Origin of the sequence: Micromonospora sp. WMMB235, from assembly GCF_001855515.1 — a bacterium.
Taxonomy (GTDB): Bacteria; Actinomycetota; Actinomycetes; order Mycobacteriales; family Micromonosporaceae; genus Micromonospora; species Micromonospora aurantiaca.
Window position 1 is genome coordinate 1474713 of sequence record NZ_MDRX01000001.1, and the last position, 113515, is coordinate 1588227.

Consider the following 113515-nt stretch of genomic DNA (forward strand, 5'->3'; position numbering starts at 1 on the left):
ACGAGACGCGCGAGTTCGCGACCTGGGCGGACTGGCTCGGCGTGCCCCGGCACACGTTCTCCGCGGTCTTCGGCGCGGTGATCGCCCGCGGGCTGGACTACCAGGAGGTGTTCCGGGCGTTCCGGCCGGACTTCGACCTCACCGCCGAACTCGCGCGCCGGGTCGCGGCCGGCGACCCGGAGTCGTTCGGCGCCGACGACCTCTACCCGGACGCGCGGGCGTGCCTGGCCGCCCTGCGGGAGCAGGGATTGCGCGTCGGCCTGGCCGGCAACCAGCCGGAGCACGCCGAGGCGACGCTGCGGGCGCTGGACCTGGCGGTGGACGTGATCGGCACGTCGGCGGCCTGGGGCGTGGCGAAACCGGCGCCGGAGTTCTTCGACCGGGTCGTCCGCGAGGGCGGCGGCGACGCGTCGGCGATCCTGTACGTCGGCGACCGGCCGGACAACGACGCCGCCCCGGCGATGGCCGCCGGCATGACCGCGTGCCTGATCCGGCGCGGACCGTGGGGCCACATCCTCGACATGCCGGACGTCGCCGAACGGTGCCTGTTCCGCATCGACTCGCTGGACGAGCTGCCGGCTCTGGTCGCGCGGCACAACGCGGCGGGCGGCTAGGCCGGTCGCGGACGTCGTGACCGCACCGGCCGGAGCCGGGCGTTGTGCCGGGCCGCCCGGTCGCCCTAGCCTCGTCGTCGAAGGCATCGACGGCGATCGGGGGACGCCATCAGCGACGACGACACCGGGCGCGGCGGCCTACGACGGTTCGCCGCGAACGTGATGACGAACGTCCTCGCGAACCTCATCGCGGCGGCGATCGTCTACGTGCTCGCCGCGGCCGCCGGGCTGCTCCCCCGCGACCCGGCGCTGATCCTCGCGGCGCTGCTCCTCGTCAGCGTCGCCGCTGCCATGGTTCTGCTCGTCCTCGTCACCACGAACGCCTTCGCCGACAAGGCGGACATCCTCGGCGGGTGGATGGCGATCGCCCTCGGTGCGCCGATCCTGACCTCGGCCGTGACGTACGCGTTCCGTGAGCGCGATCCGGCGGCGGGGATCGCGGGCGGGCTGATCGGCGCGGGGCTCGCCGGCGCAGGCGTGGCGATGCTGGTGGCCGGACGGCGGATTCGGCGGGCGGCCGACCCGTCGCCCGACGGCGGCCGGCGGGCGGCTGAGCCGCGCGCCCGGCCTTAGCGTCGTACCCCTGGCATAGCCTTCCGGCCATGGCGAGCGACGAGCTGGACGAGCTGATCGTGCCCGACGCGGACGCGCTGCGCGCGTGGCTGTCCGCCAACCACGACACGTCGCCCGGTGTCTGGCTCGCGCTGGGCCGTAAGGGCGGCACGATCACCACGCTGACCTGGCAGCAGGCGGTCGACGAGGCGCTGTGCTTCGGCTGGATCGACGGGCAGGGCCGCAAGCGCGACCACGAGAGCTCCTGGATCCGGTACACCCCGCGCCGGGCGCGCAGCTCCTGGTCGCAACGCAACGTCGCGCACGTGGCCCGGCTGGAGTCGGAGGGTCGGATGACGCCGGCGGGCCGGGCCGCGGTGGAGGCCGCGAAGGCGGACGGCCGGTGGGCGGCGGCCTACGCACCGCCGTCGGAGGCCGAGGTGCCCGCCGACCTGCTCGCCGCCGTCGCGGCCGAGCCCGCTGCCCAGGCCATGTTCGACGTTCTCACCAGTGCCAACAGGTTCACGCTCATCCACCGGCTCAACGCGGTCAAGCGCGCGGAGACCCGGGAGCGGAAGATCCGCGAGTTCGTCGCCATGCTGGCCCGCCACGAGACGATCCACCCGCAGAAGGCGAAGCCCTCGACCACGCCGTGACGTCGCGGGCGCCCCGCCACGTCTCACGAGTTGTCGAGGACGAACGCGCGCATGAGCGCGGCGCACTCGGCCGCGTGCGTCTCCAGCAGCAGGTGGCCGCCGTCGTAGATGTGCGCGTCCATCCGGTCGAGCGCGCGGTGGTACGCGAGCACCTCGTCCACGTCGAAGTACGCGTCGTGCCGGCCCCACAGCACGAGCGCCGGTGGCTGGTGGGCGCTGTGGTACCCGGCGATCTCGCCGAACCGGGCGACGTGGGCGGCGTAGTCGGTGAACAGCGCGAACTGCGCCTCGACGTTGCCGGGCCGGGTCATCCGTTGCCAGTCCAGGTGCCACGCCTCGGGCGCCTGCAACGGGCGTACCTGCTCGGGCAGCCCGGCGAGGTACTGGTCCCGGGTGCCGTCGAAGGTCAGCCAGTCCGGCAGCGCGGCGCGCGTGGCCTCGCCCGGGTCGGCCCAGTACGCCCGCGCGGTGTCCCACTGCGCGCCGAGCCCGTCGGCGTGCGCGTTGCCGCTCTGCACGATCAGGCCACGGATCCGTCCCGGTGCTCGGGTGGCCAGGTGGTATCCGACCGGCGCGCCGAAGTCGTGCAGGTAGACGAAGAAGCGGTCCACGCCGAGCCGGCCGAGGAGGCGCTCGACCGTCCACGACAGGTTCTCGAACGTGTAGTCGTACTCGGCGACTGTGGGCGACGACGACATGCCGAAGCCGGGCAGGTCGGGCGCGAGCACGTACGCGACCTCGGCGAGTGTGGGCATGACCTCGCGGAACGTGTGCGACGAGCTGGGAAAACCGTGCAGCAGCAGCACCGCCGGGTCGCCGGGGCGGCCGGCCTCGCGGAAGAACACCTCCAGACCGTCGACGTCGGCGTGCCGGTGGCGGATCTTCTGACTGGCGTGCATCACCTCATCCTGGCCGCCCGGCCGCGCCCGTACTGCCGATTCGCCGCGGCCCGGGACCATGACCGGCGGCTGAACAGGGGGTGAGCCGGGCGTACGCTCGAACGAGCCGACGGTGGGAGGTCGCCCGCGACGCCCGTCCAGTAGGAGGCCGGCTGGCCCGCGAGTTCGGCGTCGGACAGGTGCGGCGTCGTCATGGTGGTCTACCTCCGGCAGTGGTCGGGTGCCCACGACGCCAGGACCTCAACCACACGGCAGATCAAGGCGCGAGGGGCATCGCGTTCCGGCCGGTCCCGGCATGATGAGCCGATGCGGGTAGCGATGGCGACCGACGCGGGGCATCCGGGCCGGGCCAATGAGGACTTCGCCGGCGCCGTACCGTGCGGCATGGTCCTGGTCGACGGCGCGGGCGGCATCGCCGGCGCGGACGAGGTCTGCCACCACGGCATCGCCTGGTACGCGACCCGGCTCGGCGGCGCGCTGCTCGGTGCGCTGTCCCAGGATCGGAGCCTGCGCGACGTGCTGGCCGAGGGCATCGAGCACGTCACCGACGCGCACCGCGACACGTGCGACGTCGCCCATCCGATCAGCCCGTTCGCGGCGGTGGCGATGCTCCGGTTCTCCGGTGGGACCGTCGAGCACCTGGTCCTCGGCGACGCGGTCGCGCTGATCCGCCGGGCCTCTGGTGAGCCCGTCGCCGCCCATGATCCGCGTGAGGTGGTGATCGCGCGGTCCTTCGAGGAGCGGCTGAAGGACGTGCCCGAGGGCGGCGACGAGTACCGGCGGCTGCTGATGGAGCTGCGGGCCCGGCGGAACAGTCCGGGCGGGTTCTGGGTCGCCAAGGACGACCCGCGGGTGGCCGGCGAGGCCGTCACCGGCGAGTGCCCGGCCGACGACGTGCGCGCGACGGCTCTGCTCAGCAACGGCGCGAGCCGCCTCGTGGACACCTTCGGCCTGACCGGCTGGCCGGGGCTGCTGCGCCTGCTGGAGACCGACGGCCCCGCCGAGGTCGTCCGCCGGGTGCGCGAGGCCGAGGCACGCGAGGGCGTCGCCACCGACGACGCCACGATCGTCTGCCGGTACTGACCGGCGCGGCAACCCGCGTGCGCGGGTCCGCAGTCCTCGTGTTGACTGCGGCGATGGACCGTCAACGCCTGAGCAGCATCGCGCACTCGCACCACCCGATCGCGGCCCCGATCTCCGGTCTCAACCTCAACCGGCTGCTGCGCCGGGCGGGCCGGCGGCCGGCGGCCCGGATCCTCGATCTCGGCTGCGGCGAGGGCGCCTGGGCGTTGCAGGCCCTCGCGCACTACCCGGACGGGCACGCCGACGGCGTGGACCTCAGCCCGTACGCGCTCGAACGCGCCGCCGAGGCCGCCGCCGAGCGCGGCCTCGCCGACCGGCTCACGCTGCACGAGCGCGACGCCCGGTCGTACGTGCCGGACGGCGACTACGACCTGGTGCTCTGCGTCGGGTCGACGCACGCGTTCGGCGGCTTCGGTGGAGCGCTGGAGCTGGCCGGCCGGCACGTGAACCCCGACGGCATCCTGATGGTGGGTGAGGGATTCTGGCAGGTGCCGCCGACGCCGGACGCGCTGGCGGCGCTGGGCGCGAAACCGGACGACCACGCCGACCTCGCCGGTCTGGTCGACGCCGCCGGGCAGGCGGGCTGGGCCCCGGTGTACGCGCACGTCAGCGACACCGCCGAGTGGGACGACTACGAGTGGTCGTGGACCGGTTCGCTCACCGAGTGGGCGCTGGACAACCCCGGTCACCCGGACGCCGCCGGGGCGCTGACGGCCGCCCGCGAGCACCGTGACCAGTGGCTGCGCGGGTACCGGAACATGCTGGGCTTCGTGACGTTCGTGCTGCGGCGGATCTGAGAGCCGGAAGCCCCGGTACCGTGGACCCGCACGTCGTCGCGGGGCAGCGCTCCCGCCGTCCAGAACACGAGTCCGGTGGGTGGTCCTCGGTGCCGATGCAGATCCGTTTCGCCGTACCGGCCGATCCCGCCTATCCGGCCCGCGTGGCCGCCGCGCTGGCCGCCGCCCGGCTGCGCCGGTTCGGCTACATCGGCGCGGCCCTGGCCGCGATCGGGGTGATCGGGTGGGTCGCCTCGCAGGCGTCGGAGCGGGGTGGCCGCTTCGCGTCGCTGTGGACCGCGTTGATCGTGGCCGGCGTGCTGTCGATGCTGTACGCGCCGTGGGTGCGGTGGCGGGCCCGGCGCCGCTCCGGCGGCTACGCGGTCGAGGGCGGCTACGACATCGACGACCGCAACATCATGATGCGCAGCGGTTCGGAGTCCGGCGGCATCGCCTGGGACGGCGTCACGCGCGTCACCGAGACCCCTGACTTCTGGATCGTGTACGTCGGGCGGATGCCGGCCACGGTGATCCCCCGCTGGCTGATGTCCGCCGAGGACGCCGGGACGTTGCGCGCCTTCATGGCCGAGCGGCAACTCCTCGGCGACCGTTGACTATGTATTGATCGGCTGTATATGTTGCCTCGGTGAGTGAGATGCGCGAGGCGACCTTCCTGATCCTGACCGCGCTGGCCGACGAGCCGCGCCACGGCTACGGGATCATCCAGGAGGTCGCCGGCCTGTCCGGCGGTCGCGTCAACCTGCTGCCGGGCACGCTCTACGCCGCCCTGGACCGGCTGGTGGCGCAGGGCCTCGTTGAACTCAGCCACGAAGAGGTGGTCGACGGCCGGCTGCGCCGCTACTACCGGCTGCGCGCCGACGGCCGGGCCGAACTGGCACGCCAGACCGAGCGGCTGCGGCAGCTCGCGTCCGCCGCCGAGACCCGGCTGCGCGCTCTGCGCCCTCGCCCCGCCTGACCCCCGCCGTCGCGGCACCGTAGGGAGAAACCCATGCACCGCTGGCTGCTGCTGGCCTACCCCCGTGACTATCGCCGCGCGCGCGGGGCCGAGATCCTGGAGACGGTACGGGACGTCGGTTCGGCCCACCGGCGTGGCCGGGTCGCGGCGAATCTCGTACGTCATGGTCTGCGTGCCCGGCTGGGACGGCCGGCGAGCCGTACCGTGGTGGCCTGGGCTGCGGTCTTCGCGGTGGTCTGCGGTTTGTTCGCCGCGTCGTTCGGCACCTGGCTCGCGTGGCTCGGCTCCCGCCCGCTCGACCACCGGGACCTCGCCGCCGTGGTCGGGCAGCTCTACCCGGACCGGCAGGTCAGCCACCTCGACCAGGACGACCCGCCCGCCGTGTTCCTCATCTACGGCCACCCGCTCGGCGAGGACCTCCTGTCCGAGCTGCTCCTCGGCGACGGCGGCGAGTACGCGCTGGCCGAGCTGACCGCGTCGTTCGACCAGGCACCGGCCGGAGGCCTCACCGACCTGCGGCAGCGCCTGGACGCCGCCGGGTGGGAGCGGAGCGCGCCCGTCCACACCGACGCGTACGGCTGCATTCCCGGCAGTCCGCAGTGCGACCCGGCGTCCATCCCCTCCGACATCACCGTGTACGCCGATCGCGGCGACCACATCCTCGCGGTGCAGATCAACGCCGAGGGCTCGATGAGCCTCGCCCTCAGCCGCGCCACCCCCGCCGCCGCCTACCCCGCCGGTCTGCTCGCCTTCGCGCTGGGCACGCTGGGCGGCTGGGTGCTGTTCGGCTGGGCCAGCCGCCGCACCGAGGGACGGCACCCGCTGGTGCAGGGCCCGGCGAAGGTCCTGTACGGCGCCGCGATGGTGTTCTGGGCCGCACCGATCCTGCTGAGCGCGCCGCTGATGCTCACGCACCACCTGAGCGAGCCGCATCCCCGCTGGCACGTGCCGTGGGAGTGGCTCGGCCAGCCCACCCTGTCGCTGCCGTTCCTGCTCGGTGCGGTCCTGCTGCTCCTCGCGCTGGGCCTGGCGGCGCTGCCGCACCGGCGCCCGGCGGGCCGTACGCTCGCCGGGGCACCGGACCCGGGGCCGGCGGTCTAGCGGCGTGCCGGGTCAGCTCGCCGGGCAGCGCGTGCCCGGGGCGGGCACCGTCAGGTCGACGAGGTACCGGTCCACCACGGCGGTCGTGCAGTCGTTGCGCTGGTAGGTGCCGTGGCCCCAGCCCTCGTAGGTGACCAGGCGTCCGTGCCGGCCGAGTTGCCGAGCGACGTTCACCGCCCAGGCGTAGCCGGTACGGGGATCGTGCCGGGCGTTGAGCAGCAACAGCGGCGTGCGGGTGTGCACGTTCAGCTCGTGCGGCGGATTACGGACCGGGGACGGCCGGCCCAGGCAGGTCTGCACGGCCAGCAGACCGGCGCCGTACCGGACGTCCGGGGCGGCGGCCCTGGCTTCCCGGACCAGGCCGGCGTACTCGGCGTAGTCGCGTACCTCGGCGGGCCAGTCCGCGCAGAACGCCGCGACCGAGATCGAGAGATTCACCTCCGCTGGCGGCGTACCGGCGTCCATGTCCCGCACGATCGCGGCGAGTTGCGGCCAGCGCGGGCCGGCGAGCATGCCGAGCGCCACGGCGGTGACGTCGAAGGCGGTACGGGGGGCATATTCCCCACGGTCCGCGCGGGCCAGCACCCGCGCCCACACCGATCGCACGTCCCGTTCGTGGAGCACACAGTCCGCCGACCTGTCGCACCAGGACACGAACTCGTCGAACGCGTCCTGCAACGCGGCGGCCTGCGTCCGCACGAAGGACCGCACGTCGAGGCTGTGGTCGAACACGCCCTCCAGCACGACGGCCCGCACGTGGCCGGGGTACCGCTCGGCGTACTGCTGGCCCAGCAGGGTGCCGTACGAGCTGCCGTGGAAGGACAGCCGCCGCTCCCCCAGCGCACGCCGTAGCGCGTCGAGGTCACGGACGGTGCTGAGCGTGTCGGCGTGGTCGAACACCGGGCTGGTCGGGCGGCACCGGCTCCACAGCGCCCGGTTGTAGGCCACGGCGGCGTCGAAGTCGGCCTGGCCGGCCAGCGGGACGGGCGGCCTGCGCAACGCCGGATCCGGCGTGCAGACGGGCGCGGCGGTGCGGGCCACGGTACGCGGGTCGAAGCTGACCAGGTCGAACCGGTCCAGCAACTCGCCGCTGAACCGGTCGCCCCTGCGGATGCGTTCCACCCCCGAGTCGCCGGGGCCGCCCGGCCCGAACACCAGCGTGCCCACCCGCTGCTCCGGCAGGCGCGCGGACCGGCGTGCCACGGCGAGGTCGAACGCCGGGCCGTTCGGCCGGGCCCAGTCCACCGGCAGCCGGAGCCGGGCGCACCGCACGCGCGGATCCGGCGGGACGTCCGGCAGGTCGTCGGCGCACTCGGTCCAGACGAGCCGCTGCGACGGAAGACCGGCGCGCGCCGCGCCGGGCAGTCCCGCCAGGACGGTGAGCGCGGCCAGAGCGACGGCCATGGTACGTCGGAACACGGCACCTCCCGGTGTCTGGATGCTCATCGATTCTTCAGCGGCACTCCACCCGAGTCCCATACGGAAACGCCCCGATATACCCGTCGGGCCTTTCCCCGAGGCCGCCCCGAGTGCCGCATCGACGGAGGTGAATCCGCATCTGCCGGCCGGGCGCTCGCCGGGGGGCATCGGGCCGGGTGCAGGCGGTCTAGCATCGGGCGATGACCTCGTCCTTGGACCGCCTGCCGAAGATCGGCGCACCGGCCACGCGGGCGCTGACCGCCGCCGGCTACACCACGTTGCGCCAGCTCGCCGGAGTGCCGCGCGCGGAGCTGGCCCGCTTGCACGGCATGGGACCGAAGGCGCTGGGCGTCATCGAGGCCGCCCTCGACGAGCACGACCTGCGGCTGAGCTGACGCCCGGCAGCACGGCCAGGAACGGGGTGATCCCTGTGCCGCTCGGGCGGCTCCACCATCTGATCGTCGACTGCCCGGATCCGATGGCCGAGGCGCGGTTCTGGAGCGCGGTCCTCGGCGACCCGATCACGTACGCGGACGACGACTTCACCGTGGTGTCGGCGAGTACGGCGGCGTCCGGGCTGGCGTTCCAGCGCGCCCCCGGGCTGACGCCGTCGACGTGGCCGGATCCGGCCGTGCCGCAGCAGATGCACCTCGACGTGATGGTCGACGACCAGGACGCGGCGGGCGAGGCGGTGCTCGCCCTGGGCGCGCGGCGGTTGCCGGGCGACCACGTGTACGCCGACCCGGCGGGCCACCCGTTCTGCCTGATCCGGCGCCCCACCTGGGCGTCGCCGGTGGGCGGGTCCGCGTGACGCACCGAGATCGGGCGTCGAGGCTCCGCGCGCTTCAGGCACCCCGGCGGCCCCTGGCACAGCTGGACCGCGAGCTGGCAGGGCAAGGACCTACGGCTGTTGCGAGGACTCCTGGTAGGAGATGAACTCCAGCAGGCTTCCGTCCGGGTCGCGGAAGTAGACGCTGGTCCCGGCGCCACCGGCGCCGACCCGCCGGACCGGTCCCGTCTCCACCTCGACGTCGTGCCGCCGCAGGTGCGCCACCGCCTCCTCGATCGGCCCCGCCCAGACGAAGCAGATGTCGCTGTTGCCCGGGCGGACCGGGACTCGGGCGACGTTGCCGCCGAGGTCGAGACCCGGCCCGTGCACGCTCAACTGGTGGGGGCCGATCCGGAAGGCGACGCGGTCGCCGCCGACGCCGATCACCTCGGCGCCGACGACGTCGCGATAGAAGTCGGTGGCGGCCCGCCAGTCGGACACGGCGATGACGACGTGGTCCAGTCCGGTCACGGGCGTCATGCGTCCACCCTATGAGCTCGGCGGCGTCCGCAGGTGCCGGCCGAAGAACCGGTTCGCGGACTCCCCCTCGAACCGCGGTACGCCCGTGTGCCCGCCCATGTTGGCGTGCAGCGTCTTCTCCGCCGAGCCGAAGGCGTCGAACAGGTCCAGCGCCATCTGCCGGTCGTTGCCCTCGTCGTCCCACTGCAACAGGACGTGCAGCGGGACGGTGACCCGCCGCGCCTCGGCGAACATCGCTCGCGGCACGAAGCTCCCGGCGAACAGGACCGCGGCCACGATGCGCGGTTCGACCACCGCCAGCCGTACGCCGATCGAGATCACCCCGCCGGAGTAGCCGACCGGACCGCCGATCTCCGGCAGTGCGAGGAGGGCGTCCAGCACGGCCCGCCACTCCGGGACCGCCTTCTCCACCAGCGGCAGGACGAGCCGGTCGACGATGTCGTCGGTGACCGGCTCGCCTGCCGCCAGTGCCCGCCGCAGGTCGGCGCGGGCCTGCTCGGCTGCGGCGGACGCGGGCCGGTCCCCGCCGCCGGGCAGTTCGAGGGTGGCCGCCGCGAAACCCTGCGCCGTGCAGTCGCGGGCCCGGGCCACCAGCCGGGGGTACATCCGGCGCAGTCCGCCCGGGTGGCCGAGCAGGATCAGCGGGGCCGACGTGGGCGCGGATGCGGGCGTCCACAGGATGCCCGGGATCTCGCCGAGGGTGAACTCACGTTCGCGGACGCCGTCGGCGAGGCGCTGGTCGGAGACGAATCGCATGGTCGTGCCTTTCGGGAGTGCGACGGCGCTCCCGGACGACCTGTCGCCCGGCCGTGACCCCCGAGGGGAGCACCCATGTCGATACTGCGGTCACGGGTACCACCTCCCTCGTTCTCCGGCACGGCCATCGGCAAGCTAGCAGCGCTCGCCGGGACCGCCAACCGGTTTTCGCCGCACCCGGCCATCCGACGCGCACCGAGGGGAAGCAACTCGTTCTCGAGTTCACGCAAGCGGGCCGGGCGTCGTTCCCGGTGCGGTTCGACGACTGCCGCGACCTGGCTAACGATCATGGAGGGCCTGGCTGCCGTCCGGTGCCACGCCCACCCCGTCATCGCGTCGACTTCGGACCTGTCACCGGCCCGCCGCGCGGAGCATCGCCTCCGTCTCGGGGTCGGGCATGATCTCCCGGACCTCCTGGGCGCAGCGGCACGAGACGGCGATCTTGGCAGCCCACTTCAGCGCCTCGTCGCGTGAGGCCACGTCGAGGACCACGAAACCGCCGATGACCTCCTTGGTCTCCGGGAACGGCCCGTCGGTGACCGACCCGTCCGTACCGACGATGCTCGCCTGCTGGCGTTCGAGCCCGGTGCCGTACACGAACACGCCCGCGTTCACGGCCTCCTGGATGACCGCGTGCGCGTCCTTGCCCACCTCGGGGATCTCCTCGACGGGGATGTGGTCCATCGCGCCGTCGTTGAACGAGATCAGGTACCGCGGCATGCCATGACTCCCTTGTCCGGGCGGCCCGGTCAGGCCGCCTCTCACCCGTACTACGAACGAGCCGCCCGGTATCCGACGTCATGGACCCAGTGGGTCCAGTCGCTCTGCGACCGGCGCGGGGTGTCGGGTGAGGAGGGCGGTTCGCTGATCACCGAGAGGCGGAAACCCGCGCCGGTGAACGCCTTCGTCATCGCGTGCAACGGCCGGTGCCAGTAGGTGAGCGTGGCCCGCTGCCCGTCGAAGTGACGAAACCGCCGTAGTGGTCCGGCCTCATCGCACGTCCTCCTCAGGGATGGGCACGGCGGTGCCGGTCACCGCGATCCCGGCACCGGGTCCGGCGGGGATGGCGACGGTGAGCAGGCTCGGACGCCCCATGTCCTCGCCCTGCCGCACGGTCACGGTCGCGGGCGGCTGCACCAGGCCAAGCTCGCGCAGGTAGCCGCCGAACGCGGCGGCCGCCGCCCCGGTCGCGGCGTCCTCGACCACACCGCCGGGCGGGAACGGGTTGCGCGCGTGGAACACCAGCGGGGACTCCCGGTGCACCAGGTCGATCGTCGTCCAGTCACGGTCGGCCATCAGCGCGCTCAACGCCGCCATGTCGTAGTCCAGGTCCGCCAGGCGCTGCCGGGTCGCGGCGGCCACGATCGGATGCCAGGCCCCGGCGTACGCGACACGCGGCGGAAGCGTCGCGTCGAGATCGTCCGGCGACCAGCGCAGTGCGGCGAGCAGCACCGCGAGGTCCTCAGCGCTCATGGGCTCGGTGCGCGGCGCGACGCTGGTCAGCGTGGCGGTGGTGGTGCCGTCGGCCTGCACGCTCGTGGCGACCTCGACCAGTCCGGCGCGGGTGTCCAGGTGCAGCACGCCGGGGCCGTGCCGCTCGGCGTACGCGACCGCCGACGCGATCGTCGCGTGGCCGCAGAACGGCACCTCCGCCTTCGGGCTGAAGTAGCGCACAGTGAACCGGCCGTCCCCGCCCGCGGGCACGAGGAACGCCGTCTCGGAATAGCCGACCTGCGCCGCCACATGCTGCATCTCGGCGTCGCCCGCACCGGTGGCGTCCAGGACGACACCGGCCGGGTTGCCACCGGCGGGGTCGACGGTGAACGCCGCGTATCGGAGAACGTCCATGATCATGAGCCTAGCGCCGGCCGTCCGGCTCGTGTGCCCCGTGACCGGCTCACGGCGACACGGGGCCCCGGAGCGATCGATGCGGAACTAGTCTCCGGTCATGAGCGGCTTCGAGATCACTGCGATCGGCACGGTCCGCAACGACCGGACGGACATCCAGCACAGCGACAACTGGGGTGCCGTCCGCAGCACGATCGTCGTCGACGAGCGCTTCGGCGAGGCATGTCTCCAGGGCTTGGAGGAGTTCTCCCACGTGGAGGTCCTGTTCGTCTTCGACCGGTTCCCGGACGACGGCGACCACCGCGAGCCCCGCCCCTACCGGGGCCGGGCCGACCTGCCGCCGATGGGCGTGTTCGCCGGCCGTGGCCCTCGCCGGCCGAACCGGATCGGCGTGACGTGCTGCCGGATCGAGTCCGTCGACGGTCGCGAACTGACGGTGGTGGGCCTCGACGCCGTGTCAGGCACGCCCGTCATCGACCTGAAGCCGGTGCTCGAGGAGTTCGTCCCCCCGAACGTCCGGCAGCCGGAATGGGTCAGCAGCATGATGTCCGAGTACTTCCAGCCGTAGCAGGTCTCTGCCTGCCTCCCGGACCACGCTGCCGGGTCTGGTGAAGCACGCGACCCTCGTCGAGAAGGTCTGGTTCGACGAAGCCCGATCGCCGGCGTCACCCGCCGGCGGCCTCGTAGGGGTCACCGGCGAACGAGTCGGGGGCACGCATCCGCCACGCGTCGGTGACCAGCTCCGTCAGACGCTCGACGCCGACGTGCGCCAGCCGCAGCATGACCAGCGGTGACCCGTCGTACGCGGGCGTGGTGAAGAAGAGGTCGGGCTCGCCGAGGAGCAACGCCTGCTTCTCCGCCTCGTCGCCCACGTACAGCACGGCGATGTCGGTGCGAATACGCCGCGGTCTGCCGGGCGTGCGCTCGGGATAGGACCAGACGAACCCCTTGCCCGCGACCCGGAAGTCGAAGCCGTCGCTGTCGATCTCGACCACGTGGGGCAACGACAGCGCCACCCGGCGGACGTCGTCCGCGTCAACCATGACGGTCACCAGGGGACACCGCCTTCCACACCGGCACAGCCTAGCCGCCGCTCCGCCCCGCGGTGGGAGCAGCGCCTGCTCCCGCCCGGCCGCCGTGCAGGCCACCAGCGCCCGGTCACGACCCCGGCCGTTCCCGAAGGTCAGATGGTGAATCCGCCGTCGACGTTCACAGTCGCCCCCGTGACGTAGCGCCCGTCCGGGCCGGCGAGGAACGCCACCGCGGCGGCCACGTCGGCCGGCTGCGCGTAGTGGCCGAGCGCGGTGAACCCGTTGATCGTGTCGGCGTTCGGACCGTCGGCCGGATTCAGCTCGGTGTCCGTGGCACCGGGGTTCACCAGGTTCACGGTGATCGCCCTGCCGCCGAGTTCGCGCCCGAGCGCCTTGGTCAGGCCGATCAGGGCGGTCTTGCTCATCGCGTACAGCGAGAAGCCCGGGAAGACCGTCCGCTCGGCCGTGTTGCTGCCGATGTTGACGATCCGTCCACCGGCCGACATGTGGCGCACCGCGGCCTGCGTCGCGACGAACGGCGCCCGGACGTTGACCGCGACGGTCTGTTCGAACTCGTCGAGACTCAACTGCTCCAGCGGCCCAAGCAGGAACGCGCCCGCGTTGTTGACCAGGATGTCCAGCCTGCCCAGCTCACCGACCGCCCGGTCCACCGCCGCGATCACCGCCGCCGGGTCGGCGCTGTCGGCCCGCACGGCGATCGCCCGCCGACCCGCGGCCCTGATCCGGTCCACCACGTCGTCGGCGCGTCGCTGATTCTGCTGGAACGTCAGCGCCACGTCGGCGCCGTCCTCGGCCAGGCGCAGGGCCACCGCCGCGCCGATGCCACGGCCACCGCCGGTGACGAGAGCTACCTTGCCGTCGAGTGCGTTGTTCATGCGGGAAAGCCTGGTCGACGACGGGCCGGCTGTCCGGCGGGGATCGGACGCCGCGTTCGCGACGCCGCACGGACGTCACGAGCGGCCTGGCTGAAATCCACCTTCTCTTCCCGGACCTCTGTCTCCCGCTGCTTCCCGGAAGGGCGCGGATGGCAAGCTGCCATGATGCTGGTGGAGCCGAGCGGTGACTACTCCTGGCTTTTCGACCTGGTCGCGAGCGACCCGGGCACGCGGCACCAGGCGCTGGCCCGTCACCAGGCAGCCCTCGCCGCGGCGAGCGACGCGCTGGACGAGTGGAACGGCCTGTGGTCGGCGCACTACCGGTCGAGGTCCAGTCAGGCTCGGCTCCAGGCGGCGATGGACGAGGCGCACGCCCGCCTTCGCCGGCATCAAGGGCAGACGATCGATGCTCCTCTCGGCGCCTTCCGGGACTCCCCTGACGACGACCTCGACAGACGCGCCCGGTGGGCGCCGTACGCCGTCCTGTACCTGCAGTGGGAGACGGACCATCCCGACGAGTGGGGAGCGCGGGAGTCGTCGATGTGGTCCCGCTGGGGGACGAAGGAGGTGCTCCTGCACCGATTCCGTCGCGCCGGCGTCCCGGAGGGCGTCGAGCCACAGCTCGCCGCGTTGACCCTCGCGGCGCTGAGGCGCCCGTACCGGTGCAAGGACTGGATGTACGCGGGCCTGGTCCGTCATTTCTCCGACCCGCTGTTCTTCCACGAGGTGGAGACGCTGACGTACGCCGACGATCCACTGGTTCGGCTGCGGGCGCAGTTCGTCCTCCACGTGGCCGAGCACCCGGAGCGGAATGTCACCCGGGTGAGCTGGCGACGTTGGCTCGACGCGAACCAGCTGACCGCCTGATCCCCCCTCACGCCGGGGCGCGAGGGGGGGTGAGTCACCCGGCCCGGGCTCCTCCGTCCTCAGTTCATGGCGATGTAGAGCCGCTGACCGGCGGGCCGGTAGCCCACGCGCTCGTAGACCCGCCACGACTCCGCACCGCCGGCCTCCAGCCAGGCGACCTCCGTACCGGCGCTGAACAGCCGCCGGGTCACCTCGGCGGTGATCGCAGACGCCAGTCCCCGGCGGCGGTACGGCGCGCGAACGGCGATGCCTGCCACCTCGCTGACCGCGCCGACCGGTGCGGCCGCACCGCCGCCGCCCGCGCAGCCACCGCCCTCGGTGACTGCCGCGACGACCACGCCCCCGGCGTCCTGCTGGCGCCGCAGGCGAGCCACGTCGGCCTCGGAGGCGACCGGATCGCCGCCGAAGGCCTCGTTCTGCACCCTGATCAGCGCGGCGCGCCGGGAGTCGGTACCCGGTTCGCACAGGCTCAACTGGTCCGGCACGGGTGGCGACGCCAGCGTGCCCGGCACGCAGACCAGGTAGGTGTGCCGGGCTTCCACGGTGAAGCCGGCGGCGGTCAGCAGCGCCTCCAGATCGGGGGCACAACTGGTGACGTACTCCAGACGGGGTCTGCAGTCCGCGGCGCGGAACGCCGCGACCAGGGCGGTGACGTCGGCCGCGGTCACGGCGGCGCCGGGACGCGGCGTCGCGTAGTTGACGTACGGGCTGGTCGTCGTCGGGTCCAGCCCGATCACGAAAGGCCCCACCTCGACGGGCGCGGGCCGGCGGGACAGGTTGACGACGACGGACTGCTGGATGCGGGCATCCATGCTCAACGGGAAACCTCGATGCATGAGAGAAGCTGCGACGGGCGGAGGAAACGTCGGGCCGCCCCGCCGTGTCGCAGGCACGCGACGGTCGTCGGTCGCGTGGTCGACACTCAGGCGGCCGCTCGGCCTACCCGGATCACAGGCGTCATTCCCTCATGCAGAGTGCCCACGCGGTGCGCGTGGCCGACTGCAACCTTGCCTTCCCGACCTGGACGTGTCAATCGCGTACGGCCGGGCGTCGAGAATCATCTCGCTTGTGGTCCGAGATCGCGGCGAGGTCTTCCGGACGAGACGCCGGCGTCGCAGACCACCGACCTGCGACGGATCATTCTGCACGTCATCGAGGAGACCGCTCGGCACGCCGGTCACCTGGACGCCGTACGCGAGCTGATCGACGGGCGCACCGGGCTGGGACCACGCTGAACCGAGCCCGACGAGTGCGGTATGCAGCACGGGCGTCCGCGCAGACGGCCCGACGGGCTCGCCGAAACGGCTCTATGCTGCCGCGATGCAACCCCGCTTGATCAACCAGGTGCGGCTGCCCGGCATGCGGCATGTCACGGAGGCAACCGGCCTCAGCTGGGCGGTCACTGAGCGGGACAGCGTCACCGTGAACCTGCTCGACCACGACCTGCGTCGCGTGACGCGACTGGCGGCGCCTCTCGACGACCCGCCGATGACGGTCAGTGCCACCCGTCGACTCGTCGCGGCGGGCGACGCGCATCAGATCGTCGTGCTCGACCACGACGGCACGGTTCGGTGGCGCAGCAGCTGGGATCGGCTCGGCGGCAGCGCCGGCGCCGGCTTCCACCTCGACGGCGACCACGTCCTCTGGATCCGTCTGGGCGACACCGCGGAACTTGTCGCCGTCCACGGTGTGAGCGGCGCGGAGATCCATCGCACGCCGCTGCCCGGTCCCGAGGCCGCCTGGTTCATGCACTCACCCGAGGGCGTCTGGACCGGCTTGACGCTGCTCGATCCCTACCGGTCACGCGCCATGCTCATCCGGCTCGACGCCGAGCGCATCGTGTCCCGGCCGCTGGCTGGTGGCGGTCTCGCCGGTTTCAGCCCGGCAGGCGGCCGCTACGTGACACAGACGCTCGACGGGTTCCTGTCCGTCCGCGACGTCGCCTCCGACGCCGTCATCACAGAACGACACCTGGAAGACCTGCCGGGCACGCCGCCGAGCCTCCTGAGCTGCCGACACGTGGACCGTGCGGTGTTCCTGAGCGAGGAGCTGATCCTCGCCGCTCTGAACACCGCAGACCTGCCGAACGACGCCGAGGGTCATCTACTGCTGTCGGCGCTCAGCCTCCGGTGCCGCTCCCAGGTGCGCTACCCGCACCACCACGGATCCGGCGCCGTCCACCCCTCGTACCGGCCAGGCCGATGGCTCACCCGTCATCACGAGGACGATCAGCTCCGGCTGTGGCAGCTCGGCGCTCGCCTCGACGACGAGCCGATGCCGGGCCAACTCGCACTGCTCTGACGGCACCGCCCTGCCGACGTACCCGTTCGGCGTCGGACACGCGTCCGCTGCCGCCGGCCAGCAGCGCGTGGTGGGTGGACGCCGGTGTCAGCAGCCGCGGATCAGAGCGGTCAACGGCGCACCCGATAGCGCAGGTGAAGCACCCGGTTGCCCTGAATCACCACGTCGGGATCCTCCAGCAGGTGCTGCGCGTCGACCGACCCGAAGTAGCGTTTACCGGACCCGAGCACCACGGGTACGACGTCCATGCGTACCTCGTCGACCAGGCCCGCGGCGAGCACCTGGCCTCCGACGTCGCCGGCGGCGACCTCGACGATGCGGTCACCGGCGAGTTCCTGCGCCTTGGCCACGGCTGCCTCGACGCCGTCGACGAAGTGGAACGGCGCCTCGGCGTCCCAGCCCTCGGGCGCCGGCCGGTGCGTCACGACGACCACGTGGTCGATCCCGCTCGGCGGCTTCCCGTCCCAGCCGTCGGTCAGGTCGAAGACGTGCCGGCCGACGACCGTCACCCCGATCTGGTCCCAGTACGGCCGGATGTAGTCGTGGGAGGTCTGCGACACCCTCAACGCACCACTGGCGTCCAACGGGACGTCACCGCTGGTCAACCAGTCGAACAGCGGTCCGGGCTGGTCGTTCTCGTCCGCGACGAAGCCGTCCACCGACACCGAGCTGTACATGACGACAGTGCCCACGGGGCTCTCCTCTGCCTTGGGTGCCCCCAAGTTAGCGGGCCGGGAGTCTACGAACACGATTCCAGCCGGACGCTCGCGCGTTCTGCTGACCGCGAAGTGGGCTTCATGAGGTCTCGTCCACCGGCCATGCTGGCTGGATGGATCCGCCCGGACGCCTTACTCCCCAGGCCCTGCTCACGAACCTCTACGCGGCCTTCAACAGGCGTGACATCCCCACTCTGCTGGCCGCCATGGCGCCGGACGTCTCGTGGCCCAACGGCTGGGAGGGAGGCGTCGTTCGCGGCCGGGACCAGGTGGGTGCCTACTGGCGCCGGCAGTGGGACCAGATCGAGCCCGTCGTCACGCCGACCGCGTTCCGCACGGAGGCCGACGGCCGCATCGCCGTCACCGTTCATCAGGTGGTCCACGACAGGGCCGGAGCGAAGCTCGCCGACCACACCGTCACGCACGTCTACCGCCTGGGCGACGGCTTGGTGACAGAGATGGAGACCCGCGAGTGACACCACGTCCTCGGAGGGCATGAGGGGTCGCGACAGCGATGAGTTTCGTTGCGGCCCCCGGTCTGCATACCCGTGCACCCGATCTCCCGACTCCCGGGGAGAGCGTCATGACCGCTACGTACAGGAGGCAAGCGTGAAGCTACTTCTCACATCCGCGGGCGTCCAGAACCCGAGCATCCGTGATGCGCTGGTCGACCTGCTGGGCAAGCCGATCGCCGAATCCAGTGCCCTCTGCATCCCCACGGCGGCGTACCCGATGGGCGGACCGGCCTCGGCCTGGCGCTTCATCACCGGTCAGACGCCGCTGCCCATGAGCGGCCTCGGCTGGAAGTCGCTGGGCGTCCTCGAACTGACAGCGCTGCCCAGCATCGGCCAGGAGCACTGGATCCCCTGGGTCCGCGAGGCCGACGTCCTGCTCGCGCACGGCGGCGACGCGACGTACCTGTGCCACTGGATGCGGCAGTCCGGGCTGGCGGACCTCCTGCCGTCACTGCGGGACACCGTCTGGGTCGGGCTGAGCGCCGGCAGCATGGTGCTCACCCCCCGGATCGGTACGGAATTCGTCGAGTGGCAGTCCGCACCCGACGACCGCACACTCGGGCTCGTCGACTTCTCGATCTTCCCGCACCTGGGCCTCGAACCGGACAACACCATGGCCGCCGCCGAGAAGTGGGTGGCCGAGATCGCCGGTCCGGCGTACGCGATCGACGACCAGACGGCCATCAAGGTGACCGACGGCACCGTCGAGGTCGTCTCCGAGGGGCACTGGAGGCGGTTCCCCTCGTAGCGGTGGCTACCCGAGCAGCGTCGCCGCCACGGCCAGTGTGGCCAGCGACAGCGTCGTGGTCACGACCACCGCCCGGTTGGCCACCGCCTCGCCGACGCCGTACTCCTGGGCAAAGATGAACGTGTTCTGCGCCGTCGGCAGGCCCGCGCACACCACCACGGCGAGCGACTGCGGCGCGGACAGGTGCAGGGCCAGTCCGGCCGCGTACGCGATGACCGGCTGCGCGACCAGCTTCAGCGCGCTGACCGCGGCCAGCTCGGCCGCCCCGGCCGGCTCGGCCGGTTCTGCCCGCGACGGCGCCGTGCGGTGCAGCGACGCGCCGAGCGCGACCAGGGCGGCCGGAACCGCGGCACCGGCCAGCAGCGCCAGCGGCGCGGCGGCCGCCGACGGCAGGCGCAGGCCGGCAGCCGAGCACGCGACACCGAGCAGCGACGCCAGGATCACCGGGTTGCGTACGGGCAGGGAGGCGATGCGGCGCACCCTGATCCGCCCGGCCGGGTCGCTGTGCCGGTCCAGGGCGACCAGGATCACGGGCGCCACCACCAGCACCTGCAGCAGCACCACCACCGCCAGGAACGACACGTCGCCGAGAACCTGCGTCGCGATCGGGATGCCGAGGTTCGCCGAGTTCACGTACCCGGCGGCCATGCCCCAGATCGGCCGTTCGCCGGGCCCGCGACCGAACAGCCGGCTCGCGCCGGCCCACCCGAACCCGATCACCGCGACGGTGCTCACCGCGAAGGCGAGCAGCGAGCGGCCGGCGAACCCGGACAGCGGCATCCGGGACAGGGCCAGGAACAGGGCGGCCGGCATCGCAAGATGGAACACGAACCGGCCGAGCACCGACGCCGCCGCCTCGCCCAGCAGGCCCCAACGGCAGGCCGCGTAGCCGACCGCGGTGAGGATCCAGATCGGTACGAACGCCGACACCAGGCTCATACGGGCGTCACCGGCGAGCGTCGCGCCAGGTCAGGGACCGGCGGGCGTCCGGAGCGTACGAGCCGAGAAACGCCGGCCAAGATCAGGTGCGCTGATCTGCCGCGGAGCGCGCGGGCGCCTCGGTCACCTCTGCTCCCCCTGTCGAGCAGGTCGCGAGATATCACTCAACCTGGCCCTCCGCACGCGTGATCAGCTCCCGCACCTGCTCCGATGAGAGCCGGCTGGCAACAGCTACCAGCCTGCCGATCTCCTGGCTCGCCGCGTAGGCCCCTTCCTTTGCGGCGGAAACATCCACGACGGGCAATCCGGCGATCACCAAGAGGTCCGCCACCGGCATCTGCAAGGCAGGAGCGATGTCGTGGAGGACGTCGGCTCCTGGCGGGACGGCACCACTGAGAAGCTGCCGGATCGTCGATTCAGCTCGGCCAGAGGCACGGCTGATCGCTCGTGGGGTGAGACGACGGTTCGCCACGAGGCCACGCAGGATCGACGCGGCGTCATGGTTCACCCGGCCAGACTACCGACATGGACACTGCGGTTCGTCGACGCTGCGCGTCCTGGCTCGCCCCGTGCCGCCGGCGCGCCGCCTGCCCCCTGTCGGCATCCCGGAGCCTTGCGGCGGGGAGCGTCCGGTCGCCCTGCCACCTGATCGCGGCCCGCCCAGCGCCTAGGATGGTCCCGGTGACCATCCCCGAACGGCGATCCGCCGACGTCCCGACCGACGAAGACCGGCTCGACGAAGCCCTGCGGTTGCTCTCCGGTGCACCGGTCGCACTCGATGTCGCCGTCAAGCGGCTGGCCCGCGGCAGCGGCGTCTACGCCTGGTGGGCTGCCCCCTCGGTCCTCCCCGACCTCCCCGGACCGCCGAACGACAGCGACCCGTCGCGACGGATGCTCTATCTCGGACGGGCGACCAGCCTGCGGGGCCGGATCCTGCGCAACCATCTGCGGCGTTCGGGCAGCTCGACCCTGCGCCGCACGCTGGCCGGCCTCCTCGTCTCCGAGGGCTACCGCACCACCTGGACCGACCGCGTCGTCCTGGTGCCCGAGGACGAGACGCGGCTGACCGCGTGGATGCACGAGCACCTGCGCCTGACCTGGGCGGAGGACCCAGAGCCGACGATCATCGAGGCCGAACTCGTCAGGCGTCTGCACCCGCCGCTCAACGTCCACGGCGTCGACCCCGAGCACATCCAGGCCGCAGTGGTCGCCGCCAAGAACTCGTACAACACCAGCAGCAGCCCGGCCCAGCCCTAGCGAACGCCGCAGCCCGGCACGCCGCCGGGATCACCCGATCCGCCGGATGCGTACCTTCGGGCGCTCGTTGCGCAGGTGACCCAGCTTGTGCTGGCGGACCTGCTCCTCCCACACCTCCTGGTCGTACTCCGGATCCGGCGCCGTCCACCGGTGCGACCCGTCGCTGTAGTGGAACTTCTCGTCGCCGGCCCGCAACACGCTCACCGCTGCCACCCCAGGAACCGCCTGTGCAACGTCCCGGCCGGCGCCCAGCTCAGGTCCGCCGTCGCCCGCACCAACTGCGCCCCCAGGTACACCGCCAGCGACACCGGCGCACCCTCGTACTCCGCAAGAAGCTCCCGCCGCCGCGTCGCGCACGGCCACGGCGCACCGCACCCACCGCACGTCCAGACCGGCAGCACCGGCCCGTGGGTGCTCACCCGCGCACCCCCAGGAAGCGGGCAACGCTCGCGCGCGCCTGCCGGCTGGTCGCCCACGCGACCTGCCAGCAGGGGTACGGAGTCAGCCGCGCCCACCACAGCCGGCAACCCACGCACATCCCGTCCAGACCCCGTACGTGCACCGCCAGGATCGCCTGTTCCGCAGTGCTCACTGGTCCTCCTGCGACGGCCAGTGACCGCGATTGATCGGTACGCGGTGACGGTTCCGGCACGGCAGGTCCGCACCACAGCGGCACACCCACCGCCACTTCCGCCACGACCAGGCCGGGCGATGCCGGCGTACGAGCGTCGACGCGACAGCGAGGAGGTAGCCCTCGTAGGGCAGGCGCCTCCTGCGTGACCTGGTGGGTGCGACGACGTCGGCGTCCCGGCGCGAAGCTTGTGCCGCTGCCGACTCGACGGGCGCTGTCTGCGCATGATCGGATTCGGCCAGTGCGAGGATCCGCCGCTTGGCCGCTTCCCATTCGGCCTTCTGCGTGTCCTGGCCCGTGCGGCGCCAACCGTTCCGACCGCCCATCACCACCTCCGTCCGCTCCGGCGCGACGGATCACTGCACAAGGGAGTGCGGTGTCGCGCCCGGCCGGATGAGGCGTTTCCTCACCCGAAAACGGACACTAGGGCCACATGGTGATGGAGAAATTACCGCTGGTTATGCCGCCAGGCTGATGCCAAGGCGCCCGGCCAGCAGACGCAGCTCGTTCGGCACCGCCCGCCGCTTGGCCCGCTGCGCCATCGCGACCACCGCGTCCTGGGCGAGCGGGTTGAGGGAGAACGGCACCGGCGCGGCCTGTTCCGCACGCACGAACGCCGCGATCGCCTCGTTGTCCCGGCGACCGGAATCGGCCAGCGCCCGCCCGAGGTCGAGCCAGTACGACATCTGCCGGATCGACGCCGCCAGCACCTGCGGCCGTACCGTGCGGGACAGCTCGATCACCCGGCCGGGCTCGCCGGACTCGGCCGCGATGGACATCTCCCACAGCGTCACGTTCGTCGGCCCGAATCCGCAGCCGTTGAATCCCATGCCGTCCGCCGGGTCACCGAGGGTCGCCGCTTCCCGGGCGGCCTCGGTCAGATGGTCACGCGCGGCGTCCGGGCGCCCGCTGACTGTCGAGGCCAGAGCCGCCGACAGGTGCAACTGACCGAGCATCTGCCGGACCCGCTCGTCGGACGCGGCGGACTGCAGCTCTGCAAGGGAGCGGTCAGCCGCCCGCGCGGCGAGCGGGGCGGACTCGATCGGCAGACTCTGCGCGTACGCGAAACGGGTCGCGCCCAGCCACGCCGCCTCCTCCACGTCCTCGGCCGCCGTCACCGCCACCCGCGCCGCGTTCAACGCCAGGTGGCGGTACCCGAGGTGCCGCAGGCAGGCCGACGCCTGGTACGCCACCTGCGCGAGCGCAGGTCCGCCCGCTGCGGCGGCCTCCAGCAGCAGGCCGGGCAGCATCTGGGCCATGGCCGGGAAGTTCGAGCGGTGGCGGAGCTGCTCACTGCGGGCGATGCCCGCCGCCAGCGCTTCCCGGGTACGCGTCGACGGCCGCCGCTCGCCGTCCTCGATCTCGATGAGTGCGGACCAGATCGCCGGTACGCACTCGGCCGCGCGCTCACGCGCCGGGTCGCCCGTCTCGGTGCCCTGCCCGAGCAGGTCCGCGACCGTGATCTGCAACGCGGCGGCGACGGCGACCAGGGTGGAGCGCCTGTCGATCGTCTTACGGCCGGACTCGACCTGGGAGATGTAGGACTGGCTGACCCCGGCGAGCCCGGCGAGAACGGCCTGGCTCATCCCGCCACGGCGCATCCGCCAGTAGCGAATCCGGGCACCGATCGTGTCGGCCTTGCTGGCCATGTCTCGCCTGCCTCCCAGGACGAGGGCTGGGACTCCGGCACCGGCCGGTGAAGCCGGCACACCCGTGCGCCAGTGTACGTGGATCGGTGCTCTCGCATTGACGTCGAGGCGATTCCTACCTGCTGCTCCCCCGCGCTCTGTGGTCGACTGGTTGGGCCGACCGGAGGTGCGACCGACATGCCAACGCCGCCTGCCTACCTGGCAATCGCCGCCGATCTACGCGCCGCGATCCTGTCCGGAGAACTTCCCGCTGGAGCCTGCCGTCCGAGTCCGGCCTGATGCGCCAGTACGACGTGAGCCGGACCGTCGCCAAGTGGGCCATCGCCGTCCTCAAGGGCGAGGGCATCGTGGAGGGTCGCGCCGGATCCGGCGTATACGTCCGAGACACCACCCGGCTGCTCCGTCATGCCCGAGGCCGCGACGTCCGCTCCGGCGACGGCCCGACTTCCCCGTTCGCCCGCGACGCGGCCGACGCTGGGCAGCAGGGCACGTGGGAGCACGACAGCCGACACGAGAAGGCCGATGAGCGGATCGCCGCCCGGCTCGGCGTCGAGCCGGGAGCGCCAGTGATGCGGACGTCGTATCGCTTCCTCGCCGACGGCGAACCGACACAGCTTTCCGTGTCGTACGAGCCGCTCGCCGTCACCGAGGGAACCCCGGTTGAGTGGCCCGAGGACAGCTCCGTGAAGGGCGTCGTGGCCCGCATGGACACCATCGGCGTACGGGTCGACGAGGTCGTGGAGCGCGTCAGCCTTCGATCGGCGAACGCCGAGGAGGTCGAGGCGCTCAACCTGCCGGCCCGCACGTTCGTACACGCCATCGAGCGGACCTACACGGCGGGTGGTACGCCGGTGGAGACGGCCGACATCGTGCTGCCCGGCGGTCGATACGAACTCGTCTACCGTCTCCCCATCGACTGACGAGTTGACGAGGGGGATGCGATGTCGACAAGGCCTGATGAGGAGTCGCTTCCGATGAGGACCGATCCTCACGCGGGAGCCATGAGCTTCATCTTCGAGGCGGGCGTACTCAAGCGCGCCGCGCGGACCGGTTGGTGGTTCGCCGGTGTGAAGCACCCCGAATCGATCGCCGAACACTCGTTCCGCACGGCGCTCATCGGCATGATGCTCGCGGCCATGGAGGGCGCCGACCCGGGTCGCGTCTCGATGATGTGCGTCCTACACGACACCCAGGAGACCCGGATCACCGACATCCCGCACATCGCCAAGCGCTACCTCACCGCTGCGCCTAACACCGCCGTCACCGCCGACCAGGTCGCCGCCTGCCCGCCCGCCGTTGCCGACGTGATCAATGCTGCCGTCGCAGAGTACGAGGCCGGCGCAACTCTGGAAGCCATCGTGGCCCGCGACGCGGACAAGTTGGAGTGCCTCGTCCAAGCGGTTGAGTACCGGCACCAGGGAGTCGCGGACGTTCAGCGCTGGATCGACAGTTCGCGGGCGGCGCTCAAGACAGCCTCCGCTCACCGCCTCGCCGACGCCGCCCTCGCCCGCGCTCCAATGGCATGGTTGAATCCCCCCGCCAGCCCGCCCGTGACGTAGACGTCAGTGGACACTACGGCCCTGTGGGGCAACGCCCTGCCCGCACAGTGGAACCTGACGTCCGACTGATCGCGTCCGGCACGAAGCCGACGAACGAGGCTCTGTCGGTGACGAGCAGGTTCCCCTGACTACCGCTTGATGCCGGTATCACCAGGCTGGAGCGCGGCGGCGATGAGGCGGAGTTGTTCCGGCGACAGATCACCTCCGTGACGGCGGTACGTAGCCGATCCCAGGCCGACGAGGACGTCGTCCACGTCGGCCCATCGGCACGGCCCCCAGTACCTGAGGCTGGTGAGCAGCTCTTCACTGAGCTGACGCACACCGGACCGGGCGCCGAGAGTGGTCAGGGCTTCCGCTATCAGGTCGATGGCTGTGTTCGGGCGGCTGCTGTCGGCACAGGCCGGAACGAGCAGGAGCAACCGCTCGGCGCTTGTGTGATCCGGATCCGGCTGCTGCGCTGCGGCGACCACTTCCTGCCATGCGAACGCCGGTCCTCGGAAATGTCCCTCCATCGCGGCGAGGGGAATCGACACGTCGCCGGTGCCGGGATCGAGCACGTAGTCGACACCACCGTCGTCCTCGTAGTTGCGCATGACGACGTGCAGGCGACAGCCCTCGGCGAGCGGTAGCGAGAACACCGGCCATCGGTCCGCGTCGAGGAATAGGTCGACGATCTGCTCCAGGTCGGCTGGATCGACACCGAAGGCGTCCGGTGCCGACGCGGCTCCGCCGACGGTGGCGAGGAAAGCGGGCCAGAACATCGCGTACGACATCAGGTCGGATCCGTCGACCAGCGGCGACCGCAGGATCGGCGGTTCGTAGCCATCCAGGTATCCAGGGATGATCACCTCGCCATCATGGCAGCGCGGTAGCCGCCTGGTGGACCGGTGCCGTTTGTCGCACCGCCCCGGCAGGTTCGATCATCCGGACATGACGAGCGGATCGGCCTGTCAGAGCTGGCTGCCCGGGCTGAGAATCCTCGGCGGGACATAACCGTCGTGGTCCTTGGGATCGCCGGCGTGAGGCCCCGCGTACATCTGATACGGCAGGAGCAGGACATCAGTTGTACGGGCAAGGTCCGGCTCCGTGCTGGGCCCGAACCAGCCGTCCACGAGTGAGTCCTTGACGATCAACGTACACAGGATGACGACTCTGCGACCGTCGACCGCGCAGGCCTGAAGCTCGACGCGTTCCATGGCGGCCCACCGGTTCCCGCTGGTGAAGCGGTAGTGGAAGTGCACCGCAGGACCCCGCTCGGGTGCCTGTGGGTGAACAGTGGTCTTCCAGGCGGTCACCTCTGCGGTCACCGGGTAGGTCCGCTCTCCTCGGACGACAGTGACCTCTCTGGCCGCCGCCCCCGGTTCCGGGATGACGGGGCGGTGGTCAGTGCCGCACGCTACGACGGCAGTCGCGACGGGGATGACGAGGATGCCGACGCGGCCGAGGCGGGACCACGAAGCCATGCGTGACATCGTAGACGGGCAGGCCGGCTGGCCCCGTCCGGTAACGGTCAGCCAGGCAGTCGGGACCGGGTGTCCACCTCCGCGGCCGACACGATCTGTTCCGCGAGACGCATCGTCTTCACCGTCTCCGGATGCTCCTTCCCGAGCACCTCGACCCGCTTCCGGCGTATTCGGTGCTCAGCGTGGTTTTTCCGACGCCGCCGATTCCATGGAGCACCTGGACGACAGTCGACGTCCGTTCCTCGAGGCCGTTCTCGAAAGCGGCGAGTTGAATGTCGCGTCCCACGAAAGAGGGGTTACGTGGCGGGAGGTTGTACACGACTTCGCGACGCTCATTCGACGGGTCGGAGACGGCCACCGTCTTCTGCTCTCCCGAATGGCCGCCCACGCAGCCAGGGCCGCACCGATGACCGGACATACGAGCGCCGCTACGGTTGCCGAGGTCTGTACGTCCAAGTCGGCCCACACCTGACACGCTTTCAAGGAGCGCACCAACGGTGCACCGTGGAGTTGAGACTTTACACCTTGTCTATGTCTGCAACGACTCGGCTCCTCGCTTGAGGACGTCCGAAAAGGTGAAATGCGCAGTTGCCTATAGCTGTTCCTCCACACCCGCTGACCTGCGTCGGCGTCGCTTATCGGGTAGCGTGGCCGAGGGCCGGTCACTACGCGAACGTCGTCCATTCCCGAGTCGGGATGTGGCCCTCGCTGACGTCCCAGCAGCCCTCGGCCCATGCTTTCGCCACCATCACCGGGCGGCTCAGCACCACATCGCCGGCCCGTTGTACCCGCAGCACCAACCCGAGCTGCGGCGAACACGGATCGGCGCCCTGCGAGTACCTCAATTCGAGGCTGTGCGCCGCGAGGTGCTCGGTGAGATCGCGCTCCAGCCGTGAGGGCCGCTGTCCCACCAGCCGCAATCCGTCCAGTGTCACCTGCGGCCCGCGAAGGGCGTTGACGGCGACGCCGGCCAAGCCGTTCGACTCGTCGTAGTAGGTGGTGATCGCAGGTCCGGTCGGCGCCGCGCCCGCACTCCGCTCAAGCCTGCGCGAACGGCGTGAACGTCCAGCGCAGTCGCTGTTCATCGGTCAGAACGGCCCAGACTTCGGCTGACAACCCTCAGAACCAGCTTTCCCGCATGTCCAGCGTCGTCCGGTCCAGCCCTTCCAGCAGGTCGAACTGCGCCCCCACCTTCGGCAACTCCCACCGGTAGAAGTACCGCGCCGCCTGCCTCTTCCCCGCCAGGAACTCCCCCTCGGCCCCATCCGGCGACCCCAGCGCCTCCACCGCCAGCACCTGCTCCAGCCACATCCACGCGATCACCACGTGCCCGACCGCCTCCAGGTACACCGAGGCGTTCGCCAGCGCCAGCTCCGGATCACCAGGGGCCCACAACCGCCGCGTCACCACGGCGATCCGGTCCACCGCCGCGCCGAGCTGACCGGCCAGCTCGGAGGCGAACCCCTCCGCCTTCCACGCCCGGGTCACGGTGCCGCGGATCGTCTCCAGCAGCAGTTCCAGCGCTGCCCCGTCGCGCATGGTGACCTTGCGTCCGAGCAGGTCCAGCGCCTGGATGCCGTGGGTGCCCTCGTGGATGGCGTTGAGCCGGTTGTCCCGCCAGTGCTGCTCGACGTCGTAGTCGCGGGTGTAGCCGTACCCGCCGTGCACCTGGATGGCCAGGTCGTTGGCGGCCAGGCACCACTGCGCCGGCCAGCTCTTGGTGATCGGGGTGAGCAGGTCCAGCAACAGCTGCGCCCGTTCGCGGTCGGCCTCGGCGGGTGCGGTCTTCTGCTCGTCGAGCAGCCGTCCGCAGTAGAGCACGAGCGCGAGCGCGCCCTCCACGTAGCTCTTCTGCGCCAGCAGCATCCGGCGTACGTCGCTGTGGGCCACGATCGGCACCTGCGGTGTGGTGGGGTCCTTGTCGGCGACCGGGCGGCCCTGCGGGCGTTGCCGGGCGTACGCGACGGACTTCAGGTACGCGGTGTAGCCGAGCGCTGTGGCGCCGGCCCCGATGCCGATGCGCGCCTCGTTCATCATGTGGAACATCACCGCGAGCCCTTGGTGCGGCTGCCCCACCAGGTAGCCGACCGCCCCGGCCCGCCCGTACGGCCGGTGCACGCCCTCGCCGAAGTTCAGCAGCGTGTTGGTGGTGCCCCGGTAGCCGAGCTTGTGGTTGAGCCCGACCAGCACCACGTCGTTGCGCGGCCCGAGGTTGCCGCCGTCGTCGAGCAGCACCTTCGGCACGATGAACAGCGACAGGCCCTTCACGCCAGGCGGCGCGCCCGGGATACGCGCGAGGACCAGGTGCACGATGTTCTCGGCCAGTTCGTGGTCGCCGCCGGAGATCCACATCTTGGTGCCGACGATCCGGTACGTGCCGTCGTCCTGCGGCTCGGCCCGCGTGGTCAGGTCGGTCAGGGAACTGCCGGCCTGCGGCTCGGACAGGCACATGGTGCCGAAGAACCGGCCCTCGACCATCGGGCGTACCCAGGTGTCGATCTGCTCGGCGCTGCCGTGGGCCAGCAGCAGGTTGGCGTTGCCGAGGGTGAGCATCGGGTACGCCGACGTGCCCACGTTGGCGGCCTGGAACCAGGCGAAGGCGGCGGCGGCCACGGTGTGCGGCAGTTGCAGGCCGCCGACCGACTCGTCCATGGTGGCGGCGAGCAGCCCGGTCTCGGCGAACGCCTCCAGGGCGGCCTTGACCTGCGGGATGGTCCGCACGCGCTGCCCGTCGAACGTGGGTTCGCCGGTGTCGGCGGCCCGGTTGTGCGGGGCGAACCGTTCGGCGGCGACCCGGGCGGCGAGGTCCAGCACCTCGTCGACGGTCTCGCGGGTGTGCTCGGCGTAGCGGGGCCGCTCGGTCAGCCGCGCCACGTCCAGCCAGTCGTGCAGCAGGAACGCGAGGTCACGGCGGGACAGCAGCAGATCGGACGAGGACAACGTGGACTCCTTCCGGTCAGCCGCGGCGCAACCCGGCGACGGCCTCCCGCAGGTCATCCTGACCGATCGGAGCCGGTGGCGCACCCTCCGCCGCCTCCCGGAGCGCCTTGGCGAGTTGCACCCGGCGCAGCGCCTCCCGCAGGTCCGCGCCGGTCAGCCCGGCCGTGTCGGCGGCGAGCGCGGCCGGGTCGACGTCGTCGGCGAACATCTTGAAGCCCGGCCGCTCGTGCCGGTCGATCAGCTCGCGGACCATCTTGGTGAGGATCTCCGCGCGCCCGGCCTCGTCCGGCACCGGGATGGCGATCTTCAGGTCGAAGCGGCCGGAGCGGATCAGCGACGCGTCGACGCGCTGCGGGAAGTTGGTCGTGGCCACCACGATGACGTCCGGGTTCTCCTCGAACAGCGTGTTCATCTCCTGCTTGAAGATGCCCGCGACCGCGTTGACGGCCTGGCTGGCCGCGTCACCGCCGGCACCGGCGTAGCTGATGATCGAGTCGAACTCGTCGAACAGCATCACGGTGGGCCGCCGGTAGCGGCGTGCCTCCCGGAAGATGCGCTTGATGTTGCGTTCCGAGCCGCCGAGGTACTTGTCCAGGATCTCCGGGGTACGGATCTCCACGAAGTCCGCGCCGACCTCGTTCGCCAGCGCCCGGGCCAGCATCGTCTTGCCGGTGCCCGGCGGGCCGTACATCAGGATGCCCTGCGGCCGGCGTGCGCCCCAGCGGGCCATCGCCTGCGGGTGCCGGAACGACACCGCCACCTCGCGGAACCGCGCGACCACGTCGGGCAGGCCGCCGACCTGGTCGAGGGTCACCGCCGCGCTGGGCGGCCCGGCCACCGTGACCGGTCGCCGCCCCACGAGGTACGTCCGTCCGCGCAGCACCGCCGGCTCCTCGCTGTCGCCGGACAACTCACGTACGGCCTGGAGCAGCAGGCCCAGCATCGCCCGCAGGTGCGCCGGATCCACGTCGGCGCTGGGCACTTCGGCGCGGATGCGTACCGTGCCGTTGTCCTGGTCGACGCGGGGCCTCAGCCCTGCCTCCTCGGCGGCGCGCAGCACCTCCCGCCCGGCCGGGTCGCGCGGCGGCGCGACGAGCGTGGCAACCGGGCGAGGCCAGATCCGCCGCCCGGCCTCCGCGGCGATCCGGCCCACCGCGGCGGCCGGGCCGTCGCCGCCGCGCGCGGCCAGCCGCTCGGCGAGCAGCAGGCCGACCGGCCCGGCCAGCCCGAGGGCGATCAGGCCCGCCGGTGCGGCCTCCACCCGGAGGTACGCCTCGAAGCGGTGCACCGGCGGCTCGGCGGCGGTGTCGGCGCGCACGGTGCAGCGGACCTCCCGCACCGGGGCGGGGAAGTCGCCGCCGGACAGCAGGTCCACCGGCCCGTCGACGGCGGCGGCGAGCAGCCCGGCCGCGTCGGTGATGCGCACCTCGGCGCCGAGCAGCGGCACCGTCTCCTCGTCCGGCCGTACCTCGGTCATCGGCAGCCCTCTCCTCGCGGCGGCGTCCGCTTCCCTCGCGTGGCGTCCGCCTCCGAGTCTGGCACCGGCCCGGCCGGGCGGCCACCGCTGCGCCGCCGCCGCTGACCTGGCCGCCGCCCGCCCGGCCGTCGCTCAGCTCGCCTCGGCGAGCAGGCCGTCGACCAGGTCGCGGGGCAGCCCGTGGGTGTCGTGCAGCCAGTGGTAGTCGCGTTCGGTCAGCGGCCCGCGCTCCCGTACCCGGTCGACGAGCGGCCGTCCGCGTCGCAGCAGTCCACGGAAGCGGCGTTCCTCGTCCACCAGCGTCGCGTGCAGCGAGCCGGCGTCGACCGGCCGCGTGCTCGGATCGGGCACCTGGCGGAAGCGGCGCAGCGTGTCCGCGTACACCCGGGGTGGCAGGTCGTCCAGGGTGCGCGCCGGGTCGTCGCGCCACAGCACTGTCAGCGCGCGGCGCAGGAGCCGCCGCAGCACGTACCCGCGGCCGGTGTTGCCGGGGCGTACCCCGTCACCGAGCACGACCACCGCGGACCGCAGGTGGTCGGAGACCACGCGCAGGTCCTCACCGCGCAGGTCCCACCGGTCGCGGACGACGTCCACCCACGGCCGCAGCCCGTCGCCGGTGAACACGGACCGGTCGCCGCGCAGCACCATCTCCAGCCGTTCCAGGCCCATGCCGGTGTCGATGCTGGAGTGCGGCAGCGGCGTGAGCCGCCCGTCGGGGTGCCTGTGGTAGCGCATCTGCACGTGGTTCCACACCTCCACCCAGCGCGTGTCGGTGCTCGGTGTGCCGGTGGGCGGGCCGTCGCCGGTCCACACGAAGATCTCCGAGTCCGGTCCGCAGGGGCCGGTCGGGCCGTTGGACCACCAGTTGTCCTCGCCGAGCGCCTCCACCGGGACGCCGAGCCCGGTCCATGTCTCCCGCGCGGTGTCGTCCGGCCCGAGCCGGTCGTCGCCGCCGAACACCGTCGCGTGCAGTTTCCCCGCCGGGATGCCGAACCCGTCGGTGAGCAGCTCGAAGCCCCAGCGCAGGCTGGTCGCGATGTCGTAGTCGCCGAGCGACCACGAGCCGAGCATCTGGAACACGGTCAGGTGGGTGCTGTCGCCCACCTCGTCCAGGTCCGTGGTGCGCAGGCACCGCTGCACGTTCGCCAGTCGCCGCCCGCCCGGGTGCGGGCGCCCCAGCAGGTACGGTGTGAGCGGGTGCATGCCGGACGTGGTGAACAGCACCGGGTCGCCGGGCGGCGGAACGAGCGAACTCTCCGGCGCACGCCGATGGTCGTGCCGCTGGTAGTGGTCGAGGAACGTCCGGGTGATCTCGTCGGGTGTCATGGCGGGTGCCTTCCGGGTACGGGTGACCGGACGGCCCGCCGCGCGCGTTTGACGGCGTCGACACGACGACGCCGGCGGACCGTTTCCGGTCGCCGGCGTGGGTGTGGGGCAGGTCAGGCGGCGGCAACCGGCGAGCGGGAAGCTCGCGCGGCCGCGGCGGTAAAGGTACGCCTGCTCTGCATACTCCGACGGTAGCCCGCCCCGCACCGTCCCGCCCAACCCTTTTCCGCGCGCCCGCGTGCCCCGTGCGCCCCGTGCCCCGCGCCCCGCGCCCCGCGCCCCGCGCCAGCGCAAGATCAACGCAACTCCCCCGAGAAGGCGGGGTCACCGGCCCTCGGATGCCGCCACTTCGCCGATCTGGAGTTGACCATGGCCCCTGGAGACGTGGGTGGAACGCCATGGGTGTCAAAACGGGCCGGAGACACCCATGGCGTTCCACTCGGGCAGGCGGCGGGCGTCAGCGGGTGGGGGTGAGCAGGCGGCGGTAGAGGGCGGTCAGGCGTTCGGCCTGCGCCTCCCACGTCCACCCGGGCAGCGGCGAGTCCGGCCCCTCGTAGGCGGCGCGGTACCGGGCCGGATCCGCGAGGACCGCCCGTACCGCGCGGGCCAGGTCGGCGGCGTCGCGGGCGCGGAACACCTCGCCCTGCCCGGTGGCGCGGACCGTCTCGGCCATGGTCCGTACGTCGCTGACCACAATCGGCAGCCGCGCGTGCGCGTACTCGAAGAACTTCGTGATCAGCGCGATCTCGTGATTCGGCCAGTGATGCAGCGGGATCAGCCCGATGTCGGCGGTGGCGAGGAACGCGACGAGCTGCCGGTGCGGCACGTACGGCAGCACGTGCACCCGGTCGCCCACCTGATGCCGGGCCGCGCGGGCGACGACCTGGCGGACGTAGGCGGCGTCCGGGTCGGCGACGACAAGGGCCAGGTGTACGCCGGGCAGCAGCGGCAACGCCTCGACAACCGTGTCCACGCCGCGCTGGGCGGCCATCGCCCCGCTGTAGACGAGCAGCGGCGTGTCCGGGGGCAGACCGCACCGCTTCCGCAGGTCGGGAGCGGCCAGGTCGGCGGGCTCGAAGGCGGCCGGCTCGGGGGCGGGCGGCTCGGAGGCGGCAGTGACCGGGGCGTTCAGGATCACTGTGGGGCGCTCGGGCAGGGCGTGGTCGCGTACCAGCAGGTCGGCGAGCGTGTCGGAGACGGTGACCACCGCGTCGGCGGCGCCGACGTACTCGCGGACGTAACCGAGATGCGCGGGCAGCCAGCGGGCGTTGTCGCGGCGGGGCCGGGCGCCGGGCAGCCACTCGTGCGCGTCCCAGACCAGCTTGATGTCCCGTCCGGCGGCGCGGGCGCGGTCCACGGCGCGGGCGGCCACGCCGAGCATCCGGAAGTCGTGCGCGTGGATCAGGTCGGGCCGCAGCTCGTCGACGACCGGTCCGGCGACCCGTTCGTAGTCCCAGAGCCCCGGCTCCAGCCGCCGCCAGGCCCCGTCGCGCAGCCGGGCTCGCCAGTAGCGGACCTGGGCGTGCTCCACCGGTCGGCGTGCCAGCCGGGCCGCGCGCAACGGCAACCCGCCCCGGGCCACCAGCCGCGTCCGCAACCCGGACACGCCGCGCGGGCCGGAGACGGCGGCCGGTGGAGTGGCGCGCGCGGCGGCGAGCGGCAGGACGCGCACCTCGGCGTCGCCGAGCCGCCAGCGGCGTTCGGCGTCGGCGTGGGCGCAGCCGATCAGCGTGACGTCCCAGCCCGCGTCGGCGGCCGAGCGGGCCGCCTTCTGCACCCGCGAGTCACCCTCGACCGCGTTGTCGACGAGCATGACCACGCGCCGGCCGAGCCGCGTCGTGTCGTCGCGCCCCATCGGCGTTCCACCCCTTCACCCGTACGCCCGGACGGGCGCGAGTGTACGGGGACGCGGGACCGTCACGACGGCCGCGAAACCGGCTCTGAGCTGCGGTGACGCCGACTGTGCAGCCGACGGTCAGGTGCCGGCCGGTGGAAGTTCACCGGCCGTGCACCGGACGGGCGGGTCAGGCCGTACCGGAGGAGGCCAGCGCGGCCGGGGCGACCGGCTGCCGGCTGTCCTTGCGGTTGGGCAGCGACAGGCGGATGACCTTCCACCACGCGGAGGCGACCTGCTTGGGCAGCGGGCCGGTGGTGTAGTGCAGGCCGTACCTGTCGAACAGCGCCCGCACCTGCGGGGCGATCTCCTGGTAGCGGTTGCTGGGCAGGTCGGGGAAGAGGTGGTGCTCGATCTGGTACGACAGGTTGCCGGTCATGATGTGCAGCAGCCGGCTGCCGCTGATGTTGGCCGAGCCCAGCATCTGCCGCAGGTACCACTCGCCGCGGGTTTCGCCGTCGATGGAGGTCTTCTCGAACGTCTCCACGCCGTTGGGGAAGTGCCCGCACATGATCACTGAGTGGCTCCACACGTTGCGCAGCAGGTTCGCGGTGAACGTGGCGGCGAGCGTGGACAGGAACGACGGCCCGGACAGCAGCGGGTGCACCACGTAGTCCTTGAGCACCTGGCGGCGGATCTTGCGCCCGACGGCCCTGGCCTTGGCCCGGAACTTGGGGTCCTTGAGCTTGCGCTGCTTGAGGTGGTCGCCCAGCTCCATGTCGTACGCGGCGATGCCGTACTCGAAGAACGCGGCGTTGAGCAGGTTCCACAGCGGCTGCCCGAGGTGCATCGGGTGCCAGGGCTGGTCCTCGTCCACGCGCATGATGCCGTACCCGAGGTCGTTGTCCTTGCCGACCACGTTGGTGTACCTGTGGTGCAGCTCGTTGTGCGACTGCTTCCACTGGTCGGCCGGGGAGACGTGGTCCCACTCCCAGGTGGTGGAGTGGATCTTCGGGTCACGCATCCAGTCCCACTGGCCGTGCAGGACGTTGTGCCCGATCTCCATGTTCTCCAGGATCTTGGCGACCGTGAGCCCGGCCGTGCCGACGATCCAGGCCGGCGGGAACAGCGAGAACAGCAGCACCGCACGGCTGCTCATCTCCAGTGTCCGCTGGGTCTTGACCACCTTGCGGATGTAGCGGGCGTCCCGCTCCCCCCGGTCGGCGAGGACCCGGTCCCGGATCGCGTCCAGTTCCTTGCCGATGATCTCGATGTCCTCGGCGCTCAGGTGGGCGATCGGGTTGACGGCCTTCTTCTGGATCACGGTCACGTGGGTGGCTCCTGTCAGATATCGATGTCGCAGGTACCGGCGGCGGCCGACACGCACGTCTGGACCAGCACGCCGTCCCCCGGTACGGCAGTGGTGACGTCGCCGTTGCGCAGGTCGCGGACAGCTCCCTGGCGCAGCGGTACGACGCAGCCGAAGCAGATGCCCATCCGGCACCCGGAAGGCATCAGCACTCCGGCGTTCTCCCCCGCGTCGAGCAGTGTGGTGGCGCCGTCGGACTCGACTGTCACGCCCGCCCCGGTGAAGGTCACGGTGCCTCCCTCGCCCGGCGTGATCACCGTCGGGCGGAACCGCTCGGTGTGCAACCGCTCGACGAGACCGTTCGAGGACCAGTACCCCTCGACCGCGTCGAGCATGCCGATCGGCCCGCACGCCCACGCCTCCCGGTCGAGGTGGTCGGGCACCAGGCCGGCCAGTTCGGCGACGTCGAGCAGGCCGTCGGTGTCGGTGTGCCGCTCGATCAGCCGTAGCGCGCCGCGGTCGGCCAGGGCGCGCAGCTCCGTACCGAAGATGACGTCGTCGCGGGTCGGCGCCGAGTGCACGAGCACGACGTCGGCCCGGTCGGCCAGCCCGGAGCGCAGCATCCCCATGACCGGGGTGATGCCGCTGCCCGCGGTGAGGAACAGGACGCGCTCGGGCGTCGCGGCGGGCAGCACGAACTCACCCTGGGCCTGGTCGAGGTGCACGATCGTGCCGGGCCGCAGCCGGCGTACGAGATGGTTGCTGACCTTGCCGTCCGGGATGGCCTTCACGGTGACGGAGATCCGGCCGTCCGTGGCGTCCGGCGGCGAGGTGAGCGAGTACGCGCGCCACTGACGCACCCCGTCGACGTCCACGCCGAGGCGGATGTACTGCCCGGGCGTGTGGCCCTGCCAGGCGCGGCCGGGTTGGATCACCAGCGTGGCCGCGTCCCGGGTCTCCGGGCGTACCGCGACGATCTTGCCGCGCAGCGGGGCGCCCGCGCGCAGCGGCGCGATCAGGTCGAGATAGTCGTCCGGCAGCACCGGCGTGGTGACCGTTCCGGCCAGCCGCAGCAGCCTGTCCCGGAAGGTGACCTTCTGAGGGCGGCGGGAGGCAGTTGTGGTCATATGACCAGCGTGACCGCCCGATCGCATAACATCTTGACCGGCAAAGGTGAAACGGTCGCAGGTTTTTGTTCGGAGGGAACAAACATGACGTCGGAGGCCGGCACGGGGCAGCGCGCCGCGCACCTCAACCTCGACGCCGGGGTGGCGGAGACGCTGCGCGCCCGGCTGCCGATGGTCGCCGAGCGGACGGTCTCCGCGATCACCGCTGAGGTGCCTGACTACTCCGGCGCGCTCACCGGTGCCATGCGGGCGAAGATCGAAAACGCGGTACGCATCGCCCTCGGCACGTTCCTCCAGCTCATCGAGGGTACCCAGGCGTTCGACCCGAGCACTCCCCTGGCCCCGGCGCTGGAGGCGGCGTACGCGCTGGGCAGCGGCGAGGCCCGCTCGGGGCGCAGCATGGACGCGCTGCTGGCCGCGTACCGGGTGGGTGCCCGGGTGGCCTGGCGCGAGGTGTCGACCACGACGGTACGCAGCGGGCTGGCCGCCGAGACGGTGGCCGAGTTCGCCGAGCTGATGTTCGCCTACATCGACGAGCTGTCCGCGGCGAGCGTGGCCGGGCACGCCGACGAACTGGCCAGTGCCGGCCGGATGCGCCGCCGCAGCCTGGAACGGCTCACCCAGCAACTGCTGGCGGGCGAGCCGGAGGAGTCGTTGCGGCGCAGCGCGGAGCGCGCCGACTGGCCGCCGCCGCAGACCCTCACAGTGGTGCTGCTGCCGCGCCGACACCTGCGCGCGGTGCTGGCGCTGCTCAGCCCGTACACGCTGGAGAGCGGCGAGGACCTGCCCGGCATGAACCCGGTCGAGGAGCTGGCCGTACTGCTGGTGCCGGACATGCACGGCGGCCGGCGCCGCCAGCTCACCCGGCTGCTGCACGGGCACCGGGCGGTGCTCGGCCCGGCCCGGCCCTGGCACCGGGTCGCCGCGTCGTACCAGCGGGCCACCCGGGCGCTCGCGCTCGGCCTCGGCGAGGCGGACGCCGGGCCGGTCGACACCGAGCGTCACCTGGCGACGCTGCTGCTCAGCATGGATCCGGAAGCCCTGGCCGACCTGCGCGCGCAGGCGCTCGCGCCGCTGGCCGCGCTGCCCCCGGCCACCGCGCACCGGCTGGCCGAGACGCTGCGGTCGTGGCTGCTGCACCAGGGACGCCGCGACGACGTGGCGGCCGACCTGTTCGTGCACCCGCAGACCGTCCGCTACCGGATGGGCAAGCTGCGGGAGCTGTTCGGCGACCGGCTGCACGACCCGGCCACTGTGCTCGACCTGACCATCGCTCTGGCCGTACCTCCGGAGCCGGAGGAGGCCTGACGCCGCGCCGGGGCGCACGGCCCGGTGCGGCCGGGACCTCCGGCCCTGTCCGCCCGCGACGGTGGCGGGCAGGGTCGGAAGGGGACGAGCAACCAGGAGGGCCGCCATGAACAGCTCATCGACCCGCATCGAGCAGGACCCGAGGGTACGGGTGCTGGAGGCGGCCGCCCGGCAGTCCCTGCACGCCCCGTCGGTGTTCAACACCCAGCCCTGGCGCTGGCAGGTCACCGGCGACGCGCTGGAGTTGCGCGCCGACGCGGACCGGCAGCTCGCCCACACCGACCCGGACGGCCGGCTGCTCATGCTGAGCTGCGGCGCCGCCCTGCACCACGCGCGCGTGTCGCTGACGGCGGTCGGCTGGGCGGTCACCGTGGAGCGGCTGCCCGACCCGGGCGACCCGTCGCTGCTGGCCCGGGTGCGTACCACCGGCCCGGCCGACCTGGACGTCCCGGCGGGCCGCCTGGTCGACGCCATTCCGCGCCGCCGCACCGACCGGCGGGCGTACGGGGACCGGCCGGTGCCGGAGGCGGTGCTGGCCCGGCTCGGCGACGCCGTGGAGGCCGAGGGCGCGCACCTGCACGTGGTCCGGCCGGACCAGATGCCGATGCTCGCCGTCTCCACCGGTCGCGCCGCCGACGCGGAGCTGGCCGACCCCGCGTACCGGGAGGAGCTGCACCGCTGGACCCACCGCCCGGAGGGCAGCGGCGACGGGGTGCCCGCCGCCACCGCCGTGCGGCCGTCCCCGCGCCGGGTGCCGCTGCGCGACTACGCCCCCGGCGGGGCGGCCGGGCTCAGCGCGGGCGCGGACTTCGACCGGGGCGCGGCGTACCTGATCCTGTTCGGCGAGTCCGACGAGCCGGCCGCCTGGCTGCGCGGCGGCGAGGCGCTGTCGGCGCTGCTGCTCACCGCCACCGCCGAGGGACTGGCCAGCGCGCCGCTCAGCGACGCCGTGGAGCTGGCCTGGCCCCGCCGGATGATGCGCGACCTGCTGGCCGGCATCGGCGACCCGTACCTGGTGGTGCGCGTCGGCTGGGGCCCGGACGCGGAGCTGCCGCCGGCGCCGCGCCGCGCGCCCACCGACGTGATCGAGGTGGTGGACCCGCCGCGGTGACCCGGCGCGGTCCGGAGGGCCACCGCCGGCGCGGCGGTCGTCGTAGCCTCGACGCGTGTGGGATTTCGACCCGGCCGCCGCGTTCGTGGTCTTCGGCGACCAGGACTCCGGATGCGTCTCCTACGGCGTGGAGTCGGCGGGCCGGCGCTGGTTCGTGAAGCGGGCCGGGGCACCCGCGGCGCGAGAGTCGCTGACCCGCGCGTTGGGCCTGCACGCCGCGGTCCGGCACCCGGCAGTGGTCCGGCCCGAGCTGGTCCGCGACGGCACCGACGGCCCGACGCTGGTGTACCCGTGGTGCGACGGCGTCGTGCTCAACCACGCCACCATCGGCGGTCGCAGCGACCGGAGCGGGCTGGACCGCTTCCAGCGGCTGCCGGTCGCTGAGGTACGCGCGGCGCTGGACATCATCCTCGACGCCCACCTGGCCGTGAACGCGGCCGGGTACGTGGCGATCGACCTGTACGACGGTTGCTTCCTCTACGACTTCGACGCCCGCCGGATGCGGCTGATCGACCTGGACGAGTACCGGCCGGGACCGTTCGTGCTCGACTCCGACCGGCTGCCCGGCTCCCATCGCTACCTGTCGCCGGAGGAGCTGACCCGGGGCGCGACGATCGACGAGCGCACCACGGTCCATGCGCTCGGTCGTACGCTGCACCACCTGCTCGACGGTCCGTCCGGCTGGCGGGGCACGGCCGCCGAACGCGCGGTCGCCGACCGGGCCGCCCGGTCCGATCCGGCGGAGCGGTACGCCACTGTGTCCGCGTTGGTCCGCGACTGGCGAGCCGCCTGATCGACGGGCCTTGTCAGGCCGGGTCTCGACGACGCGCGCTCACCCCTGCGCGTAACTTTCCGTTACCGCGGCCCGACTCGACAGTGAATCACGGAGGGTGACGGCAGTCGCCGGGGCCGAATGGGTCGGATTGTCCGCAGCATGCTCCTGAACAGCGACGATGCGCGGCGAGCCGAGAGCTGGACGCACACCCCTTCGCGCCCTTTGCTCTGCAGCCACATACGCGGCAGTGGCCGTGAGTCACCGATGCGCCGATGGCTGCAGAGCAAAGGGCGCGGGGTGAGTTCTGCCGGGGAGCTGCGGAGGCTACTGTCGGTGACGGCAAGTCCCGACGGCGGCCGGACCTCGGCGCGGCCTGATCCCGCACGATCGGGCGCGGTGCAATCAGGCGCCGCACGACCAGGCCCGGTGCGATCAGGCCCGGTGTGATCAGGCCGGCTGCCATCGGGCCCGGCGCGACCAGGGGCCGCCCGACGTGCCGGGCGACCCCTGGGGCAGTGGATCGAGGCCACGGGACGGGCGCCGGGTCCGGCGGTCGGAGGCGCCGGGCCACGCCGACGGATCAGCGGGACGGCAGCGACAATTCCGCATAGTCCACTGTCGGCACGGCCCGGCGCCGAACATATTCACGTCTATCTGTTGACGAGTGCAGGATCGACGACAATCATTACTCTCGCTGGATCGACGTACCATGAATGTCGGATCTGGTGGCATTTCTTACCCCTCGACGGGATCGCGCCGGGACTGCGATTCCGCCGGGCGACCATGCCCGGCGCACGCCCGGCCAATCCTACCGAGCTAATAGGAATTGTCGCCGCTCGCCCGAGGAGTCCGCCGGTGGACGGGAACAACGACGCTCCCGCACCGAGCCCGCCGAGGCCGGTGCAGAACGGCTCTGAGCTGCCCGAACAGCTCGCCCTGCACGGCGGACAGCCGGTGCGGCGCACGCCCTGGCCGACGTACGACAAGGGCGCGGTCTTCGTGCACACCGAAGACGAGGACGCGGCTATTCGCGCCGTCCGCAGTCACCTCTACTTCCGATACGACCATCGGCCGCCGAACGAAACCGAATGCGGGCGGTTCGAGGACGAACTGTGTCGCTATTTCGGCACCCGGCACGCGCTGGCCGTTTCCAGCGGGACCGCCGCACTGGCGCTCGCCCTGATGGGCGCCGGAGTGCCGCCGGGATCATTGGTGGCCTGCCCCGGATTCACTTTCGTCGCCACCCCCAGCGCCATTGTCCTGGCCGGTTGCCGGCCATTCCTGGTCGAGGTCGACGACGACCTGCGGATGGACCTCGACGACCTGCGCCGCCGCTGGCACCCCGAGATCCGCGCCGTCATGGTCGTGCACATGCGCGGCTTCGCCGCCGACGTCGAGGCGCTGTCCGCGTTCGCCGCCGAGATGGGCGTGCCGCTCATCGAGGACGCGGTGCCCGCGCTCGGCGCCGAACTCAACGGCCGCAAGCTCGGCACGTTCGGGGCCGCCGGGGCGTTCAGCACCCAGTCCGACAAGGCGCTCAACTGCGGCGAGGGCGGTTTCCTGATCACCGACGACAGCACGCTGTTCGCGCGGGCGGTGGCGCTGTCCGGGGCGTACGAGGGGCGGCTGCGGCGCCATTTCCCGGACGGCGAGCCGCCGCTGACCGGCCTGGACCTGCCGCTGCTGAGCCTGCGGATGGACGAGATCCGGGCGGCACTGCTGCGCGCCGAGCTGACCCGGCTGCCGCAGCGGCTGGCGCTGTTCCACCGCAACTACGCGCACGTCAGCGCCGCCCTGGCCGGGCTGCCCGGGATCGCGGTCCGGCGGCCGGTCGCGCCCGGGGCGTACCTCGGGGAGGCGTTCGTGTTCCGCGTACCAGGCGGCGACGCGGGCTGGTTCGCCCGCGCGCTGCGGGCCGAGGGGATCGACGCCCGCAACATCGGCGCGGACGACGACCTCAACGTGCGGGCGTTCTGGAACTGGCGGTTCCTGTACGACAGCGCCGACCCCGGCGAGATCCGCGCGACGCTGCCACGTACCGCACGGCTGCTGACCGAGACCGTCGACGTGCCGCTGTCGTCCAACCTCACGCCCGGGGACTGCGACGACCTGGTCCGCGCGGTCCGCAAGGTGGCCGCCGCCCGTGAGACAGCCCTGGTCGGGTCGTGACCGGCGCGCAGGCCCCCGCCCGGCCCCTGCCCCGGCTCGCGCTTGCCGGGCTGCTCGGCGGGCTGTTCACCGGCTACCTCGGACTGACAGCGGTGATCCCGGTGCTGCCCGGATTCCTGCGGGAACGGCACGACGCCGGCGACCTGACAGTCGGCGTGGTGGTCACGGTGACCGCGGTGACCGCGCTGCTGGTCCGGCCGGTCGCGGGCGCGCTCGCCGACCGGCACGGCCATCGGACGGTGATGCTGGCCGGGGCGCTCGTGGTGGCCGGTGGTGGCCTGCTCTACCTGGCCCCGCTGAGCGTGCCCGCGCTGGTCGCGGTCCGGCTGCTGCTCGGTGCCGGTGAGGCGGCGCTGTTCACCGCCGGTGCGGTGTGGATCGTGCAGCTCGCCCCGCACGAGCGGCGCGGCCAGCTCATCGGCCTGTATGGGGTGAGCATGTGGGGCGGCATCTCCGCCGGCACGTTCCTCGGCGCGACAGTGCAGCAGGCCGGCTATCCGGCGGTGTGGCTGCTCAGCGCGGTCGCTCCGGCGGTCGGCGCGGCGCTCGTCGCGCTGGTGCCCGCGCCGGCGCGTACCGCACCCGCGGCAAAGGGTGCCGGGCTGCTGCTGCGCCCGGCGCTGCTGCCCGGCATTGCGCTCACCTTCGGCGCCGCCGGGTACGCGGGTCTTGCCGCGTTCGTCGTGCTGCACCTGGACGCCCGGGGCATCGGTCACGGCGTGGTGGTGCTGAGCTGTTTCAGCGCCGTGTACGCCGGCACCCGCCTGGTCATCGGTCACCTGCCGGACCGGCTCGGCCCGCGCCGGGTGGCCGCCTGGTGCGGGGTCGGCGAGGCGGTCGGGCTGCTGGTCATCGCCGTCGCGCCGAACCTGCCGGTGGCGGTGGCCGGCAGCGTGGTGATGGGCGTCGGGTTCTCCCTGCTGCACCCGTCGCTGGCGCTGATGGTGATGAACCGCACCGACCCGGCGCGGCAGGGCGCGGCGATCGGGGCGTACACCTCGTTCTGGGATCTGGGCCTGGCGGTGTGGGGGCCGGCGACCGGCCTGGTCGCGGCCGGTCTCGGCTATCCGGCGGTGTTCGTCGCGGGCGCGGCCGGCGCGGCCGTCGCCGCCGCGATGGCGTTGCGCATCGGCCGGCCGGCGCCCGCGCCCGCCCAGGCGGCGGAGGTACGCGCGGCATGAGCGCACCGGTGACCGTCCTGAGCGTCAACGGCTGGTGCCGTAACGGCAGCACCATCATCGGCAACGTCCTCGGCGAGGCGCCCGGTGTGGTGCACGTCGGTGAGCTGCACTTCCTGTGGAAGAACTCGACCGGGCGCGGGGTGAACGACAGGTGCGGCTGCGGCGCCGCGCTGACCGCGTGTCCGCTGTGGTCGGCGGTGCTGCCGCTGGGCCGCCCGGCCGGGATGCCGGCGGACGCGCACGCCGCCGAGGTGATCCGGCGGCAACGCGCCCGGCTGCGGACCCGGCACACGTGGCGGGTGCTGCGCCGGGGCGCGTACGACGCGGACACCCGGGCGCACGCGGACCTGCTCGGCGCGGTCTACCGGGAGGTGGCCGCGCGCACCGGTGCTGGGGTCATCGTGGACAGCACCAAGATCCCCGGCGAGTCGGCGTTGCTGCCGCACGTGCCGGGCGTCGAGGCGTACTGGCTGCACCTGGTGCGCGACCCGCGTGCGGTGGCGCACTCGTGGCGGGAGCCGAAGGAATACGTCTACGCGATGTCGGCGGCGCGCAGCACCGCGTACTGGCACGGGTTCAACCTCGCGTCGGCGGCGATCAACAGGCGGTACCCGGACCGGTCGGCGTTCCTGCGCTACGAGGACTTCACCGCCGACCCGGCCGGCACGATCGGCGCCCTGCTGCGGCTGGTGGGCGTGGACCCGGCGGCCAACCCGGTACGGGACCGGACCGTCGAGCTGCGTGGCAACCACACCGTCACCGGCAACCCGGACCGGTTCCGGACCGGGCCGACCGTCATCCGGGACCGCGACGACGGGTGGCGGCGCACGCTCACCGGCCGGCAGCGGCTCGCGGTGGCGGCGCTGGCCTGGCCGCTGTCCACCCGGTACGGCTACCGGTCCGGCGGGCCGGACGGCGACCCGGCGTACCCCGGCGCGGCGGCCCGCGTCGGCGAGACGGAGAGGTGAGGACGTGGATCTGGGGCTCAAGGGCCGGGTGGCGCTCGTCGCCGGCGGCACCAGCGGCATCGGGCTGGCCTGCGCGAGGGAGTTCGCCGTGGAGGGCGCGCACGTGGCGGTCTGCGGGCGTGACCCGCAGCGGCTGGCCGCCGCCGAACGGGAGCTGACGGCTGTGGCGTCCGGCCGGGTCAGCGCGACCGGCGTGGACCTCACCGACACCGGCGCCGCCGCCCGCTGGGTGGACCGGGTCGCCGAGGAGTTGGGCGGGGTGGACGTGCTGCTGGTCAGCGGCGGCAGCCCGCCTGTGGGCACCGCCACCGGGTTCGGCACGGACGACTACCGGGCGGCTGTGGACCGGGTGCTGCTGCCGGCGGTAGCGGTGTCGATGGCCGCGCTGCCGCACATGCGTGCCGCGGGCTGGGGCCGGCTGCTGCTGGTGGCCTCCGAGACCGCCTGCGTGCCGATCGGCCCGCTCGTGCTGTCCGGGGTGACCCGGGCGGCGCTGGTCCGCTTCGCCCAGGGCCTCGCCGTCGACGTGGGCCGCGACGGCATCACCGTGAACGTGCTCGCGCCCGGCGGGGTGCGGACGCCGCCGATGGAACGCGCCGCGGCCCGGCTCGCGGGCGCGGACGGCGACGTCGAGGCGCGGCTGGCCGCGATGGGCCACCACAGCGCCGTCGGGCGGCTGGCCCGGCCCGAGGAGGTCGCCGCGGTGGCCGCGTTCCTGGCCGGCGAACGCGCGTCGTACGTGACCGCCGGGGTGCACCTGATCGACGGCGGCGCCGCCGCCACCGGCCCCGACCTGCCCCACCTCACCGGCGTCCGCAAGGACACCTACGCCTGACCCACCGACCGCCGCACAAGGGAGTGCCCATGTCCACGACCAGCCGGTTCACCGAGCGGGACGTCTCCGAGTTCTTCGACCAGACCACGCAGACGTACCTCAGCTTCTGGGACAGCGAGGGCGTGCTGCACACCGGCTACTTCGCCGGGGAGGACGACGCCGACTACCACGCGGCGGCCGACCGGACCTCCGACATCCTGGCCGCGGACGCCGGGATCGACGCGTCGTCGAACGTGCTCGACGTGGGCTGCGGCTGCGGCAACTTCCTGCTGCGCCTGGCCGCCCGTACCGGGTGCCGGGGCGAGGGGCTGGACCTGAGCATCGAGCGGGTGCGCTTCGCCGAGCAGCGGCGCGCCGAGCGGGGCGCCTCGCTTCCGGTGTCGTTCCGGCACGGCTCGGCCACCGCCCTGCCGTACGACGACGGCACGTTCACGCACGTGGTCAGCCAGGACGCGCTGTTCCTGGTGCCGGACAAGCCGCGCAGCCACGCCGAGATGTTCCGGGTGCTCGCCCCCGGCGGGGTGCTCGCGGTGTCCGACTTCCTCCAGCCCACCGAGCGGATCGGCGAGGCGGCCCGCCGGCACGTCTACGACCGGGTGCGCTGGAACGACGGCTACTCGCTCGACGGCTACCGCCGGGCGCTGACCGAGGCCGGGTTCGTGGACGTGGTCGCGCGCAGTCTCGACGCGCACATCAGGCAGACGTACCGGGTGCTGGGCCGTACCGCCCGGGAGCGCGCGGAGACGACGGCGGACGAGGCGGCGCGGACCTGGATCCTCGGTTTCGCCGACTCGTGCGACGAGATCCAGGCGGCGATCGACAGGGGCGAGTTCGGCTGGGGCATGTTCGTCGCCCGCAAGCCGGCCTGAGGGAGGGACAGCAGATGTCGCAGCGCACCGACACCGTGAAGCGGACGATCGCCGAGGTGGTCGCCGAGCGGAAGACGCAGATGTCGCCCGGCGCGACGTTCGTCGAGGCGTTCGCCAAGGACGGCTTCGACACCAGCGTCGACTACGACGTGACGATCACCGACTCGCTCACCAGTTCCCGGCGCAAGCCCCGCTACCCGTCGCGGAACATGCTCAAGGTGGTGGACCTGTCCCGGGATCCGCAGGACTACTACTGGCACGAGAGCCCGCCCCGGCCGGACGACCCGGCGGTGGACGGCGCGGACCTGCGCCGGGAGGCGGCCAACCACTTCCACCGCTCCCCCATCCCGCCGCTGCTCACCACCACCGCGTGGGTGCAGGTGCCGGACACGTTGTGGGAGGACCCGGTCAGCTTCGCGCAGTTCATCGACTACCGGCTGGTGGTGCGGCTGGCCACGGCCGAGAACCACACCATCCTGCGCGGCGAGGGCGGGCTGCTGACCATGCCGGACCTGGGCCGGCTCACCGACCCGGGACCGTTCGCGTCCACCGTCCTGGCCGCGTGCAACGAGGTCGAGCAGATGGGCAGCACCGCCGACGGGCTGATCATCAACCCGGCCGACTACTACCGGCTGCTGGGCAGCGGCTCGCTGATGCGGGACGTGGAGGACAACGGCGTGTTCATCGTGCGTACCCGGCTGGTCGACCCGGGCACCGCGATCGTCGGGGACTTCGGCCACGGCGCGCTGCTGTTCGACGCCGGCCGGTCCACCATCGCGTTCGCGGAGCCGCCGCCCGGCACGTTCGCCGAACCCGGTGTGGCGCTGCGCGCCGAGATCTGGGAGCGGGCCGTGGTGAACCTGCCCACCTGCTTCTTCGTCGTGACGCTCTGACCGGCGGCGACTGATGACGACGCCGGGCCGTACCGACCCCGACGTGCTGGTGGTCGGCGCGGGCGTGGTGGGCCTGTGCTGCGCCTGGTTCCTGCGCCGCGCCGGGCTCAGCGTGACGGTGGTGGACCGGGGCGAGGTCGGCGACGCGGCGGCCTGCTCCGCCGGGAACACCGGCTTCGTCGGCACCCAGGGCTCGGCGCCGCTGGCCGAGCCGGGGGTGCCGGCCACCGGGATCCGCTGGCTGTTGCGCCCGGAGAGCCCGTTCGCGGTCCGGCCCCGGCTGGACGGCGCGCTGCTGGCCTGGCTCTGGCACTTCCGCCGGCACTGCACCGAACGGCACGCCCGCGCCGGGTTCGAGACGCTGCTCGCGCTCAAACAGCGCAGCCTCGCGCTGCTGCGCGAGATCTGCGCCGAGGACGAGCTGGCCGGGACGCTCACCGAACGCGGCATGATCCTGGCCTGCCACACCGAGCAGGGGTACGCGAAGGCGCGCCGGACGATCCCGGCGGCGACCGCGCGTGGCGTGCCGCTGCGCGAGCTGGACCGGGCCGAGCTGGCCCGGCTGGAACCCGGCGTCGACTTCGCGGTGGCCGGGACGCTGCTCAACGAGGAGGGCGCCGCGCTGCGCATCCCGGCGTTCCTGGTGGCGCTCGCGGCGGCGCTGCGGGCCCGGGGCGTGGACATCGTCACCGGCGCGGAGGTACGCGACTTCGAGGTGACCGGGCGGCGCGTACGCGCGGTGCGCACGGCCCGGGGCGAGCTGCGCCCGGCCGAGGTGGTGATCGCCGCCGGGGTGTGGTCGGCGGCCTGCGCCCGGATGCTCGACGTCGGGCTGACGCTGCAACCGGCGAAGGGCTACACCGTCACGCTGCCCGCCGGGCCGGGCACGCCCACCCGGCCGGTGCTGCTCAGCGAGGGCAAGGTCGCCGTGATGCCGCTGGGTGACCGGGTACGCGTCGGCGGCACGCTGGAGCTGTCCGGGCTGGACACGTCGATCTCACCGCGCCGCGTCGACGGGATCCTGCACACCGCGCGGCGGTACCTGCCGGCGCTGGACACCGGCCGCCGGCTGGACGTGTGGAGCGGCCTGCGTCCGTGCACCCCGGACAGCCTGCCGCTGATCGGGCGGGCCGACGGCTACGACAACGTCAGCGTGGCCACCGGGCACGGGCACATCGGGATGGGCCTGGCCCCGGCCGGCGGGCGGCTGCTCGCCCAGCTCGTCTCCGGCGCCGAGCCGGACCTGCCGCTGGAGACGTTCGCCCTGGACCGCTTCCGGAAGGGGATCTCGTGAGCGACCGGCCGGAGATCGGCGTGCTCTGCCTCGACACCAGCTTCGACAAGATCCCCGGGCACATCCGCAACCCGGACACGTTCGACTTCCCGGTGCGCTACCGGGTGGTGGAGGGCGCCACCCCGCAGCGGCTGGTCCGCGAGGCCGACCCGGCGCTGCTGCGACCGTTCGTCGACGCGGCCCGCGACCTGGAGACGGCCGGGGTCGCCGGGATCACCGGCGCGTGCGGGTTCCTCGTGCTGTTCCAGGCCGAACTCGCCGCCGCGGTGCGCGTCCCGCTGTGGTCGTCGAGCCTGGTGCAACTGCCGATGGTGCACCGCATGGTCGGGCGCCCGGTCGGGCTGCTGGTCGCCGACGAGGCCGCGCTGACCCCGCGCCACCTGGCCGCGATCGGCGCCGCCGACGTCCCGGTGGCGGTCACCGGCATGGCCGGGCAGCCGGAGTTCCGCGAGGTGATGCTGGAGGGGCGGCGCGACGCCCTCGACGTCGGGCGGCTGGCGGCCGAGGTGGACGAGCGGGTCGACGCGCTGGCCCGCGCGCACCCGGACCTGGGGGCGCTGGTCGTCGAGTGCACCGACCTGGTGCCGTTCGCCCACCGGATCCAGGCGCGGCTGGGTGTGCCGGTGTTCGACATCGTCACGCTGACCACGATGGCGTACGCGAGCCTCACCCGGCGGCCGTACCGTCCCGGTGGGTGACCGCGGGGCCGTCGCGCGGAAACCGGCTCCCGGCCCCCGTCCGGCGCTTAGCGTGGGACGAGGGGCGGCCTGCCCGGGGCGCCGGTGAGCGGAGGGAGAACGCGGTGACGGAGCCGGAGGAGGAGCAGGAGAAGACCCGCAAGACCGATCGGGTGCTGTTCTCGCCCGACGGCGACCCGCACCACACGCTCGCCGAGGCGCCCCAGCCGGACGAGCACCTGCCGCCCACCGTCACCCGGGACGGCCACACGGACGTGCTCGACGACGAGCAGTGAGCGCACCGTCCCGCCCGGGCTCGTCGGCCGGGCGGGACGTGTCGCGGCCGGACCGGCGGATCGCCGTCACGCCGCCAGGACGTGCCGCGGTCAGACCGGCGGGATGCCGGAGCGGCCGATGTCCGACATGTCGTCGCCGATCTCGGTCCGGGTGCCGGCCACCGGCCCGGCGCCGGCCTCGGTGCGGTCCTCCACGCAGGCGTCGCCCAGCCCGTGCATCAGCTCCCCGACGACCGCGAGCGCCGAGCCCTTGTCCGGGCAGGGCGCCCCGGTGGCGAGCACCTGACCGTCGCCGCCGACGACCGTGAACCCCACACTGCCGTCGGCCTCGCTCTCGATGACGAACTTCACAGCGCTCCTCCCGCTCAGCTCACGCCGTGCGTCTGCAACCACAGCTCCAGCAGGCCCAGTTGCCACAACTTGTTGCTGCCGGCGGCGGCCTGGGCCCGGTCCGGCTCGGCCAGCAGCTCGTCGACGTACGCCCGGCGGAACAGCCCGCGCCGGCGCGCCTCGGGCGCACCCAGCGCCTCGACCACCAACTCTCGCACGGGACCGTCGACGTTGCGCAGCGCCGGCACCGGGAAGTAGCCCTTGGGCCGGTCGATGACCTCGGCCGGCAGCACCTCGCGGGCCACGTCCTTGAGCACACCCTTGCCGCCCTGCGCCAGCTTTTGCTCCGGCGGGCACGCCGCGGCGAGCGTGACCAGGTCCTGGTCGAGGAAGGGCGTACGCACCTCCAGCCCCCACGCCATGCTCATGCTGTCCACCCGCTTGACCGGGTCGTCGGGCAGCATCAGGTGGGTGTCCAGGCGCAGCACCGCGTCCACGGCGGTCTGCGCGCCCGGCGCGGCCAGGTCCGCGGCGACCAGCTCGCCGGAGGCGTCACCGTCGCAGGCGTACGCCGGTTCGACCACCTCGGTCAGCTCGGCGTGGTCGCGGTCGAAGAACGCGGCGGTGAACTCGGCCACCGCGTCCTCTCGGGGCGAGCGGGCCAGCCGGTGGTGGTAGCCGTAGCCGGCGAACACCTCGTCGGCGCCCTGGCCGGACTGCGCCACCTTCACGTGCCGGGCCACCTGCTCGGAGAGCAGGTGGAACGCCACCACGTCGTGGCTGCCCATCGGTTCGGTCATGGCCGCCACGGTGGCGCGTACGGCCGGACCGAGATCGCCGTCGGCGAGCCGGATGCGGTGGTGGTCGGTGCCGAACGTGCGGGCCACCAGGTCGGAGTAGTGGAACTCGTCGCCGGTCTCGTCGCCGCGGCTGTCGAAGCCGATGCTGAACGTCTGGAGGTGGTGCTGTCCGGCGTCGTCGAGCAACGCCACGATCATGCTGGAGTCGAGCCCGCCGGAGAGCAGCACCCCGACCGGCACGTCCGCGACCAGCCGGCGGCGTACGGCGGTGCGCAGCGCGTCCCCGACGGCGGCCCGCCAGTCGGCGGCGTCCATGCCGTCGTGGGCCGGGTCGCGCCGGTACTCGGGCCGCCAGTAGACGCGCTCCCGGCTGCGCCCGTCGGCCTCGATCACCCGGACGGTGGCCGGCGGCAGCTTGCGTATCCCGCGCAGGATCGTGCGGGGCGCCGGCACGATCGAGTGCCAGGACAGGTAGTGGTGCAGCGCGACCGGGTCGATGCCGGTGTCGACGTCACCGCCGGCCAGCAGCGCCGGCAGCGTGGAGGCGAACCGGATCCGGCCGGGCGACTCCGCGAGGTAGAGCGGCTTGATGCCGAGCCGGTCGCGGGCCAGCACGAGGCGGCGGCGCCGCCGGTCCACCAGCGCGACCGCGAACATGCCGACCAGGTGGTCGACGAACCGCTCCCCCCACTGCGCGTACGCCACCAGGATCACCTCGGTGTCGCTGGTGCTGCGGAAGGTGTGCCCGGCCGCGCGCAGCTCGTCGCGCAGCTCCGGGTAGTTGTAGACGCAGCCGTTGAAGACCAGGGCCAGGCCGAGGTCGTCGCGGACCATCGGCTGGGCGCCGGCCTCGGACAGGTCGATCACTGTCAACCGTCGGTGCCCGAGGGTGATCCAGCCGTCACTCCACGTGCCCTCGCCGTCCGGGCCGCGTGAGCGCATGGCGGCGGTCATCCGGGTCACCGCGGCGGCGTCGGGGGCGGCCCCGTCGAATCTGGCCTCACCGCTGATCCCGCACATCTCAGCGTCCACCGGTCAGTCGGGGAGCACCCACCACGCCAACCTCCCGCCACGTCGTCTCCCGGGCGGTCCGCCGGGTACGGCGACTACCCGGCCTGTGGCGAAGGAAACCCGGATGGGCTGTTGGCGAGCCGGGCACGGCGCGCCGTCGTACGGTGGCGGTACGGGCCATGTCCCCGGGCGGTCCGGCCACGGGACGTGGCCAGGATCAACGACGCCTGCCAGGAGGACGTGTGTTCGCCAATTCCGAGGAACTCCTGCGATACCTCACCGACGAGGACGTGAAGTTCGTCGACGTACGTTTCTGTGACCTGCCCGGCGTGATGCAGCACTTCAACCTGCCGGTCGAGTCGTTCGACGACAGCGTGTTCACCGACGGTCTCGCCTTCGACGGCTCGTCGATCCGTGGTTTCCAGTCGATCCACGAGTCGGACATGCTGCTGCTGCCGGACGTGGCGACCGCGTTCGTGGACCCGTTCCGCACGCAGAAGACCGTCGCGTTGAACTTCTTCGTCCACGACCCGTTCACCCGGGAGGCGTACTCCCGCGACCCGCGCAACGTGGCGAAGAAGGCCGAGGCGTACCTGGCGGCCAGCGGCATCGCCGACACCGCGTACTTCGGGGCGGAGGCGGAGTTCTACATCTTCGACTCCATCCGCCACGAGACCTCGGCGCACCAGTCGTTCTACTACATCGACTCGATCGAGGGCGCCTGGAACAGCGGGCGGATCGAGGAGGGCGGCAACCGCGGCTACAAGACCGCGTACAAGGGTGGCTACTTCCCGGTGCCGCCGGTCGACCACTACGCCGACCTGCGCGACAGCATGGTCCGCCGGATGGTGGACGCCGGTTTCACCGTGGAGCGGTCGCACCACGAGGTGGGCACCGGCGGGCAGTCCGAGATCAACTACAGGTTCTCGACGCTGCTGCACTCGGCCGACGAGCTTCAGCTGTTCAAGTACCTGATCAAGAACGAGGCGTGGGCCGCCGGCAAGACCGCCACGTTCATGCCGAAGCCGCTGTTCGGTGACAACGGCTCCGGTATGCACACCCACCAGAGCCTCTGGCGCGGCGGCGAACCGCTGTTCTACGACGAGACCGGCTACGCCGGGCTGTCCGACACCGCCCGCTGGTACATCGGCGGCCTGCTGCACCACGCACCCTCGCTGCTCGCCTTCACCAACCCGACCATCAACTCCTACCGCCGTCTCGTCCCCGGCTTCGAGGCGCCGGTCAACCTGGTCTACTCCCAGCGCAACCGCTCCGCCTGCACCCGCATCCCGGTGACCGGCAGCAACCCGAAGGCCAAGCGCGTCGAGTTCCGGGTGCCGGACCCGTCCAGCAACCCGTACCTGGCGTTCTCCGCCATGCTCATGGCCGGTCTCGACGGCATCAAGAACAAGATCGAGCCGCCCGCGCCGATCGACAAGGACCTCTATGACCTGCCGCCGGAGGAGTGGGGCGACGTCAAGCAGGTCCCGGGCTCGCTGCCCGAGGCGCTGGCGGCGCTGGAGACCGACCACGACTACCTGCTCGACGCCGGTGTCTTCACCGACGACCTGATCTCCACCTGGGTCGACTGGAAGAACGCCAACGAGGTCGACCCGGTGCGTCTGCGGCCCACTCCGCACGAGTTCGCGCTCTACTTCGACTGCTGACCCCTACCGCCACCGCCCCCGCCACCCGCGGGGGCGGTGGTCGGCGGAAACGGCCTCGGGCCGGCCCCCGCCCTCGTACCGTCGAGACATGACTCCGCCTCACGACGACACGCCGACCGTTCCGTGCCGGTGGAGCCGTCGGTGAGGCCGCGGCCCACCACCACCGCCACCACCACCCCGCAGATCCCCACCGTCCTGACCCTCGGGGTGGAAGAGGAGTTCCTGCTGCTGGACCCGGCCACCGGCGAGAGCATGCCGGTCGCCGACCGGGTACGCGGCGCGCTGTCCGGCACCGCCCGCGAGCAGAGCCGGCAGGAGTTCCGGCACAGCATGGTCGAGATGGTGACGCCGGTCAGTCCCGATCTCGGAGAGCTGCGGGAGCACCTGGTCACGCTGCGCCAGGCGGCCGCGCAGGCGGCCGACGCGGCCGGGGCACGGCTGGTCGCCGTCGGTGCCACCCCGGTCTGCGAAGCCCACCGCACGGTGCCCGACGAGCAGCGCTACCACGACATGTCCCGCCGGTTCGGCCCGGTGGCCCACGACCCGGCGGTCTGCGGCTGCCACGTCCACGTCGGCGTGCCGGACCGGGAACTGGCAGTGCAGGTCTGCAACCACCTGCGCCCGTGGCTGCCGGTGGTGCAGGCGCTCACCGCGAACTCGCCGCTGCACGACGGGCGGGACACCGGCCACGCGAGCTGGCGCTCGATGCAGCTGGAACGGTGGCCGAGCATCGGACCGACACCGCACTTCGAATCCGCCGCCGACTACGACGCCACGGTGGCGGACCTGATCACCGCCGGGATCATGCTCGACGCCGCGATGGTCTACTGGTACGCCCGCCCGTCCGCGGCGTACCCGACGGTGGAGGTCCGGGTCGGCGACGTGTGCCCCACAGTCGACGACACGGTGTTGGTCGCCGGGCTGGTCCGGGCGCTCGTGGCCACGCTGATCGACGACGTGCGCGCCGGTGTGCCGGCACCCCGCATCCGGGACTGCCTGGTCGCCGCCGCGCACTGGCGGGCCGCCCACGACGGCGTCGACGGAAAGCTCGTGGACCTGCGCTCCGGTCGGCCCCGGCCGGCCTGGGACCTCGTCGACGACCTGGTCGTCACCGTCACGCCCGCGCTGGCCCGCCACGGTGACCTGGATCTGGTCCGGCGCGAGCTGGACCGGGTGCGCCGGGACGGCACCGGCGCCACCCGGCAACGACGGATCATGGCCGGGACCGGCGGGGACGTCCGCGCCGTGCTCGATCACCTAGCCGCGCAGACCGTCTCGACGTGAGTCGATGACCTCCCCGGACCGGACCGGCGACCGGTCAGCGCAACCCGGCGAACAGGTCGTCCTCGGGTGTGGCCGCGCCGGTGGTGTCCCGCACCCGCACGAACGTCTCCATGCTCATCAGCTCGGTGAACCGCTCCTGCCCCAGGCGCAGGAAGAAGATGTTCTCCGCCTGGCTGGCGTGCGCGGCGAGCGAGGCGAACTTCTGCCCGCCGTAGCCGCTGGTGTCGACCCAGGTGGTGATCTCGTCGTCCGGCAGGCCCAGCGCCGGCATCTCGTCGGTCGCCTCCGGCTCGGGGAACTCCACCCCGATCTCCTTCATGACGGTGCCGAACTGCTGGAACGCGCTGCGCGGCACTGTGGTCCAGTAGACCTTGGCCGGGATGCCGGTCTGCTCCACAGCGGCCATGGTGATCCGGTGGGCCTGGATGTGGTCCGGGTGGCCGTAGAAGCCGTTCTCGTCGTAGGTGACCACCACGTCGGGGCGGTAGCGCCGGATCAGCTCGGCCAGCCGGTCGGCCGCCTCGGCCACCGGCGTGTTCCAGAACGCGCCGGGCGCGTCGTTCGTCGCCCAGCCCATCATCCCGGAGTCGCCGTAGTCGAGCGTCTCCAGGTGGGTGACCTTGAGCGCCTCGCAACTGGCGGCCAGCTCGGCGCGGCGCATCTCGACCACGGCCTTCGGGTCGTGGCCGGGGTCGCCCGGTTTGATCCCGCCGGGACCGTCGCCGCACCCCCCGTCGGTGCACGTCACGAGCACAGTGGTGACGCCCTCGGCCGCATAGCGCGCCAGGACGCCGCCGGTGCTCGTCGCCTCGTCGTCGGGGTGCGCGTGCACCGCCATCAGGGTCAGGGATCGATCGGTCACCCCGTCACCATACGAGCATCGGCCGACGAACTAGCATTGCCCGGTCCGCAGACGGCGACGGAAGCGAGGCGCGATGGGTTGGCTCCAGCGGTTGCTCGGTGGCGGACGGGTCGAACTGGACCCCGCACGTCAGCAGGAGCTGCTGCGGGACGTGCGGCGGTCCTACGGGGCGCACGCCCGCCTCCGGTTCCCGGAGCAGGCCGACGCGATCACACGGCTGCTGTCCGATGACGACGGTCTCGTGGTGGCCGCCGGGATCGTCTGCGAGGCCGCCGACCAGGCGCACGCCGACCTCCAGGGCCAGGCGCAGGAGGTGTTCCGGCGCACCGGGCGGCGGCTGCTGGTGCACCGCCGCAACTACCGGCCCCTGTGGAAGGAGGCCGGGCCGGCGCTGCGCTGGCCGCTCGGCGCGCTACCCAGCGGGCTGCACCCGTACGCGCAGGTCAGCGCCGCCGTGGCGGTGGTCGGCGGGCGGGCCGACCGGCTGGACCGGGTGACCGACCCGCAGCCGTTCGTGACGCGCCTGTTCGAGGTGCTCGACCTGACCACCGCCGGCTGGGAGTTCGGCCGGGTGCGTGTGGACACCGACAGCGCGAGGCTCGTGGAGCGGCTGATGGGCACCGGCGCGCGGGTGCTCGCGACGATGGACGACCCGCCCCGGCTGCCGCCGGCGGTACGGGAGATGATGCGCCGCAACCACCGCATCGCCGTGTACGACCCGGCCGGTCCCCGCGTGGTCGGCGAGCTGAACCTGGGCGCGCGGCTGCGCGAGACGCTGCTGGCCTGACCGGCGGCACGCCCCGCCCCGGCCGGGTGACCGAAGCGGGGTGCGTCGGTGCTCAGGTGGTCGTGCAGGTGAGGTTCGCCGGCGGGTTGTTGCTGCCGTTGACGGCACCGATGAAGCCGAACGTGGTGGAGCCGCCGGCCGGCACCGAGCCGTTGTAGTCGACGTTGCGCACCGTCACGTTCGCGCCGTTCTGGGTGTGCGTGCCGCTCCAGATCTGGTTGATCACCTGCCCGTTCGGGAACGTCCAGGAGACCGTCCAGCCGCGGATCGCGGTGGCGCCGGCGGTCACCGTGACCTCGGCCTGGAAGCCACCGGACCAGGAGCCGGTGATCGCGTACGTGGCACGCGCGCCGGACGGCGCCGGGGAGCTGGTGGTGGGCGCCGGGCTCGGCGTCGTACTCGATGTGGGTGTGACGGTCGGGGTCGGCGACGGCGTCACGCCGGGCCGGGCCGCGCGGTAGGTGTGCCCGGCGCGGACGGTGAGCGCGACGACGTCGGACTCCGGCCGGGTGGTGGCGGGTGTGCTGCCGTCGGTGACGTCGGCGAGGGTGAAGCTCCCGGTGAACAGCCGGGACCGCAGTCGCAGCGTGCCGTCGCGGTCGGCGCGGACGGTGATCTCGTCGGCCTGGCCGCTGCTCCAGGTCAGCGACACCGTGTAGCCGCCCCGGCCGCGCAGGCCCGCGACCTGCCCGGCGGGCCAGGCGGTCGGCAGCGCGGGCAGCAGGTGCAGCTCGCCGGTGTGGCTGTGCAGCAGCATCTCGGCGATGCCCGAGGTGGCGCCGAAGTTGCCGTCGATCTGGAACGGCGGGTGCAGGTCGAACATGTTCGGCGCGAGCCGGTCGGTACGCACCAGGTCGCGCAGGAGCTTGTGGGCGCGGGCGCCGTCCTCCAGCCGCGCCCAGAAATTGATCTTCCAGGCGAGGGACCAGCCGGTCCCGTCGTCGCCCCGCAGCTCCAGCGTCCTGCGGGCGGCCTCGTACAGCGCCGGGGTGCCGCGCCTGGTGATCTGGTTGCCGGGGTGCAGCCCGTACAGGTGGGAGACATGCCGATGGGTGCGTTCGGTCTCGACCCAGTCGGCCAGCCACTCCTGCACGTTCCCCCGCGAGCCGACACGGCTCGGCGGCAGCCGGTCCCTGGCGGTGCGCACCTGGGACCGGAAGGTGGTGTCGACGCCGAGCACCTCGCTCGCCCGGGCCGCGGCGTCGAACAGGTCGCGCAGGATCTGGTTGTCCATCGTCGGGCCGGCGCAGACGCTGGCGTTCGCGTGGTGCGCCAGCTCCGGCGAGTTCGACGGGTTCGTCACCAGGTAGCCGAGCGTCGGGTGGGCGACCAGGGTGTCGAGGAAGAACTGGGCGGCGCCCTTGAGCGCCGGGTAGTTGGCCTGGAGGAAACCGCTGTCGCCGGTGAACAGGTAGTGGTCCCAGATGAGCGTGCTCAGCCAGGCCCCGCCGGTCTGCCACATGCCCCAGAACGCGCCGTCCACGACCGACGCGCCCCGCCAGGCGTCGGTGTTGTGGTGGGTGACCCAGCCGCCGGCGCCGTACTGCGCCTGGGCGACCCGCGCGCCGGTCACGGTGAGGTCCTTGACCATGTCGAAGACCGGCAGGAAGCACTCTGAGAGGTTCGTGGTGTCGGCCGGCCAGTAGTTCATCGGCAGGTTGGCGTTGACCGTGTACTTCGAGTCCCAGGACGGCGTCAGCGAGTCGTTCCAGATGCCCTGGAGGTTCGCCGGCTGGGTGCCCGGCCGCGACGAGGAGATCAGCAGGTACCGACCGAACTGGAACAGCAGCGCGGCGAACTGCGGGTCGTTGGTGCTCGCGTGCTGCGCGATCCGTACGTCGGTGGGCTGGTCGGCGGCGGCCGTGCGGCCCAGGTCGATCGTGACCCGGTCGAACAGCGCCTGGTAGTCGGCGCGGTGGCGGGTGCGGAGCTGGTCGACGGCGACGCTCTTGGCGGCGTTCAGCCGGTTGCGGGCGATGCCCTGGTAGTCGCCGTTGACGGTGCGGTAGTTGACGTAGCTGGACCCGATCGAGACCAGGAGCGTCACGCTGGTGGCGCCGGACACCCGCAGCGTGCCGCCGGAGCTGCTGACCGTGCCGCCGGTGACGGCGGCGTTCGCCAGCGCGAGGAACCGTACCGAGCCGGTGACCCCCTCCATCGACCCGGAGACGCCGTCGAGCGCGATGGTCGCGCCGTCCGGGCTGGACACGGTGGTCCGCTGCGGGCTGTCGAACGCGGCGGAGAACGTGATCGCGTTCGCGCGGTCGGCGGTCAGCCGGAGCACGATCACCTGGTCGGGCGCGCTGGCGAACACCTCCCGCTGGTACCGGACGCCGCCCTGCACGTACGTGGTGGTGACGGTGGCGGTGGTGAGGTCGAGCGTCCGGTTGTACTGCGTCGCCCCGCTCGCCGAACCGAAGGCGAGCCGGAGGTCGCCGACGGTCTGGTAGGCGAGCTGACCACCCGGGCTGCCCATCATGGTCTGGTTGATCAGGTCCTGGGCCGAGGTCCACTGGTCGGCGAAGACCCGACGCCGGATCTCGGCCAGGTTGGCCGCTCCCCTGGTGTTCGCCGAGTCGTACGGGCCGCCGGCCCAGACGGTGTCCTCGTTGAGCTGGAGCCGTTCGGTGTCGACGTTGCCGAACACCATCGCGCCGAGCCGCCCGTTGCCGATCGGCAGGGCACGCAGCCAGTCGGTGCCGGCCGGTTCGTCGTACCAGAGTGCCAGGTCGTTCGCGGCCAGCACCTGTGGTGGCGCCGCCGAGCCGGCGCGTGCGGCGGCGCTCCAGGCGGCCGGCACCAGCGCGGCACCGGCCCCGGCCGCGCCGGCCTTGAGGATGTTCCTTCGGGTCACGTCGGACATGGTCTTCTCCTCGCAGGCGGGTCGGGTGGTGGTGCGGCCGGTGCGCGGGCGGGTCGGCGTCGGCCCGCCCGCGCACCGGGTGCGGTGGCTACCTCGCGCAGGCGACGCCGTTGAGGGTGAACGCCGCCGGTGCGGCCGTGTTGCCGGTGTGGTTCGCCTGGAAGCCGAGGCTGACCGAGGCGCCGGGCGCGATGGTGGAGTTGTAGGAGACGTTGCGGGCGGTCACCTGACCGGAGCCGGGCGAGTAGGTGGCGTTCCAGCCGGAGGTGATGGTCTGCCCGCCCGGCAGGGTGAAGACCAGCGACCAGCCGTTGATCGCGCTGCCGCCGGTGTTGGTGACGGTGAGGTCTTCGGTCAGGCCGGTGTTCCAGGCGTTCACCGTCGCGGTGACCTTGCAGGCGACGCCGGACGGCGGCGGGGTGGTCGGGCCGGGGGTGGTCGGCGCGGGTGTGGTGGGCGGCGGCGTCGTGCTCTGGAACTGGGTGAAGAACTGCCACGTCTCCCCCGGCAGCCAGGTACGCGTGCCGCTGTCACCCGGCGCGCCGTCCTGCGGGGCGGCGATGTGTCCCTCGTCGAAGGCCGCCCACACCACCGGGTACCCCGCCCGGCAGCCCGCGTACGTGGTGGTGCGGTGGCTCAGGCTGCCCTGGCCCGGCTCGGGGGGGTTCTGCGTGGCGCAGCCGTTGTTGCGGACGAACCGGTCGCGCATCGTCCGCCCGCCGGCGATGCCGAGGACGCCGTCGCGGATGCCGTGCGCGGCGAAGTACGCGATCGGCTGGGTGCCGCCGCTGCATCCGCTGAGCTGGCCGCCGGCGTAGACGGCCACCGCCCGGAAGACGGTGGGCCGGGCGCAGGCGACCGCGTAGCTCATGGCGCCGCCGTAGCTGAACCCGAGCGCGAAGCGCTGGCTGGTGTCCACGCACAGGCCGGCGTCGACACGGCGCAGGATGTCGTCGACGAAGGTGATGTCCTCGCCGCCGGCGTTGGCCCACCCGTTGTTGAGCCCCTGCGGCGCGACGAAGATGGTGCTGTTGTTCGCCAGCCGCTGCAACCCGTAGTACGACCACACGTCGCGTTGGACGGTCTGGCCGGTGGCGACGTCGGTGGCGGTGCCGCCGCGCCAGTGGAAGCCGACGACCAGCCGGTACTGGCGGTTGACGTCGTAGCCGTCGGGCACCCGCAGGATGAACGTGCGGTTCTTGCCGCTGCTGGTGACGGTGTGCGTCCCGCTGGCCAGCGTCGGGGCCTTCCCGCAGCCGGCCGTCGCGGCCGCCGCGCCGACGTCCGCGGCCCGGGCGCTGCCGCCCAGTGAGCCGCCGACCATGGCGGCGCCCATGCCCAGGGCCAGCAGGATCGCGGCGGTGACCGACCCGGCTCTCGTTCTGCGCTTCGACATCTGAGGTCTCCTCCGGTGATGGTGGGGTGGGCCGGTCTAGCGGAACTGCCACCAGTTGACGTTGAGCAGGTAGCCGCTGCCGCCGGCGAAGCGCAGAAGCACGTCCTGGGTGCCGGTGGCGCCACTGACCGGGCAGGTGACCGTGGTCCACGTCTGCCAGCCGCCGGTGCCGCCGACGGCGCAGGTGCCGACCACGGCGCCGGTGGGGCTGCCCAGCCGCACCTCGATCCGGCCGCCGGCCGTCGCCGAGGCCACCCGGGCGGTGAACGAGCCGGCGCCGGTGCCGAACGCGGCGCCCTTGACCTTGATGTAGTCGCCGTTCTCGATCCAGCCGACGTTCCTCCCGCCCTCGCTCGACGGTTCCGTCTCGACGCCGGCGGACCAGGCGATCGTCTCCGCCTCCTGGCGCACGTACGGGTTGAGCGTGCCGACCTGCGGTGCGCCGGCGCTGGTCATGTTGATCGTCGGGATGGTGCCGTCGGAGCGGTAGCTGAACTTCTCCACCGCCACGGACCGGGTGAAGCCGCCGCCGCCCGGCAGCGCGCCGTTGTGGTAGAAGAAGTACGAGCCGCCGTTGAAGTCGATGATCGAGGCGTGGTTGGTGAAGCTGCCGCCCTGGCGGGGCATGATCGTGCCGCGGTAGGTCCACGGACCGGTCGGGCCGGGTGCGGTGGAGTAGCCGATGAACTCCGAGCAGCACTCGGCCGCGAAGACGTTGTAGTAGGTCCCGTTGCGCTTGTAGACCCAGGGCCCTTCCTCGTACAGCGTGGGACGGCTGGTGTTCCCACTGCGGGCGCCGAAGCCCGCTGTGGTCAGCGGGATCTGGGTCGGGCCGCCGGAGAACGACACCATGTCGGCGTTCAGCCGCACGTACCAGAGGTTCGGGTTGCCCCAGTACAGGTACGCCTGCCCGGTGTCGTCGACGAAGGCGTGCGGGTCGATCTCACCGTTCTCCACCAGCGGACGGCCGATGGCGTCCCGGAACGGGCCGGTCGGGCTGTCGGAGACACCGACGCCGATCGCCATCCGGCCGGTGGCCCGGTTCTTGACCGGGACGTACCAGTAGAAGCGGCCGTTGCGGTAGACGGTCTGGCCGGCCCACGCGTCGGCGCTGGCCCAGCTGAAGGTGGCCAGGTTCATCGGCGAGCCGTGGTCGGTCCAGTTGACCATGTCGGCCGACGAGTAGACCCGCCACTCCTTCATGGTGAAGTAGGTCGAGCCGTCCTCGTCGTGGCCGGTGTAGAGGTAGACCCGGCCGTTGTGCACCAGCGCCGCCGGGTCGGCCGTGTAGATGGTCTGGACGACGGGGTTGTCCGCGTGGGCGACAGCAGGCGTCAGCGCGACCGCGCAGAGCATGCTCGCGAACAGCGCGACACCGCGTCGCAGGAGTCTTCTGGTCATGACGGCCTCCTCGGTCAGGGCGTGATGCGGAAGGTGGCGTCCTGGCGGTCGCTCGCGCTCGACGCCGAGCCGAGTGGGTCGATCCGCAGCAGGTAGTTGGCGTGCCGCAGGTAGCGGGCCGGGAAGTTGTGCGACCGGAACGACGTCCACGAGGCGTCGGCGAGTCCCGCGGTGCGGTGGAAGGTGGCGTCCGCCCGGAACGTGGCCGACCCGTCGTTCGGATCGAGGCGGATGGCGTAGTTGCTGTGCCGCAGAAAGCTGCCCGGCCGGTTCACCGACTCGAACGACACGGCGGCGGGGTCGGCCAGGCCGGCCACCATCCGCCACATCTGGTCCTGGTAGGGATCGAACGGGTACGCGTCGACGCGGCCGACCCCGTTGCTGTGCCGTACCACGTGGTCGGGCAGGTTCGACGACTTGAGCCGGACCCAGTTCGGGGTGCCCCACCGGGAGATCATCGCGTTGTACTCGGCGTCGCTGATCCCGACGATCGAGCCGTGCTTGGCGTTCAGCGGCGGCGTGTAGTCGCGCTGGTTGAGCGCGGTCCACGAGTTGCCGCCGATGTTCGAGGTGGACCAGATGTAGTAGTCGGCGTTGACCGGGCTGAACGAGTCGCCCCAGAGCCGCCAGCCGCTGCCGTCGTTGTTCTTGACCAGCAGTGGCGCCTCGATCGCGTTGCCCTGCCGCAGTCCACTGGTGTACGTGGTGAAGCTGTTCGGCGCGCCGGTCGAGGAGCGGGCGCCGTGCAGCAGGCCGGTGGACAGGTTCTTGTAGTAGAGGTACGTGGTGCCGCCGTCGACGACGACGTCACCGTCGAGCACACCGAAGCCGGGGCTGAAGAACACCTGCTGCGGGCCGACTGTGACGAAATCGCTTGTGTAGTTGACCATCAGCACGTCGCCGCCGCTGTTGCAGGAGTAGACGATGCCGTACTGGCCGCGGCCGGCGTCCCAGAACGCCGTGGGCGCCCAGGTGTGCGAGCTGGGCAGCGTGTGCATCCGGATCCGGCGGTAGCCGGTGAGAGCGGTGAGGTCGGTCGAGTCCCACACGTGCAGGTACTGGCTGTTCAGGCCGAAGTTGGTGCCCTTGAGATCGGTGGCCAGGATGACGAACCTGCCGTCCCGCTTGCGGAACACGAACGGATCCCGCAGGCCCATCTGCCCCTGCGTCGGAGTGACCACCGGGTTGTTCTGGTTCAACGGCGTCCAGTTCAGACCGTCCCGGCTCACCGCCAGGTGCAGCCCGTAGTCCGCGCCCTGGAAGTTCGGCGTCTCGGTGAAGTAGGCCATCGCGTACGCGGTGTTCGCCGCCCACGCCACGCCGGGAAGGCCGGTGACCGACGCCGCGGTGAGTGCGCCGGATGCCGCCACGGCCTTGATGAGTGCTCGTCGACTGATCGCCACGGATCGGAACCCCTCTGCCGCCACGCTCGTGCGCGTGGATGGGTGGGACGTGATGACGCGGGCCGGACCGGCGTCTGATGTCGGCAGGAAGGGCTTATGTTAGCGCTAACAGGATGTTGCCCAGGCATCCTTTCCGTACGCGCTCCGCCACCCCACCGGCGCCGGGCTCCCGTCCGTGCGCCGCATCTGCCTATATGGACTCTCATGGATGGAGGCGTCGGCCGTCAAGATGTGACGAACAGGTTTCGCGAAAGTTCCCGCGGAAAGCCGGAGATCCACGACCCGACCCGGCGAAGTCCTCCGGGGCGCGAAATGTTATCGATAACCTTTCGCGGGCGGTCTGAGCGGCGCGTACTCGCCCTCGCGCCGCAGCCATAGACTTCCCTCGTGATCGAAGAAGGACCGCGGCCGCACCTGCGCAAGCCCCGGCGCGGTGACCTGCCCCTCGCGACGATCGCCGAACTCGCCGGAGTGTCCCCACCCACCGTCTCCAAGGTCCTCAACGGCCGGCGCGGGGTGGGCGAGCAGACACGTCAGCGGGTGGAAGCCCTGCTCCGCGACCACGGCTACCGGCGACGGCAGACCACCGGCGCGGCCCTCTGCGTCGAGGTGGTCTTCCACCGGATGCTGTCCTCGATCGCCATGCAGATCCTGCGCGGCGTCCAGGAGGTCGCCGCCGCCCACGACCACACCGTCGGCTTCACCGACGTGCACCGGCTCGTGTCGGCCGGGCTGCCCTGGGCGGAGCAACTGCTGGTGCGGCAGCCGACCGCCGTCATCACGGCGTTCGCCCTGGTCACCGCCGAGGACGGCGAACGGTTCGAGGCCGACGGGATACCGCTGGTCGCCATCGACCCGACCGGCGACCTGTTCCCCACCCCCGCCGTCGGGTCCAACAACTGGAGCGGCGCGCTCGCCGCCACCCGGCACCTGCTCGAACTCGGCCATCGCCGGATCGGCGTGATCACCGGACCGGTCCGGGACCTGTCCGCGCGCGCCCGGCTGGACGGGTTCCACGCCGCGCTGGACTACGCCGGTGTCCCGTTGGACCAGAGCCTCGAACAGCGGGGCGTGTTCACCTTCGAGGACGGCCGCGACCTCGGCGCTCAGCTGCTCGCCCGGCCCGACCCGCCGACCGCTGTCGTCTGCGGCGACGACCTGCAGGCGATGGGCGTCTACGCGGCGGCCCGGGACGCCGGTCTGCGGATACCGGAGGATCTCAGCGTGGTGGGCTTCGACGACGTCGAGCAGGCGGCCTGGCTCGCGCCACCGCTGACCACGGTGCGGCAGCCGTTCGCCGAGATCGGCGCCACGGCCGCCCGGCTCGCCCTGACCCTGGCCGACGGCCGCGCCCCGGCCCAGGAGCGGTACGAACTCGGCACCACTCTCGTGGTACGGGCCAGCACCGCGCCGCCGTCGCGATGACCCCCGGCGGTCCTACCCCACCCGGACCGCGGCGTCCCGCATCAGCACTCCCCCACCCGTGCGCTCGACCCGGCGCGCCGAGCGGGGTGCCGGCGCGACCGGCCGGCCCACCCGGGCCACGTGCACGATCCGCTCCGGCGCCACGTCCAGCAGCGTGCCGAGCGCGTCCCGGGTGGCGGCCACGTCGACGAGCTGACTGAGCGGATGCGCGGCCAGCCCGGCCGTGTGCAGCGTCAGCCACATCCGCATGAGCACGCGTCCGAACTCGACCTGCCCGGCCGCGTCCAGACCGGGCGGCGCGACGAGCGCCAGCACCCCGCCGCCCTGCGCCAGCGGGTCACCGCCCGCGGCGGCGAGCAGCCGGGGCAGCCCCAGCGGGCGCAACGCCGGGTACGCCGCGAGCGCCGCCCGCAGTCCGGTGGCAGTGGCTCGGCCCAGCCCGAGGCACCTGTCACTGAGCCCGTCCGCCCGGTAGCGCGGGCCCGACCGGTCCAGGCGCAGCCAGCGGCGCAGCTCCGCGACCACCGCCGGGTCGGCGTACACCTGCCGGTCGGCCGTGCGCAGCAGCGCGCGCAGCCGCCCGGCCGCCGGCACGGCACGGACCGCGCCACCGGCCCGCCGGGCGACCGCGTCCACGGCCGCGACCACGTCGGCGTCCGGCCCGGCGGTGAACCGGCCCCGGTGGGTACGCCGGTCCCACACGTCGGCGGTGCGGAACGGCGTCCGGTACGGCTGCCGTCCCGGCCGCAGCCGCCCCACCCGCCGGTCGGACTCGTCGTGGTCGGCGGCCCAGTCCAGCCGCAGCCCCGCGTCGGCGGCGACGATCAGGCAGGTCTCCACGAACGCGCCCAGCGACAGCCGCAGGTCGCGCCCGGTCGGGTCGCCCGCGGGAAGCGCGTCGGCCGGATCCCAGCCGACGGTGATCGCCCAGCGCTCGTAGCGCAGCCGCCACGGCTGGGTGTTGTGTGCGCTCGGCGCCCGCCAGCACAGCGGCTCCAGCGCGTGGAACGCGGCGAGGTCCATGCTCACCGCTCCCTGGCGTAGAACGTGTAGCCGTGCAGCGGGCGCCCGCCGAGGCGCCGGTACTGGGCCGCCGACGCCGGGTTGTCCCGCCCGACGTACGTGCTGCGCAGCGCCGTGTAGCCGCCGTCGTGCAGGTTGTGGTGCAGGTGCGCGGAGAGCAGCCGCTGGTAGCCGCGCCCCTGGAACTCCGGCACCACGCCCTTGACGATCAGCACCGCCTCCCGCCGGTACCGGCGGCGGGTGGCCAGCAGCCGCAGCTGGTTGACCGGGTTCAGGTCGCCGCGGACCGCGACCAGGAAGTCGCTGATGTCCGGCACGCAGAGCACGAACGCCACCGGCCGCCCGTCGCGGGTCAGGTAGAGCAGGAGCGACTCGTCCAGCAGGTACGCCAGGCCGTCGGTCTGCCGCCGCAGTTGCGCCGCGGAGATCGGCGTGTAGTAGCCGAGCTGGGCGAAGGAGTCGTTGAGCATCCCGCGCAGCAGGTCGAGCTGTTCGTCGAGCCGCCGCGTGTTCCCCCGGTGCAGTTCCAGCCGCGCGCCGTCGGGCTGGACCCCCAGCGCGGGCGGCGCCTCGACCGGCGGCGGGACCGGGCAGATCCACGTGTCGGAGACGAACCGCCCGGTGAACCCGTTCTCCTCGTACGCGTCCGGGTAGTACGGCGGGTTCCACGCGCTGTCCACGAAACCCCGGTCGGCGTACCCGGAGGTGATCACGCCGCCGGCCTGGTTGGGCAGCAGCGCCACCGGCCCGAACAGCAGGTCCCGGCCGGGCGTCGCGTACGCGCCGATCGCGTCGAACAGCGGCCGGGCGGCCGGCGCGGTGAACTCGGTGAGCCCGAACAGCTGGCAGCGGAGCCCCATCTCGGCGTCGAAGTCCGCGTCGGTGTGCAGCGTGGTCCGCCCGACCACGGCGCCGGTGGCGTCGCGCAGCACGTACATCGGCACGCCGTCGCGCCACCAGCGGCGGATCTGCTGCCGGGGCGTCGGCACGTACCGGGGCTCGTCGGCGTACAGCCGGTCGGTGAGGGCGAGGAAGTCGCGCAGGCCGCGCCGGCCGGTCACGGGCTCGAACCGGTGGCCGGTCACCGGCGCACCGCCGGTCCGGTCGTCTCCGCGCCCAGCGGGGTGAACCGCTCGATGTGGCCCATCGCGCCGTCCTCGGCCCGCCACGCGCCGTTGGAGTAGCCGTCCGGGGAGGCGGTGTAGAGCCGGATGAACCCGGCGGTGGCGTTGCGGTCGCCGTCGGTCAGCCACATCATCAGCTTGCGGTGGTGCCGGGTCCGGGCGAAGCGCAGCAGCGCGTCCCGGTCGGTGAAGAACGCGATCGTGCCGAGCGTCAGCGGAAACTGCCAGTAGACGGTGTGCCAGCAGTAGCCGGACATCCGGCGCATGTCGCGCACCATCCGGATCCAGTCGGGGGCCAGGCGCAGCAGCACCAGCGGGTTCGCGTACCGGGTGCCGCCGATGAACATGGCGCCGGCGCGGGCCTGCGCGGGGGCGCGGGAGAAGTCACGGGTACGCATCGCTCACCTCACCAGGTAGACGTTCTTGAGCTTCTGCATGTCGGCGAACGGGCCGCCGTCCGGTTCGTGCAGCTCGACCCGCAGGTCACCGGCGGTCGGGTCCTCCACCAGGGACTGCGCGAAGTCCCGCGACACCGAGGTCAGGTGCGCGCGTACCCCGTCGCGGCAGGCGTCGGCGAGCGCCGCGCGTGCCGCGGCGTCCAGCGGGCGGCGCAGCTCGACGTGGATCACCGGCCGGGTCTCCAGCGCCGCGTCCTCGTGCAGCGTGAGACAGAACCTGTTGATCTCGGCGGCGTACGGGTTGCCGGTGTAGAGGCCGTACTCGACGTCCTGCGGGTAGAGGTTCGCGCCCAGGTAGGACACGGTGGAGTCGCTGCGGCCGAACAACAGCAGCAGCGGCAGCGTCATCCGCTCCTCGGACACCGCGGTACGGAACTCGGCGCGGCGTACCGGGTCCGCGTTGGCCAGCTCGACGATCCGCCGGTACGGCACCAGCAGCGCCTCGTCGCCGACGTTGTAGCGCAGCCGGGGCTGGAGCACGTGCGGGCTGGCCACAGTGCAGAGCAGTTCCCTCCGCTCGTTCGTCTCCAGGTAGGTGGCGAACGGGTTGTACTGGAACACCATCGGCAGCCGCTGCTCGCCCCGGCCGAGCAGTTCCGCGCGCAGTCCCGCGTCGGTGCGCAGCCGCCGCCGCAGCCACACCGTGAACCGGGTCTCCGCGCCGATGCCGATGGTCAGGTCCGACGCCCCGTACGCCGAGCGCACCCGCACGAACCGCTGCTCCAGGTAGTCGCGCAGTGCCTCGGTCATCCCCTCGCCGCCGCAGCTGGCGAAGATCCGGTACCGCGACCACTGGAAGTCCTCGGCGTCGAGCCGGTCCCGCAGGTGCTTGAGGAACGGCGGGTACGCGGTCACCAGGTAGTCGTGGCCGGGACCGAACTCGCGCAGCGTGTCGACGATCTTCCCGAGGTCCGGGCCGGTGTTCTTCACAGTCGCGATCCGGGCCATCGCCGCGCCGGTGGTGGTGCCGGTCGCCCAGGCGCCCATCGAGTACGCGTTTATGACGAACGGGCGGCGCATCGGGAACGCCAGTCCGGTGTAGCCGGCGATGTCCCGGTGCACCGCCCGTAGTTCCCGCTCGCCGCGCGGCCAGTTGAACGGCCGCCCGGACGAGCCGGCCGACTCGTCGACCACCACGCCCCGATCCGGCATCCGCCCGTCCCGGCAGCGGGCGGAGGCGTCGTACGCCATGACGTACCCGTGCTTGTCGGTCTCCGGGAAGTCCCGCAGCCGGCGGCGCAGGCCGCCCGGGCGGGCCCGCAGGAACGCCTGGTAAGCAGGCACCCGCCGGGCGGCCCGCACGCAGGTCGACCGCGCGTTCGCGGCGGCGAGCCGGTCGAGGACCGGGTGGTGGCGCCGGGCCAGCCAGCGCCAGCCGGCCGGGTGGTGGGCGACGAGCCGGGCGAGCGCGGCGACCGCGCGGCCGGCGGGGGCCAGCGCGGCCTCGGCGGGCAGGGGCGTGTCGACGGTACGTGCAGCGGCGTGTCGGTGCAGCGTCTCGGCCATGACAAGCATCCTGTCGACGCCGCCGCGCCCGCACATGAGCGACGGGACGGTACTGCGCTGAGTACGCGTACCCAGCCGGCCGCCCGCCGTGACCGGACGTGGGAATCATGAAAAACCGGACTTAAGGGGTAGTGACCTGGAACCTTTACCGCTGTGAGCGTCGGGGCCTTCCGGCTCCGACCAGCCACAACGGGGGAAGAGGAAGATGGTTCACAAGGGATGGCGGCGACCTGCGTCGGCGCTGGCGGTGCTCGCCGTGCTGGCGGCGTCGTCGACGTTCGCGGTGGTGGTCTCGCCCCGGCACGCCTCGGCCACCGTCCCCGGCCAGCCGGGAGTGCCCCAGCCCGGCACTCCCATCTTCACCGAGGACTTCTCCAACGAGAGCGCGGCCGACGAGCCGATCCGCATCGGCTCGTACACCGGCTCCCCCGGTTCGGTCTACGTGCCGGGCCCGGGAGGCAGCGGCGCGGACAGCGAGACGTACACGGCGGACCCGGCGTGGAGCCCCGGCGCGGCGCAGTGCAACGGCTGGATCATGCGCCAGACGTCGCCACTGCCGCCCAACGGCGGCAGCCCGCCGGTGACAAACAACGACAACTGCGCCCGGAACGCCGCCTGGGACCGGCTGCGCGAGATGGCCCGTGACATGGGGCTGTTCCAGGGACAGAGCACCGAGGAGGCGGCCACCAACCAGGTGCTCACCGAGTACACCAACGGCACGACCGCCCAGCTGCCCGGATACCAGTTGGAGACGGACAACAACTCGATCCCGGCGGTGGGCGGGCACTTCTACGAGGTCTCGGCGATCTTCGCCGAGCGGAACTGCACCGTCCCCTTCGCGCAGCGGGCACGCCTGCGCTTCGAGCTGCTCCTCAACGGGGTGCCGACGGTGCTCGCGGAGAACCTGAGCCCGTGTACGGATCCGGGTGCCGTGATCGTCAACAACACGTGGATCGCGAAGCTGCAGTCGACGGCGCTGCAACTGTCGGTGGCCGACACGCCGACACTGGGGCTCCGGCTCTACAACGCGACCGCCACCGGCACCGGCAACGACGTGGCGTTCGACCTTCCGCAGATCGTGGACGTGACCCCGCAACTGGACAAGGCGTTCAGCCCGGCCACCATCGCGCAGGGGCAGACGTCCACGCTGACGTTCACCGTCACCAACACCGACGACCTGCGGGCCAAGAACGGGATGAGTTTCACCGACGACCTTCCCGCCGGCGTGACCGCGACCGGGGTGAACAGCACCACCTGCTCGGACGCCACGGTGACCGCGGCAGCCGGCGCGACCTCGGTGGTCTTCGACGGTGACATCGGCCTGGGCGTCGCATCCTGCACCGTCTCCGTCGAGGTGACTGCCGACGTGGTCGGCTCGTACACGAACACCGGATGCGCCGGGCCGGACGGCACGCCGATCCCCGGCTGTGAGAGCAACTTCCCGGCCATCGTCGGGATCAACCCGCCCGGCTCCGCGACGCTCCAGGTCATCCCCGCGGTCGACCTGGCCGTGGCGAAGACGGCGAGCCCGAACCCGTACGTGCCGGGCGCGCCACTGACCTACACGGTCACCGTGACGAACGGCGGGCCGTCCGACGCCGTCGGCGCCACTGTGACCGATCCCCTGCCGGCGCCCGGGTTCACCTGGACCTGCGCGGCGTCCACCGGCAGCACGTGCACCGCGTCGGGCAGCGGGGACATCACCGACACCGTCACAGTGCTCGCGGGCGGGACGCTCACGTACACGATCAGCGGGACCGTGCCCGCAGGCACCACCGGCGACCTGACGAACACCGCGACGGTCACCCCACCGGACGGGGTCTCCGACCCCGGCTGCACGCCCACCTGCGCCGCGACGGTGGTGACCCCGGCGGCGCCCGCCGTCGACCTGGCCGTCACGAAGACGGCGGCCCCTGACCCGTACGTGCCGGGGGCGTCGCTGACGTACACGGTCAGCGTCACCAACGGCGGCCCGTCGGACGCGGTCGGCGCCACAGTCACTGACACGCTGCCGCTGGCCGGATTCACCTGGACCTGCGCGGCGTCCACCGGCAGCACCTGTACCGCGTCGGGCAGCGGGGACATCGCCGACACCGTCACAGTGCTCGCAGGCGGAACGCTCACCTACACGATCAGCGGAACCGTGCCCGCAGGCACCACAGGCGACCTCACCAACACCACCACCGTCACCCCGCCCGAGGGTGTCTCCGATCCCGGCTGCACGCCGAACTGCACGGCGACGATCGTCACCCCGGGGCAGCCCACCGTCGACCTGGCGGTGACCAAGACGGCGGCACCGAGCCCGTACGTGCCGGGTACTCCCCTGGCGTACACGGTCACCGTCACCAACGGCGGGCCGTCGGACGCGGTCGGCGCCACTGTCACCGACGCCCTGCCGCTGCCCGGGTTCACCTGGACCTGCGCGGCGTCCACCGGCAGCACCTGTACCGCGTCGGGCAGCGGGGACATCGCCGACACCGTCACAGTGCTCGCAGGCGGAACGCTCACCTACACGATCAGCGGGACCGTCCCCGCCGGCACCACAGGCGACCTCACCAACACCACCACCGTCACCCCGCCCGAGCGTGTCTCCGATCCCGGCTGCACCCCGAACTGCACCGCGACTGTGGTGACCCCGGCGGCGCCGACTGTCGACCTGGCGGTCACCAAGACCGGGACGCCGAATCCGTACGTGCCGGGCACTCCCCTGACGTACACGGTCACCGTCACCAACGGCGGCCCGTCGGACGCCGTCGGCGCCACAGTCACCGACCCGCTGCCGCTGCCCGGGTTCACCTGGACCTGTGCGGCGTCCACCGGCAGCACGTGTGCCGCCTCCGGAAGCGGGGACATCAGCGACACCGTCACAGTGCTCGCGGGCGGAACCCTCACGTACACGATCACCGGGACCGTCCCCGCCGGCACCACAGGCGACCTCACCAACACCACCACCGTCACCCCGCCCGAAGGCGCGACCGATCCCGGCTGCACACCGAACTGCTCCGCCACCAGCGTGACTCCGGGCCAACCCACAGTCGACCTCGCGGTCACCAAGACCGCCACCCCGAATCCGTACGTGCCGGGTACTCCCCTGACGTACACGGTCACCGTCACCAACGGCGGACCCTCCGACGCCGTCGGCGCCACAGTCACCGACCCGCTGCCGCTGCCCGGCCTCACCTGGACCTGCGCGGCGTCCACCGGCAGCACGTGCACCGCGTCGGGCAGCGGGGACATCGCCGACACCGTCACCGTCCTCGCGGGCGGAACCCTCACGTACACGATCACCGGGACCGTCCCCGCCGGCACCACAGGCGACCTCACCAACACCACCACGGTCACCCCGCCGGAAGGGGTCACCGACCCCGGCTGCACCCCCAACTGCACCGCCACGGTCGTCACCCCGGCCCAGCCCACAGTCGGCCTCGCCGTCAGCAAGACCGCGACCCCGAGCCCGTACGTGCCGGGGGCGGCGCTGACCTGGACCGTCACCGTCACCAATGCCGGCCCCTCGGACGCGGTCGGCGCCACGGTCGCGGACGATCTGCCGCTGGAGGGGTTCACCTGGACCTGTGAGGCGTCCACCGGCAGCGCGTGCACCGCCTCCGGAAGCGGAGACATCGACGACACCGTCACCGTCCGGGCCGGGGGCACACTGACCTACACGATCAGCGGGACCGTGCCGGCGAGCACCGCCGGCGACCTGACGAACACCGCCGTCCTCACCCCACCGGAGGGCGTCGCCGATCCCGGCTGCACCCCCAGTTGCCAGTCCACGACGGTGACGCCCGGCCTTCCCACAGTCGACCTCGCGATCACCAAGACCGCCGCTCCGAGCCCCTACGTGCCGGGCGCGCCGTTCACGTACACCGTCACCGTCACCAACGGCGGGCCCTCCGACGCCGTCGGCGCCACGGTGACCGACGCGCTGCCCGAGCCGCTGGCCGGGTTCGAGTGGACGTGCACAGCCGGTATCGGCAGCACCTGCACCGCCTCCGGGCTCGGAGACATCGACGACCGGGTCACCATCCGGGTCGGTGAGTCGGTCGTCTACACCATCACCGGAACGGTGCCGGCGGGAACCACGGGAGACCTCACCAACACCGCCACCGTCACCCCGCCCGAGGGTGTCTCCGATCCCGGCTGCACACCCAACTGCTCCGCCACGGTCGTGACTCCCGGCCAGAGCACAGTCGATCTGGCCGTCACCAAGACGGCGACACCCAGCCCGTACGTGCCGGGCACTCCCCTGACGTACACCGTCTCCGTGACGAACGGCGGGCCGTCCGACGCCGTCGGCGCCACAGTGACCGACGTGCTGCCCGGCCCTCTGGCCAGGTTCGGCTGGTCCTGTGACGCCTCCGCCGGCAGCACGTGCACGGTCTCCGGTACCGGCAACATCAGCGACAGGGTCACCATCCGGGCCGGGGGGACGGTGACGTACACGATCACCGGTGCCGTGCCGCCCAGCGCCACCGGAGACATCTCCAACACCGTCACGGTCACGCCGCCGGAAGGCGCCACCGATCCCGGATGCGCCCCGAACTGCTCGGCCACCGTCGTGACTCCCGGCCAGACCACAATCGACCTCGCGGTGACCAAGACCGGGACGCCGAACCCGTACGTGCCGGAAAGCCCGTTCACGTACACGGTCACCGTCACCAACGGCGGACCGTCCGACGCCGTCGGCGCCACGGTCACCGACACCCTGCCGCTGCCCGGCCTCACCTGGAGCTGTGAGGCGTCCACCGGGAGCACCTGCACGGCATCGGGCACCGGCGACATCACCGACACCGTCACAGTGCTCGCGGGCGGCACGCTCACCTACACGATCACCGGAACCGTGCCGCCCGGCACCACCGGTGACCTCTCCAACACCACCACCGTCACACCGCCCGAAGGGGCTGCCGATCCCGATTGCACACCCAACTGCTCGGCCACCGTCGTGATCCCGGGCCAACCCACAGTCGGCCTCGCGGTGACCAAGACGGCCGCCCCGAATCCTTATGTGCCAGCGGAACCGCTGACGTACACAGTCACCGTCACCAACGGTGGCCCGTCCGACGCCGTGGGCGCCACAGTCACCGACCCCCTGCCGGTGGCCGGCTTCACCTGGACCTGCGCGGCGTCCACCGGGAGCACCTGCGCCGCCTCCGGCACCGGAGACATCACCGACACCGTCACCGTCCGGGCCGGCGGAACGCTCACCTACACGATCACCGGGACCGTGCCGGCGGGCACCACGGGCGACCTGACGAACACCGCCACGGTCACCCCACCATCTGGTGCCGCCGACCCGGACTGCACGCCGAACTGCTCGGCGACGGTGGTCGTCGCCGGGCCGGTGCAGCCCACCCCGGTACCTCCCACGCCGGAACCGCCCACACCGACGCCACCCAAGCCGGGGCCGCCCAAGCCGATGCCGCCGTTGCCGGTGACCGGCAGTGGCATGGTCACCATCACCTCGATCGGGCTCGGGGCCGTGACACTCGGCGTTCTCCTGGTCGCCGGTCTGGTCATGACCCGCCGCTCGCGCCGACACCCCTGACCACCACCTGCGGTCATTACCGTCAGTCACCATCGCGACACATGCCTAGCCCGCCGCCCGGAGCCGGGTGGAGACTCCGCCGCATGGAGAACGTGGAGCGTGAGCGCACGAACGAGCGCTTCGAGAAGGTGGCCGAGGAGACCTCGGAGACCGTGACCCACGCGGCCACGGTGCTGGAGGAGGAACTCGCGGCGGGGCTGGCCGGCGCCCGGCGGCTCGAGGAGAAGCTGACCGAGAGCCGGCGCGTGGACCCGGAGGCGTTCGACGAACTCGTCGCCCGGGTCCGCACCGACGGGCACGCCCTGATCGACACCGTGGTCGGGCAACTGAAGATGGCCGACGACCAGCGCGGCGAGGTGATCCGGCGGTACACCTCGGATGCCCACGACGCGCTGGACACCGTACTCAATCTGGCGCGGCTGGCCCCCGAGATCGCAAACGGGCTCGCGGACCGGCTGGCGTCGCCGGCCCCGAAGCGGCCGACGGACCGGTAGCCGCGCGATGGCGCCGACCACCGGGGTGGCCGGCGGGCACGTGGAACGAATGCTGGAGCGCTATCGCGGGCTCGCCCTCGGCGCGCTGCTCGACGACGTGCCCGACGACGGCCCGCGATACCTCTACGACCTGGTCGCGGAGTACCCACGGCGGTGGGGCAAGGGGCTGCGCGCCGCGCTGTGCCTGGCCACGTGCCGGGCGTTCGGCGGCGGCGACGCGGTGGGCCTCAACGCCGCGGTGACTGTGGAGCTGTTCCACAACGCCTTCCTCATCCACGACGACATCCAGGACGAAAGCGAGCAGCGGCGCGGTGGGCGGACCCTGCACGCCGAGTACGGCGTGGGCGTGGCCCTGAACGTCGGCAATATGACGAACCTGCTGGCGTTGCGGCGGCTGGCGGCGAATCGGGCGGCGCTCGGCTCCGGGATCGCCTGGCGGCTGTTCACCGAGACCGAGCTGATGATGCGCCACTCGCTGGAGGGGCAGGCCATCGAGATCGGCTGGATCCGCGACAACGTGTGCGACCTGGACGCCGACGACTACTACCGGATGTGCCTGAAGAAGACGTCCTGGTACACGTGCATCTACCCGTGCCGCACGGGGATCCTCGTGGCGACCGGCCGGGAGAACGCGGTCGACGTGCTGGACCGCTACGGCTGGTACCTGGGTGCGGCGTTCCAGATCCAGGACGACGCGCTCAACCTCACCGGCGACTACGCCCGGTACGGCAAGGAGATCGCCGGTGACCTGTGGGAGGGCAAGCGCACGCTGATCCTGATCGACTTCATGCGGCGGTGCACACCGGAGGAACGCGAACGGCTCGTGCGCCTGCTGAGCCGGACCCGTGCGGAGCGCACCGACGCCGAGGTGCGCTGGCTGCACGGGCGGCTGCTCGCGTACGACTGTGTGGAGTCGGCGCGGCGCAGCGCCCGGGACCTCGCGCTGGCCGCCCGGCGCGAGGGTGAGCGGGCGCTCGGCGACGCTGCCGACACCGACGACGGCCGTTTTCTGCTGGAGCTGACCGACTACGTGGTGGAACGCGCGCGTTAGGCGCCCAGGAACCCGCGCAACCAGGTGAGCTGTTCGCGCTGGTGTTCCGCCTCGCCGCCCTCGTGGTCGTTGAACTCGTACACCCGCACGTCCTTGTCGCCGCCGTAGCGCTGGTAGGCGGCGAAGCAGGTCGACGGCGGGCAGACCTGGTCCCGCAGGGCGATCGAGAACAGCGCCGGCGCGGTCGCGCGCGGCGCGAGCACGGCGGCGTCCAGGTAGGACAGGGTGCGGAACACCTGGTCGGCGCGGTCGCGGTGCAGCGCGAGGTAGTCGACGACCTCGGCGTACGGGCTGTCCGGGCCGGCGACGCGCACGCCCCGGCGGATGTCGCACAGGAACGGCACGTCCGGCATGACGGCGGCGACGTCCGGGCACAGCGCGCCGGCGGCGAGAGCGAGGCCGCCGCCCTGGCTGAAGCCGGTGACCGCCACCCGCGCGGGGTCGACGGCGGGGTGCCGCCGGGCGGCCTCGGCGAAGCGCACCGCGTCGGTGATGAGCCGCCGGTAGTAGTGGTCGGCGGGGTCGGCGACGCCCCGGGTGAGGAAGCCGGGCACGGTGCCGGCCGGGTAGGGGTGCGGGTCGGGCGTGCCGCCGGTGGCGGCGCTCCAGCCCTGGCCCCGGCTGTCCATGATCAGGTGCGCGAAGCCCGCCGCAGCCCAGAACAGCTTCTCGTGCGCCAGGCCGCGGCCCCGGCCGTAGCCGAGGTACTCGACCACGCAGGGCAGCGGCCCGTCGGCCCCGGCGGGCAGGTGCAGCCATCCGCGTACCGGTTCGCCGCCGAAGCCGGGGATCGTGGCGGCGTACGTGCGGATCTGGGTCAGGCCGGTGTCGACCGGCTCGTAGACCGCCGCCTCCGGGTCGCCGCCGCCGTCGAGGGTGCGCGACCAGAACGCGTCCAGGTCCGCCGGCACGTCCAGCTCCGGCCGGTACGCGAGGCAGCCGGCCAGGTCGAGGTCGGTCAGCGGCACGACGCGGCCTCCTGCACGGCGGCGGCGAACCAGCCGGTGATGGTGCTCGGGTGGGTGATGGCGGTGCCGACCACGACCGTCCACGCGCCCGCCCGCAGCGCCTGCGCGGCCTGCTCGGGCGTGTGGATGCGCCCCTCGGCGACCACCGGGACGTCCACCGCGGCGGCGAGCCGGGCGACCAGGTCCAGGTCCGGCCCGTCGCCCTTGGTGGTGTACGCGGTGTACCCGGCGAGCGTGGTGCCGACCAGGTCGGCGCCAGCGGCGGCCGCCGCGATGCCCTCATCCAGCGTGGAGCAGTCGGCCATCACCAGCGCGCCGGTGCGCTCGTGCACGGCCGCGATCGTGTCGGCGAGGGTGCGGCCGTCGGGCCGGGGCCGGGACGTGCCGTCGAGCGCGACGACGTGCGCCCCGGCGTCGGCGACGGCGAGCGCGTGCTCCAGCGTCGGGGTGATGAAGACGTCGTCGTCGCCGTCCTTCCAGAGCCCGATCAGCGGCAGGTCCACCGCCGCGCGGATGGCGGCGATGTCAGCCAGTCCCTGGGCGCGGATGCCGGCGGCGCCGCCCCGGGCGGTGGCGAGCGCGACCCGGCGCATGGTTTCCGGGTCGCGCATGGGCTCACCCGGGTACGCCTGGCAGGAGACGACCAGGCGGTCACGGAGCTGGTCGACGAGCGCGTTCATGAGACCTTCCAGGCGAGCGAGGCGGCGCCGAGCAGCGGCGCGTCGGGGCCGAGGGTGGAGGCGAGCACGGGCACGCCGGCCAGGCCGGGCAGCGTCTCGGCGCGCACCGCGTCGCGCAGCGCCCGCCACCACGGCTCACCGAGGCCGGTCACGCCGCCGCCGATCACCACGGCGGCGGGGTCGAGCACGTTGACCAGGCCGCCGACGGCGGACCCGGCAGCCGCGCCGCCGAGCCGGACGACCTCCCGGGCCGCATCGTCGCCGTCCGCGGCCAGCGCGGCGACGGCCCGCAGGTCGGCCACCGGCCGGCCGGTACGCCGGACGTACTCGGCTGCGAGCGCGGGCCCGGCGGCGATCGCCTCCAGGTGCCCGCGCCCGCCGCACGTGCAGGCAAGCGTTCCGGCGTACGGGGACGGCTGGTGCCCGGCGTGCCCGGCGGCGCTGTGCGCACCGGCGAGCGCCGAGTCGCCGAGGACGAACGACGCCCCGACACCGGTGCCGACGGCGACGTAGAGCACTGTGTCGTACCCGGCGGCGGCGCCGTGACGCGCCTCGCCCAGCGCGTGGGCGTGCACGTCGTTGATCACGGTGACCGGCACGCCCAGGCGCCGGCTCAGGTCGCCGCGCAAATCCGTGCCGGTCCACCCGGTCAGCACGTCGGTGGCGGACAGCACCAGGCCGGAGCGGCTGTCGATGACTCCGGCGCTGCCGACGCCGAGCGCCCGTACGACGCCCGGTGCGTCCGCCCGCAGCTTCTCCACCAGGCCGGCGGCGGTGTCGAGCACCGCGGCGGCGCCGGAGCGACCAGGCGTCGGCGCGGTGCGCCGGCCGACGATCTCTCCCCCGGCGGTGACCAGGGCGGCGGTGGTCTTGGTGCCGCCGATGTCGAGCGCGGCGACCAGACCGGTCGTGCTCACCTCGGGCATGGTCAGAGCAGCCCGGCCAGTTCCAGCTGGGTACGCACGCGGCCCGTCTCGGCGGCGTCCAGCGGCCGCAGCGGCAGCGACACCGCGTTGCCGGCGATGACGCCGAGCAGGGACAGCGCGGTCTTGAACGCGCCGACGCCCCGGGTGGCGCCCGCCGAGGTGGCCGGGTCGGCGGCGTCGACGATGCGGAACAGCCGGGTCAGGCGGTCCTGCTCCCGGCGGGCGGCGGCCCAGTCGCCGGCCATGCAGGCGCGGTGCAGCCGCACGTACCCGGCCGGGTCGACGTTGCCCAGTCCGGGCACCGAGCCGGAGCCGCCCGCGAGCATCATCGCGTCGACCACCACCTCGTGGCCGGTGAGCAGGCTGAAGTCGCGCTCCGGCGCGTGCTCGGCGACGGCGAGCGCCAGCTGGCGGAACGCGACGTCGTCACCGCTGGAGTCCTTGACACCGGCGAGCACGCCGTCGGCGGCGAGCCGGGTCAGCAGGTCGACGGAGAGCTTGCTGTGCACGCAGACCGGGATGTCGTACGCCAGCAGGGGAAGCTCGACCGCCGCGGCGACCGCGCGGAAGTGCCGCTCGATCTCGTGCGGGCCGACGATGGCGTAGAACGGCGCGGTCACGACCAGGCCGTCCGCGCCCAGCCGGGTGGACGCCTCGGCCCGCTCCACGACCCGGCGGGTGGTGGGTTCGATGCAGCCGGCGATGACCGGCACGGCACCGCCGGCGGTCTTCACGATGGTCTCCAGGGCCAGGTCCCGCTGCCGGTCGGTGAGGAAGACCGTCTCGCCGGAGCTGCCGAGGGCGAAGATGCCGTCGACGCCGGCGTCGAGCAGCCACTCGACCAGCCGTTCCAGCGAGTGGACGTCGACCTCGCCCTCATCGGTCAGGGGGGTCACGGCCGGCGGCACGACTCCGGCGAACCGCGGGGCTGGGGTGGTCACAGGTTCTCCTCGACAGACTCAGTTGTGGTGCGGCCGGTCGCCGAGGTGGCGAGCGCGACCAGTTCGGTGTTGGCGGTTCCGGCGGGCACCGGGTGGTGGCAGCGGAACTCGTGGCCCTCGCCCTCGGCGGGGCGCGGCGCCGGCATGTCCACGGCGCAGCCGTCGGTGGCGGCCCAGCAGCGGGTCCGGAACGGGCAGCCGCTCGGCGGCCGGGTGGCCGACGGGACCGGGCCGACCAGCGGAATGGGCTCGATCGGGGAGAGCAGGCCCGGCGTGGCCGAGAACAACGCCCGGGTGTACGGGTGCCGGCCACCCTCGGGCAGCAGGTCGGCGGGCGTCTGCTCGACGATGCGGCCCAGGTACATGGTGACGACCCGGTCGCTGACCCGCTTGACGGTCTGGATGTCGTGCGACACCAGCACCATCGCCAGGCCGAGCCGGTCCTTGAGGTCCAGCAGCAGGTTGAGGATCTGGGCCCGCACCGACACGTCGAGCGCGCTCGTCGGCTCGTCGGCGATGACCAGCCCCGGTTCCAGGGCCAGCGCGCGGGCGATTGACACCCGCTGGCGCTGGCCGCCGGAGAGCTGGCTGGGCAGCACGTCGGCGACCGAGCGGGGCAGGCCCACCAGTGCCATCAGCTCGGCCACCCGCTGCTCGCGCTGCTGCCGGGTGCCCCGGCGGTGCACGTCGAGCGGGTCGCGCAGGATGTCGCGTACCGGCATGCGGCGGTTCAGCGAGGTGGCCGGGTCCTGGAAGATCATGCCGACGCCCGCGCCGATGTGCTCACGCCGCTCGGCGGCGCTCATCGACCACACGTCCTTGCCGGCGAACGACACCGTGCCGGTGGTCGGCCGTTGCAGGCCGACGAGCACCTTTGCGAGCGTCGACTTGCCGCAGCCGGACTCGCCCACGATGCCGACCGTCTCGCCGGCCCGGATGACCAGGTCGGCGCCGGTGAGCGCATAGACCTTCTCCCGGCTGAACATGCCGCCGCCGCGCGCGGCGTGCACCACGTGCACGTCGCTCAGCTCGGCGATCGGCCGGTGCTCGGCGGTGGCGCTCATCGGGCCGGCTCCTTCTCGCTGACGGTGACGGCGGGGTGGTGGCAGGCGTACCCGTGGCCGTCCGTGCCCTCCAGTGCGGGTGCGGTGTCCCGGCAGATCTCGGTCGCCATCGGACAGCGGTCGGAGAACCGGCAGCCCTTCGGGAAGTCGGCGGGTGACGGCACCACGCCGCGGATCTGGGTGAGCCGTTCCGCGCCGGTCTCCAGGGACAGGACGGAACCGAGCAGGCCGCGGGCGTAGTGGTGGGCGGGCGCCTCCATCACGTCGGCGGTCACGCCGGTCTCCACGATCTGGCCGCCGTACATCACCACGACCCGGTCGGAGACGTCGCTGACCAGGGCGAGGTCGTGGCTGACCAGGATGAGGGCGAAGCCGAGCCGCTCGCGCAGGTCCAGCAGCAGCTTCATCACCTGGGCCTGCACGGTGACGTCGAGCGCGGTGGTCGGCTCGTCCGCGATGATCAGCTTCGGGTCGCGGGACAGCGCCATGGCGATCACCACGCGCTGCCGCTGCCCACCGGACAGCTCGTGCGGGTACGCGGCGAGCGTGCGCTGCGGGTCCAGTCCGACCAGCCGCATCAGTTCCTCGGCCGAGCGGGTGCCGCCGCGGCGGATCATCTGGGCGAGCTGGGTGCCGACTCGCAGCGCCGGGTTCAGCGCCGACAGCGCGTCCTGGTAGACCATGGCGATCTCGCGGCCCATCAGGGCGCGGCGGCCCCTGGCGTTCAGCTTCAGCAGGTTCGTGTCCTGGAAGCGGATCTCGCCGCGTACCCGGGCGCCCTGCGGCAGCAGGCCCATCACGGCCAGGACGCTGAGCGACTTGCCCGAGCCGGACTCCCCCACCAGGCCGACGACCTCGCCGGGGCGGACGTCGAAGGAGAGCCCGTCGACGATGTCCACGCCGCGGTGGCGGCCCTCGAAGCCGATGGACAGGTCGCTGACCTGAAGGACCGGCTTGCCCTGCGGCAGCGGGCGCGCGCGCTCGCGCAGCCGCTGCGCCGCCTCGGCGAGACCCGGCAGCTCGACCACCTCGCCGGTGCCGGGCTTCGCCTGCTCCAGCGCGTCACCGCTGGTGGTGGACGTGGCACGGCGCGCGGCCGGGGCGGCCCACGCGTCGGACATGCCCTCGGAGAGCACGTTGAGCGCCAGCACGGTGAGCAGGATCAGCAGGCCGGGGAAGAACGTGGCCCACCAGCCGCCGATCTGCACCATCTCCTTGCCGAACGCGATCACCGAGCCCCACGAGGAGGCCGCCTCCTGCGGGGCGAGACCGCCGCCGATGAAGGACAGCGACGCCTCGAAGACGATCGCGTCGGCCACCATGACGGTGACGAAGACGAGGATCGGGGCGGCGCAGTTGCGCAGGACGTGCCGCCAGAGGATGTGCGGTCGCCGGGCACCGATGATGCGTTCGGCGGCCACGTAGTCCTCGCCGTACTGGGACAGCACGTTGGCGCGGACGATGCGCGCGACCGACGGCGTGAACACGAAGCCGATCGCGATCACGAGGACCAGCAGGCTGTTCTTGCCGAACGAGATGATCAGCAGCGCGGAGAGCACGATCGTGGGGAAGGCCATGACCACGTCGAGGCAGCGCATGATGATCTCGTCGACGACTGTGCGGCTGCTGCCGGCGACGGCGCCGAGGATCGCGCCGAGCACCAGCGCGATGCCGGCCGCGCCGAACCCGACGACCAGGGAGCGCCGGGTGCCGGCGACCAGCCGGGAGAAGACGTCGCGGCCGAGCTTGTCCAGGCCGAACCAGAAGTCGCCGTTCGGGCCGGTCAGCGCCGGCCCGAGCCCGGTCTGCGTGGGGTCGTGGCGCAGCAGCAGCGGGGCGAGCACGCCGACCACGACGATGAGCGCGACGAAGCCGAGCGCGAACCGGGCCGCGAGACCGAGCCGGGCGAAGGCCATGCCGGGGCGGGACAGCCGCGTGGTGAGGGACCGGCGCATCAGTGGCCTCCGCGCAGTCGGGGGTTGGCGAAGAGGTAGAGGATGTCGACGACCAGGTTCACCAGGACGAAGCACAGCGCGATGGTCAGCACGGTGCCCTGGGCCAGCGCGGTGTCGTTCTGCTGGACGGCGCTCATGATCTGGGTGCCCATGCCTGGTAGCGAGAAGATGGCCTCGATGACGACGGTGCCGCCGATGAGGTAGCCGATCCGCAGGCCGAGCGCGGTGAGCGGGTTGACCAGCGCGTTGCGCAGCACGTTGCGGCCGATCACCACGCGCGGCGGCAGTCCGGCGCCGATCGCGGTGCGGACGTAGTCCTTGTCGAGTTCCTCGACCATCGACGTGCGGACGATGCGGGCCAGCGAGCAGCCGACCGGTACGGCCAGCGCCAGAGCGGGCATGGCCAGCGACTGCAGCCACAGACCGACCGAGTCGGCGGGGTTGACGTAGCCGCCGGTCGGGAAGATCGGTCGGCGGACGGAGAACTCCTGGATGAACAGCAGGGCCAGCCAGAACGAGGGCGTGGCGATGCCGGCCATGGAGACGATCCGGATGACCTGGTCGGGCCAGCGGTCCCGGTACAGGGCGGCCGGGATGCCGAGCGCCAGCGCGATGATGAGCGCGCCGACGACGCCGAGCGCGGTGAGCTGGATGGTCAGCGGCAGCGCCATGGCGATCTTCTCGGCGACCGGGACCGACGGCGGGAACGTCATGCCCAGGTCGCCGCGGACGAGGTCGCCGAGGAAGTGCAGGTAGCGCAGCGGCAGCGGGTCGTTCAGGCCGTTGGCGGCACGGAACGCCTCGACCTGCGCCGGCGTGGCCTGGTCACCGAGGACTGACAACGCCGGGTCGATCGGGGAGAACTGCATGATCACGAAGACGAAGAGCGTGATGCCCAGCACCAGGGGAATCAGCGTCAGGAATCGTCGTGCGACCAGGTTCAGGACGGTCAGCATGGATTCTCTTTCTCGTGGCGGGGCGCCGGGACGCCCGCCCGGCCGCACGGGTCACGTGGGCCGGGCGGGACGTCTGCGGGGCCGGAACCCCGCGCGTGGGCTCAGCCGGTCCGGCCGGTGCCCAGGAAGTACAGGCCGGTGGTGGAGGCGCCGGAGAAGCCGTCCACCTTGGCCGGGTCGTACGCGGTGACGACCTTGGTGTGCAGGATCGGGTACAGCGGCACCTGGTCCGCCGCCATGTCCAGGGCCTGCTTCCACAGCGCCTTGCGGGCCGTCTCGTCGGAGGTCTGCGCGGCCTTGTCCAGCAGGTCGCCCATGGCCTTGCGGTCGGCGTCGCTCCAGCGGTAGCGCTGGCCCGGCCAGGTCTCGCCGAAGTAGTACCAGCGCATCAGCAGGTCGGTGTCGACGCCGAAGACGCTCGGGTCACCGGTGGCCATGAGCACCCGGAAGGTGTCCTTGGGGACGATGTCGCCGTAGATGGCCGAGGACGGCACGGTGTTCAGCGTGGCGTTGACGCCGATCTTCTTCCACTGCTCGATGACCAGCGGGGCGACGTCCTTGACCACCGAACTGTCGGTGGTGTCGAGCCGGAACGACAGGTTGGTGACGCCGGCCTCCTGGAGCAGGGCCTTGGCCTTGTCCGGGTTGTAGTCGTAGACGGTGGCGGCCTTCTGGTAGGCCTTGTTGCCCTCGTCGAGGTAGCTCGTCGCCGGGCTGCCGTAGCCGTTGAGCGCGGTCTTGATGACCGCTTCCTTGTCGATGGCGTAGTGCAGGGCCTGGCGCACCCGCTTGTCGCTGAACGGCGCGGCGGAGTTGTTGAACATGAGGAAGACCTGGTTGAAGGCCTGCTTCACGTCGATCGTGTACTTGTCCTTGAGCGAGTCGACGTTCAGGTAGGGCACGGCCTCGATGGCCTGCACCCGGCCGCCCTGCAGGTCCGACACGCGGGCCGACGCCTCGGTGGTGGTGTTCCACGTCATCGTCTCGACCTTGGCGGCGCGCGGGCCGTTGTAGTTCGCGTTCTTGCTCAGCTTGATGCCGGATTCCTTGGACGCGCTGTCCACCTTGAACGGGCCGGAGCCGATAGGGGCGGTGTCGAACGCCTTGGCCGCGGCGGCGTCGCCGGTCTTGGCCTTGGGGACGATCTTGATGACCGCGATCCGCTCGCTGAACAGGGCGAACGGGTACTTCAGCTTGAACTCGACGGTCGTCGCGTCCTTGGCGGCGACGCTGTCGAGGAACGACACGAAGCCCTGCATCAGCGGCGGCGCCTTCGGGTCCGCGGGCTTGAGCACGCGGGTGAAGGACCAGGCCACGTCCTCGGCGGTGACCGGGGTGCCGTCGGAGAACTTCGCCCCGTCACGCAGCGTCACGGTGTAGGTCCGGCCGTCGGCCCCGGGGGTCGGGTCGCTCTTGGCCAGGGCGTTGTAGGGTTCCCGCGTGATCGGGTCGAGGTCGACGAGGCCCTCGAAGACGTGCTGGTTGACCGCCGTCGCCACGGCCGAGGAGGCGTTGCTGGGATCGAAACCGCTGGAGAGCGTGAAGGCCAGCGTGGCCTCGATGGACGTGCCCCCCTTCCCGTCGCCCACGGCGTTGGTCGAGGCGGGACCGCCACTGCAGGCCGCCAGCGCGACCGCGAGGCCACCCGCGAGGGTGGCGACGGCCAGGGAGCGGACGCGGCCCCGGGGGACGCGCCGGCTCCTCGACGGCTTACCGGTGGTGCTCACGTAGCTGCCTCCATAGGCTCTTCATGCGCTCGCGTGACCGCTCGCGCTCGGGGATGTGAAGCATAAGGTGTATGACGTCTGACGTCTGATGCCGGTAGGGTGAGGGTGTCAGATTCGGGAACGAAGGGCAAGGGGCAGATGACGACCATTGACGCCAGTCCGCTACGCGGCGCCGAGCGGCCCAGCCCTCGCCGGCAGGAGGTCGCCACCAGGATCAAGGAGTACATCCTGCGCAACCGCTTGAAGCCGGGAAACCTCCTGCCCACCGAGGCGGAACTGTGCGAGGCCGTCGGCGCCAGCCGATCCAGCGTCCGCGAGGCCGTCAAGATCCTCTCCGCGCTCGACATCGTCGAGGTGCGCCACGGGCACGGCACGTTCGTCGGCCGCATGTCCCTCAACGCCCTGGTGGAGAGCCTGACCTTCCGCGGGCTGCTCAGCGGCGAGGACGACCACCGCGTACTGGCCCAGGTCGTCGACATCCGCCAGACGCTGGAGCAAGGGCTGGCCGCCACCGTCATCGACGCGCTGGACGAGCAGCACCGGTCGGAGCTGTCCGCGCTCGCCGACGAGATGCACAGCCGGGCGGCCCGGGGCGAGGACTTCCTCGACGTCGACCGCGCGTTCCACCTGAAGCTGATGGAACCCCTCGGCAACGACCTGCTGGTCCAGCTGACCGAGGCGTTCTGGCAGGTGCAGGCCATCGTCGCGCCCACGCTGCAGACCGAGCCGGAGGACCGGGTCATCACCGCCCAGCGGCACCAGGCGATCGTCGCCGCCCTCACCGCCGCCGACGCGGCGGCGCTGCGCTCGGCCGTCGCCGAGCACTACGCGCCCATCCGGGCGAGCATCGCCCGCGCCGCGCAGACCTGATCCGCCGTACGCCGGGGCCTGTCGTTCGAGCCTGATCGAAGGTCTCTGTCCCGGGGCTCGCCCCGTGCCGAAGCTGTCTTCTGACGGGCGCATCGGGCGCCCCGGACGGCCGAGGTGCATGTCATGGCGGTGGTGTCGCGCCGAACGCGGTCATTGTGGTACGCCGTCGCGGTCCCCGCCGCTCTCGCGGCGGCGGTGGCCGGGGCGCTGGGTGCCCGCCCGGACATCGCGCCGCCGTCCGAGGGTCACGCCTCGGCCGGGCCGCCCGCGGCGAGCGCGGCCGCCGTGCCGGTCCCGCCCGTCTCCGGTACGCCCGCCGAGGTGCGGTACGCCGCCACGCAGGCGCTGATCCGCGACTGCATGCAGCGTCGCGGGTTCCGCTACTGGCCGGTGCCCCGGCAGCCGGTGCCGGAGCTGCGCGAATTCCCGTACGTCCTCGACGACGTGTCCTACGCCCGCCGGCACGGATACGGCACCGCCCTGGAACGCCGCCTCCAGGAGACGATGGCGGCCGACCCGAACGCGCGGTACGTACGGGACCTGCCCCCGGAGCGCGGCGCCGCCGCCGTACGCGCGGTGAACGGCGACCCCGGCGAGCCCGACGCCCTGCGCGCGACGCTGCCGGCCGGCGGGGTGCTGCGCCGCAGCAGTCACAGCTGCACGTCCGAGGCGGAGCGACAGCTCTATCGCGACCTGCCCGGCTGGTACCGGGTCACCAGGATCACCGACAACCTGGCCGGGCTGCGCGTCGGCCGGGTGCTCGCCGACCCTCGCTACGCCGACGGTGTGAGGGCGTGGCGGCGGTGCATGCGCGCCGCCGGGCACGACTCCGCCGACCCGGCATCGGCCCGCGCGTCGGCACCCGAGCCGACGTCCGGCTCCGTCACGCCCGGCGAGATCCGGCTCGCGGTGTCCGAGGCGACCTGCGCGACGCGGACCGGGCTCGGCCGGCTCGCCCGGCGGCTCGACGCCGAGCACCGCCGCGCCCTCGACCGGCAGTTCCACACCGAGGTCGCCGAACGGCTCCGCCTGGAGGCCGCCGCGCTGCCGCGGGCCCGCGCCGTGCTGGCCGCCGGCTGACCCACCCCAAGACTTCCGTGGCGGCCCGCCACGGCGGAACCCGACCGGAGGGAAGCACCATGAGAGCAGTACGGTCCGTGCTGGCCACAGTGGCCGCGGCGGCAGCCGCGCTGGCCTTCACCGCCACCGCCGCCCAGGCCGCGCCGCGGCCGACCCCGCACGCCGACGCGCAGCGTGCCGCCGCGGGCAGCGGCTACCTGTACGTCAGCCAGGACGCCAACTGGGCCGGCCGGTGGTGCTGGTGGTACAACGCCGACAACAACTGGGACACGATCAACACGGCGGAAAACGCCAACTGCGACAACAACAACCGGGCCAGCATGCGCAACCTGGCGTCCTCGGCGTGGAACGACTCGAACGGCGGCCGGCCGGTCGCCCTCTACATCCACCCCGACTACACCGGCGCGTACGCCTGCCTGGGCGCCGGCGACGCGTGGGACAACCTCACCGGCGTCTGGTTCAGCTGGGGCTCCAACCGGGACGGCTACATGGCGAACGCCAACGACAACATCGCCTCCCACCGGTGGCGCACGAGCTGCAGCGCGGGCTGAGCCGACACACGGCGGGGCGGCAGCCGTGCGGCTGCCGCCCCTCCCTATCCCTATTCAGTGATAGATGTCAATGTCGCAGACGAGACTGAGTGCGGCGGCACACGTCGGAACACTGTGCGTCATGGGGACGCTGCGCATCCACTTCACGGCCGGGGACCTCAGCCGCACCCGGCTGGCGGCCCGGCCCGATCCACTGTGGGAGATCATCTGCAGCCTGCACCGCCTCCAGACCCGGGCCGGTTACGCGGGTTACGCCCGGTGGCACCGGCAGATCCGCCCGGACCTGGAGCGCGCCGGTCTCGTCCCGGTCGTCCGCGAACGGCTGCTGCCCGTCGCGCCGCTCAAGCGGTACTTCCCCGACTTCCTCACCCCCGGCCCGGTCACCGACCTCGACGAGGGGATCGACCGGGTGCTCGGCACCCCGGCCCGGCGGATCCGCACCGAACTGGGGCGGATGGTGACGCCCGTCGACAGCGCCTGGCTGGTCGACCTGGCCGCCGGCCGGCCCGCCGCGCGACACGGCCTCGGCGACGCGCTGCGCGCCTACTTCCGGGTCGCGCTCGCTCCGTACTGGACGCAGATCACCGCCGCCGTCTCCGGCGACCGGGCGCTGCGCGGGACCTGGGTCCTCGACAGCGGCGCCGGGCAGATCCTCGACGACCTGAGCCCGGAGACCTCCTGGGATCCGCCGGTGCTGTCCGTGCACGGCTACCCGGAGGACCGGGACATGCATCTCGACGGCCGGGGCATCACGCTGGTCCCGTCGTACTTCTGCTGGCACGCGCCGATCACACTGGCCGATCCCGAGCTGCCACCGACGCTCGTCTATCCGGCACGCCGGCAGCGACCGGAACCGACGCCGCCGGCGGGCTCGCAACGCCGGCTCGGGCCGCTGCTCGGCCACACCCGGGTGGCGGTCCTGCGCGCCGCCGCGAGCGGCGCCACCACCGGTGAGCTGGCCCGGCGCGCCCGCATCTCGCCGGCCACGACCAGCCATCACACCACCATCCTGCGCGAGGCCGGGCTGATCACCAGCCAGCGGCACGGCAACCTCATGCTGCACCGGCTCACCGCGATGGGCGAGGCGCTCCTGGGCGAGACGCCCGGGCAGGACGGCTGAAGGCTCGCGAACCGGACGGGGACGTCGACCGGAACCGATCCTTGACGGGCCGGGGTGAAGCCGCCTAGCGTGCAGACGTCGGACATCTGACGTCAGATTGATGCCCGATTCCCCCTCCCCCGTCCCCGGAAGGAACCACGTGTCCCCTCGCCGCGCCATACCGCGCCGCGCAACCGTCCTCGCGGCGGCCGCCCTCACCCTGCTCTCCGTACTGCCCGCCACCGCCGCCCAGGCCGCCGCCCCCGCCGGTGCGACCGCCACCGTCGGCGCCGACTGCACCGCCGGCCGGCTGCTGCTCGACCTCGACAACCGCAGCGCCACGACGCAGACCTACACCGTCACCTGGCCGGGTCGCACCGGCTCGCCGTGGACCCGCACCGTCGCCGCCGGTGGCAGCGCCGAGCTGTACTGGACGCTGTCCTCCGGCACGCCGTACACGCTGCGCACCACGACCCCGACCGGTCTGGACGACACCACCAGCGGCATCTTCCACTGCGGCACCGGCATGTCCGCGCTGGCCGGCTTCGACTGCACGAACGGCCGCCTCCAGCTCGCCCTGGAGAACCGCACCACGACGGCCCGGGACTTCACAGTCGCCTGGCCCGGACGCACCGGCTCGCCGTGGACCCGCACCGTCGCCGCCGGCGGCAACTACCTGCACTACTGGACCGTCGGCACCGGCACCCCGTACACGCTGCGGGTCACCGCGCCGGGTTTCGACACCACGCTGCGCGGCACCACCTCCTGCGACCTCGCCGCCGGTAACCCGCAGCTCGCCACCACCACGCTGCTGACCACGCAGACGGTGATCCGCGACCTCAACGGAGCCGGTGGCCGGTACGACGGCACCGTCGCCTCGGTCCGCATCCCCGGCCTGGCCGTCACCAACAACGGCACCGTCGTCGCCGTGGCCGACGCGCGCGTGAACGGCTCGTACGACCTCGGCGGCGGCACCAACAACATCCAGATCGTGATGATCCGCAGCACCGACGGCGGCCGCACCTTCGAGCAGCCCCGCGTCATCCACGCCCCGCCCACCACCAGCGAGGGCGTCGGCGACCCCAGCCTGCTCGTGGACCGCGCCACCGGCGTCGTCTACTGCTTCTTCACCTACTCCCCCCGACCCGGCATCAGCTTCTGGTCCGGCGGCTCCGGCCTGAACACCGCCGACGACCCGAACAGCATGCACCTGCGTTACATCACCAGCCGGGACAACGGCGCCACCTGGAGCGCGCCGGTCGAGCTGAACCCCGCGGTCAAGGACCCCACCTGGCGGCAGGTGTTCTTCTCCTCCGGCCACGGCATCCAGACCAGCACCGGACGCCTGATCCAGCCGATCGCCTACCGGGACTCCGCCGGCACCAGCCACGCCGCGAACATCTACAGCGACGACCACGGCGTGACCTGGCGCCGCGGCGGATCCGCCGGCGGGAACATCAACGAGAGCAAGGCGATCGAGCGCGGCACCGGCGCGGTGGTGCAGAACATGCGGCACAACTCGACCCGCAGCCGGTTCTACGCCACCTCCGCCGACGGGGGCGCGACGTTCGGTACGGCGACGGCGAGCGCCCTGCTGCCCGACCCGCTGTGCAACGCCGACGAGATGTCCTACCTGCGCCCCGCCGAGGTCGGCGCGAACCGGGCGCCGGTACGCACCCGCACGGCGCTGTTCAGCAACAACGCGCACCCGACCGCGCGCAACGACCTCACCGTACGGCTGTCCACCGACGACGGCGCGACCTGGCCGGCGCGGGCGCTGGTCAAGCCCGGCGGCGCCGGCTACTCGACGATGGCGGTCCTGGCCGACGGCACGGTCGGCAACCTGTACGAGGTGGGCAACACCGGCGGCATCTACTTCGCCCGGTTCAGCCTCGACTGGGTGAAGGGCGCCTGACCGCCGTGTCCCGCCCGGACAGCGTCGTCCGGGCGGGACACGGTCAGCGCTGCCAGCGGACCACGCCACCGACCACCGTCAGTGCCACTGTCAGGTCCCGCAGCCGCGCCGGTTCGACCCGGTACGGGTCGGTGGGCAGCACGATGAAGTCGGCGAGCATGCCGGGGCGCAACCGGCCCTTCAGGTGCTCCTCGTAGGAGGCGTACGCGCCGGCCTCGGTGAAGCACCGCAACGCCGTGTCCAGGTCGAGCCGCTCGTGCGGGTCGACGCCGCCGGGCGGGGTGCCGTCGGGCTGCTGGCGGGTCACCGCGGCGTGGATGCCGAAGAACGGGTCGGGGTCCTCCACCGGGGCGTCCGACCCGAACGCCACTGTGGCCCCGGCGTCGAGCAGGCTGCGCCAGGCGTACGAGGCCAGACCCCGGCCGGCGAGCATCCGGGTGGTGAGCGGGATGTCGCTGGTGCAGTGGGTGGGCTGCATCGAGGCGATCACGCCGCTGCGGGCGAGCAGCGGCACGTCGTCCGGCAGCAGGTGCTGGGTGTGCTCGATCCGGTGCCGCAGCCGCGCCACCGGGCCCGGACCGGCCGACTCGCGCCAGCGCGCGTACGCCCGCAGCACCATCCGGTTCGCCGCGTCGCCGATGGCGTGCGCCGCCACCGCGATCCCGGCCCCGGCGGCGGTCGCCACCAGCCGCTCGAACTCCTCGGCCGGGGTGACGGCGATGCCGTGGTTGCCGGGCTCGCCGTCGTACGGCTCGGTCATCAGGCAGGTGTGCGAGCCGAGCGCGCCGTCGGTGAAGATCTTCACCGGGCCGGTGCTCAGCCAGCGGTCCCCGTCGCCGGTGGCCCAGCCGGCGTCGATCGCCTCGTCCAGCGCGGTGGCGGGGATCGTCTTGTGCACCCGCAGCGGCAGCTCACCCCGGGCGTACAGCGTCTCGTAGGCGGCGCGGGCGTCCTGCCCGTCGAGGTCGTGGATGCCGGTCAGGCCGGCGGCGAGCAGCCGGGGCAGGTGGGCACGCAGCTGCGCCACCAGGTCACCGGCGTGCGGGGAGCGCACCACCGCGTACGCCGCGTCGGCCGCCGCCTCGCGCAGGATGCCGGTCGGCTCGCCGTGCTCGTCCCGCGCGATCTGCCCGCCGGGCGGGTCGGGGGTGGTGGCGTCGATGCCGAGGCGGGCCAGGGCGGCGCTGTTCACCCAGATGGTGTGGCCGTCGATGCTCGGCAGCGCCGCCGGCCGGTCCGGGCAGACCCGGTCCAGGTCGGTGCGGGCCGGCTGCACCGGCCGGGTCCATCTGTTGCTGTCCCACCCGCCGCCGAGCAGCCAGGCGTCCGGCGGCAGCGTGGCGGCGTGTCCCGCGATCCGGGTCAGCGCCTCGTCGAGGCTCGCCGTGCCGCGCAGGTCCACCTGGTCCAGCCCGCGCACGTAGGACGCCGCGTGTATGTGGCTGTCGATCAGCCCGGGCAGCACGGCCATCCCGCCGAGGTCGACGCGGCGCGCGCCGCCGCCGGCCCGGTCCCGGCACTCGGCGAGGTCACCGACGGCGACGATCCGCTCGCCGCGGACCAGCATCGCCTCGGCGTACGGGCGGCCCGGGTCGAGGGTGTGGATGCGGGCGTTCTCGTAGACCGTGCCGCTCATGGGCTCCCCTGCCTCGGCGCTCGTACGGAGTCTCAGGACGTGCGGACCGGCGCCGTCTCCTCCGGCTCACCGGCCCGGTCCGCGCGGATCCGGTCGATGTGGTCGGCCAGCTCGTCGGTGATCAGCAGGTCCCGCCGGATGTCGTCGTGCGGGTACGCGGTCCGCCCGACCATGTGCGCCGCGACCGGGGCGGTGGCGAGCTGGAACAGGCCGACGAGGACCAGCGTGGTGATGTCCACCCCGGTACGCAGCCGCAGCGCGCAGCCGAGCAGCACCAGCAGCAGCCCGAGCACCTGCGGCTTGGCGGCCGCGTGCATCCGTGACAGCACGTCCGGGAAGCGGACCAGCGCGATGCCCGCGGCGAGGCAGAGCAGCGCGCCGGCGATCAGGCAGACACTGGCGACGATGTCCAGGATCGCGTCGGCGGTCACTTCGGGCTTCTCCGGGACGCGAACCGGGCGACGCTCACCGAGCCGACGAAACCGACGAGCGCGAGGACGACGAGGACCGGCAGCGCTGTGGCGTCCCGGCTGTAGGCCGCCTCGGTGGCGATGGCCGCGACCGCGACGGCGAGCAGCACGTCGGTGGCGACGGCCCGGTCGAGGATGGACGGCCCGCGGATGATGCGGACGAGGGTGAGTCCACCGGCCGCGACGAGCAGCGCGGTGACGATCACGGCGACGACGGTCACGTCGGTGCTCCTTCCAGTTCGACCGAACCGGCGGGTTCGGCCTCGTCGTGGCGGATCCGGTCGCGCTCCTCGGCCGAGCCGACGGCGGCGACGATGCGCGCCTCCAGCTCCAGCACGCTGCGCCGGAACCGTTCCACCTCGTCGGGGCTCCGGATCCCGATGACGTGCACGTAGAGCGTCCCGGTACTCCGGTCGGCCTCCAGGATGAGACTGCCCGGCACCAGCGACAGCGCCTCGGCGTTGAGGGTGAGGTTGAGGTCGGTGTTCACCCGCAGGCGCACCGCGATGATCGCCGAGTGCGGGTGCCCGGGCCGGACGGCCAGCCAGGCCACCTGGGCGGACGCGACCACCAGGTCGTACAGGAAGCGGACCAGGAACCGCAGCAGCGGCACCGGCCGGATCCGGCCGGCGAACGTGACAGGGGGCAGCGGGAAGACGACGAGCAGCACGGCGGCGACCACGAGTCCGCTGATCACGTTGGCCCAGCTGAAGGTGCCCCACAGCAGCACCCAGACGGTGACGAGGCCGGTCACCGCTACGGCCCGGTTGCGCCAGCGGTCACGGCGGGTCAGTGGCGCTTTCGGCTGACTGGTCACGGCGGTCCCTCCGGGAACACGGCCTCGACGTACGGGGCACGGCGCAACAGGTCGTCGGCGGCGTCGGTGCTGATGTCGAACAGCGGTCCGGCCACCACCGTCAGCGCCAGGCCGAGCACCACGAGGGCGGCGGTGGACGCCGTCATCAGCCGGGGCAGCACCGCCCCGGCCGGCGCCGGGCCGTCGTGCGGCTGCTCGGCGCCGTCGGTGCGGGCCGCCTGGTCGGCGTCACCGGGCTCCGGCATGTCCGCGTGCGGGGCCCGCCAGAAGGCGAGGTTCCACACCCGGGCGATGGCGTAGAGCGTGAGCAGGCTGGTGAGCAGTCCTCCGGCGACGAGCGACCAGGCCAGGAACCCGCCGTCGTCGACGCCGGCCTGCACCAGGCCGAGCTTGCCGAGGAACCCGGAGAACGGTGGTATGCCGGCCAGGTTCAGCGCGGGCACGAAGAACAGCACCGCCAGCAGTGGTGACAGCCGGGCCAGGCCGCCGAGGCGGTCCAGCGCGGTGCTGCCACCGCGTCGTTCGACCAGGCCGGCGGCGAGGAACAGGGTGGTCTGGATGGTGATGTGGTGGACCACGTAGAAGATCGCCGCGGACAGGCCGAGCGGGGTGGTCAGCCCGACCCCGAACAGCATGTACCCGATGTGGCTGACGAGCGTGAACGACAACAGCCGTTTGATGTCCGACTGCGCCACCGCGCCGAGGATGCCCACCACCATGGTCAGCGCCGCTATCACCATGAGCAGGTCGGCGGTGCGGCCGCCGGGGAACAGCAGCGTCTCGGTGCGGATGATCGCGTACACGCCGACCTTGGTGAGCAGGCCGGCGAAGACCGCCGTGACCGGGGCGGGCGCGGTCGGGTAGCTGTCCGGCAGCCACGCGGACAGCGGGAACACCGCCGCCTTGATGCCGAAGGCGAGCAGCAGCATGCCCTGGAGCACCAGGCGGATGTCGTCGGGCAGCGCGTCCAGGCGGTCGGCGAGCTGCGCCAGGTTCAGCGTGCCGGTGGCGGAGTAGACCAGGCCGATCGCCACCAGGAAGATCAGCGACGAGAGCAGGCTGACCACGACGTACGTGGTGCCGGCCCGGATCCGCGTCTCGGTGCTGCCCAGCGTCAGCAGCACGTAGCTCGCCACGAGCAGGATCTCGAAGCCGACGTAGAGGTTGAACAGGTCGCCGGAGAGGAAGGCGTTGCAGACGCCCGCGGTCAGCACCAGATAGGTCGGGTGGTAGACCGACAGCGGCGTCTCCTCGTTGCCATCGGCCATGCCCTGCCCGATGGAGTAGACGAGCACGCACAGGGTGACCGAGGCGGACACGACGAGCATCAGCGCGGCGAGCTGGTCGGCGACGAGCACGATGCCCATCGGCGCCACCCAGCCGCCCACCTCCACCACGAGCGGGCCGTCCAGCGACGAGCGGACCAGGAGCATCGCGGCCACCGCGACGGTGGCGGTGAGCACGATGATGCTGACCCACCGCTGGGCGCGGGCCCGGCGGGCGAGCAGCAGGGTGAGGGCGGCGCCGAGCAGCGGCATCACCACCGGCAGCGGTACGAGCCAGGTCATCGGACGGCCTCCGCCTCACCGGCGGCGAGCACCCGCGCCTCGGGGCTGCCGTCGGCGGTGTCGACGCCGTCGGTGTCCGAGGTGCCCGGGCCCTCGTCCCGGTCGGCCAGCTCCATGATCCGGCGGTCCTCGACGTCGTCCTGCACCTCGTCGTGCCCGTTGAGGTGCCAGCTCCGGTAGGCCAGCGCGAGCAGGAACGCGGTCATGCCGAGCGTGATCACGATCGCGGTCAGCACCATCGCCTGCGGCAGCGGGTCGGACATGTCCTCCTCGGCGGTGGTGCCGACGATCGGCGGGCCGCCGGCCCGGCCGCCGGTTAGCAGCAGCAGGTTGGCGCCGTTGCCGAGCAGGATGACCCCCATCAGGACGCGGGTGAGGCTGCGTTCCAGCAGCAGGGTGACGCCGGTGGCGAACAGGACGCCGATGACCACGACGTAGACCAGGTTGGGGATGTTCGGGCTCACACCAGCTCCTCTTCCCGTACGCCGGCCGGTTCGGTCTCCTGTTCGTCGACCTCCTCCTGGCGGTCCATCTCGGCGCCCAGGCTGCGCAGGATGTCCAGGACGAGGCCGACCACGATGAGGTAGACGCCCACGTCGAAGAAGACCGACGTCACGAAGTGCACGTGGCCGAGCAGCGGCAGGTGGAAGTCGAGCGTCGCGCTCTGGAGGAACTCGCCGCCCAGCAGCATCGCGGCCACGCCGGTGCCGACCGCCACGAACAGGCCCGCGCCGAGCACCAGGCCGGCGTCGACCGGCGCGGCGCCGTTGAGTTCGGTACGCCCACCGGCCAGGTATCGCACGGCGAGCCCCAGCCCGGCGACCAGCCCGGCGGCGAACCCGCCACCGGGGGCGTTGTGGCCGGAGAAGAGCAGGTAGATCGAGAACAGCAGGATGGCGTGGAACAGCAGGCGGGTGACCACCTGGAGGATCACCGACTGCTGCCGGGAGGTCGCGCCGGTGGTGAGCCAGCGCGGGCGCGACGACTGCTGCCGGCCCGCGCCGGGGATGCCGCTGCGCAGGTCCAGCGCGCGGGAGCGGCGGAAGATCAGGCTGGCCACGCCGGTGGCGGCCACCACCAGCACGGCGATCTCGCCCATCGTGTCCCAGGCGCGGATGTCGACGAGCGTCACGTTGACGACGTTCTTGCCGCCGCCGTAGGAGACGGCCTCCTCCGGGAAGCCGACCGAGATCGGCGTGGCGGTCCGGCTGCCCGCCGCCACGTACGCCATCCCGGCGGTGACCACGCCGACGGCGACGCCGAGCGCGACCCGGAACCGCCGGGTGGCGCGGATCGGGCGGGCCGAGAACCGGCGCGGCAGGCGGCGCAGCACCAGCACGAACATCACGATCGTGACGGTCTCCACCAGGAACTGGGTGAGCGCGAGGTCGGGCGCGCCGTGCAGGATGAACATCAGCGCCGTGCCGTAGCCGGTCACGCCGACCAGGATCATCGCGGTCAGCCGGCGGCGGGCCCGCGCGGCCACCACCGCCGCGACCACGATGACCGCGCCGGCGACGGCCTGCAACGGGGTGTCCCAGAGCTGGAACCGGCGGGCCCACGGCGCGCCGGCGAGCACCGCGCCGCCGGGCAGCACGACCAGGACCAGCAGGATGACGCCGAGGTAGAAGGGCAGCGAGCCGCGCTGGGTGGCGCCGGTCAGCTCCACCGCGGCGCGGTCGACCGCGCCGGCCAGCCGGTCGTAGCCGGTGGCGCCGTCGAACGGCAGCCGCGGCAGGTAGGGCCGGCGCCGGTGCAGCAGCAGGAACAGCCCGAGACCGGCGGTCACCGCCAGCGCCGACAGACCGAGCGCCGGGGTCAGCCCGTGCCAGAGGGCCAGGTGGTAGCCGGGGTCGGCGGTCGGGAACTGATCGGCGTACGGGGCCAGCACCCGGTCCACCGCGGGGGCGAGGACGCCGACGGCGAGGCCGGCGAGGGCGAGCACCGCCGCCGGGCCGATGAACGCCGGCTCGATCCGGTGCGGCCGGGTCTCCGCGACGCCGGGCTTGGCGGCGAACGCGCCCCAGAGGAACCGCGCGGTGTACGCGACGGTCAGCGCCGAGCCGGTCACCACTCCGGCGAGCACGACCAGTTCGGTGGTGCCGCCGTGCAGGAACGCCTCGAGCGCGGCCTCCTTGGCCACGAAGCCGATCAGCGGCGGCAGGCCCGCCATCGAGGCGGCCGCGAGTCCGGCGACCGCCGCGAGCACCGGGGCGCGCCGGCCCAGGCCGCTGAGTTCGCGCAGGTCGCGGGTGCCGGTGACGTGGTCGACGACGCCGACGACGAGGAACAGTGTGGCTTTGAACAGGGCGTGCGCCAGCAGCATCGCGGCGCCGGCCAGCGCGGTGTCGCGGGTGCCCGCGCCGAGGATCACCATGAGCAGGCCGAGCTGGCTCACAGTGCCGTACGCCAGCAGCAGCTTCAGGTCGACCTGCCGCAGCGCCGTCCAGCCGCCGAGGAACAGGGTGATCAGGCCGCCGGCCAGCAGGACGCCGCGCCACACGGTGGTCTGGCCCACCGCCGGGCCCATGAGCGCGGCCAGGAAGACGCCCGCTTTGACCATGGCGGCGGCGTGCAGGTACGCGCTGACCGGGGTGGGCGCGGCCATCGCGCGCGGCAGCCAGAAGCTGAACGGGAAAATCGCCGACTTGCTGGTCACGCCGAGCAGGACGAGCACCAGCGCGACGGTGAGGTAGCCGCCCTCGGGCAGGTTCCCGGCGATCTCCGACCACCGGTACGAGCCGGCGTGCTGGCCGAGCATCACGAACCCGGCGAGCATCGCCAGGCCACCCAGTGTGGTCACCAGCAGCGCCTGCATCGCCGCGCGGCGGCTGGCCCGCTTGGTCGGGTCGCTGCCGATCAGCAGGTACGAGAAGACGGTGGTGAGTTCCCAGAACACGTACAGCAGCAGCAGGTCGTCGGAGACGACCAGGCCGAGCATCGCGCCGGCGAACGCGACGAACACCGCGGCGAACCGGCCGAGGCCGGGGTCGTCGGAGCGGAAGTAGCGCGCGCTGTAGGCCAGCACGAGGGCGCCGACCCCACCGACGAGCAGCACCAGCAGCCAGGACAGCGTGCCCATGCGCAGCGCGAGTTCCAGGCCGAGCTGCGGCACCCAGGTGACGGTCTCGACGACGGGCCGGCCCGCACGGACCGGTTCGGTGCGGGTCACCGCCCAGATCAGGGCCGCCGCCGGGACGGCCGCCAGCAGGTAGAGCGCCCGCCGACCGAGGAGGCGTACCAGCACGGGGGCGGTCACGGCTGCGAACGCATGGACCGCCACCAGAACCAGCACACACACTCCTCAAGATCGACCTGCGGTACGTCAACCCTAACCGGCGATCCGGCGAGGCGGTATGTCGAGAGAATCACGCGAACGTGTCGTGTCGGCTCCGCTCTGTTTCGGGTAAGGAGTGAGGTTCACTCCGCCCGGTACACCGGTCGGCGTCCGGCGGGCGCCCCGATAGGGTGGTCGGCGTGCTGCCGATGCGAGCCGCCCTGGCGGGCACCACCGGGAACGCGATGCTGATGGGCCTCGCCGAGGTCAGCACGCCGGTCGGCTGGGTGCTGCTGCCCGGCCTGCTCGGCGTCTCGGCCCGGCCCCGGGTGGCGGCGCTGGTGTCGGCGTGGGCGGGCGTGCTGGTCGCGCTGTCAGTCGTCGTACCGGTGATCCCCGGCCACCGCAGCGACCCGCAGGCGCTGCTCGCCTCGGCGGCCGGCCTGGCCGCGGTGCCGGTCCTGGCGTGGGCCCGCCGCCGGACGCGTACCGCGACCGTGGCGCGCGCCGCCGCGCCGCCGGACGTCGCCGTGTTCACCGTGCCGGCCGGGGCCGGGAGCGCCGCGCTGGCGATCTGCGGCACGGCCGGCGAGATCGGCGCCGCCGTCCCGGTCCGCGGCGGTGGACTGCGTGTCCTGCTCGGCACGGTCAGCGGCGCCGCGCTGGACACCCCCGCCGGACGCCGGGCGATCGAGCAGGCGTTCCGCCGGGCCGCCGCCGGACCGCGGCGCACAGTGCCGCACCTGGTCGACGCGCTCGACCGGGTGGTACGCGATCTCGCCCCGGCGGGTCACCTGCGTGCCACGATCGTGGACGTGGACCGCGCCGGGGCGGTCCGGGCGGTGCGGTGCGGATCGCCGGATCTCGTGGTCGCAGCCGGGAACCGCGCCGAACCCGCCGGGGTACCGGACGGGCCGCCGATCGGGTCGACGGAACCGGCCGGACGCGCCACGCCCGGCCCGGTCACCGGCCGCCGGATCGCCGTCGTCGGCACCGGCTTCACCGACGCGCACGGAGAGCGCTGGTTGCGCGTACTCGATCAGGTGGCCGCAGGCGACGACCCGGCGCGGACGGCGCAGCTGCTGACCCGCGGCCCTCGCGGCGGGCGGCGGACCGGCCCGGCGGTGGTGATCGACCCGGAACCACAGTCGCGGGGATGACCGGCGGACCGGCCGGACCCGCCGCCTAGGCTGGTGCGGTGGGCCGGCGTCCGGTGCCGGCCCCGTCCGGGGAGACCGCGATGACCGACAACGTCCGCCGGCCGGCACCGGTGGCGGGCGGCGAGGACGAGCAGTGGCTGGCCGAGGTGGCCCGCGAGGCGGGTGCCGACGCGGGCGGCGTGCCGGTGGAGCTGCTCGGCGACTACCTGCGGCTGCTGACCGACGCGGCGGTGACCGGCCGCCGTCCCCGCCGAGCCGAACTCGACGCGGTCGGCGCGCTGGGCCGGCGCGCGGCCGAGCAGGGGATCTCCGCCGGCCGCGCGGTACGCCTCTACCTGTCCGCGGCGCGGCGTGTCTGGCGGCAGCTTCCCCACCTGGACCGGTCCGACGACAGCGAGGCGGTCCGCGCCGCCGCCGACGCCGTCCTGCACGTGGTCGACACCGCCGTGGCCACGCTCGCCGAGGGGTACGCGGTGGCCCGCCGGGAACTCGTCCGGCGCGAGGAGTCGCTGCGAAGGGAACTCGTCGACGACCTGCTGCGCGGCGACTCCGACCTGGGCGGGCTGGTGGAACGGGCCGAGCCGTTCGGCCTGGACCTGGCCCGGGTGCACCAGGTCGCTCTCGCCGCGCCCGGCCGGCGGCTGCCGGACACGGAGGCGGCGATCAGCGCGCTGGAGCGGGTCATCTTCGACCGGCTCGGTGACCGGGACGTGCTGGTGGCCACGAAGGAAGGGCTGCTCGTGGTGGTCGCCCCGGCGGACCCGGTCACCGCCGACCGGGGCCGCGGCGCCGGAGCGACCGGCAACCTGGGCACGCTGATGCACGGCGAGCTGGACCGGCTGGTGCGGGGCCGGCCGTGGCAGGTGGCGGTGGGCCGCCCGCACCCGGGCGTCTACGGCATCGCCCGCTCGTACGAGGAGGCCCGGGAGGCGCTCACCACGGCGCGGCGCCTGCACAGCGAGGCATCCGTGATCGATGCGCACGACCTGCTGATCTACCGGGTGCTGCTGCGCGACCAGCCCGCCATGGTCGACCTGGTACGGGCGGTGCTGACGCCGCTGGCCCAGGCGCGCGGCGGCGCCGAGCCGCTGCTGGACACACTGAACGAGTACTTCGCCTGCGGCGAGGTGTCGACCGAGGCCGCCCGCCGGCTGCACGTGTCGGTGCGCACGGTCACCTACCGGCTGGCCCGGATCCGGGCGTTGAGCGGCTACGACCCCGCCGACGCGCGGGACCGGTTCACGCTGCACGCCGCCGTGCTCGGCGCGCGGGCGCTGGACTGGCCGCGCCGGCCGCTGCCGGCATAGCGCCGCCGCCGGTCCGGGTCCGCCGCCGGTGTGACAGGCGGCTCAGGCCGGTACGGCGACCAGCTCCGGGAAGCCGAGCAGGTTGGCCAGGGCCGACGCCTCGTCGCGGGTGAGGGTGAGCGTGACCATGCGGTCCGGGTCGTCCGGGTCGTCGTGGACGACGTCGCGCCGGCCGCCGACCTGGTAGTCGATCACGCCGATGCGGCGGCCCTCCTCCGTGGTCAGCGTGTGCCGGACCCCGATGCCGGGGAGGGTCGTACGTTCGATGATCACGGGGACCTCCTTCGGACGCGGCCGCCGTGGGGCCCGCCGGAGCCGGCCGGCGCTAGGGCGACGCGGTGGACGTTCGAGCTGAGCTCGCGTTCTCCATGTGTCAACCATAGCCACGGGGGACGGGCGGATCCGGGTTCCGGCCACCGGCAATCATTGCGCCCTTTGTTGGCCGGTGGCGTGCACTGCCGCGCGTGGTGTTCCAGGCGACGCTGGAGGTCCGAGGCGGTACCCGAGCAGCGAGGAGGTGGTGAGCATGACCCGCACGTCGATGGCTCCGCCACCGGTGTCCGCCGGACTCCTCGCGTCCCGATCTGCGAGCGGCGACCAGAAGCGCGTCTGAGCCCCCGGCCGCCGGCGTCGTCGAGTGAATCCGACGCCCGCGGCCCCGGCCACGCCCCTTCCCCGCACCGTCCACCGCCCGGTTGGGCACCCTGATCCGAGAGAGGTCGGTATGCCGCACCTTGTCACAGCCATTCGCCCTCCGGCCCGTACCGGCATGCTGATCGGCCGCTCCCACGGCAGCCGCCCGCCGGTCACAGTCGACGCGGCGCCGATCGCCGTGGACCTCGGCAGCAGCCTGCTGCGGATCTGGCTGGGACCGGGCCGGACGCTGAGCGTCCCGCTCGGTCACGGCCTGCGCAGCCCGGTCGTCCGGCGCGGCCGGATCGTCGACGGTCCGGCCTGCGTCTCCGAGCTGCGCCGGATCCTGCGCGACCACCGCACCCCGGTCCCGGTCGGGGCGCTCGTCGTGGCCTGCCGTCCGGTGCTCGCCGCGCCGGCCGAGCAGGAGGCGACGCGCCGCGTGCTCACCGCCGTGCTCGCGCCGTCCCGGCTGCTGTTCCTCGACAGCGTCCGGGCGGGCGCCATCGGCGCCGGCGCCGCCGCCGGCACCCTGCTGGTCGCCGACATCGGCGCCCAGCTCACCGAGGTGGCGCTGCTGGAGGACGGCCGGGTGGTCGCCGCCCGCCGGGCCGAGGTCGGCACCCGGGACCTCAACCACGCGACGACCGCCGCCATGCTCGCCGACACCACCTCCCGGCTGGTACGCGAGCTGCGTCAGGACGCGACACTGCGGCCTCTGGTCCGCGACGCGCTGGCCCGTGGCCCGATCGTCATCGGTGACGGCGCCACCCGGCCCGACGTGACCGCCCGCCTGGTCGCCACGCTCGGCGCGACGGTGCACCGCGCCGCGTCACCCCGTACCGCCGCGCTGACCGGCGCCGGTATGGCCGCCATCTCGGCCCTGCGACACCCGCACGACACCCAGCGCCGCCCGGAAAGGAGCGCCTGATCATGACGCACGCCCTCGACCGCACCGACACGTTGCGCGAACTGCTGGACCGGCAGTTCGGCGAGTACACCGACCAGCTCACCGAGCTGACGCTGCACACGCGGCAGCCCGACTACGGCGGCCACGACCCGGACACGCTGCGCCGGCTGATCGAGACCGCCCGGCAGGGCGTCGCGGACACCGCCCAGGCGCTGAAGCGGATGTCCGAGGGCACGTACGGCGTCTGCGAGCGGTGCGGGCAGGACATCCCGACCGCCCGCCTGGAGATCCTGCCCTCGGCCCGCTTCTGCGTGCCGTGCCAGCAACGCCGCTGAGCACGCACGGGGCTGTCGGGGCAGGCGCCGGCCGGTAGCGTCACCGCCATGGATGTCGATGACGTCGCCGGCCGGCTCGGCGTGCCCGCCGAGGAGGTCGACCGGGTTCACCGGCTCGCCGGTGACCGGCCCTCCGCGCCGCTGCCCGACCGGGCGGACGCGCCCGCCCTGCTGGCCCGGCTCGCGGTCCGCCCCGACGACGCCGCCGAGATCCTGGCGGGCTGGCCGGAGCCCGGCTCGCCACTGTGGACCCCGGAGCTGCGCTGGCTGCTCGACCGCTCGATCGCCCTGGTCCGCGCCGACCTCGGCGGCCACGCCTGGCTACCGCCCGGCCCGGCGCTGCCCCGCGAACGGGGCCCGGCCTGGCGGCACCTCTACACGTACGCGTACCTCGCGCTGGTCGACGTCGTCCGGGCCTACCACAGCGACCACGGCGTCCCCGACGACGTGTCCTGGGCGACGCTCGCCGACCTGGGCAACAACCTCGCCGTCGACAGGCGGATGAACGGCGAGGGCTGGCCGGTCATGCAGTGCTGGCTGACACTGCACGCGCGCGGCGGCCTCTACGAGCTGGGCCGGCTCCAGCACCAGCGCGGCGACGCCGAGGCGATCGACCTGCACATCCCGGACGCCGGACCGCTGACCTCGGAGGCGGTCGACGCGTCGCTGGACCGGGCCCGCGCGTTCTTCCCGCGCCACTTCCCCGGCGAGCGCTACACCGCGTTCTCCTGCGGCTCCTGGCTGCTCGACCCGCAGTTGCGCGAGTACCTGCCGGAGGATTCCAACATCGTCCGGTTCCAGCGGCGGTTCACGCTGGAGCCCTACCAGGAACAACCCGGGCTGGACGGCGACGTCGAGGTGCTGCGGTTCGTGTTCCGCACCCTGGACACGCCGCTGGACCGGCTGCCGCGCCGTACCGTGCTCCAGCGCGCGGTCATCGACCACCTCCGGGCCGGTCGCCACTGGCAGTGGCGCCGGGGCCGCTTCCCCATGTAGTCACGTCAGCGGCCGCAGGCCGCCCCGGTCCGGACCGGGATGCGGCGGCAGCGGCGCTCCGCGGGCCAGCCAGGCGTCGAGCGCGGCCTGGTCGCCGAACAGCAGCACCGGCGGTCCGGCCGGGTCGGCCGCCCAGGCCCGCAGGCGTCGGCGTGTCCGGCCGAACCCGGTCAGGTGCCACACCAGGATCGAGTCCCGGGACAGCACGCTGCGCAGCGTCTCCCGGTTGCCGTTGCAGATCAGCTCCCCGCCGGCCAGCCGCTGCAGCGTGCGCCGCAGCAGCCGCCGGAACGAGACCCCGCGCGGAAGGTCCAGGCCGATCACCAGGTCGGCGCGGCCGAGGACCACGTCCCGCCAGCCGTGGTACGCGCCGTCGAGGATCCAGCTGTCGCGCCGGCAGATCGCCTCGATCCGGCGACGCTGCTCCGCCACCGGCACCTCGACCCAGCCGGGCTCCCACAGCAGGTCGTCGACCGGATGCCAGGGCAGGCCGAACCGCTGCGCCAGATGCGCGGCGAGCGTCGACTTGCCGGAGCCGTGGATCCCCTCGACCAGGATGCGGGCCGGGGCGGTCATGGCAGCAGCGTAGGCACCGCGCGCACCCGGTGCGATCCGGGCGGCCCGGTCAGTGCGCGACGGCGACCGCCGGCGCCGCCTCCAGTCCGGCCAGCTGGGACGGCCGCACGACCACCAGCAGCACCACCAGCGCCGCCACCATGCCGCCGGCCACCACCAGCGCCATCGCCACCGCGCCGGTGCCGAGCACGCCCACCAGCGGCGCGGCCACCGCGCCCACGCCGAACTGCACCGCACCGAGCAGCGCGGACGCGGTGCCGGCCGCCTCGCCGTGACGGGACAGCGCCAGCGCCGGGGCGTTCGGCATGGCCAGGCCCGCCGCCGCCAGCACCAGCCACAGCGACACCAGCAGGGCGGGCAGCCCACCGAAGCCGGTCGCGGCGAACACCACCAGGGCCAGCCCGGCCACCGTGCCCGCCACCAGCGAGGTCACCAGGATCCACTGCGACGGGTAGCGCCGCAGCAGCCGCACGTTGTACTGGGTGGCGCCGATCAGGCCGATCGCGCCCGCGCCGAACGCCAGGCCGAACTCCTGCTCGTCGAGCCCGTACCCGTCCTGCAGCACGAACGACGAGCCCGCGACGTACGCGAACAGCGCGGCCATCGCGAGCCCGGCGACCAGGACGAGGCCGACGAAGACCCGGTCCCGCAGCAGCCCGCCGTACGTCATCACGGTCGCGACGATCCCGCCGCGCCGGCGGCGCGCGGACGGCAGCGTCTCCGGCAGCGCGAGCGTGGCCAGCGCGACGAGCAGCACCCCGAAGACGGCCAGGACCACGAAGACGCCGCGCCAGTCGGTCCACCGCAGCACGCCGCCGCCCAGCGTCGGGGCGAGGACCGGTGCCGCACCCATCACCAGCAGCAGCCGGGACAGCATCGTGGCGAACGCCGACCCGGTGAACAGGTCACGCACCACAGCCATCGCCACCACAGCGGTCGCGGCGACACCGAGGCCCTGCACGACGCGCAGGACGCCCAGGACGGCGATGTTCGGGGCGACCACGCACAGCGCCGACGCCACGATGTGCAGCAGCAGACCGGCGATCAGCGGGCGGCGCCGCCCGACCGCGTCCGACAACGGCCCGATCAGCAACTGCCCGACGGCGAGCCCGGCGAGCGTGCCGGTGAGCGTCAACTGGACCGCCGCCGACGTGGTCGCGAAGTCGGTGACGATCGCGGGCAGCGCGGGCAGGTACATGTCGATCGTCAGCGGACCCACGGCGATCAGCGAGCCGAGGACCAGCACGAGCTTGAGCCGCCGGCTCCGGCTCATCAGGTCGCCCGGGGTGGGCGTCGGGGCGGCATCGGTCGTCTGGGGCGTCCCGGCCCGGTCGTGCGACCGGGCGCGGGAGGGTGCGGCACTCACACAGTGAGTCAAATGCGCCCCCGGTGATCACATTCCCGTCCCGGCGAGAGGTAACGCAGGTCACGCGCCCCGGGCGGGCCTCCTCACCGTTGCAGCGCGTCGCCGAGCGCGGCCAGGTACGCCCCGGCCTGCGCCCCGTTGACCAGCCGGTGGTCGTAGGCCAGGCCCAGGTCCGCCACCGTGCGCTCGCGTACCCCGCCGTCGCCGTCGAGCACGACCTCGCGGTGCACGTCCGGCACCGACAGGGCGCAGGTGACGCCGGGCGGGATGATCGGCCGGGCCACCGTGACGCCGGGTGTGTCGTTGAGCGCGACCAGGAGGTTCATGCCGGCCATGTCCTCCTCGCGGAGCCGGCCGCGCAGCGCCTTCATCCGCAGCGCGACCACGGCGTCGGCGAGGTCGCCGAGGTCCAGCCCGGCCGCGTCCCGGATCACCGGCAGGAACAGTCCGGTGCCGACGTCGACGGTGAGCCCGATCGACGGCGCTTCCGCGTCGAGGATCAGGCCGTCGTCGGTGAGCCGGGCGTAGAGAGCGGGGAACCGCTCGTGCAGCGCGGCCACGGCGGCGATGACGACCTCGGTCAGGCCGACCGCGGCGCCGGTCTCGTCGGCGGCGCGGCGGGCGTACGCGAGCGCGGCCGTCACGTCGACGCGCACGGCGGTGAAGGCCACCGGGATCTCCCGGTGCGAGGTGGCCACCACGTCGGCGATGCGGCGCTGTGCGGGTGGCAGCGGCCGTCCCGGCGGCACCGGGGCGGGCACAGCCGGTTGCGGCACCGGGGCGGGCACGGCCGGCAGCGGCACCGGGGCGGGCAGGATCCGGCCGATGGGTGCGCCCGGCGCACAGTCGGCGCCAGCGGCCACGTCCTGGCGCAGCACGCCGGCCTGTGTCGCGGCCAGCTCCTCGATCGCCTTGGACGTCTCGACCGCCGCGACCGGCTCACCGGCCTCGACCGTGGCGCCGTCCGCGACCAGCCATTCCAGCAGCACGTAGCTGTCGTCGTTGGGGTTGAGCCGGGGTACGTCCACCGGGACGCCCGACGGCGCCGCCGAGGTCGGATCCGGCGGCGGCGGACCGGCAGGCGAGGAATCGGTGCGCGGCACCGGAACCGCGGCGGGCAGGCGCATGATCCGGTCCAGGATCGCCTCCGTGCCGAGCAGCACTGTCCGTTCCAGGTGCGGCGCGGACGGGATGACCCGGTCGGCGGAGCTGACCAGCTCGACCGGGCCGCGCAGCAGTGGCCAGGCCTCGGCGTGCAGGCGGGCGGCGACCTCGCTCCCCCACGTACCGCCCGCGGTGCTCTCCTCGGCGACGATCACGCCGTGCGCGCCGTCGAGCAGGTCGCGCAGGCCGTCCACGTCCACCGGGTAGAGCCGCGCCGGGACCAGCACCTCGACCGTACGTCCCCGCTCGGCGGCCCGGGTGGCGGCGGCTATCGCCCGGTCGGCGACCCCGCCCGGCGCGATGACGAGCGTGGGCGCGCCGGTGGCGTCCGGGTCGTGGACGCGGGCCCAGTTGCCGTCCGTGCCGCGCAGTTCGAAGGCGAGGCGGTCGTCGACGCGGCCGTCCACGTACCGCCGCCGGGTGTAGAGGACCTTGTCCTCGAACAGCATCGCCGGTTCGTCGCGGCGCAGCGCGGCGGCCAGCACGTCGGCCGCGTCGTGCAGCGGGGACAGCTCGTACAGCGCGAGGTGCGGGATGCCGATGAAGTGCTTCTGCGGGCTCTGGCTGTGCGTCGCGCCGTAGCCCCGCCCGCCGCCGACCGGGCAGCGGATCACCACCCGCATCGGGGTGCGCTCGCCGTACATGGCGACGGACTTGGTGATCAGGTTGAGGATCGGGTCGAAGGCGAGACCGGCGAAGTCCCCGAACATGATCTCGACGATCACTGTGTCGCCGCACAACGCCAGGCCGCCCGCGACGCCGGTGATGCCGTTCTCGCTCAGCGGCGTCGACAGCACCCGGTCCGGGTAGGCGGTGGAGAGCCCCTGGGTCACCTTGAACGCCCCGCCGTACGGGTCGGCGACGTCCTCCCCCAGCAGCCAGGCCCGCTCGTCGGCGGCGAACAGCGCGTGCAGGGCCCGGTTGAGGTTGCGGCTGACCCGTTCGGCGCGCGTCACGCCGCCGCTCCGCGCGCGAGCGGCCGGGCCAGCACCTCGGCCGAGACCTCCGCGACCCGCTGCCGGGCCCGCGCGTCGGCGGCCGCGAACCGCTCCGGGTACGCCTCGGCGTACCGCTGGAGCCAGTCGAGGCGGCGCAGCCGGTCGAGTTCGCCGGCGGGCCGGGTGTCGTCGCCCTTGCTGTGCGGGCCGAGCCGGACCGTGTGCTGCACGAGCACGTGCGGCGTCCGGGTGGCGCGGACCCGCTCGACGTGCGGCGCGGCGGCGGCGCGTACCTCGGTGAGGTCGAGCGATTCGGACTCGCTGACGGTGATGCCGAACCCGGTGACCCGGCCGGCGATGGTGCCGGCGAGCTGCGCGGTGGTCGGGGTGGACTGGGCGATCCGGTTGTGCTCGACCACCACGAGCAGCGGCACCTGCCACAGCGCGGCCATGTTCAGCGCCTCGTAGACAGCGCCCTCGCCCCAGGTCCCGTCGCCGATGTACGCCACCACCATCGCGTCCTGCCCGGTGCGGTTGAGGTGCAGCCCCACGCCGACAGCGGCGGGCAGGCTCTCCCCCTGCACGCCGGTGGACAGGAACCGGTCCCGGCGCAGGTGCTGGCTGCCGCCGTACCCGTGGCACACCCCGCCCTCGCGGCCGAGCAGTTCCGCCAGCAGGCCCTCCGGGTCGCCGCAGTGCGCCAGGTAGTGCCCGTGGCCGCGGTGGTTGCTGAACACGAAGTCGCCGGTCAGCAGCGGGGCCAGCGCGACCGGGACGTACTCCTGGCCGAGGCAGGTGTGCGTGGTGCCGGCGAGGTGACCGTCGGCGTACAGGCGCAGCAGGTGCTCCTCGAAGCGGCGGATGAGCAGCCCCGCGTCGAGGTCGGCGTCGTCGAGCGGGGCCGGCGCGGCTGTCACTCCGGCACACCCCGCTGGGCGAGCAGCGCGCGCAGGTCGGCCACCGACCGCACGGTCCGGATCTCCCGGGGCGTCAGCGAGATCCGGTACGCGTCCTCGACGGCCGCGACGATCTGGAGGTGACGCAGGCTCACCCACGCGGCGCTGGTCGCGGGGCCGGTCTGCGCGTCGACCTGGTCGACGGGCAGTTCCAGCACGTCGGCGACGAGCCGCACCAGCCGGCTGGACATGCTCATACCTCGATGATCGTACAGGCCCAGTGGGTGCCCCGGCCCAACGAGATCAACGCGACCCGGTCGCCGTCGTGCAGCTCACCGGCGCCGAACAGGCGGCTCAGTCCGAACAGTTGATCCGCCGCGCCGAGATGCCCGTACTCGGCCGCCAGCTCCCGGTTGGTCCGCTCCGGCGGCACCTTGTGGGCCTCGGCGAGCGACGTCATGGCGCGTTCGTTGTCGGCGACCAGGATCAGCCGCGCCAGGTCGGCGACTGTGACGCCGGCCCGCTCGCAGGCGCGTTCGGTGACCCGCACCATCCGCTCGTCGAGGTGGCGGGCGTACTGCGCGAACTGCTCGGGGTCGTAGTCGAAGAACTCCATCACGTGCCACACGTCGCGGGCGGCGGGCGGCTCGGCGCCGGGTGCGAACGGCGCCGCCGCGCCACCGCCGTCGAGCCGGTAGAACCCGGCGTAGCGGCCGTCGGTGGCCGCCTCGGTGACCTGCCAGCGCAGCCGGGGGTGCCCGCGCCGGGCCACTGTGGCCACCGCGCCGTCGGAGAACACCATCGGCTGGGTGTCCATCCGGTTCCAGTACGCCTCGCAGGTCCGGTTCGCGGCCACCACGAGCGCGGTGGCGTACTCCGGGTGGGTGGCGAACTTGCCGGCGACGGTGTCGAGGCTGAGCACGCCGGTGGTGCACGCCTGGGTGAGCAGCACCGCTTCGGCGCCGGCCGCGCCGAGCCGGTACGCCAGGTCGGCGGCGGCGTCCCAGTAGAGGTGTTCGGTGAGGTCGGTGACGGCGAGCACCAGCAGGTCCACCTGCGCGGCGGGCAGCGTGGCGGCGTCCAGGGCGCGGCGGGCGGCCCGCTCGGCGAGGTCGGTCAGGCCGACATCCGGCGCGGCGCGGTGCACCTGCCGGTAGCCGTACCCGAGGACGCGGTTGACGTCGTCGGTGTACTGCGCCACCACGTCGGCGACGGGCGCCGGGTCGCCGAGCGCCTCACCGAAGGACACCAGCCCGAAGCTCATGCTCGACCGTCCCGCCGCAGATCCGCCGCTGCTTACCATTCCCCCATGCCCCGAGAGCATCTCACGTCCCTGCCCGGAACCCGTTGGCACGTATGGCGTTCCGCGTTGCTCCGGTCGGCCGGTTTTCCGGCCGACGGGATGAGCCGGTTCGCCGCTCCGGCGCTCGCGGAGGCGGCCGACCGGCACCTGCGCGGGGACGGCGACGCCGCGGAGTTCGCTGCGGCGTTCGACGCCGCCGCGGCCGACCTCGGGCAGGCGGTCTACGACATCGCCTGCGACGACGCCTTCCGTACGGCGCTGACCTGGCAGAACCCGGCGGTCCTGCTCGCCGTCGACGCGATCCGGCGCGACGGCCCGCACGCCCCGCGCAATCTGCGCCGGCGGCACCGGGAGGAGGTCGTCGCGAAGTACTGGCAGCGGTACTGCCTGAAGAACGACACGGTGGGCTTTTTCGGCCCGATCTGCTGGACCGAGCTGGGCGGCAGCGGTCCGGTCGCGACGGTGCGTCCCGGCGCGGCGCTGACGCGTACCCGGAAGGTGTTCCTGGAGCGGTGGGGCCTGGACGCGCTCGCGGAGGCCTTCGCCCGGGTGCCCGGCGTGCGGGACTGGCTGCCGGTGCGGCTCGCCCCGCACCTGAGCCTGCGCGACCGCGTGCTGCGGCATCCGCACCATCCACCGCAGACACTCCCGGCGGCGACCGCCGGGCTGCTCGCGCTGGTGCGGCGCGGACCGCGCGTGGCCGACCTGGTCGCCGCGCTGCTCGCGGACCCGGCGAGCGGTTTCCGCCGGGCCGCTGACGTACACGCGCAGCTCGACGACCTGGCCGGGCGCGGCGTGCTGCGGATCGGCTTCGACCTGCCGGTCGACCTCACCGCCGAGGACGCGTTGCGCGATCAGCTCGCCGCGATCGGCGACGACACGGTCCGCGAGCGGGTGCTCGGCGACCTCGCGACGGTGAGCGACCTGCGCGACGCGGTGGCCGCCGCCGACGGCCCGGACGCGCTGGCCGCGGCGATGTCCGCGTTGGACCGGCGGTTCGTGGAACTGACCGGCCGGGCCGCGCGGCAGCAGCCCGGCGAGGTGTACGCCGGGCGCACGCTGTGCCACCTGGAGACGGTCCGCGACCTGGACGTCCGCTTCGGTGACGCGCTGCTGGAACGGCTCGCGCCGCTGGAACCGCTGCTGCTGTCGGCGCGGTGGCTGACCGCGGCGATCGGGCAGGCGTACGCCGACGCGCTGGCCGCCCTGTACCGCGACCTCGCGGCGGAGTCGGCCACCGACGACGTGCCGGTGGCCGACCTGTGGTTCCTGGCGCAGGCGGTGGTGTTCGGGGCGGATCCGCCCGCCGCCGCCGTCACCGCCGGGTTCCTGGACCGGTGGGCGACGGTGCTGGGCCTGGCCGACGCCGACGCGGACGCCCGGGAGCTGCGGTTCGACGCCGCCGCGCTGACCGAGCGGGTCGCCGCCGCGTTCCCCGCCGACGCGCCCGGCTGGGCCGCCGCCCGCATCCACAGCCCGGACGTGCACGTGTGCGCCCCGGACGAGGCGGCGCTGCTGCGCGGGGACTTCACAGTCGTGCTCGGCGAGCTGCACGTGGCCCTGGCGGCGTTCGACACGCACTTCTTCGCGTACGGGCACCCGGACCCGCAGCGGCTGCGCGACGGGATGCGCGCCGACCTGCCCGGCGGCCGGGTCCGGCTGCTGCCGCCGGTGGACTGGCCCCGGCACACCGCCCGGATCGCGGAGTGGCTGCACGGGCCCGGCGACGCCCAGCTCGGGTTCGTCAGCGCTCCCGGCGCCGACCCGGACCGCCTCGTGCCGATCACCACCCTGACCGTGCGGCCGGACGACGACGGCACACTGACCGCGCACGCCGACGACGGGCGGCGGTGGCCGCTGCTGGAGGTGTTCGCGCCGCTGTTCGACTACCAGGTGTTCGACACGTGGAAGCTGGCCGGCAACGCCGGGCGCACGCCGCGCGTCACAGTCGACGACCTGGTGCTGGTCCGCGAGACGTGGCGCACCACTGTGGGCGAGACCGGCCTGCACACGGTCAAGGGCGAGCGGGAACGCTACCTCGCGGTACGGCGCTGGCGGCTCGCGCTCGGCCTGCCCGAGCGGATCTTCGTGCGGGTCGACACCGAACTCAAACCCAGCTACGTGGACCTGACCAGCGGCGTCTACACCCGGCTGCTGTGCACGCTGCTGCGCGGCGCGCACACCAAGGGCGGCGACGGCGTCGGGCTCACAGTCACCGAGCTGCTGCCCGGCCCGGACGACGCCTGGCTGACCGACGGGGCCGGCCGGGCGTACGCCTCGGAACTGCGGCTACAGATCGTCGACCCGGCGCAGGTGCGGTAGCCACTCGGTGGCGTCCGCCGGCGCGTCGGGGGTCTCGGTGTCGAACAGGCGCAGCCGGCGTACGCCGTAGGCGCCGAGCGCCACCACGGCCAGGGCCAGCCCGGACACCACGAACGCGAACCCGAGTCCCCGGCCGGGGCCGGTTCCGATCAACGCGCCGACGCTGCCGGCCAGCGCGCCGCCGGGGGCGAACATCGGTTCCAGCAGCGACCCGCTCAGCGGCACCAGCACGGCGAAGCCCAGCGGCAGCGTCGCCCAGGTCAGCGTCTGGATGATCGCCAGCACCCGGCCGTGGAACCGCTGCGGCACCTTCACCTGGATGATCGACAGGTAGATGCCGTTGTGCAGGCCCAGGCCCAGCCCCACGCCGAAGCTGCCGAGCGCCACCAGCAGCAGGCTCGGGCGAACGCCGCTGAGCACCAGGCTGACCGCCACGCCGAACGCGATGGCGATCAGCGCGGGCATCCGGCGCCGGGTCGGGCCGCCCCACACCGCGATGGCGAGTCCACCGAGGACGGCGCCGAGCGCCTCGGCGAACGCCACGGTGCCGACCTGGCCCATCGTGCCGAACGCGAGCACCATCGGCGGCACCAGCAGCAGGCTCGCCAGGCACAGGTTGTAGAGCGAGAAGAAGCCCAGCATGGCCCGGAAGCCCGGCTCGGCCCACGTCATCCGCGCCCCGCCGATCAGCTCGGCCAGGAACGGCTCCTTGCGGCGCCGGCCGAGCAGGTCGGGGAACCGCACCGCGGCCAGCACACCGATCGCCACCACGTAGCTGACGATGTCGATGACCAGGACGCCGGCCAGGCCGATCGCGGCGAGCAGGCCCGCCGCCAGCAGCGGCACCGCGAGCGAGCTGAGCCCGACCGCGAGCTGCGCGATGCCGTTGGCGTGCCCCAGGTAGCGCTTCGGCACCACCTGCGGGATCGCGGCCAGGTAGGTGATGCGTTGGAACACCGACGCCGCGCCGAGCACGCACACGAGCGTGTAGACGGCCGCCAGTCCCAGCCGGTCGGTCCAGAGCAGCAGCGCCAGCAGCGCCTCCGCTGTCACCGCCGTCGCGCACGCGGCCAGCAGCACGCGGCGCCTGTCGAACCGGTCCGCGACCGCGCCGGCGACCGGCAGCGCCAGCAGCGCCGGCAGGTAGGCGATCACCCCGGACAGGCCGAACCACAGCATCGACCCGGTCTCCAGGTAGACCCAGACCGGCACCGCCCACTGGGTCAGCGCCGAGCCGGTCGACGAGATGAGCTGGCTGGCGGTGATCGCCAGGAACCGGCGTACGCCCGGTTGCACGCCGGTCTCGGCGGTGACCGGATCGGTGCTGGTGGCCGCCAGTGCCCAGCCGTTACCGGCGAGCTGTCGCGGCGCGGCGGACGGCTCGGCGAGCCGGGGATGGGTACGGGTGAGCACCTCGGCGAGCGCCTCGGCCCGCTGCTTGACGAAGTAGTGCCCGGCCTCGTCCAGCACCACGAGCGCTGTGGACTCGCCGAGGAAGCTCCACTCGCGGTACCGCTCCTCGTAGTACTCGGTGAGCACGTCGTGGGTGCCGACGACGGAGATCACCGGTGCGGGCACCCGGACCGGCTCGCCGTCCAGCCACTCGGTGAACCGCTCCTGCGCCTCGGCGGCCTCCCGGCGTACGTGGTGGACGAACCGGTCGACCTGCGCCTGGTCCAGGTCGGCCAGTTCCGCGCCGATCGAGCGCAGGAACGTCTCGTACCGC

107 protein-coding genes and 1 pseudogene (2 of these 108 only partly in view) are annotated in these 113515 nt (G+C 73.0%); 49 read left to right on the forward strand and 59 right to left on the reverse strand.

Features of this window, described 5'->3' with window-relative positions; all coding sequences use genetic code 11:
* The 3 genes from BFV98_RS06445 to BFV98_RS06455 all read left to right on the forward strand — a co-directional run.
* A protein-coding gene (locus BFV98_RS06445) for an HAD family hydrolase (RefSeq protein WP_030269046.1) crosses the window boundary here: on the forward strand, positions 1–614 show its 3' portion. 43 nt of this gene lie to the left of the window's left edge; 614 of the gene's 657 nt are visible here — the last part of the coding sequence; its start codon lies beyond the left edge, outside the window; its stop codon occupies positions 612–614.
* Positions 615–776: 162 nt separating this feature from the next.
* Positions 777–1187 carry a diguanylate cyclase gene (locus BFV98_RS06450; protein ID WP_071095366.1) on the forward strand — a complete coding sequence of 137 codons (411 nt, stop codon included), beginning with the start codon at positions 777–779 and terminating at the stop codon, positions 1185–1187.
* 29 nt (positions 1188–1216) lie between these two features.
* Positions 1217–1822, forward strand: coding sequence for a YdeI family protein (locus BFV98_RS06455; RefSeq protein ID WP_013477087.1), 606 nt, complete (start codon positions 1217–1219; stop codon positions 1820–1822).
* Positions 1823–1845: 23 nt separating this feature from the next.
* Here BFV98_RS06455 and BFV98_RS06460 read toward each other — a convergent pair whose 3' ends face one another.
* Entirely contained in the window at positions 1846–2721 is an 876-nt protein-coding gene (locus BFV98_RS06460) for an alpha/beta fold hydrolase (RefSeq protein WP_071095368.1), read from the reverse strand.
* 306 nt (positions 2722–3027) lie between these two features.
* Between BFV98_RS06460 and BFV98_RS06465 the strand changes: the two genes are divergently transcribed.
* The 5 genes from BFV98_RS06465 (at position 3028) to BFV98_RS06485 (ending at position 6657) form a co-directional block, all read left to right on the forward strand.
* Positions 3028–3804, forward strand: coding sequence for a hypothetical protein (locus BFV98_RS06465; protein WP_255368026.1), 777 nt, complete (start codon positions 3028–3030; stop codon positions 3802–3804).
* 53 nt (positions 3805–3857) lie between these two features.
* Positions 3858–4601, forward strand: a complete 744-nt coding sequence (locus tag BFV98_RS06470; RefSeq protein ID WP_013285908.1) for a cyclopropane-fatty-acyl-phospholipid synthase family protein — start codon at positions 3858–3860, stop codon at positions 4599–4601.
* A gap of 95 nt (positions 4602–4696) precedes the next feature.
* Complete coding sequence (locus BFV98_RS06475; protein WP_030269040.1) at positions 4697–5194, forward strand: YcxB family protein; 498 nt, start codon at positions 4697–4699, stop codon at positions 5192–5194.
* A gap of 41 nt (positions 5195–5235) precedes the next feature.
* Positions 5236–5556, forward strand: a complete 321-nt coding sequence (locus BFV98_RS06480; RefSeq protein ID WP_013285906.1) for a PadR family transcriptional regulator — start codon at positions 5236–5238, stop codon at positions 5554–5556.
* A gap of 33 nt (positions 5557–5589) precedes the next feature.
* On the forward strand, positions 5590–6657 hold the full coding sequence (locus tag BFV98_RS06485) for a hypothetical protein (protein ID WP_071095371.1): 1068 nt from the start codon (positions 5590–5592) through the stop codon (positions 6655–6657).
* Positions 6658–6669: 12 nt separating this feature from the next.
* Here BFV98_RS06485 and BFV98_RS06490 read toward each other — a convergent pair whose 3' ends face one another.
* Positions 6670–8061: an alpha/beta hydrolase gene (locus tag BFV98_RS06490; protein WP_369830074.1), complete on the reverse strand. Its 1392-nt coding sequence runs from the start codon at positions 8059–8061 to the stop codon at positions 6670–6672.
* 215 nt (positions 8062–8276) lie between these two features.
* On the opposite strand from BFV98_RS06490, the gene BFV98_RS06495 reads away from it, so the two are divergent.
* On the forward strand, positions 8277–8471 hold the full coding sequence (locus tag BFV98_RS06495; protein ID WP_071095374.1) for a helix-hairpin-helix domain-containing protein: 195 nt from the start codon (positions 8277–8279) through the stop codon (positions 8469–8471).
* A gap of 26 nt (positions 8472–8497) precedes the next feature.
* Positions 8498–8887, forward strand: a complete 390-nt coding sequence (locus BFV98_RS06500; protein WP_013285902.1) for a VOC family protein — start codon at positions 8498–8500, stop codon at positions 8885–8887.
* A gap of 90 nt (positions 8888–8977) precedes the next feature.
* On the opposite strand, the gene BFV98_RS06505 is transcribed toward BFV98_RS06500, so the two are convergent.
* From BFV98_RS06505 to BFV98_RS06525, 4 genes are all read right to left on the reverse strand, one after another.
* Positions 8978–9385 (reverse strand): VOC family protein, encoded by a 408-nt coding sequence (locus tag BFV98_RS06505; protein WP_047891277.1) that lies wholly within the window; start codon positions 9383–9385, stop codon positions 8978–8980.
* 9 nt (positions 9386–9394) lie between these two features.
* Entirely contained in the window at positions 9395–10141 is a 747-nt protein-coding gene (locus tag BFV98_RS06510) for a dienelactone hydrolase family protein (RefSeq protein ID WP_071095376.1), read from the reverse strand.
* A 351-nt stretch (positions 10142–10492) separates the two neighbouring features.
* Positions 10493–10861 carry a YciI family protein gene (locus BFV98_RS06515; protein WP_013477097.1) on the reverse strand — a complete coding sequence of 123 codons (369 nt, stop codon included), beginning with the start codon at positions 10859–10861 and terminating at the stop codon, positions 10493–10495.
* A gap of 270 nt (positions 10862–11131) precedes the next feature.
* The gene (locus BFV98_RS06525) at positions 11132–11989 is read right to left on the reverse strand and encodes a PhzF family phenazine biosynthesis protein (protein WP_071098777.1); all 858 of its coding nucleotides are present in this window, start codon (positions 11987–11989) and stop codon (positions 11132–11134) included.
* A gap of 100 nt (positions 11990–12089) precedes the next feature.
* Between BFV98_RS06525 and BFV98_RS06530 the strand changes: the two genes are divergently transcribed.
* The gene (locus tag BFV98_RS06530; protein ID WP_071095378.1) at positions 12090–12557 is read left to right on the forward strand and encodes an SAM-dependent methyltransferase; all 468 of its coding nucleotides are present in this window, start codon (positions 12090–12092) and stop codon (positions 12555–12557) included.
* Positions 12558–12654: 97 nt separating this feature from the next.
* On the opposite strand, the gene BFV98_RS06535 is transcribed toward BFV98_RS06530, so the two are convergent.
* On the reverse strand, positions 12655–13032 hold the full coding sequence (locus BFV98_RS06535) for an MmcQ/YjbR family DNA-binding protein (protein WP_176921749.1): 378 nt from the start codon (positions 13030–13032) through the stop codon (positions 12655–12657).
* A 140-nt stretch (positions 13033–13172) separates the two neighbouring features.
* Positions 13173–13916, reverse strand: a complete 744-nt coding sequence (locus tag BFV98_RS06540; protein ID WP_013285894.1) for an SDR family NAD(P)-dependent oxidoreductase — start codon at positions 13914–13916, stop codon at positions 13173–13175.
* Between the two features lie 165 nt (positions 13917–14081).
* Here BFV98_RS06540 and BFV98_RS06545 point away from each other — a divergent pair, with 165 nt between their 5' ends.
* Positions 14082–14783, forward strand: coding sequence for a hypothetical protein (locus tag BFV98_RS06545; RefSeq protein ID WP_225319695.1), 702 nt, complete (start codon positions 14082–14084; stop codon positions 14781–14783).
* A gap of 59 nt (positions 14784–14842) precedes the next feature.
* On the opposite strand, the gene BFV98_RS06550 is transcribed toward BFV98_RS06545, so the two are convergent.
* Positions 14843–15595, reverse strand: a complete 753-nt coding sequence (locus BFV98_RS06550) for a GNAT family N-acetyltransferase (protein WP_071095384.1) — start codon at positions 15593–15595, stop codon at positions 14843–14845.
* Between the two features lie 18 nt (positions 15596–15613).
* Between BFV98_RS06550 and BFV98_RS32440 the strand changes: the two genes are divergently transcribed.
* Entirely contained in the window at positions 15614–16018 is a 405-nt protein-coding gene (locus tag BFV98_RS32440) for a DUF664 domain-containing protein (protein WP_218128558.1), read from the forward strand.
* An 85-nt stretch (positions 16019–16103) separates the two neighbouring features.
* On the forward strand, positions 16104–17084 hold the full coding sequence (locus BFV98_RS06555; RefSeq protein ID WP_071095385.1) for a hypothetical protein: 981 nt from the start codon (positions 16104–16106) through the stop codon (positions 17082–17084).
* A gap of 110 nt (positions 17085–17194) precedes the next feature.
* Here the strand turns inward: BFV98_RS06555 and BFV98_RS06560 are convergent, their stop codons facing one another.
* Entirely contained in the window at positions 17195–17776 is a 582-nt protein-coding gene (locus BFV98_RS06560) for a dihydrofolate reductase family protein (protein ID WP_047891283.1), read from the reverse strand.
* A gap of 137 nt (positions 17777–17913) precedes the next feature.
* On the opposite strand from BFV98_RS06560, the gene BFV98_RS06565 reads away from it, so the two are divergent.
* Positions 17914–18276: a nuclear transport factor 2 family protein gene (locus tag BFV98_RS06565; RefSeq protein ID WP_071095387.1), complete on the forward strand. Its 363-nt coding sequence runs from the start codon at positions 17914–17916 to the stop codon at positions 18274–18276.
* Between the two features lie 133 nt (positions 18277–18409).
* Positions 18410–19063 carry a Type 1 glutamine amidotransferase-like domain-containing protein gene (locus tag BFV98_RS06570; protein ID WP_013285888.1) on the forward strand — a complete coding sequence of 218 codons (654 nt, stop codon included), beginning with the start codon at positions 18410–18412 and terminating at the stop codon, positions 19061–19063.
* Between the two features lie 6 nt (positions 19064–19069).
* Here the strand turns inward: BFV98_RS06570 and BFV98_RS06575 are convergent, their stop codons facing one another.
* Both BFV98_RS06575 and BFV98_RS31385 read right to left on the reverse strand, forming a co-directional pair.
* Positions 19070–20002: an AEC family transporter gene (locus BFV98_RS06575; RefSeq protein WP_071095389.1), complete on the reverse strand. Its 933-nt coding sequence runs from the start codon at positions 20000–20002 to the stop codon at positions 19070–19072.
* 160 nt (positions 20003–20162) lie between these two features.
* On the reverse strand, positions 20163–20510 hold the full coding sequence (locus BFV98_RS31385; protein WP_218128559.1) for a helix-turn-helix domain-containing protein: 348 nt from the start codon (positions 20508–20510) through the stop codon (positions 20163–20165).
* 164 nt (positions 20511–20674) lie between these two features.
* On the opposite strand from BFV98_RS31385, the gene BFV98_RS06580 reads away from it, so the two are divergent.
* Positions 20675–21259: a GIY-YIG nuclease family protein gene (locus tag BFV98_RS06580; protein ID WP_071095391.1), complete on the forward strand. Its 585-nt coding sequence runs from the start codon at positions 20675–20677 to the stop codon at positions 21257–21259.
* A gap of 30 nt (positions 21260–21289) precedes the next feature.
* Here BFV98_RS06580 and BFV98_RS32200 read toward each other — a convergent pair whose 3' ends face one another.
* From BFV98_RS32200 to BFV98_RS06595, 4 genes and pseudogenes are all read right to left on the reverse strand, one after another.
* Entirely contained in the window at positions 21290–21463 is a 174-nt protein-coding gene (locus BFV98_RS32200) for a hypothetical protein (protein WP_013477110.1), read from the reverse strand.
* Positions 21460–21678, reverse strand: a complete 219-nt coding sequence (locus tag BFV98_RS06590; protein WP_071095394.1) for a hypothetical protein — start codon at positions 21676–21678, stop codon at positions 21460–21462. Before BFV98_RS06590 ends, BFV98_RS32200 begins: the two co-directional genes overlap by 4 nt.
* Positions 21675–22031 (reverse strand): annotated as a pseudogene (locus tag BFV98_RS33040) (hypothetical protein); the annotation flags it as partial. The gene BFV98_RS06590 and the pseudogene BFV98_RS33040, both read right to left, overlap by 4 nt.
* 317 nt (positions 22032–22348) lie before the next feature.
* Positions 22349–23539, reverse strand: a complete 1191-nt coding sequence (locus BFV98_RS06595) for a helix-turn-helix domain-containing protein (RefSeq protein WP_071095396.1) — start codon at positions 23537–23539, stop codon at positions 22349–22351.
* A 257-nt stretch (positions 23540–23796) separates the two neighbouring features.
* Here BFV98_RS06595 and BFV98_RS06600 point away from each other — a divergent pair, with 257 nt between their 5' ends.
* A complete protein-coding gene (locus tag BFV98_RS06600) occupies positions 23797–24459 on the forward strand; it encodes a GntR family transcriptional regulator (protein WP_255368331.1) in 663 nt (220 codons plus the stop codon).
* A 54-nt stretch (positions 24460–24513) separates the two neighbouring features.
* Complete coding sequence (locus BFV98_RS06605; protein ID WP_071095398.1) at positions 24514–25098, forward strand: HD family hydrolase; 585 nt, start codon at positions 24514–24516, stop codon at positions 25096–25098.
* A 128-nt stretch (positions 25099–25226) separates the two neighbouring features.
* Here the strand turns inward: BFV98_RS06605 and BFV98_RS06610 are convergent, their stop codons facing one another.
* From BFV98_RS06610 to BFV98_RS06650, 9 genes are all read right to left on the reverse strand, one after another.
* Positions 25227–25946 (reverse strand): hypothetical protein, encoded by a 720-nt coding sequence (locus BFV98_RS06610; protein ID WP_071095400.1) that lies wholly within the window; start codon positions 25944–25946, stop codon positions 25227–25229.
* Between the two features lie 102 nt (positions 25947–26048).
* Positions 26049–26561, reverse strand: coding sequence for a hypothetical protein (locus BFV98_RS06615; protein ID WP_071095402.1), 513 nt, complete (start codon positions 26559–26561; stop codon positions 26049–26051).
* A 665-nt stretch (positions 26562–27226) separates the two neighbouring features.
* Positions 27227–27646: a hypothetical protein gene (locus BFV98_RS32445; RefSeq protein ID WP_218128560.1), complete on the reverse strand. Its 420-nt coding sequence runs from the start codon at positions 27644–27646 to the stop codon at positions 27227–27229.
* A 34-nt stretch (positions 27647–27680) separates the two neighbouring features.
* Complete coding sequence (locus BFV98_RS06625; RefSeq protein WP_071095403.1) at positions 27681–29501, reverse strand: acyl-CoA dehydrogenase; 1821 nt, start codon at positions 29499–29501, stop codon at positions 27681–27683.
* A 16-nt stretch (positions 29502–29517) separates the two neighbouring features.
* Positions 29518–30978 carry a 26S protease regulatory subunit gene (locus BFV98_RS06630; RefSeq protein ID WP_071095405.1) on the reverse strand — a complete coding sequence of 487 codons (1461 nt, stop codon included), beginning with the start codon at positions 30976–30978 and terminating at the stop codon, positions 29518–29520.
* Positions 30979–31110: 132 nt separating this feature from the next.
* Positions 31111–32304 (reverse strand): alanine--tRNA ligase-related protein, encoded by a 1194-nt coding sequence (locus BFV98_RS06635; RefSeq protein ID WP_071095407.1) that lies wholly within the window; start codon positions 32302–32304, stop codon positions 31111–31113.
* 457 nt (positions 32305–32761) lie between these two features.
* A complete protein-coding gene (locus BFV98_RS06640) occupies positions 32762–34159 on the reverse strand; it encodes a glycosyltransferase family 4 protein (RefSeq protein ID WP_071095408.1) in 1398 nt (465 codons plus the stop codon).
* Positions 34160–34328: 169 nt separating this feature from the next.
* Positions 34329–35468 (reverse strand): acyl-CoA desaturase, encoded by a 1140-nt coding sequence (locus tag BFV98_RS06645; RefSeq protein ID WP_013285873.1) that lies wholly within the window; start codon positions 35466–35468, stop codon positions 34329–34331.
* 14 nt (positions 35469–35482) lie between these two features.
* Entirely contained in the window at positions 35483–36574 is a 1092-nt protein-coding gene (locus tag BFV98_RS06650; RefSeq protein ID WP_071095410.1) for a ferredoxin reductase, read from the reverse strand.
* An 84-nt stretch (positions 36575–36658) separates the two neighbouring features.
* On the opposite strand from BFV98_RS06650, the gene BFV98_RS06655 reads away from it, so the two are divergent.
* The 12 genes from BFV98_RS06655 to BFV98_RS32205 all read left to right on the forward strand — a co-directional run bounded on the left by BFV98_RS06655 (position 36659) and on the right by BFV98_RS32205 (position 48950).
* A complete protein-coding gene (locus BFV98_RS06655; protein ID WP_030269007.1) occupies positions 36659–37882 on the forward strand; it encodes a CdaR family transcriptional regulator in 1224 nt (407 codons plus the stop codon).
* A gap of 106 nt (positions 37883–37988) precedes the next feature.
* Positions 37989–38993 (forward strand): nitroreductase, encoded by a 1005-nt coding sequence (locus BFV98_RS06660; RefSeq protein ID WP_030269006.1) that lies wholly within the window; start codon positions 37989–37991, stop codon positions 38991–38993.
* Positions 38994–39048: 55 nt separating this feature from the next.
* Positions 39049–39786 carry a serine/threonine protein kinase gene (locus tag BFV98_RS06665; protein ID WP_071095411.1) on the forward strand — a complete coding sequence of 246 codons (738 nt, stop codon included), beginning with the start codon at positions 39049–39051 and terminating at the stop codon, positions 39784–39786.
* Between the two features lie 837 nt (positions 39787–40623).
* Positions 40624–41937 (forward strand): DegT/DnrJ/EryC1/StrS aminotransferase family protein, encoded by a 1314-nt coding sequence (locus BFV98_RS06670; protein ID WP_071095413.1) that lies wholly within the window; start codon positions 40624–40626, stop codon positions 41935–41937.
* Positions 41934–43118 (forward strand): MFS transporter, encoded by a 1185-nt coding sequence (locus tag BFV98_RS06675; RefSeq protein WP_013285867.1) that lies wholly within the window; start codon positions 41934–41936, stop codon positions 43116–43118. Before BFV98_RS06670 ends, BFV98_RS06675 begins: the two co-directional genes overlap by 4 nt.
* On the forward strand, positions 43115–44086 hold the full coding sequence (locus tag BFV98_RS06680) for a sulfotransferase domain-containing protein (protein WP_071095415.1): 972 nt from the start codon (positions 43115–43117) through the stop codon (positions 44084–44086). The genes BFV98_RS06675 and BFV98_RS06680 overlap by 4 nt, the downstream gene beginning before the upstream one ends.
* A 4-nt stretch (positions 44087–44090) precedes the next feature.
* Entirely contained in the window at positions 44091–44921 is an 831-nt protein-coding gene (locus BFV98_RS06685) for an SDR family NAD(P)-dependent oxidoreductase (RefSeq protein ID WP_071095417.1), read from the forward strand.
* A 29-nt stretch (positions 44922–44950) separates the two neighbouring features.
* Entirely contained in the window at positions 44951–45790 is an 840-nt protein-coding gene (locus BFV98_RS06690; protein ID WP_071095419.1) for a class I SAM-dependent methyltransferase, read from the forward strand.
* A 14-nt stretch (positions 45791–45804) separates the two neighbouring features.
* The gene (locus tag BFV98_RS06695; RefSeq protein ID WP_071095421.1) at positions 45805–46683 is read left to right on the forward strand and encodes a family 3 encapsulin nanocompartment shell protein; all 879 of its coding nucleotides are present in this window, start codon (positions 45805–45807) and stop codon (positions 46681–46683) included.
* Between the two features lie 13 nt (positions 46684–46696).
* Positions 46697–47977: an FAD-binding oxidoreductase gene (locus BFV98_RS06700; RefSeq protein ID WP_071095422.1), complete on the forward strand. Its 1281-nt coding sequence runs from the start codon at positions 46697–46699 to the stop codon at positions 47975–47977.
* A complete protein-coding gene (locus tag BFV98_RS06705) occupies positions 47974–48675 on the forward strand; it encodes an aspartate/glutamate racemase family protein (RefSeq protein ID WP_071095424.1) in 702 nt (233 codons plus the stop codon). The genes BFV98_RS06700 and BFV98_RS06705 overlap by 4 nt, the downstream gene beginning before the upstream one ends.
* A gap of 104 nt (positions 48676–48779) precedes the next feature.
* The gene (locus tag BFV98_RS32205) at positions 48780–48950 is read left to right on the forward strand and encodes a hypothetical protein (protein ID WP_013285860.1); all 171 of its coding nucleotides are present in this window, start codon (positions 48780–48782) and stop codon (positions 48948–48950) included.
* Positions 48951–49040: 90 nt separating this feature from the next.
* On the opposite strand, the gene BFV98_RS06710 is transcribed toward BFV98_RS32205, so the two are convergent.
* Positions 49041–49301 (reverse strand): hypothetical protein, encoded by a 261-nt coding sequence (locus BFV98_RS06710; RefSeq protein WP_013285859.1) that lies wholly within the window; start codon positions 49299–49301, stop codon positions 49041–49043.
* Between the two features lie 14 nt (positions 49302–49315).
* The gene (locus BFV98_RS06715; protein ID WP_071095426.1) at positions 49316–51100 is read right to left on the reverse strand and encodes an N-acetylglutaminylglutamine amidotransferase; all 1785 of its coding nucleotides are present in this window, start codon (positions 51098–51100) and stop codon (positions 49316–49318) included.
* A gap of 233 nt (positions 51101–51333) precedes the next feature.
* Here BFV98_RS06715 and glnA point away from each other — a divergent pair, with 233 nt between their 5' ends.
* Positions 51334–52758, forward strand: a complete 1425-nt coding sequence (gene glnA, locus BFV98_RS06720; RefSeq protein ID WP_071095428.1) for a type I glutamate--ammonia ligase — start codon at positions 51334–51336, stop codon at positions 52756–52758.
* A 141-nt stretch (positions 52759–52899) separates the two neighbouring features.
* Positions 52900–54042, forward strand: coding sequence for a glutamate--cysteine ligase (locus tag BFV98_RS06725; RefSeq protein ID WP_013285856.1), 1143 nt, complete (start codon positions 52900–52902; stop codon positions 54040–54042).
* A gap of 34 nt (positions 54043–54076) precedes the next feature.
* Here BFV98_RS06725 and BFV98_RS06730 read toward each other — a convergent pair whose 3' ends face one another.
* A complete protein-coding gene (locus BFV98_RS06730) occupies positions 54077–54904 on the reverse strand; it encodes a PIG-L family deacetylase (protein ID WP_013285855.1) in 828 nt (275 codons plus the stop codon).
* A 73-nt stretch (positions 54905–54977) separates the two neighbouring features.
* On the opposite strand from BFV98_RS06730, the gene BFV98_RS06735 reads away from it, so the two are divergent.
* The gene (locus BFV98_RS06735; protein ID WP_013285854.1) at positions 54978–55691 is read left to right on the forward strand and encodes a hypothetical protein; all 714 of its coding nucleotides are present in this window, start codon (positions 54978–54980) and stop codon (positions 55689–55691) included.
* Positions 55692–55743: 52 nt separating this feature from the next.
* Here BFV98_RS06735 and BFV98_RS06740 read toward each other — a convergent pair whose 3' ends face one another.
* The 4 genes from BFV98_RS06740 to BFV98_RS06755 form a co-directional block, all read right to left on the reverse strand.
* A complete protein-coding gene (locus BFV98_RS06740) occupies positions 55744–58554 on the reverse strand; it encodes a glycoside hydrolase N-terminal domain-containing protein (RefSeq protein WP_071095430.1) in 2811 nt (936 codons plus the stop codon).
* Between the two features lie 88 nt (positions 58555–58642).
* The gene (locus BFV98_RS06745) at positions 58643–59950 is read right to left on the reverse strand and encodes a cellulose binding domain-containing protein (protein ID WP_071095432.1); all 1308 of its coding nucleotides are present in this window, start codon (positions 59948–59950) and stop codon (positions 58643–58645) included.
* A 36-nt stretch (positions 59951–59986) separates the two neighbouring features.
* Positions 59987–61351 carry a glycoside hydrolase family 43 protein gene (locus tag BFV98_RS06750; RefSeq protein ID WP_071095434.1) on the reverse strand — a complete coding sequence of 455 codons (1365 nt, stop codon included), beginning with the start codon at positions 61349–61351 and terminating at the stop codon, positions 59987–59989.
* A 14-nt stretch (positions 61352–61365) separates the two neighbouring features.
* Complete coding sequence (locus tag BFV98_RS06755; RefSeq protein ID WP_071095436.1) at positions 61366–62754, reverse strand: glycoside hydrolase family 43 protein; 1389 nt, start codon at positions 62752–62754, stop codon at positions 61366–61368.
* A gap of 387 nt (positions 62755–63141) precedes the next feature.
* Here BFV98_RS06755 and BFV98_RS06760 point away from each other — a divergent pair, with 387 nt between their 5' ends.
* Positions 63142–64179: a LacI family DNA-binding transcriptional regulator gene (locus BFV98_RS06760; protein ID WP_071095438.1), complete on the forward strand. Its 1038-nt coding sequence runs from the start codon at positions 63142–63144 to the stop codon at positions 64177–64179.
* A 12-nt stretch (positions 64180–64191) separates the two neighbouring features.
* On the opposite strand, the gene BFV98_RS06765 is transcribed toward BFV98_RS06760, so the two are convergent.
* From BFV98_RS06765 to BFV98_RS06780, 4 genes are read right to left on the reverse strand one after another with little or no spacing between them, the layout of a single operon-like run.
* Positions 64192–65202: a nitroreductase gene (locus tag BFV98_RS06765; RefSeq protein WP_013477139.1), complete on the reverse strand. Its 1011-nt coding sequence runs from the start codon at positions 65200–65202 to the stop codon at positions 64192–64194.
* Positions 65203–65204: 2 nt separating this feature from the next.
* Positions 65205–66287 (reverse strand): GNAT family N-acetyltransferase, encoded by a 1083-nt coding sequence (locus BFV98_RS06770; RefSeq protein WP_071095440.1) that lies wholly within the window; start codon positions 66285–66287, stop codon positions 65205–65207.
* On the reverse strand, positions 66284–66724 hold the full coding sequence (locus tag BFV98_RS06775) for a hypothetical protein (RefSeq protein WP_013285846.1): 441 nt from the start codon (positions 66722–66724) through the stop codon (positions 66284–66286). The genes BFV98_RS06770 and BFV98_RS06775 overlap by 4 nt, the downstream gene beginning before the upstream one ends.
* A 3-nt stretch (positions 66725–66727) precedes the next feature.
* Positions 66728–68290, reverse strand: coding sequence for a phenylacetate--CoA ligase family protein (locus BFV98_RS06780; protein WP_071095442.1), 1563 nt, complete (start codon positions 68288–68290; stop codon positions 66728–66730).
* A gap of 205 nt (positions 68291–68495) precedes the next feature.
* On the opposite strand from BFV98_RS06780, the gene BFV98_RS06785 reads away from it, so the two are divergent.
* The 3 genes from BFV98_RS06785 (at position 68496) to BFV98_RS06795 (ending at position 75383) form a co-directional block, all read left to right on the forward strand.
* Positions 68496–73838 carry a DUF11 domain-containing protein gene (locus BFV98_RS06785; protein ID WP_083395237.1) on the forward strand — a complete coding sequence of 1781 codons (5343 nt, stop codon included), beginning with the start codon at positions 68496–68498 and terminating at the stop codon, positions 73836–73838.
* 83 nt (positions 73839–73921) lie between these two features.
* On the forward strand, positions 73922–74332 hold the full coding sequence (locus BFV98_RS06790) for a hypothetical protein (RefSeq protein WP_030268962.1): 411 nt from the start codon (positions 73922–73924) through the stop codon (positions 74330–74332).
* Between the two features lie 7 nt (positions 74333–74339).
* A complete protein-coding gene (locus BFV98_RS06795) occupies positions 74340–75383 on the forward strand; it encodes a polyprenyl synthetase family protein (protein ID WP_030268959.1) in 1044 nt (347 codons plus the stop codon).
* Here the strand turns inward: BFV98_RS06795 and BFV98_RS06800 are convergent.
* The 8 genes from BFV98_RS06800 to BFV98_RS06835 form a co-directional block, all read right to left on the reverse strand.
* Positions 75380–76351 carry an acetylxylan esterase gene (locus BFV98_RS06800; RefSeq protein WP_071095446.1) on the reverse strand — a complete coding sequence of 324 codons (972 nt, stop codon included), beginning with the start codon at positions 76349–76351 and terminating at the stop codon, positions 75380–75382. The two genes, BFV98_RS06795 and BFV98_RS06800, sit on opposite strands and share 4 nt — an antisense overlap.
* Positions 76342–77031, reverse strand: coding sequence for an N-acetylmannosamine-6-phosphate 2-epimerase (locus BFV98_RS06805; RefSeq protein WP_071095448.1), 690 nt, complete (start codon positions 77029–77031; stop codon positions 76342–76344). Before BFV98_RS06805 ends, BFV98_RS06800 begins: the two co-directional genes overlap by 10 nt.
* Complete coding sequence (locus tag BFV98_RS06810; protein ID WP_071095451.1) at positions 77028–77957, reverse strand: ROK family protein; 930 nt, start codon at positions 77955–77957, stop codon at positions 77028–77030. Before BFV98_RS06810 ends, BFV98_RS06805 begins: the two co-directional genes overlap by 4 nt.
* A gap of 2 nt (positions 77958–77959) precedes the next feature.
* A complete protein-coding gene (locus BFV98_RS06815; RefSeq protein WP_013285839.1) occupies positions 77960–78898 on the reverse strand; it encodes a dihydrodipicolinate synthase family protein in 939 nt (312 codons plus the stop codon).
* The gene (locus BFV98_RS06820; RefSeq protein ID WP_071095453.1) at positions 78895–79962 is read right to left on the reverse strand and encodes an ABC transporter ATP-binding protein; all 1068 of its coding nucleotides are present in this window, start codon (positions 79960–79962) and stop codon (positions 78895–78897) included. Before BFV98_RS06820 ends, BFV98_RS06815 begins: the two co-directional genes overlap by 4 nt.
* Positions 79959–81917, reverse strand: coding sequence for a dipeptide/oligopeptide/nickel ABC transporter permease/ATP-binding protein (locus tag BFV98_RS06825; protein WP_071095455.1), 1959 nt, complete (start codon positions 81915–81917; stop codon positions 79959–79961). The genes BFV98_RS06820 and BFV98_RS06825 overlap by 4 nt, the downstream gene beginning before the upstream one ends.
* Positions 81917–82873: an ABC transporter permease gene (locus BFV98_RS06830; RefSeq protein ID WP_071095457.1), complete on the reverse strand. Its 957-nt coding sequence runs from the start codon at positions 82871–82873 to the stop codon at positions 81917–81919. Before BFV98_RS06830 ends, BFV98_RS06825 begins: the two co-directional genes overlap by 1 nt.
* A 101-nt stretch (positions 82874–82974) precedes the next feature.
* Complete coding sequence (locus tag BFV98_RS06835) at positions 82975–84600, reverse strand: ABC transporter substrate-binding protein (RefSeq protein ID WP_013285835.1); 1626 nt, start codon at positions 84598–84600, stop codon at positions 82975–82977.
* A 138-nt stretch (positions 84601–84738) separates the two neighbouring features.
* Here BFV98_RS06835 and BFV98_RS06840 point away from each other — a divergent pair, with 138 nt between their 5' ends.
* From BFV98_RS06840 to BFV98_RS06860, 5 genes are all read left to right on the forward strand, one after another.
* Positions 84739–85470 (forward strand): FadR/GntR family transcriptional regulator, encoded by a 732-nt coding sequence (locus BFV98_RS06840; RefSeq protein WP_013285834.1) that lies wholly within the window; start codon positions 84739–84741, stop codon positions 85468–85470.
* Between the two features lie 123 nt (positions 85471–85593).
* The gene (locus BFV98_RS06845; protein ID WP_071095459.1) at positions 85594–86550 is read left to right on the forward strand and encodes a hypothetical protein; all 957 of its coding nucleotides are present in this window, start codon (positions 85594–85596) and stop codon (positions 86548–86550) included.
* A 59-nt stretch (positions 86551–86609) separates the two neighbouring features.
* Positions 86610–87101: a hypothetical protein gene (locus BFV98_RS06850; protein WP_013285832.1), complete on the forward strand. Its 492-nt coding sequence runs from the start codon at positions 86610–86612 to the stop codon at positions 87099–87101.
* Between the two features lie 121 nt (positions 87102–87222).
* The gene (locus BFV98_RS06855; RefSeq protein WP_013285831.1) at positions 87223–88221 is read left to right on the forward strand and encodes a helix-turn-helix domain-containing protein; all 999 of its coding nucleotides are present in this window, start codon (positions 87223–87225) and stop codon (positions 88219–88221) included.
* Between the two features lie 139 nt (positions 88222–88360).
* Positions 88361–90115 carry an exo-alpha-sialidase gene (locus BFV98_RS06860; RefSeq protein WP_071095461.1) on the forward strand — a complete coding sequence of 585 codons (1755 nt, stop codon included), beginning with the start codon at positions 88361–88363 and terminating at the stop codon, positions 90113–90115.
* 43 nt (positions 90116–90158) lie between these two features.
* On the opposite strand, the gene BFV98_RS06865 is transcribed toward BFV98_RS06860, so the two are convergent.
* The 7 genes from BFV98_RS06865 to BFV98_RS06895 are packed head-to-tail and all read right to left on the reverse strand — an operon-like array spanning position 90159 to position 97901.
* Complete coding sequence (locus tag BFV98_RS06865; protein ID WP_071095463.1) at positions 90159–91751, reverse strand: amidohydrolase; 1593 nt, start codon at positions 91749–91751, stop codon at positions 90159–90161.
* Positions 91752–91783: 32 nt separating this feature from the next.
* Positions 91784–92182 (reverse strand): monovalent cation/H(+) antiporter subunit G, encoded by a 399-nt coding sequence (gene mnhG, locus BFV98_RS06870; protein ID WP_013477152.1) that lies wholly within the window; start codon positions 92180–92182, stop codon positions 91784–91786.
* Positions 92179–92442, reverse strand: a complete 264-nt coding sequence (locus BFV98_RS06875) for a monovalent cation/H+ antiporter complex subunit F (RefSeq protein WP_013285827.1) — start codon at positions 92440–92442, stop codon at positions 92179–92181. Before BFV98_RS06875 ends, mnhG begins: the two co-directional genes overlap by 4 nt.
* Positions 92439–93038 (reverse strand): Na+/H+ antiporter subunit E, encoded by a 600-nt coding sequence (locus BFV98_RS06880; protein ID WP_013285826.1) that lies wholly within the window; start codon positions 93036–93038, stop codon positions 92439–92441. The genes BFV98_RS06875 and BFV98_RS06880 overlap by 4 nt, the downstream gene beginning before the upstream one ends.
* Positions 93035–94606, reverse strand: a complete 1572-nt coding sequence (locus BFV98_RS06885; RefSeq protein WP_013285825.1) for a Na+/H+ antiporter subunit D — start codon at positions 94604–94606, stop codon at positions 93035–93037. Before BFV98_RS06885 ends, BFV98_RS06880 begins: the two co-directional genes overlap by 4 nt.
* Positions 94603–95070, reverse strand: coding sequence for a Na(+)/H(+) antiporter subunit C (locus BFV98_RS06890; RefSeq protein WP_013285824.1), 468 nt, complete (start codon positions 95068–95070; stop codon positions 94603–94605). The genes BFV98_RS06885 and BFV98_RS06890 overlap by 4 nt, the downstream gene beginning before the upstream one ends.
* Positions 95067–97901: a Na+/H+ antiporter subunit A gene (locus BFV98_RS06895; RefSeq protein ID WP_013285823.1), complete on the reverse strand. Its 2835-nt coding sequence runs from the start codon at positions 97899–97901 to the stop codon at positions 95067–95069. Before BFV98_RS06895 ends, BFV98_RS06890 begins: the two co-directional genes overlap by 4 nt.
* Positions 97902–98092: 191 nt before the next feature.
* Between BFV98_RS06895 and BFV98_RS06900 the strand changes: the two genes are divergently transcribed.
* The gene (locus BFV98_RS06900) at positions 98093–99043 is read left to right on the forward strand and encodes a hypothetical protein (protein WP_013285822.1); all 951 of its coding nucleotides are present in this window, start codon (positions 98093–98095) and stop codon (positions 99041–99043) included.
* Positions 99044–99123: 80 nt separating this feature from the next.
* On the forward strand, positions 99124–100350 hold the full coding sequence (locus BFV98_RS06905; protein ID WP_013285821.1) for a CdaR family transcriptional regulator: 1227 nt from the start codon (positions 99124–99126) through the stop codon (positions 100348–100350).
* A gap of 42 nt (positions 100351–100392) precedes the next feature.
* On the opposite strand, the gene BFV98_RS06910 is transcribed toward BFV98_RS06905, so the two are convergent.
* Positions 100393–100623, reverse strand: coding sequence for a hypothetical protein (locus BFV98_RS06910; protein ID WP_013285820.1), 231 nt, complete (start codon positions 100621–100623; stop codon positions 100393–100395).
* Positions 100624–101074: 451 nt separating this feature from the next.
* Here BFV98_RS06910 and BFV98_RS06915 point away from each other — a divergent pair, with 451 nt between their 5' ends.
* The 3 genes from BFV98_RS06915 to BFV98_RS06925 are packed head-to-tail and all read left to right on the forward strand — an operon-like array spanning position 101075 to position 103224.
* On the forward strand, positions 101075–101914 hold the full coding sequence (locus BFV98_RS06915; RefSeq protein WP_013285818.1) for a rod shape-determining protein: 840 nt from the start codon (positions 101075–101077) through the stop codon (positions 101912–101914).
* A 2-nt stretch (positions 101915–101916) separates the two neighbouring features.
* Complete coding sequence (locus tag BFV98_RS06920; protein WP_013285817.1) at positions 101917–102228, forward strand: TraR/DksA C4-type zinc finger protein; 312 nt, start codon at positions 101917–101919, stop codon at positions 102226–102228.
* Positions 102229–102276: 48 nt separating this feature from the next.
* Positions 102277–103224 carry an acyltransferase domain-containing protein gene (locus tag BFV98_RS06925; RefSeq protein ID WP_013477157.1) on the forward strand — a complete coding sequence of 316 codons (948 nt, stop codon included), beginning with the start codon at positions 102277–102279 and terminating at the stop codon, positions 103222–103224.
* Here BFV98_RS06925 and BFV98_RS06930 read toward each other — a convergent pair whose 3' ends face one another.
* The 6 genes from BFV98_RS06930 to BFV98_RS06955 all read right to left on the reverse strand — a co-directional run bounded on the left by BFV98_RS06930 (position 103225) and on the right by BFV98_RS06955 (position 109428).
* The gene (locus tag BFV98_RS06930) at positions 103225–103800 is read right to left on the reverse strand and encodes an adenylate kinase (RefSeq protein WP_071095465.1); all 576 of its coding nucleotides are present in this window, start codon (positions 103798–103800) and stop codon (positions 103225–103227) included.
* Between the two features lie 49 nt (positions 103801–103849).
* Complete coding sequence (locus BFV98_RS06935) at positions 103850–105073, reverse strand: multidrug effflux MFS transporter (RefSeq protein ID WP_071095467.1); 1224 nt, start codon at positions 105071–105073, stop codon at positions 103850–103852.
* Positions 105074–105249: 176 nt separating this feature from the next.
* Positions 105250–107286 carry a 2-oxo acid dehydrogenase subunit E2 gene (locus BFV98_RS06940; protein ID WP_071095469.1) on the reverse strand — a complete coding sequence of 679 codons (2037 nt, stop codon included), beginning with the start codon at positions 107284–107286 and terminating at the stop codon, positions 105250–105252.
* Positions 107283–108185 carry a thiamine pyrophosphate-dependent dehydrogenase E1 component subunit alpha gene (locus BFV98_RS06945; protein WP_071095471.1) on the reverse strand — a complete coding sequence of 301 codons (903 nt, stop codon included), beginning with the start codon at positions 108183–108185 and terminating at the stop codon, positions 107283–107285. The genes BFV98_RS06940 and BFV98_RS06945 overlap by 4 nt, the downstream gene beginning before the upstream one ends.
* The gene (locus BFV98_RS06950) at positions 108182–108421 is read right to left on the reverse strand and encodes an acyl carrier protein (RefSeq protein WP_225319539.1); all 240 of its coding nucleotides are present in this window, start codon (positions 108419–108421) and stop codon (positions 108182–108184) included. The genes BFV98_RS06945 and BFV98_RS06950 overlap by 4 nt, the downstream gene beginning before the upstream one ends.
* A complete protein-coding gene (locus BFV98_RS06955; RefSeq protein WP_071095473.1) occupies positions 108418–109428 on the reverse strand; it encodes a 3-oxoacyl-[acyl-carrier-protein] synthase III C-terminal domain-containing protein in 1011 nt (336 codons plus the stop codon). Before BFV98_RS06955 ends, BFV98_RS06950 begins: the two co-directional genes overlap by 4 nt.
* 45 nt (positions 109429–109473) lie before the next feature.
* Here BFV98_RS06955 and BFV98_RS06960 point away from each other — a divergent pair, with 45 nt between their 5' ends.
* Positions 109474–111789: a lantibiotic dehydratase gene (locus tag BFV98_RS06960; protein ID WP_071095475.1), complete on the forward strand. Its 2316-nt coding sequence runs from the start codon at positions 109474–109476 to the stop codon at positions 111787–111789.
* Here BFV98_RS06960 and BFV98_RS06965 read toward each other — a convergent pair.
* Positions 111757–113515: the end of a non-ribosomal peptide synthetase/MFS transporter gene (locus BFV98_RS06965; RefSeq protein ID WP_071095477.1), read on the reverse strand. 3548 nt of this gene lie beyond the right edge of the window; the window shows 1759 of its 5307 coding nt (coding positions 3549–5307); its start codon lies off the right edge, out of view; its stop codon occupies positions 111757–111759. The genes BFV98_RS06960 and BFV98_RS06965 overlap by 33 nt on opposite strands.

What these genes read in the sequence shown, in the direction of transcription:
- BFV98_RS06450 (WP_071095366.1), top strand. Translation starts at nt 777, where the DNA reads ATGACGAACGTCCTCGCGAACCTCATCGCGGCGGCGATCGTCTACGTG.
- BFV98_RS06455 (WP_013477087.1), top strand. Translation starts at nt 1,217, where the DNA reads ATGGCGAGCGACGAGCTGGACGAGCTGATCGTGCCCGACGCGGACGCG.
- BFV98_RS06460 (WP_071095368.1), bottom strand. Translation starts at nt 2,721, where the DNA reads ATGCACGCCAGTCAGAAGATCCGCCACCGGCACGCCGACGTCGACGGT.
- BFV98_RS06465 (WP_255368026.1), top strand. Translation starts at nt 3,028, where the DNA reads ATGCGGGTAGCGATGGCGACCGACGCGGGGCATCCGGGCCGGGCCAAT.
- BFV98_RS06470 (WP_013285908.1), top strand. Translation starts at nt 3,858, where the DNA reads ATGGACCGTCAACGCCTGAGCAGCATCGCGCACTCGCACCACCCGATC.
- BFV98_RS06475 (WP_030269040.1), top strand. Translation starts at nt 4,697, where the DNA reads ATGCAGATCCGTTTCGCCGTACCGGCCGATCCCGCCTATCCGGCCCGC.
- BFV98_RS06480 (WP_013285906.1), top strand. Translation starts at nt 5,236, where the DNA reads ATGCGCGAGGCGACCTTCCTGATCCTGACCGCGCTGGCCGACGAGCCG.
- BFV98_RS06485 (WP_071095371.1), top strand. Translation starts at nt 5,590, where the DNA reads ATGCACCGCTGGCTGCTGCTGGCCTACCCCCGTGACTATCGCCGCGCG.
- BFV98_RS06490 (WP_369830074.1), bottom strand. Translation starts at nt 8,061, where the DNA reads ATGGCCGTCGCTCTGGCCGCGCTCACCGTCCTGGCGGGACTGCCCGGC.
- BFV98_RS06495 (WP_071095374.1), top strand. Translation starts at nt 8,277, where the DNA reads ATGACCTCGTCCTTGGACCGCCTGCCGAAGATCGGCGCACCGGCCACG.
- BFV98_RS06505 (WP_047891277.1), bottom strand. Translation starts at nt 9,385, where the DNA reads ATGACGCCCGTGACCGGACTGGACCACGTCGTCATCGCCGTGTCCGAC.
- BFV98_RS06510 (WP_071095376.1), bottom strand. Translation starts at nt 10,141, where the DNA reads ATGCGATTCGTCTCCGACCAGCGCCTCGCCGACGGCGTCCGCGAACGT.
- BFV98_RS06515 (WP_013477097.1), bottom strand. Translation starts at nt 10,861, where the DNA reads ATGCCGCGGTACCTGATCTCGTTCAACGACGGCGCGATGGACCACATC.
- BFV98_RS06525 (WP_071098777.1), bottom strand. Translation starts at nt 11,989, where the DNA reads ATGGACGTTCTCCGATACGCGGCGTTCACCGTCGACCCCGCCGGTGGC.
- BFV98_RS06530 (WP_071095378.1), top strand. Translation starts at nt 12,090, where the DNA reads ATGAGCGGCTTCGAGATCACTGCGATCGGCACGGTCCGCAACGACCGG.
- BFV98_RS06535 (WP_176921749.1), bottom strand. Translation starts at nt 13,032, where the DNA reads ATGGTTGACGCGGACGACGTCCGCCGGGTGGCGCTGTCGTTGCCCCAC.
- BFV98_RS06540 (WP_013285894.1), bottom strand. Translation starts at nt 13,916, where the DNA reads ATGAACAACGCACTCGACGGCAAGGTAGCTCTCGTCACCGGCGGTGGC.
- BFV98_RS06545 (WP_225319695.1), top strand. Translation starts at nt 14,082, where the DNA reads ATGCTGGTGGAGCCGAGCGGTGACTACTCCTGGCTTTTCGACCTGGTC.
- BFV98_RS06550 (WP_071095384.1), bottom strand. Translation starts at nt 15,595, where the DNA reads ATGGATGCCCGCATCCAGCAGTCCGTCGTCGTCAACCTGTCCCGCCGG.
- BFV98_RS32440 (WP_218128558.1), top strand. Translation starts at nt 15,614, where the DNA reads ATGCATGAGAGAAGCTGCGACGGGCGGAGGAAACGTCGGGCCGCCCCG.
- BFV98_RS06555 (WP_071095385.1), top strand. Translation starts at nt 16,104, where the DNA reads ATGCAACCCCGCTTGATCAACCAGGTGCGGCTGCCCGGCATGCGGCAT.
- BFV98_RS06565 (WP_071095387.1), top strand. Translation starts at nt 17,914, where the DNA reads ATGGATCCGCCCGGACGCCTTACTCCCCAGGCCCTGCTCACGAACCTC.
- BFV98_RS06575 (WP_071095389.1), bottom strand. Translation starts at nt 20,002, where the DNA reads ATGAGCCTGGTGTCGGCGTTCGTACCGATCTGGATCCTCACCGCGGTC.
- BFV98_RS06580 (WP_071095391.1), top strand. Translation starts at nt 20,675, where the DNA reads ATGGTCCCGGTGACCATCCCCGAACGGCGATCCGCCGACGTCCCGACC.
- BFV98_RS06595 (WP_071095396.1), bottom strand. Translation starts at nt 23,539, where the DNA reads ATGGCCAGCAAGGCCGACACGATCGGTGCCCGGATTCGCTACTGGCGG.
- BFV98_RS06605 (WP_071095398.1), top strand. Translation starts at nt 24,514, where the DNA reads ATGAGGACCGATCCTCACGCGGGAGCCATGAGCTTCATCTTCGAGGCG.
- BFV98_RS06615 (WP_071095402.1), bottom strand. Translation starts at nt 26,561, where the DNA reads ATGGCTTCGTGGTCCCGCCTCGGCCGCGTCGGCATCCTCGTCATCCCC.
- BFV98_RS32445 (WP_218128560.1), bottom strand. Translation starts at nt 27,646, where the DNA reads ATGAACAGCGACTGCGCTGGACGTTCACGCCGTTCGCGCAGGCTTGAG.
- BFV98_RS06630 (WP_071095405.1), bottom strand. Translation starts at nt 30,978, where the DNA reads ATGACCGAGGTACGGCCGGACGAGGAGACGGTGCCGCTGCTCGGCGCC.
- BFV98_RS06635 (WP_071095407.1), bottom strand. Translation starts at nt 32,304, where the DNA reads ATGACACCCGACGAGATCACCCGGACGTTCCTCGACCACTACCAGCGG.
- BFV98_RS06640 (WP_071095408.1), bottom strand. Translation starts at nt 34,159, where the DNA reads ATGGGGCGCGACGACACGACGCGGCTCGGCCGGCGCGTGGTCATGCTC.
- BFV98_RS06650 (WP_071095410.1), bottom strand. Translation starts at nt 36,574, where the DNA reads ATGACCACAACTGCCTCCCGCCGCCCTCAGAAGGTCACCTTCCGGGAC.
- BFV98_RS06655 (WP_030269007.1), top strand. Translation starts at nt 36,659, where the DNA reads ATGACGTCGGAGGCCGGCACGGGGCAGCGCGCCGCGCACCTCAACCTC.
- BFV98_RS06660 (WP_030269006.1), top strand. Translation starts at nt 37,989, where the DNA reads ATGAACAGCTCATCGACCCGCATCGAGCAGGACCCGAGGGTACGGGTG.
- BFV98_RS06680 (WP_071095415.1), top strand. Translation starts at nt 43,115, where the DNA reads ATGAGCGCACCGGTGACCGTCCTGAGCGTCAACGGCTGGTGCCGTAAC.
- BFV98_RS06690 (WP_071095419.1), top strand. Translation starts at nt 44,951, where the DNA reads ATGTCCACGACCAGCCGGTTCACCGAGCGGGACGTCTCCGAGTTCTTC.
- BFV98_RS06695 (WP_071095421.1), top strand. Translation starts at nt 45,805, where the DNA reads ATGTCGCAGCGCACCGACACCGTGAAGCGGACGATCGCCGAGGTGGTC.
- BFV98_RS06700 (WP_071095422.1), top strand. Translation starts at nt 46,697, where the DNA reads ATGACGACGCCGGGCCGTACCGACCCCGACGTGCTGGTGGTCGGCGCG.
- BFV98_RS06715 (WP_071095426.1), bottom strand. Translation starts at nt 51,100, where the DNA reads ATGTGCGGGATCAGCGGTGAGGCCAGATTCGACGGGGCCGCCCCCGAC.
- BFV98_RS06735 (WP_013285854.1), top strand. Translation starts at nt 54,978, where the DNA reads ATGGGTTGGCTCCAGCGGTTGCTCGGTGGCGGACGGGTCGAACTGGAC.
- BFV98_RS06740 (WP_071095430.1), bottom strand. Translation starts at nt 58,554, where the DNA reads ATGTCCGACGTGACCCGAAGGAACATCCTCAAGGCCGGCGCGGCCGGG.
- BFV98_RS06745 (WP_071095432.1), bottom strand. Translation starts at nt 59,950, where the DNA reads ATGTCGAAGCGCAGAACGAGAGCCGGGTCGGTCACCGCCGCGATCCTG.
- BFV98_RS06750 (WP_071095434.1), bottom strand. Translation starts at nt 61,351, where the DNA reads ATGACCAGAAGACTCCTGCGACGCGGTGTCGCGCTGTTCGCGAGCATG.
- BFV98_RS06765 (WP_013477139.1), bottom strand. Translation starts at nt 65,202, where the DNA reads ATGGACCTCGCCGCGTTCCACGCGCTGGAGCCGCTGTGCTGGCGGGCG.
- BFV98_RS06775 (WP_013285846.1), bottom strand. Translation starts at nt 66,724, where the DNA reads ATGCGTACCCGTGACTTCTCCCGCGCCCCCGCGCAGGCCCGCGCCGGC.
- BFV98_RS06780 (WP_071095442.1), bottom strand. Translation starts at nt 68,290, where the DNA reads ATGGCCGAGACGCTGCACCGACACGCCGCTGCACGTACCGTCGACACG.
- BFV98_RS06785 (WP_083395237.1), top strand. Translation starts at nt 68,496, where the DNA reads ATGGTTCACAAGGGATGGCGGCGACCTGCGTCGGCGCTGGCGGTGCTC.
- BFV98_RS06790 (WP_030268962.1), top strand. Translation starts at nt 73,922, where the DNA reads ATGGAGAACGTGGAGCGTGAGCGCACGAACGAGCGCTTCGAGAAGGTG.
- BFV98_RS06795 (WP_030268959.1), top strand. Translation starts at nt 74,340, where the DNA reads ATGGCGCCGACCACCGGGGTGGCCGGCGGGCACGTGGAACGAATGCTG.
- BFV98_RS06805 (WP_071095448.1), bottom strand. Translation starts at nt 77,031, where the DNA reads ATGAACGCGCTCGTCGACCAGCTCCGTGACCGCCTGGTCGTCTCCTGC.
- BFV98_RS06810 (WP_071095451.1), bottom strand. Translation starts at nt 77,957, where the DNA reads ATGCCCGAGGTGAGCACGACCGGTCTGGTCGCCGCGCTCGACATCGGC.
- BFV98_RS06820 (WP_071095453.1), bottom strand. Translation starts at nt 79,962, where the DNA reads ATGAGCGCCACCGCCGAGCACCGGCCGATCGCCGAGCTGAGCGACGTG.
- BFV98_RS06825 (WP_071095455.1), bottom strand. Translation starts at nt 81,917, where the DNA reads ATGCGCCGGTCCCTCACCACGCGGCTGTCCCGCCCCGGCATGGCCTTC.
- BFV98_RS06830 (WP_071095457.1), bottom strand. Translation starts at nt 82,873, where the DNA reads ATGCTGACCGTCCTGAACCTGGTCGCACGACGATTCCTGACGCTGATT.
- BFV98_RS06840 (WP_013285834.1), top strand. Translation starts at nt 84,739, where the DNA reads ATGACGACCATTGACGCCAGTCCGCTACGCGGCGCCGAGCGGCCCAGC.
- BFV98_RS06845 (WP_071095459.1), top strand. Translation starts at nt 85,594, where the DNA reads ATGGCGGTGGTGTCGCGCCGAACGCGGTCATTGTGGTACGCCGTCGCG.
- BFV98_RS06850 (WP_013285832.1), top strand. Translation starts at nt 86,610, where the DNA reads ATGAGAGCAGTACGGTCCGTGCTGGCCACAGTGGCCGCGGCGGCAGCC.
- BFV98_RS06855 (WP_013285831.1), top strand. Translation starts at nt 87,223, where the DNA reads ATGGGGACGCTGCGCATCCACTTCACGGCCGGGGACCTCAGCCGCACC.
- BFV98_RS06865 (WP_071095463.1), bottom strand. Translation starts at nt 91,751, where the DNA reads ATGAGCGGCACGGTCTACGAGAACGCCCGCATCCACACCCTCGACCCG.
- BFV98_RS06885 (WP_013285825.1), bottom strand. Translation starts at nt 94,606, where the DNA reads ATGACCTGGCTCGTACCGCTGCCGGTGGTGATGCCGCTGCTCGGCGCC.
- BFV98_RS06900 (WP_013285822.1), top strand. Translation starts at nt 98,093, where the DNA reads ATGCGAGCCGCCCTGGCGGGCACCACCGGGAACGCGATGCTGATGGGC.
- BFV98_RS06905 (WP_013285821.1), top strand. Translation starts at nt 99,124, where the DNA reads ATGACCGACAACGTCCGCCGGCCGGCACCGGTGGCGGGCGGCGAGGAC.
- BFV98_RS06915 (WP_013285818.1), top strand. Translation starts at nt 101,075, where the DNA reads ATGCCGCACCTTGTCACAGCCATTCGCCCTCCGGCCCGTACCGGCATG.
- BFV98_RS06920 (WP_013285817.1), top strand. Translation starts at nt 101,917, where the DNA reads ATGACGCACGCCCTCGACCGCACCGACACGTTGCGCGAACTGCTGGAC.
- BFV98_RS06925 (WP_013477157.1), top strand. Translation starts at nt 102,277, where the DNA reads ATGGATGTCGATGACGTCGCCGGCCGGCTCGGCGTGCCCGCCGAGGAG.
- BFV98_RS06930 (WP_071095465.1), bottom strand. Translation starts at nt 103,800, where the DNA reads ATGACCGCCCCGGCCCGCATCCTGGTCGAGGGGATCCACGGCTCCGGC.
- BFV98_RS06935 (WP_071095467.1), bottom strand. Translation starts at nt 105,073, where the DNA reads ATGAGCCGGAGCCGGCGGCTCAAGCTCGTGCTGGTCCTCGGCTCGCTG.
- BFV98_RS06950 (WP_225319539.1), bottom strand. Translation starts at nt 108,421, where the DNA reads ATGAGCATGTCCAGCCGGCTGGTGCGGCTCGTCGCCGACGTGCTGGAA.
- BFV98_RS06955 (WP_071095473.1), bottom strand. Translation starts at nt 109,428, where the DNA reads ATGAGCTTCGGGCTGGTGTCCTTCGGTGAGGCGCTCGGCGACCCGGCG.
- BFV98_RS06960 (WP_071095475.1), top strand. Translation starts at nt 109,474, where the DNA reads ATGCCCCGAGAGCATCTCACGTCCCTGCCCGGAACCCGTTGGCACGTA.